Consider the following 112,465-nt stretch of genomic DNA (forward strand, 5'->3'; position numbering starts at 1 on the left):
ATCTCGATGGATGGCCGGGGCCGCTGGATCGACAACCGGATGATCGAGCGGCTCTGGCGATCCCTCAAATACGAATGCGTCTACTTGAACGCCTTCGAAACAGGTTCCGAAGCCCGGGACGGGATCGGTGACTGGATCAGCTACTACAACGAAAGACGCCCGCACTCATCACATGGGATCATGACGCCGGACGAGGCCTATGACAGGCAATCTCCGGACCTGAAGGTTGCCGCCTGAAATGAAACCAATGCTATAGCTTAGCACGGCGGCAAACTGGTCGAATTTCAAGGACCACCTCTTCAAACGCTGGGCATTTTTACGTGGCGAGATGATGGCTGCGGCTCCCCGAGCGGCAATCACAGTGTGGCATCTGCGCGTGTCATAGGTCCCATCAGCGGTGACCGTCGCAATCTCTTGGCCGGGCGCGATCTGCTCCAGCAGGTCGTGCAGCATTAGTGCATCACCTGCGTTGCTTGTCGTGACCTCGACCGCCCGGATCTCCAACGGTTCTGCGTCCATTCCCAGATGGAGATTGCACCAAAGGCGCTTTTTGGACCCGCCATGCTTACGGGATCGTTTCCCGAACGGACGGAGCCCCCGCTCCCCTTCACGCTCAGCCTTGATCCCGCGCGGCATTGTCTTCTAACCAGTGGCGGGAAATGCCCTGCCGTCGATCAGCATGTGCAAAGGACCCGTTCCGCTGCGGTAAGGGATGGCGACGCTCAGCGTCTTCTGACGGCGACACAGGGTACTGAAGTCCGGCACTATCCAGTCAAGCTCTGCTGGCCTTAACAGGCTTTGACGAACCCGGTCGTCTGGCGAAGCGGCATACCGAACATGCCCTGAGATCCGCCCGTTCAGGGCGCACATCCGCCCATGGACTGATGTCCGAGCGCTCTTCACCCTTCATCGTGAGACAAACCTGGATTGCCGCATCGCTGAACTCCTGATGACGACCGCGCTTGCCGGTCGCCGGGGCATGTCATTCCATCTCGACATCAAACCAGATCAGTAGAAAACCGCGCTGCCTTTGCGCAGTGTTGTACGAAGGCCAGTTCCCGGTCTTGTACTTCGGTGTGGACCAACTGCTCGTGAATAGTTGTTACCTTACTGGGTTCAAACAGGGAATCCTTCGCGACATTGGTGAAACAAAGCCTTTACGAGTCGAAGACGGCAGCGAATTTCTCTTCTGAGACCTTAATCTTTTGGCCTATGCGAACGACTTTAAGCGGGGCCCCTCGCGGTCGGGAAAGCCCAAAGATCACAACTTCATATTGCGTCGGGGAAATCAGTCGCCCGGACTGCTTTCTGCTTCCTCCTTAGCTTCATTAGCAAGTTCCGGGAAGAGTGTTTCAAATTGCACGGGGTCATGAGCCGTCCCGACGCCCGTGAATAGTTAGTGAATTGGCGTAGACACGATAACGGAAACAGACACCATGAGCCGCGATCAGGTACCAAGTCCCGATTGCAACGCAATACCCCGACGGCTTCACTAGCTTTTCACCGGGAGATGGCCGGAAAAATCCAGCTCCCGGCTGTCGAGAGTTAGCCACGACCGTAGCGACCTGGGGTTTGCCGGGGTGCCGTGGTTTCTGATTTTTCTATCTAAGGGCGGTCGGCGAACTTATTGACAGCGTCATGCTATGTTGGAGAACGCCACGGCTGCGTCGCCGGTTAAACGGTAGTTTCGAGTGTAAACCCATCCGACGTGTTCCGAGACCAATCCGCCTCCAGCGCTGCCTTTCCTACAAACTCTGAAATGTTGCTATAGATTCAGGCGGTCAGGAGGTACACACAACGGGTCATTTCTCGTGTGCGTAGAGATGGGGAGGGAAATCTATGGTTGATGCGTCAAGCGACTCCGCAGACTGGTCCGATAGATTGCATCGAGAAGTTACTCGTGTCGGTGACAAAATCACTGATCTGGTCCGTGGTTCAGGGCTATTGGGGCACGATCCGCTCACAGGCGGTTGAACAAAGAACGGAGAGCAGCTTTGAGTACGACCTCTTACCCGGATCTGACCAATGCCATTTCGAAGCAGGTGGGGCAGCTGAGAAAAGGGATTCCAGCAACGATGAAAGGTTTTTCGGAAATGGCCCAGTGCGCGACAGCCAGCGGTCAGCTTGACGAAAAAACCAAAGAACTCATTGCGATGGGCATTGCAATTGCACTGCGCTGCGACGGGTGCATTGGGTTCCATACGAAGGCCCTGCAACGGCTCGGCGTGACGCGGGCGGAGTTCGAAGAAATGTTAGGTGTGGCGATCTACATGGGCGGAGGGCCGTCGCTCATGTATGCGGCGCAAGCATTGGATGCCTGGGAACAGTTTGAAAGCGGTGGCGGCGCCTGAAGACGCTTTTCCTCTCCGAGAGCGCGGCGGGTATATCATCAATCTGCACCCTATGCGCGATCTTGGGGCGATAGTCTGCGACCGCCAGCCGAAATGCGCTGCATTCCGGCTGGCGGTGTGCTGCTGCTGGTGATATCGCCTGTTCGACTATAACGTTCTGGCAGAGTTGCCCCGGGAGAGCCCAAATGTATCATCGCTTTGCTACTGTTGTCTTATCGTCTGTACTGATTGCATCGCCCCTTTTTGCTCAGGACGGAGCGGACAGTGGTGAAGAGCAGGCCCCGGCAGTGATTTTCGAGACGGCAGAGAAAATTGCCGTGGGGGACTCGTATCGGTTCCTCGGTAATATCGAGGCCATTGAGCGGGTGGCCGTGCGGGCCCGGGTTGATGGGTTCATTGAAGAAGTCGCCTTTGGTGGGGGCGAGTTTGTTGATGAGGGCGACGTACTCTTCAAGATCGAACAAGATCGCTACGCTGCGGATGTCGCCGCGGCCCAGGCCCGCGTGTCGAGCGCAACGGCGCAGTTGACGGATGCGGAGCGGACGCTCGCCCGGAATACGGAACTGCGCAAGAGCAACACCGTCAGTCAGGCGTCCCTAGATGACGCAACCGCCGCATTCGAAGCGGCGAAAGGGGCCGAGCTGGAGGCCAAGGCCGCGCTGACGCAGGCGCAGCTGAACCTGGACTATACGACTATTCAGGCCCCCATCAGCGGCAAGATGTCGGCACCCATTATCACACGCGGCAACTATGTCGCGCCAGCCTCGGGGCAGCTTGCGGAGCTGGTGCAGCTCGACCCGATTTGGGGTACGTTCTCGCTCGGTGAAAGCCGCTGGTCCACGTGGCAGCGTCTGGGGATTGAGACGTCCGACCCGGCCCCGCTCGCTGATGGCGACGGCGACCAGCCCTCTGTCGAAGCCGCGACGACGGAGTCCAACAAAGAATATGTGTTGAACCTCGTTCTCCCGGACGGGTCTGTCTACGACGCACCGGGCGCCTTTGAATTTGTCGGGAATGAGATCAATGCGCAGACCGGGGCGGTGGATGTCAGGGTCCGCTTCGACAACCCGAACGGGGTTCTTCTTCCGAACCAGAATGTCACGCTGCTCGTGACCGAGGCCAATCCCCCCGTTGTGCCTGTGATTTCACAATCCGCGATTCAGCTCAGCCGCGAAGGCCGGGCCGTCTGGGTGCTCAACGACGATGACACGGCGACGCTCAAACCCGTTCGCGTCGGCGCTGGTCCGCAGTCGGGGAAGGTTGCGGTTCTTCAGGGGCTCGAAGGCGGAGAGCGCGTTGTGGTGCAGGGTGGCATCCGGCTGGAGGAGGGCATGAAAACCGATCCCCGGCAGGCCGAAAGCGATTCAAGCGCGGCGCCGGGTGGTTCTGACGGCGAGAGCAGCAACGGCGGATCCGATACTGCGGAGGGGGCGGACAAATGATCTCGACGACGTTTATCCACCGGCCAAGACTGGCCATGGCGGTGTCGCTCGTCCTCGTTGTGGCAGGTATCATCGCAATCCTCGTTCTTCCGGTGACTCAGTATCCTGAAATTTCGCCACCGACCGTCACCGTGAACGCGGCCTATCCGGGTGCCGACTCCGAGGTTTTGGCGGACACAGTCGCTGCGCCGCTTGAGCGGGAAATCAACGGCGTCGAAGGCATGATCTATATGTCCTCGACCTCTTCGAACCAGGGGATATACAGCCTCAGCGTGACGTTCGAGATTGGAACAGATCCCGACATCGCCCAGGTGAACGTTAATAACAGGGTTCAACGCGCCATGCCGCGCCTGCCGGATGCGGTGAAGCAGCAGGGCGTTTCGGTAAAATCCCAGTCGCCGAACTTTCTCCTGGCGATCGCGTTTCCGATCGATGAGGACAGTGGTTTGTCCCTTGCTGAAGCCGGGGCCTATCTGTCCAGTAATGTGACCACGGCCATCCAGCGGGTAAACGGCGTCGGTAACGCCGAAATCCTTGGCCCTTCGGATTACTCCATGAGGATCTGGCTCGATCCGGAACGGCTGTCGCAGTACGATCTCTCCGCCAGTGACGTCTCTGCTGCGATCCAACGCTCGAACCTTGCGGCGGCTTTGGGTGGCATTGGAGAAGAACCTGCACCGCAGGGGCAGGCCTTCTCCTACACTGTTACGGGTCTTGGCCGCCTCAGTGAAGCCGCGCAGTTCGAAGATATCGTGATCCGCTCCGGCGCGAACGGTGGCCTGATCCGGATCAGTGACGTCGCCCGGGTCGAACTCGGGTCGCAGACCTATTCGATCGACTCTTATCTCGGCGATGGTATCAGCCTTACCATTCAGGTGAACCAGTCCCCCGGTGCAAACGCCATTGCAACGGTTGAAGAGATCCGTGCGCAATTGGCTGATCTTGAGGGATCTTTCCCCGAGGGGCTGACCTACAAGGTGGTCTATGACACGACCGACTACGTGAAAGAGACGATCACCGAAATCAACTACACGCTGATCCTGACCGGTCTGATCATCATTTTCATCGTTTACGTGTTTCTGCAAAACGTGCGCTCAACTTTTATCCCGGTGCTCGCGATCCCGGTGTCGCTGATCGGGACCTTTGCGCTCATTCTTCCGCTCGGCTTCACCCTCAACGTGATCACCCTGCTCGCGATCATTCTGGCCATCGGCCTTGTGGTCGATGACGCGATCCTTGTGGTCGAAAACGTCGAGCGTCTGATGGAAGAAGAAGACGAGGACATGAGCATCAAGGAACTGACCGAAAAGGCCATGTCCGAGATCACAGGTCCGATCATCTCGACGACCCTTGTGTTGCTGGCGGTGTTCTTGCCGACGGCGTTTCTGCCCGGCATTTCCGGGCAGCTCTATCGCCAGTTCGGCCTCACATTGTCCATCTCGGTGGTGCTCAGTTCGATTGTCGCTCTGACGCTCGCCCCGGCTCTGTGTGGCGTGATCCTCAAGCGAGAGAAGAAAGACAAGGAGCCGGCCCTGCCGTTCCGCATCTTCAACAAGGTGCTAGACACTGCCCGGGACGGCTACGCGAAGATTGTCGGTTTTTTGGTTGTGCGCGGTTTGTTGGCGCTTGGTATTCTTGCCGCCGCGATTTTTGGACTCGTCACGATTTACAGCAGCCTGCCGTCTGAACTTGTGCCCGCCGAAGATCAGGGCGCGTTTTTCGTAGATGTCGCGCTGCCGGATGGGGCGTCGCAGCAGCGTACTAACGAAGCCATGGCGACGATCAGCGACATCATCGAGGACATGGAAGGCGTCGAGGACGTGGTCACGGTGGCTGGCTTCTCGATCCTTGGTGGCTCTCGGACCAATGTGGGCCTCGCGATTGTGTCCATGGAGCCATGGGGTGAGCGCCCGAACATGTTCCCCATTGTCGGCGAATTGAACCAGAAGTTCCGCGGATTGCCCGGTGTGCAGGCCACCGCTTTCCCGCCGCCAGCTCTGCCGGGCGTGGGCGCCGTGGGCGGCTTTTCCCTCGAACTCCTCGCCTTCGGCGGTCAGAGTCCCGACGAGCTGTCGCAGGTCACGCGGTCCTTCCTCGGTGAGATCAACCAACTTGAGTCCGTGGGCGGGGCTTCGACGACGTTCTCAGCAGATGTGCCGCGGATCTACGTGAACATTGAACGGGACAAGGCCAGCCTGTTGGGCCTGACACCGGCGGACGTGTACGCCGCAATCGGTCAATCCTTCGGTTCCAGCTATGTGAACCAGTTCGTCTATGAAGGCCGCGTCTATCAGGTGCGGATGCAAAGCGACCCGCAGTTCCGGGCCTCACCTGAGGACATCCTGGGTCTCTACGCCAAGAATGCGGCGGGGCAGAACGTGGCGATGCGCGATGTGGTGACGCTGGAAACACGGTTCGGACCTTACATCGTCCCCCGGTTCAATCTGTTCACAACGGCGTCGATTACAGGTTCTCCGGCACCGGGCTACGCTTCGGGGCAGTCGATCTCGGCAATTGAAAAGGTTGCCGAAGAGGTGCTGCCGGAAGGCTACAAGCTCTCCTATTCCGGCTTGACCTACCAGCAAAAGGCGGCGGGCAACGTGACCATCATTGCGTTCGGTCTCGCCTTCATCTTTGCGTTTCTGTTCCTTGTGGGTCAGTTTGAAAGCTGGTTGCAACCGCTGGCCATTATGCTCTCGGTCATGATCGCGGGTGCGGGGGCAGCGATCGGTCTGAAGATTGGTGGCTTCAGCGCTAGCGTGTATGCGCAGATCGGGATGGTCATGCTGATCGGTCTGGCAGCAAAGAATGCCATCCTGATTGTGGAGTTCGCGAAAGAACTTCACGAGGATGGCATGTCGATCACCGAAGCTGCGATCACCGGGGCCCGGATGCGTTTCCGCGCCGTGTTGATGACAGCGCTGGCCTTCGTTTTCGGGATGATCCCTCTAGTTCTGGCCTCCGGTGCCGGCTCGGGGATGCGGAACCAGATCGGAGCGGCGTCTTTGGGGGGCATGATCGCGGCGACGTCTGTGGGGATCATGGTCATTCCGGCGATTTACGCAGTTTTAGAAAGGCTGGGTGAGCGCAAGAAGGGCATCCTCTGGGGAAATGAGCCGGAGTATGACGAAGAGCAGAAGAAGGCTTCTGAGGAATCCCGGAAGGCCGAAGCGTCTGCCTGACTTGCCGCGCTAGATTGCCGGTGCTGCGGGAATAGCATCTCGGGCGCGGTATCAAAAACACAGCACCCCGGTTCGCAAGAATCGGGGTGTTGTGCATTTGACGGGGTCTCCGGATCCTGAAGTTCTATGCTGTGATGAACCCTGACTTGAAATAATGGCAACGGAATCCCCCCCCGGTTGATGATCGCGGGCGGTGGGCCATTTTGTCGGTTCATATTTACATGCAGGGAGCTTTGAGCGTGTCTCACGGACCGCCTCCCACAAACGCCACTGATACCGGCGTTAACATCCTGGTCCGACTGGTCGGCCTTGTGCTGATCCTCGCCGGACTCCCCCTCGTGTTTGGCGGGATCTACCTGCTGACGCTTGGTGGGTCGTTCTATTATCTCATCGCCGGAATTGGCCTCGCCAGTTCGGGTCTCCTGCTCTGGCGGGGAGAGATGATGGGCGTGTATGCCTACATTCTGGTTTTTGTCTTCACGCTGATCTGGGCGTTCTGGGAGGTCGGTCTGAGCTTCTGGCCGCTGGTGCCCCGTCTTATCGCGCCGATCTTCCTCGCCGGAGCAGTGCTGCTGATCGTGCCACTGATCCGGCCCGCCGATGGGCGCCCGTATAAAACTGGCGGCTTCGTGCTGGGAGGGCTGGCGATGATGGCCGGGTTTGCCGCGTATTTCGCCGGCATGTTCCTGCCCCATGATGTGATCCAGAACGACGTGGAGATCGTTCCCGGACAGGTCAGCGCCGCCACGGCGGACTCGGGCGACAACTGGTATTCGTGGGGCAAGACGCCCGAGGGCGCCCGCTATGCGCCGTTCGATCAGATCACGGCGGAGAACGTGGACCGGCTGGAGGTGGCCTGGACCGCGCGGACAGGCTTTATCGCCGAAGGGTCCAATCAATTGGAGGACCAGAATACGCCGCTTTTCGTGGACGGGACACTGTATCAGTGTGCTGCGGGCACACAGGTGACTGCGCTGAACGGCACCACGGGTTAGATCAAGTGGCAGTTCGATTCCGGCGCGCAGGACGCTACGCCGTTCTGGAAGCGCTGCCGGTCGCTGGGCTATGTTGACCCCGGTGAGGGCGACGCCTGCGGACCCCGCATTATCGTGACTGCCCTTGATAACCAGATGCACGCCCTGCGGGCCGAGGATGGCAGCCATTGCGAGAGCTTCGGCGAGAATGGTGTCGTCAGCCTGACCAAAAGTTTGGGCGAAGTTGAGGACGGGTTCTGGACGCCGACCACCGGTCCGCTTGTTGCGGGCGGTAAGATCATGCTGGGCGCGTGGGTGGCCGATAACGTGATGACCGGCGAGCCTTCGGGCGCGATTCGGGCCTTTGACGCAATGACCGGCGAGCAAGTCTGGGCCTGGGATCTCGGCAACCCCGAGATCACCAACTGGCCGCCCGAGGGCGAGACTTACACCCGTGGCACGCCGAACTCGTGGTCAGGTCTGGCGGCGGACGAAGAGCTGGGCCTCGTCTATGTGCCGCTCGGCAATGCGACGCCGGACTATTACGGCGGGATGCGTCGTGACTTCGACGACGACTACAACTCCTCCGTGGTGGCCCTGCGGCTCGAAGACGGGCGCGAAGCCTGGCACTACAATACTGTGCACCACGATGTCTGGGACTTTGACCTGCCCTCGCAGCCCGCGCTGGCCGACATCCCGGACGGCAATGGCGGCACCATCCCCGGTCTGATCCAGACCACCAAGCGAGGTGAAATCTTTGTCCTGAACCGCGAAACCGGTGAGCCGATCAAGGAGGTGACCGAAATCGAGGTGCCCGAGGGCGACGGAACGGCGACGGGGGAATATTACTCCGAGACCCAGCCCTTCTCCACGGGGATGGATGGCGTCGGCACGGCCGAGCTCACCGAGGCACGCATGTGGGGGGCGACGCCCATCGACCACATGATGTGCCGGATCCTGTTCAAGAAATACCGGTATGAGGGCCCCTTCACCACCCAATCGACCCATAAGTCGATCATCTATCCCGGCAATAACGGGGGCATGAACTGGGGCAGCGTGACCGTCGATCAGGAGCGCAACCTGATGATGGTGGCCGATATGCGGATGCCGGTGGTCACCTATCTGATCCCGCGCGAGGAGTTCGAGGAAGAGCACCCGAATTTCCAGGGCGGCGCCCATGGTGAGCTGTCGCCGCAATTCGGTCTGCCCTTTGCGCATCACATCACGAACTTCATGTCGCCGCTGGGCATCCCCTGCCTTGAGCCGCCCTGGGGCACGATCACGGGTCTCGATCTGGCGTCGGGCGAGCTGGTCTGGCAACAGCCGGCCGGAACCGCCAGAGACGTCACCTTCCCCGGGATTGGTCTCCAGAACCCGCTGTCCTTCTACACGGGCATGCCAGCGTTGGGCGGCTTGATTTCGACCAAGGGGGGCGTGTCCTTCCATGGTGGAACGCAGGACTACTACCTGCGCGCCTATGACAGCGTGACCGGGGACGTTCTGTGGAAGGGCCGTCTGCCCACCGCCTCCCAGTCCACCCCGCTGACCTATGTCGGCGACGACGGTCGGCAGTATGTAGTCACCACCGCAGGTGGCGCACGGTATAACCCCAATGACCGGGGCGACTACATTGTGGCCTTCGCCCTCCCGGCTAACGAGGTCGAGACCGCCGCGGCGGAGTAAGTGCCAAAAAAGCTCCCGGATCTATTCTCCGGGAGCCGAAACAAAGAACGCCGCGCCGGATCCCTCCGGCGCGGCGTTTTGTTTGGGATGCGTCGCGTTGTCTTAATCGGGTGCGACCTTGGCGAAGTCGGTGCCAGCGGGGCGGATGTAGGGGGGCAGCTTTTGGCCGGTTTCCTTCGACACAGCGACCAGCGCCTGCTCGATCCAGCCTGCGTCCATAATGAACATCAGCGAGCCATCTTCGTTCAGGTTCACATTGGCCCCCTCGACGATCAGGAAACCTTCGGCACCCTCTTTCGACTCAAAGGTGTGGATGGAGCCAGCCGGTTCAAACAGATAGCTGCCGGCGGTCTGCGGGTCTTCGGGATGCTCGACATAGTTCCAGGAACCGGCGGTTGTATAGAAATGCACAACCCCTGAGTGATAATGGCGGGGCAGCACGGTGCCTGCGTCAAAGCGGGCATAGAGCGCCCAGATCCCCTTGATCGGATCAAGGAACATCGGGGACACGTGGACGCCGGGCAGCACGTTCTCGATTTCCCCGTCACGGTTGTGGTTCACGGTCAGCAGACGGTCTTGCTCGGTGATAACAGCATCGAAAGACTGGTTTTTCTCCTCCAGATATGGGTCGATGTGCGAATTGCGTTTCGATGACCCTTGCTAACCTTGCGCCCAGGTTCCGAATGTGCGCGGCGCGACCAAAATTTGACTTTGCGTGCCACGGGGGTCTTGCTATCGTTTGAATTCTGTCGCCGTCAGGCGTGCAGGGTTTGCCATTCGGGGGAGGGGTGAGTGGCGAGAAACTATCACAGGGCGAGTGTCCTGAACGGCGTTCGCGAAGTTGCGAAATCCGTCGGACAGAATCCGATGACGGCGATGCACGTGGCGAATATTGATCCCGCTGCGTTTTTTTCGCCGGATGAATTGATCGACTTCAACAAGGTCAATGTCCTGTTCGAACACTGTGCTGAGGCGTGGGATCTGCCCGATTTTGGCCTGCGGATTGCGCCGTTCCAGCAGATTGATGTTCTGGGCCCGATCTCTCTGGTGACGAAGATCGAGAAGGACGTGCGCTCGGCTCTCGCGGCGATCATGCATAATCTGTTTATCCAGAGTGATATGGTGTCGGCGGTGATCGTCGAGACCGGTGATCTGGCCGAGTTGTCCGTCGAACTGAAAGACATGAGCGGTCCCACCGTCCAATATATTCTGCTTGCGCTCGCTGTCGCGCAAAACGTCCTCGAAGATACCGCACGCGCGCCGATCGAGCTTTGTCAGGTCAGCCTGCGATCCGATGACAAGCGCTTGCGGCAACTGGTTGGAGCCTACTTCCGCTGCCCGGTTCAGCTCTCCGCCGAGCGCAATGCGATATTTTTCGAGCGGGCGATTCTCGACCGGAAACTGGAAGGGGGCGATCTCGCCTATCGGCCCATCGTCGAGCGCTACCTTTCTACCGCTCAGCATGAGGCGGTTGGGCGTTTCAGCGATTCCGTACGCAAGGAAATCGCACGGCAGATGGAACTGGGGCACTGCACTCTGGAAAATGTCGCGCGTAGCCTGCGCATGGAGTCCCGGAGCTTGCAGCGGCGGTTATCGGGCGAAAACCTGTCCTTCCGCGATCTCGTCGATGACTGGCGCAAGACGCGGGCTGCGAAGCTGTTGAGCCAGACGAACCTGCCCCTGTCTGAGATTTCGCTGGCACTGGGATACGCAGATCAGAGCATTTTCAGCCGGGCGTTCCAGCGGTGGCATGGGCAGCGCCCCTTGGCTTATCGCAAGGCCAGCCTCTCGCGCTGACGTTTTGCGACAGTGGTGCGCTATGCCGCCGGGTTCCCGTATTGCTTCAGACCGTGACGGGTCGTCATTGTCATGCAAAGCCAAATTCGGATCACAAAGAACCAAAACTTTTTAGCGGAAGCGAAACATGATGGACTCAACCTAGGAGGAGTTCACATGCTTGATTATTCGCGTCTTATAATCGATCCCATTGATTTTTACAAACTGGCCGACACGCTACCATCCGAAGATCAGGCCCTGCTGGCGGAGCTCCGGGAATACTTGCAGGCGGAAGTCACGCCGGTGATCAGCGACTATTGGAACCGGGCGGCATTCCCCCACGACCTCCTGCCCGGCCTCGCCAAACTCCGGATCATGGGGGTGAATTATAAGGGATACGGGTTCCGCGAGCGTACCAATTTGCTCAACGGTTTCATTGCTCTGGAACTGGCTCGGGTCGACCCGTCGATGGCGATCTTTGCCGGGGTTCAGGGCGGGCTGTCGGCGGGTTCGATTTATGTCTGCGGTTCCGAGGAGCAAAAGCAGCGCTGGTTGCCGGGCATGGCGGCGCTGGAAAAGATTGGCTCGTTTTGCCTTACAGAACCCGAGGTGGGCTCTGGTGCGGCGGGCGGGCTCCTGACCACCTGCCGCCGCGAGGGCGACGAATGGGTGCTCAACGGCGCAAAGCGCTGGATCGGCAACGGAACCTGGGCCGATCTGCATGTGGTGTGGGCGCGTGATGAGGACGACAATCAGGTCAAAGGCTTCGTCGTCGAGAAAGGAAAACCCGGATTCTCCGCCACCAAGATCGAGGACAAGATGGCGCTGCGCGTGGTGCAGAATGCCGATATCGTTCTCAAGGATGTGCGGGTTCCCCATGAGAACAAGCTTGAGCACGCCAACAGCTTTGCCGACACGGCGAAGGTTCTGATGATGACCCGCGCCCATGTAGCGTGGCTCGCCACCGGCTGCGGCCTCGGCGCTTATGAGCATGCGCTGGCCTACGCGAAAAAGCGCGAGCAGTTCGGACGACCCATTGGGGGGTTCCAGCTGGTGCAGGATCTCCTGTTCCGGATGGTCTCGGGCGTCACCTCATCGATGACCCTGTGCCACCGCCTGTCCCAGCTTCAGGACGAAGGCATCATGACAGACTCGCAGGCATCGCTGGCCAAAGCCCACACAACGGTGTCCGCCCGAGTGACGGTGGGTTACGCCCGTGAACTTCTGGGCGGCAACGGCATTGTTCTCAGTGAGCAGGTCGGCCGCTTCGTGGCCGATGCGGAGGCCATCTACTCCTATGAAGGCACCCGCGAAATGAACAGCCTGATCGTCGGCAAAGCGCTGACAGGTCAGAGCGCCTTTGTTTGAGAGGACAGATCAATGAAAGCAAGTTTTGACTATTCCGGCGCCAATGTCTTTGTCTCCGGCGGGACCAGCGGCATCAATCTCGGCATCGCCAAGGCGTTCGCCGCGCGGGGTGCCCGCATCGGCGTCGCCAGCCGCAAGCAGGATAAGGTGGATGCCGCTGTCGCACAGCTTGGCAGTGATGCCGGGTCGGCGCTGGGCTATACCTTTGACGTGCGCGATCCCGAGGGGGTACAAACCGCGATCAGCGCCTATGCCGAAGAGGTTGGCGAGATCGATGTGCTGATCTCCGGCGCCGCAGGGAACTTCCCGGCTTTGGCCAAGGATATCAGCAATAACGGCTTCAAATCCGTGATCGATATCGACCTCCTGGGCACCTGGCACGTGATGAAGGCTGCCTATCCCCACATGCGCCGTCCCGGCGGCAGCATCATCAATGTCTCCGCCCCGCAGGCCGCCATCCCCATGGCCCTGCAAACCCATGTCTGCGCCGCCAAGGCGGGTGTGGATATGGTGACCCGCTGTCTGGCCATCGAATGGGGCCCCGAGGGGCTGCGGGTGAACGGCGTGATCCCGGGTCCGATCGACGGGACCGAGGGCATGGACCGGCTCGCCACAACCGAGGAGGCCCGGCAGAAGATCGAGAAATCCGTGCCTCTGAACCGGATGGGTGTGCCTGATGACGTGGCCCAGACCTGCCTCTACCTTGCCTCCGATGCGGCCTCCTATGTCAGCGGAGCCATTGTGCCTGCTGATGGCGGCTGGATGCAAAACGGCGCGCGGATGGCATAAACTCCGCCGCATTAGATGACTGGAAAGCCCCCAATTTTTGGGGGCTTTTTCATATCCGCAGCCGGGAGAGCTGCAGGAGCGGCCGCCCTTTAACGCGGCGTCACATGGTGCCACTGTCGTTCAAAGTCAAAATCCGGGCACTTCAACACAAACTACGTCGGAACATTTAGGCGAAACTGGACTTGTTTACGCAACCGGGCCGGGTTTTTATGGGTCCGCCGGATCGCGTTTGGGGCGAAACGCCCGCCAAACTAAAACGCTTTTTTCCCGCTGGGAGGATAAAATGAACAAGATTTATACCACCGATATGAGCCGGAGCGCCGAAGAGGTCTCCGCTGGATATTCTTCGGTTGCTGAACTGTTCCGTGAAGCTGTGAAGAAGAACGGCGACAAGGTCATGTTCGAGTGCTTCGGCACGTCGATGACCTATGATGAGGTCGATGAGGCCGCCGACAGCTTTGCGGCATGGCTCCAGCAGGATCTGGGCGTGGTCAAAGGCGACCGCATCGCGCTTATGTGTCCGAATGTCTTCGCCTTCCCCATCGCCATGCACGGGATCATCCGGGCTGGCGGTTGTCAGGTGAACGTCAATCCGCTCTACACGCCGCGCGAGATGGCGCATCAGCTTAACGATTCCGGGGCAGAGACCATCGTGATCTTTGGTGGCTCCACACCGGTTCTGGCCGAGGTTCTGGCCGAGACGCCGGTCAAGAACGTTGTCACCGTCGATTTGGCTGATGGCACGGATCTTAGCATCCCGTCTCCTGCCGTGGACACGCGTCTCAAAAACTACACCCGTTTTGCCGATGCGCTGAAGAAAGGCCAGTCGCTCCCGTTCGAGCCCGTGCGGTTAACCGGTGATGATCTTCTGTTTCTGCAATATACCGGCGGGACCACCGGCCCGTCGAAGGGCGCGACGCTCAGCCACAGCAACCTCGTTGCGAACACCGCGCAGTTTAAATCCTCCCTCGCCGAAGCCTGCGTTGAGGGGGAGGAAGTGCTGGTTCTGGCACTGCCGCTCTACCACATCTTCGGTCTGATGGTCATGCTGACCTACTCAACCATCGGCGCCCGCATGGTCCTGATCCCCAACCCCCGCGACATGGACGGCTTCATCGATGCCATCAAGGATGCGGGTCTGACGGTGTTGCCGGGCGTGAATACCATGTTCCAAGGCCTCTCGGCACATTCGCGGATCAAAGAGGTGGACCTGTCCAATTACAAACTGGCCGTTGGCGGTGGCGCTGCGGTGATCGAAGACACGTCCAATCGCTGGAAGGCGCTTACCGGCCATCACATCAAAGAGGCCTACGGCATGTCTGAGACATCGCCCGCCGTAAGCCTGACGCCCGTCCATGAACCGACCTTTACCGGCACCTGTGGCAAACTTTGCGCCGGGACCGAAGTGCGGCTGCTCGACGATGACGGCAATGATGTGCCCCTTGGGGAGGCTGGTGAACTGGCGATCCGTGGTCCGCAGGTCATGAGCGGTTATTGGCAGAAAGACGAGGCCAACGCCAAGTCCTTTACCCCGGACGGGTTCTTCCTGACCGGCGACGTGGCGGTGATCAGCGAAAATGGTTATATCAAGATCGTAGATCGCAAGAAGGACATGGTGATTGTCTCCGGCTTCAACGTGTATCCCAACGAGATCGAAGCAACCGTAACCGCCTGCGATGGTGTCGCCGAATGCGCTTGCATCGGGGTGCCCGATGCGAAATCCGGCGAAGCCTTGCGGGTTTACGCGGTCAAGGAGGCAGGGGCCGACCTGACTGCGGAGCAGGTGACCAATCACTGCCGCAACGAGCTGACCGGCTATAAGGTGCCGCGCCAGATCGTCTTTGTGGACGAGCTGCCTAAGTCCAACGTTGGTAAGATATTGCGCCGCGAACTGCGCGACATGGCGCTGAAGTCCTGAACCAACGGCTGCTGCCAGACGGAAACCCAGAAAGGGCGGGATCACAATCTCGCCCTTTCCGCTTTTGTGAGGGCAGATCACCCCAGTACCAAAGCCAGACGGGCCGTCTTGCCCTTGACAGCAACCCGTGCCAAGGCGGCTGAGATTGCAAGAGGAACCCAGCCATGCCGACCTATACCGCCCTGACCCTCGTTCCAGATGAACAGAACGCCAAGGACCTCGGCGATGCGATGGAGCGGCTGGATCCGGAACCCACGGGCGTCGGCGTGTTCGAGATGGAAGACGGGTCAGGCCTTTGGGAGGTTGGGGCCTATTTCGTTGAGGCGCCCGATCAGGCCGGGCTCGCCCTCTTGGCCACCGCCTTCTCGGCGCAAGGCTTTACCATCAGCGAATTGCCGGAGATTGACTGGGTGGCCAAGGTACGCCGCGAACTTGCGCCGGTGGAGGCCGGGCGGTTCTGGCTCTATGGCAGTCACGACGCGGAGAATGTGCCCGAGGGCGTGGTGCCGCTGCTCGTGGACGCTGCCATGGCCTTTGGTACAGGGCATCACGGCACGACCAAGGGCTGCCTCGTGGCCTTTGATGCCTTGCTGAACGCAGGCACCGGGATCGAGCGGGTGGCCGATATCGGCTGCGGCACTGCGGTTCTGGCGATGGCGGCGGCCAAGGAGCTGCCGGTCGTGCCGCTGGCCTCAGATATTGACGCGGTGGCGGTCGAGGTGGCGGAGGCCAATGTGCAGGCCAATGGGCTCGAGGGGCGTGTGCGGTGCCTGGAGGCGACGGGGTTTGACCACCCGGACCTGACGGGGGCAGGTCCTTTCGATTTGGTCTTTGCCAACATTCTCAAGGGGCCGCTGATCGCGCTGGCCCCTGATATGGCGGTCAATGTGGCGCCCGGTGGCCATGCGATCCTGTCGGGTATCCTGAATCCTCAGGCCAATGAGGTGGTCGCGGTCTATGACGGCGCCGGGTTCGATCTGGTCGAGCGGCTGGAACTCGGAGACTGGACGACCCTGACCCTGAAACGGCGCGGTTAGGGCAGGTTCCGCTTGGCCCATGTTCTCGGTTCGTGCTAGCGTGGCGCAAAGAACCGGAGGCAGGTCAGAATGATGCGCGTTTTTGGGATCGACCCCGGGCTGAGGAGCCTTGGGTGGGGGGTTATCGATGTAGACGGCGCGCGGCTCTCCCATGTGGGCAACGGGCAGTGCCAGTCCGGCGATGGGACGCTGGCGGCGCGGCTTTTGCGGCTCCATGAGCAGCTGGTGGATTTGCTGACCCGGTATCAACCGGATCACGCTGCGATTGAGGTGACCTTTGTGAATCGGGACGGGGCCGGGACGCTGAAGCTCGGGCAGGCGCGGGGCGTGGCTCTGCTGGCGTTGGCGCAGACCGGCCTCGAGATCGGTGAATATGCCCCGAACGCGGTAAAGAAAACCGTGGTCGGCGTGGGCCACGCGGCCAAGCAACAGGTGGAGCACATGGTCAAACTGCAACTACCGGGGGCGATGCCGGTGGGGCCGGATGCGGCGGATGCGCTTGCGATTGCCCTGTGTCACGCGACGCATCTGTCGACACGGCGCAACCTTGTAGAGGTGGTGCGATGATCGGACGGCTGACGGGGCGTGTGGGTTATATCGGCAGCGATCATGTTCTGATCGATGTGGGCGGCGTAGGCTATGTCGTCTACATTTCAGACCGGACCAGGGCGGGGTTGCCGGGGCCTGGAGAGGTGTGCTCTCTCTATACGGAGCTGCTGGTGCGAGAGGATCTGCTCCAGCTGTTCGGGTTCGCGTCCCTGTTGGAAAAGGAATGGCATCGCTTGTTGACGAGCGTTCAGGGGATCGGGGCGAAGGCATCGCTGGCGATCCTTGGAACGCTGGGTCCGGAGGGCGTGGGCCGGGCGATTGCACTGGGAGATTCGACTGCGATCCGAGCGGCCCCGGGTGTTGGGCCAAAGATCGCGGCGCGGGTGGTCAATGAGCTGAAGGACAAAGCTCCGGCGGTGATGGCATTGGGCGTACAAGGCGGCGCGACATCCGCTCCGGCAGAGGTATCTGTGATGGACGTGCCCCCCCCCAGCTCTGGCGCGACTGCCCCGGCCCCGTCGCGCACTGCTCAGGACGGCCGCGCGGCGGCTCAGGCGGAGGCGCTGTCGGCGCTCAGCCATCTGGGCTATGGCCCGTCAGAGGCCGTGCAGGCGATCGCGGAGGCAGCGGACGGCGATCCTGAGGCAGGGACAGAGGACCTGATCCGTGCGGCTCTGCGTTTGCTTGCGCCCAAGGGTTAAGGGGAGGATACGACAGTGATCACACCCGATCCCACCCTGCGCCCCCAGAGTCTCCCCGAGGATGAGGGGAATGCGCTGCGACCGCAGAGTCTAGATGCCTTTGTAGGTCAGGCCGAGGCACGGGCCAATCTGCGGGTTTTCATCGAGAGCGCCCGGATGCGCGGGAGGGCCATGGACCACACCCTGTTTCATGGGCCGCCGGGGCTGGGTAAGACGACGCTTTGCCAGATCGTCGCGCGCGAATTGGGGGTGAATTTCCGCATGACGTCCGGGCCGGTGCTGGCCAAGGCCGGGGACCTGGCGGCGATCCTGACCAATCTCGAAGCGCGGGATGTCCTGTTTATCGACGAGATCCACCGCTTGAATCCGGTGGTGGAGGAAATCCTCTATCCCGCCATGGAGGATTTTGAGCTGGATCTGGTGATCGGCGAGGGTCCAGCGGCGCGGACGGTCCGAATTGAGCTCCAGCCCTTTACGCTGGTGGGGGCGACGACCCGGCTGGGGCTGTTGACGACGCCGCTCCGGGACCGCTTTGGCATCCCGATCCGGCTGCAATTCTACAATGTGGACGAGCTGACCGCGATCGTCGCGCGGGGCGCGTCAAAGCTGGGCGTCGAGGCCGAACCCGAGGGCACTCGCGAGATTGCAAAGCGCTCGCGGGGAACGCCCCGGATTGCCGGTCGGCTGCTGCGCCGGGTGGTCGATTTTGCTCTGGTTGAGGGGGATGGGCGTCTGACACGGGAGCTGGCTGACCGGGCGCTGACCCGCCTGGAAGTGGATGCGCTGGGGCTGGACGGCGCGGACCGGCGGTATCTTCGGCTGATCGCTGAGCACTATCAGGGCGGTCCCGTGGGGATCGAGACTATGTCGGCAGCGCTGTCCGAGAGCCGTGATGCTCTGGAAGAAGTAATCGAGCCCTACCTGTTGCAGCAAGGTCTGATCCAGCGGACACCGCGCGGCCGAATGCTGGCGCCGCGGGCCTGGAGCCATCTTGGGATGGCGCCCCCGACGGTGACCGGGGGCGACCTGTTCGATCTGTAATGGCGGTTCAGCCTGCGGGTTTCAGGCCCAGCAGCGCGTTGTCGAGTACGCCGTCGAGGCGGCCGATCCACTGTTGCAGCGCCTCCTCGGCACGGGCGCCGTCGATGTCGATGACGATCACGTCCCGCGAATTGGCGACCCGGAGCGAGAAGCCCGGACCGTAGACCGACTGGGAGACGACCTCCCGGCTCTCTTCATCGCCTGCATGAAACAGGGCGACGAACGGGTTCGAGACGCGTGCGGTCAGGCCCTGATCTTCGCTGAAGGCAGGGGAACGGACCGCGAGCATGGTTTCGGCCTTGCGCTGCCGCGATCCCGCGTCCCCCAGTTCAGACGAGGTCATGAAGTCGGACAGATCGCTCAGCTCTTCGCGCAGGCGGTCGGAGACGGAGACGATGCCCGAGAGAGATGTCACCCAGGCGTCGAAATTGTCGAGCTGGGTGTAGTCTTCCATCAGGAAGTAGCGCAGCGCATTGGTGACCGGGAAAAGCCGCGAGCGGTCGGTGCCCGCCATGTCCAGCATCACCAGCTTGGCGATCCGGCGGTGGGCGCGGCTCATCAAAAGCAGGTTCGTGGTCAGAAACGCGGCGGCCAGAGGCTCTGCGGCAGCGCCCAGTTCCTCGGCATTACGCACCGCGAGAACCAGCTTGCCCAGATCCCTGATGGAGCGGCCCCGGGCGAAGGTGGCGTATTTGTCTTTTTCCTCGTCGATGAAGAACGGGATCGAATCGTATTTCGGATTGGCCATGGAGAGTCCTTTCGGAGCGCGGATCAGGGCTTGAGGAAGCCGTTACGGCCGGAACGGGCGGGATCGGAGCGGTAGCTGCCGAGGAACTTCGAATAGGAGATGTGCTGCTCGATCTCACGCATGGCAGCGATCAGGTTTTCTGCCTCGGAGCCGCAGCCGATATCCAGATAGAAGGTCGGCAGCTCTGTCCGCTCGGAGATCATGTAGGTCTCCAGTTTTGTAATATTCACGTCATGGGAGCCGAACACGGCCAGCGCTTTGACCAGACTGCCCGGTTCGTGGCCGACCTGAATGATCAGCGATGACATGTCGTGGGACGGGTCGGTCTGGGCCTCCCGCGAGACAATCACAAACCGCGTGATGTTGTCGTCTCGGTTGGAGATTCCCTTATGCAGGACAGTGCCGCCATAGTGCTGAGCGGCGAACTCGGAGCCGATCGCCGCCAGATGCCGGTCGCCGGACTCGACGACTTCGCGCACCGCGGTGGCGGTATCGGAGCGTGTCTTGTGGGTTGTTTCGGGGAAGCGGTCCTTGAGGAAATGTGAGCTCTGCAGGAAGCCCTGCGGGTGCGAGAAAATCGAGTGGATCTCTGCCTCGACCGTGGGGCCGCAGGTGACGAGGCAGTGCGACACGTCAAGGAGCAGCTCACCGGTGATGAACAGCTCCATGCCGACCACCAGACGATGCACGTCGGGGATGCGGCCCGATTCGGAGTTCTCCAGCGGCAGCACCGCTTCGGTGACCTCGCCACTCTCGGCCGCAGCGACGAGATCCTCGAAGCTGGGATAGGGCACATGCTCGGCTTCGGGACGCAGGCGGGATGCGGCCTGATGGGAATAGCTGCCTGGCTGGCCAAGATAGCCGATCTTCGTCATTCGTCAGAACTCCTGCTGAGGGACGCGGCCCGCGCGGATGCGCGGCCCAGCCTGTCCATGAGGTCGGTGGTGTCGCCTTTGGCGAAGGATTCGCGCAGGCGCATGAGGTCCAGGATCACGTCATCGAGCGCTGCCGAGACATGGGGCGCATTCTGCTGGAATATGCCCGCCCACATGGCCGTATTGTCGCTGGCGAAATGGGTCATCTCGCGGGTCGAGCGCGAGGCGAGAGAAACCAGATCGCCTGCATCAATCCCGTCCAGCATTTGTGCATAGCCGTAGGACAGGAGATGCGGCAGGTGCGAGGTCCGCGCCAGCAGGGCATCGTGGGATTTTGGGTCCATACGGAACACGGTCATGCCGAGAGACGCGAGGAAGTGCTCGACGGTCTCAATGTCGTCGTCGCTGTTCCCGGGATGGGGTGTGATCACGAACCGGGTGCGGATCAGCGCATCGGGTTCAGCTTCGAACGGGCCCGGGCTGTTGCCGCCCGAGAGCGGGTGACCGCCCACGAAACGCGGCACGTCGGAGAGCTCGGTGGTGATCCGTTCCTTGACGGAGGCGACATCGAACATCAGCGGGTTGCCCGCCGCCGCGATCTCGCGCGCCAGTCCGGTCACCGCATCGGGGGGGCAGGCGAGACAGATCAGATCGCAGGTGGCCAGCTCCGTCGCGCAATGGGCCCATTTGATCCGCGGCAGCCGTGCCGAGACAGCCGCCCGATAAGCGCCGTTGGGTTCGACCGCGTGCACGGTGATCTCCGGATGACGCTCGGCGATCAGTTCCGCCAGAGCCGCGCCGATGAGGCCGGTTCCGACAATGCCGATATGGGTGGGCTGATCCATCTCTCTCCCTTTGCTCACCCCATCGTTTTGCAAATGGCGCCGAGGAGTGCAATTGCCCAAAGTCACATCAGGGTCGAATCCCGTCGGTCCAGCCAGATGAGCGACAGTCCGGAGGCGACCACCAGCCCCGCTGCGAGATAGGCCACGGTTCCGTAGCTGCCGAGGGCCGTGCCTGCGGCAAAGATGGCGGAGGCTGCAATCTGCGCGCCGAGATTGCAGATGGCGACCAGCGATCCTCCGGCGCCGGGGCGGCTGGCCATCAGGTCCTGAAGGTACTGCATCGGTTGGGTCAGGAGCACCGCCGCGCCCATCGCCGCCAGAACCGGCAGGCCCCAGAGGAGCGACGTCTCGGCAATCAGCGGGAACAGGATCAGAAAGCTCGCGTGGATCACCGCACCCAGCGCGATGAGCCTGGTGCGCCCGAGCAGGAGGAGCGGCCGCCGCAGCGCCAGCATGAAGGGCACTTCGAAACCGGCCACCAGCGCTGTGAACAACGCCACATCGGCGGTGCCCCGGCCTTCGATCCCTGTGAGGATGAGGCCCGTGAGGGTAAGGTAGACCATCACCCCCATGAGCACGCCGATGAGCAGGAGGACACGACTGATCACCGCAGGCTGGGTCAGCTCGCGCAGGGCAGCGCGCAGGCTGAGGCCGGACGCTCCGTCCTGCCAACGGGTCTGGCCGTCCTTTGGCCAGGCAAAGACAAAGATCGCCGCGATGATGCCCACGCCCAACGCGCCGCCTGCATAGATGGAGATGATCGGAACGCCCGCCTCGAAGGCCATCGACCAGAGCGGCAGGATGATCAACCACGGGAGGGCCAGAATGGCCCGGATAGCCGAGAGGATTGCGGCGGCGTCTGCGGGACCGTGATGGCTCGCGGCGAGGCGCGAGAGCGTAAAGATCTGGGAAAATAGCGTCGCGCTGAGCGGGAAGATCACCATATGCGCGGCCAGAAACGTCCAGTGGCTTTGGGTCGTCCAGACCAGCGCTGCGCCGCCGAACCCTGCCAGCGCGGCTAGTCGGGCAGCGTTGCGTCGGCGGCCTGTTTGATCGGTGAGGATCCCGACCCCGATGGCGCAGACCAGCGATAGGGTAGAGCCGGTCACATACATGACCGCAAATGCGGGATCTGACATGCCGAACCAGCGGATCGCCATCACCGACTGCATCGGCCCAATGGAGGCTGTAAAACTGCCGGTGAAGAACGCCGCAATCGCGAGAAGGCGCAGGATCGGGTCTTGGGTGATGAGGCGGAGGGCGTTCATGATAGCGCTATCGAGCGCCCTGCCGCTTTCGTCAAGAGGGGGCTGTCTTAGCCAGCCAGTGCCGAGAGGGCTTCGTCCAGCGCAGACAGTAGCGTGTCCGAGGTCAGCGTGTCGTTCTCAGCGTCGTAGGCTTCGTTCCAGACGGGGACGCTCAGCTTGCCCTTGATCTCAGTGCCGAAGAACTGTGCGGAATTTTCGGCAAGGTTCAGCACGGAAGTGGCGCCGCCCGGTCCGGGGGAAGTGGCGAGGATCACCATGGGGCGGTCCTGATAGACCTTGCCGTCAATCCGGCTCATCCAGTCAAAGCTGTTCTTCCACGCTGCCGTGTAATTTCCGTTATGCTCGGCAAAGGAGATGATCAACGCATCCGCTGAGCCGATTTTCTCGAACAGCGCGTGTGCATTGGCCGGGATCCCGTCCGCGGTCTCACGGTCGATAGAATAGAGCGGCATCTCGTAGTCGTTCAGATCAACGGTCATGATCTCCGCGTCGGCGGCGTGCTGCGCCTTGAAGCGGTTTGCGGCCAACGTGGCGAGCTTGGCATTGATCGAGTCGCGGCTGGTGCTGGCGCCGAAAGCAAGAATTTTCATTTCAGTCCCTTTGGGTTGACGTTGCGTTGGATCGCAGATGGCTCTGTGCGCCCACGATATCAACTCTCAGAATACGTAGGCGCGTGTGCGCCAGCGAACAGTCAGGCCGTGGGCGTCGGCTCGCGCCAGTCAAAGAACCCTTCGCCTGCGCGTCCCAGCAACGTTTCCGCGAGCTGCGCCCCGAGTCTCGCGCCGTCGGAAACCGGGCCGCTGATCTGGTCAGAGAGGCTTTCCGACCCGTCGGGCCGCAGGATTTCGCCACGCAGCGTCAGCGTGTCGCCGTCGAGCGTCGCCAGTCCGGCAATGGGCGTCTCGCAGGACCCATCGAGACGCGCGAGAAACGCGCGCTCGGCGGCGAGGCGCAGGCCCGTCTCGGTGTCGTGGATGGCGGACAGCATGTGGGCCGTCAGCGGATCATCCGCCCGGCGCTCGATCCCGATGGCACCCTGCGCCACGGCGGGCAGCAAGTCGTCCTCGGAAATTGCCACGCGCGGCACATCATCATAGCCGAGCCGGTTCAGCCCGGCCATGGCGAGAAAGGTCGCGGCGGCCACGCCTTTTTCCAGCTTGGCCAGCCGGGTCTGGACGTTGCCCCGGAACTCCACGACCTCCAGATCGGGCCGCCGGTGCAGGAGTTGTGCCTTGCGCCGCAGGGATGAGGTCCCAACAACAGTGCCCGGTGCCAGATCCCCGAGGGTCCCGCCTGCCAGCGAGATGAACGCGTCGCGGGGATCCTCGCGGGGCAGGTAGGTCTCCAGCACCAGCCCGTCCGGTTGCTGGGTCGGCATGTCCTTCATCGAGTGTACCGCGATGTCGATATCCCCGGACAGGAGCGCGTCCTCGATTTCCTTTGTGAACAGGCCCTTGCCGCCGATTTCTTTGAGCGGGCGGTCGATAATCCGGTCGCCCGTGGTCTTGATCACCACGATGCTGAACGCTTCGTAGGGCAGGTCAAAGGCCCGGGCGAGCCGGTCGCGCGTTTCATTGGCCTGGGCAAGCGCCAGCGGCGAGCCGCGGGTGCCGATTTTCAGCGGGGTGTCGGGGCGAGGCATATCCATGGGACAATGGGTAGCGGCGCTCTGCGGGCAGGGCAATGGGGTGCGCGACTTGACAGCGCTTCCGTCCCGGTTGACCAAGCGAAGAACGTGACGAGGGAGAGCCTTATGGCCGAAAAGACGATCTTGCGAGCCCTGGCCGGTGAGGTTCAGGACGTGCCGCCCATCTGGATGATGCGGCAGGCGGGGCGCTATCTGCCCGAATACCGGGCGACGCGGGCGCAGGCGGGCGATTTCCTGTCGCTGTGCTATAATCCGGAGCTGGCCGCTGAGGTGACTCTCCAGCCGATCCGGCGCTACGGCTTCGATGCGGCAATCCTGTTTGCCGACATCCTGCTGGTGCCGCAGGCCTTGGGGGCGGATCTGTGGTTTGTCACAGGTGAGGGGCCACGGCTGTCGCTGACTGATACGCCGGACAAGCTCGCCGCCCTGCGTCCCGTTGAGGAGATCCACGAGACGTTGTCGCCGGTCTATGAGACGGTCTCGATCCTGTCGCGCGAATTGCCCAAGGAAACGACGCTGATCGGATTTGCTGGCGCACCCTGGACCGTTGCGACCTACATGATCGCCGGGCGTGGCACACCGGATCAGGGACCTGCGCATGCGCTGAAGGCCGAGGACCGCGCGACCTTTGAAGGCCTGTTAAACCTCATCACCGACGCCACGATCGAATATCTGTCCCGCCAGATCGACGCGGGGGCTGAGGTGGTGAAGCTGTTCGACAGCTGGGCCGGTTCGCTTTCGCCGGAGGATTTCCACGCCTACGCGCTGGAGCCCGCCAAAAAGATCATCGCCGCGCTCAAGGCCCGCCATCCGAATGTGCCGATTATAGCTTTCCCGCGCGGGGCAGGTGAGGGCTATGTGGGCTTTGCCAAAGAGACTGGCGCCGATGCGGTAGCTCTGGATCAGGGCACCGATGCCGATTGGGCCGCGAGGCACGTGCAGGTCGATGGCTGTGTGCAGGGCAATCTTGCGCCCGAACATATGGTGACCGGGGGAGAGGCGCTCGACGCGGAGGTGCGACGTATCCGGCAGGCGTTCTCGGGCGGGCCACATATTTTCAACCTCGGCCACGGGATTACGCCGGATGCGGACCCGGAGAACGTGGCGCGGATGATCGAAGTCCTGCGCGAGCGGTGAGGGAAGGGCGCTCCGGTCAGGCCGGAGCCCACGCTGCGCGAGCAATCAGACCCATTTGGCCAGCGGCGGCAGGCTCATGAGGACGGCATTGGCGTCGTGCCCGGTCTCCAGCCCGAATTTCGTACCCCGGTCATAGACCAGGTTATATTCTGCATAGAGCCCGCGATGCACGAGCTGGGTGTCCTTATCGGCCTCGGTAAAGCTCTGGCCGCGGCGCTTCTCGACGAGTGGCACGAAGGCGGGCAGGAAGGCGCGGCCAATGTCCTGCGTCAGGGCGAAATCCGCCTCCCAGTCGCCCGAGCACTGGTCATCCATGAAGATCCCGCCGACGCCGCGCGCCCGGCCCCGATGCGGCACATAGAAATACTCATCTGCCCAGGCCTTCAGGCGCGGGTAGTGATCCGTCCCGTGGGGATCCAGATGGGCCTGCTGGGTGGCGTGGAAATGGGCGGTGTCTTCGTCATATTCGATGCAGGGATTGAGGTCCGAGCCGCCGCCGAACCACCATGCATGGGGGGTCCAGAACATTCGTGTGTTCATATGGACCGCAGGCACATGAGGGTTCTGCATATGGGCTACGAGGGAAATCCCCGACGCCCAGAAGCGCGGATCAGACGTCATGCCCGGAATGCCCTTCCGCGCGGCCATGGCGGCCTGCGCCCGTTCGCCAAGGGTGCCGTAGACGGTCGAGACGTTCACGCCGACCTTTTCAAACACACGTCCACCGCGCATGACGCTCATCAGGCCGCCGCCCGCATCTCCACCATCGGGTGCGGCGCGGTGGGTCTCTGTCACCTCGAACCGGCCCGGCGCCTGATCGGCAAAAGGGCCGTCGGCGTGGGTGTCTTCCAGCTCTTCGAAAGCGGCGACAATCTGGTCCCGCAGGCGGCGGAACCAGTCCGCTGCTCGGGCCCGTTCGGGGGCGAGGTCTTCGGTCATAGGCGCGTTCATGCCTAACTCCTAGCATCTGGCGCAGACGCTGCAATGGGCGATTGTCGCGAAGCGGGGCCGGGTCTACGCTGAAGCCATGAAACTGATCTTGCCCCTTCTTGCCGCCGCAACGATTGCGGCCTGTATGCCTAGTCAGGATGCGTGCATCCGGGATGCCACCCGCGACCTGCGAACGGTAGATGAGCTGATCGCTCAGCAAGAGCTGATCCTCCAGCGCGGCTATGCGCTGAAGAAGGAGAAGGAATACGTCCGCCGGTTGAGCCTTTGCTCTGGCATCGGATCATGGGGACATCGCCGCTATGGCGGCGTTGGCACGGCTTGCGTGGACAGCTTCCCCGTGACCCGGACCGTGCCCGAAGCCGTTAATCTCGACGAGGTCCGCGCGACGCTTGCCAGTCTGCGGGAAAAGCGTGGCGAACTCGCCGCGCAGGCCGAACCGAATGTGGCGGCCTGCCGGGCGCGTCCGGCCTGAGATCAGTGCGCGGCGGTTTCGACCGTATCAAGCAGCGTCCGTCCGCCATCTACTGTCAGGATTTCGCCGGTAATAAACCCGGCTCCGTCGGAGGCGAGGAATTGCGCTGCCTCCGCCACTTCTGAAGCCGCCGCGATCCGGTGCAGCGGCGTGGCGCCGATGATCTCCTCGCGTAACCCGTTGGATTGCTTGATGGCACCCTTGAGCGAGGCCGACATGACCGAGCCAAAGGCGATCCCGTTGACCCGGATTTTATGCGGGGCGAGGGCGACGGCGAGATTGCGGGTTGCCTGATCGAGCGCTGCCGAAGAAATAGAGTAGGCCATCAGCTCGGGCTGGGTGCGCCGGGAGGCGATCGAGGACATGTTGATGATCGCCCCGACGGAGCCGCTGCTATGCTCGTCTTCCTCGGCCTGACGGATCATCTGTTTCGCGACCTTCTGGCTGAGCCGCAGGGAGGTCAGCAGATTCTGCTCCAACAACATTCCTAACACGGGATCATTCGGGTCGAGCGGGTCCGAGACCTCCATCTGGCGAGACGCATTGACCAGAATGTCGACCCGCTCAAACGCATCCAGCGTGGCGGACAGAAGGTTAGCCACCGTCAACTTTTCCCGCAGATCACCCGCGAAATAGCGCGCAGTGCCGCCGTCCTCGTCCTTGAGTTCGCCAATCTCGTCGATCAGCCGGGCTTCGTCGATATCTGTCAGCATTACATTTGCGCCGCGGTCAATGAAGTGTCGGGCGACCGCCAGCCCGACACCGTTCGCGGCGCCCGTGACGATGGCGCATTTGCCCGAAATGGAAAGCGACATGGGAAACTCCCGGTTTATTATCGTGGCGTGACGGGGCGGCTTGCCCGCGTCAGCTTGTAGGCATTGGTGCCCGGCAGGTCCTCGACCTCGCGGAACAGGTCCGCGAGGGTTCGCTCATAAGGCAAATGGCGGTTGGCGACCAGCCAAAGCGTGCCACGCGGTCCAAGGGAGGCCGCTGCAGTCTGTAAAAACGCCCGCCCCAATCCCGGATCGGCCGACCGCCCTTTGTGAAAGGGCGGGTTGGTGATCACGTGGTCGAGCTTCGCGTCCGGGCGCCACGTCCGCGCATCTGCCCAGTGAAATGTCACGCGAGGATCGGAGACATTTTTTCGGGCGCAGTCGAGGGATGGCTTGTGGGCCTCGATCAGGGCGCAGAAGCGGATCTCGGGGCTGCGCGAGAGCACAGCCGCCGAGAGCGCGCCCCATCCCGCCCCCAGATCTGCGACGCTGCCCTTCAAAGAGGGCAGAGCGTCGATCAGCAGCGCCGAGCCGGGGTCTACTCCGTCGGCCGAAAAGCCACCCGGCGGCGTCACAAACCCCTCCGCCGTCGTCGAGGAATCCCGGATCCAGCCGGAGAAATCACCCGCCTCGATGGCGAAGAGCTTGCCATGGGCCTTGGAGATCACCTCGCCGGTTTCGCCCAGCTTGCGACACTCTTTCAGGATGCCGTCGATACCGTCGGTCTTTTGCCCGTCTACAAAAACGCGCGCGCCGGTCGCTTTGGCGCGGGCGATTCTGTCGCGGGCGGCGTCACGGGCACGGGGGATCGACACGATAACCGTCCCGGCAGGCCCTTCGATCCGGTCCCGCATGGGGTACGTGGCGGCGTAGTGCCCATGTTCCGGCTGGTCTTCGTGGTAAACCGCAATATCGCCTGTGAGGTCAGACAGGTCCGTGTCGGCGGGGGGGCAAACGAGGAGAACCGGCCCCTCAATCAGATTATTTCGGGCGGCGAGCGTCAGGCGTGCAGAGAGCAGCGTCCTATTCCTTTTCCATTGTGCATTGCAGAGGGTGCTGGTGACGGCGGGCGAAGTCCATCACCTGCGCCACCTTGGTTTCGGCGACCTCAAAGGAAAACACGCCCACGACCGCCAGTCCCTTCTTGTGCACGGTCAGCATGATCTCAAATGCCTGCGCGTGGTTCAGGCCAAAGAATCGCTCAAGCACATGCACGACAAACTCCATTGGCGTGTAGTCGTCGTTCAGCAGCATGACCTTGTAGAGCGGTGGGCGCTTGGTCTTGGGACGTGTTTCGAGCACGACGCCAAAATCGCCGTCGCCCCCATCCTCGTTATCATTCTCTGCCATCGTCAGCTCAGCCTCGGTCGTCCTGGACCCCGATCTCCGGGTCGTCATTTGCTCACCGTCATATAAGATAGGACGGGACCAGCGAAAGGGGGGCATATGGCCACAATCACCACGGTCGGTTTCGACGCGGATGACACGCTCTGGCATAATGAACGTTTCTTCAAGATGACCGAGGCGCGGTTCGCCGAGCTGCTAGCCGATCACGCGGAGCAAGATCATCTGGCCGAGCGACTTCTGGAGGCGGAGCGCCGCAATGTCGGTCATTACGGGTTTGGCATCAAAGGCTTCATGCTGTCGATGATCGAGACTGCGCTCGACGTGACGGGCGATCGGGTGCCGGCCGAAGTTGTGCGCGGGATCCTTGATGCAGGCCAGGAGATGCTGGCCCATCCTATCGAACTGCTCCCCCACGCGCGGGATGCCATCGAGGCCCTCCACGGTGATTACTGTCTGCTGCTGGTCACCAAGGGCGATCTCCTGGATCAGGAGCGGAAGCTGGCGCAATCGGGCTTGGGTGATTTGTTTGACGGGATCGAGATCGTCTCGGGCAAGCATCCTGAGACCTATACCCGGATTTTCAGCGATCACGGAGATGGCCCGGATTCGGGTCTCATGGCGGGCAATTCCCTCGCATCGGACGTCCTGCCGATGATCGCAGCGGGCGGCTACGGTGTCTATGTGCCGCATGGCCAGATCTGGGCGCTCGAAGAGGCGAGACCACCTACGGGCGAGCCGCGCTATCATGAAATCGAGGATCTGGGGCAATTGCCGGGACTGGTTCGGGATCTGAAATAAGGTCATTTTGTGGCGCCAAACCTGATCTAGTGGCAGCCGCGCAGCATGGGACAACATCTTCCAATGGTTGAGCGCATCGAGAGAAAACAAGGTCTCGCGGGTATTTTCGCGACGTAAAATCCGTGTTAGCGTATTGCCGTAATGATCGACCACGAAGAGTCGGCAGGCAGAGGCAAAGAGGCAGGTTCACCGTGCGACATTTACGGCTTCACTCGCTTGTGCGAGCAACATTGCTATTTTTCACGCTTGTTCTGAGCGCGGGGCTGGTCCACGCCGCCCCCTACGCGGCGATGGTGGTTGATGCGCGAAACGGTGAGGTATTGCATGCCCGCAATGCTGATACACGGCTTCACCCCGCATCTCTCACCAAGATGATGACGCTCTATGTGGCATTTGAAGCCATTGAGAACGGAGAGATTTCCCTGAACACGCCAGTGCTGATCTCTCAGAATGCGGCCAGCGAGCCTCCTTCGAAGCTGGGACTGCGGGCCGGTCAGAAGATTGTGCTGCGGTATCTGATCCGGGCCGCCGCGGTAAAGTCTGCCAACGACGCGGCGACCGCGATCGGCGAAGCGGTTGCGGGATCCGAATCAGCTTTTACGGAGCGGATGAATCGGACAGCCCGGGCGCTGGGAATGCGGAAATCAACCTTCAGGAACGCGCACGGCTTGACCCAGGATGGTCACCTGTCCACCGCGCGCGATATGACGGTACTCGGACGGCATTTGTTCTACGACTACCCCGAGTATTACAACCTCTTCTCGCGGGAACGCACCGATGCTGGACTGAAGGAGGTGCGCAACACCAACCGTCGCCTGCTGTCAGATTATCCCGGCGCCGATGGGATCAAGACCGGCTTTACCAATGCGGCGGGCTACAATCTCGTGGCCTCGGCTGAGCGTGGACGCAAGCGTGTGATCGCTACAGTGTTCGGCGGGAAATCCACCGCATCCCGCAACGCGCAGGTGGCGGAGCTGATGGATATGGGTTTCTCCCGCATGCGTGAGCGTGTTGCTGTGCGAAAGCCGTCGAAGCCCCGCTATCGTGGTGGTAGCGACCGTCGCCAGATCGAGATCGCGCAGTCGCGTCGTCCCCGCATGCGGCCGGAGCAAGTGGATAACCTTGCCAGTCAGATTGTTGCCGCAGTGGCCAGCGCGCAGTCCACCCGCAGCCGACCGACCCAGAACCTCGAAGTTGTCACCCGGATGGCGAGTTCCGGTGGTCGGAACTGGGGGATCAATGTGGGACGATACACCACCCGGTACGAAGCGGAGCAGATCTTGCTGAAAACCGCTTTGACCGAGATCGGCACGCTGGATGAGGCGCTGCGCAAGGTCAGCTCCGGCTCGGCAGGGTGGGAAGCGAACTTCGTTGGTATGACACAGGAACGCGCGGCACTTGCGTGCCGCCGGCTGCAAGCCCGCTCCATGCCTTGCACAACACTGGGACCGGGCTGAGCGAACGTTCAATTGCTGGTGCGCTACACAATGTCCGTCCCCGCCGGGGCGGACATTCCTATTCATCTGATCGCTTTGCCAGACTTTAAGCGGCGGAGCCGGCCCGCCCGCCGAACGCGGCGGTCATCAATTCGCGTGTATACTCGGTGCGGGGTGCATCGAAAATTTGATCCACTGGACCCGATTCGATGATATCTCCCTTTTGCATCACGACCACCTTATGGCTCAGGGCGCGGACGACCTTCAGATCGTGGCTGATGAAGAGATAGGCGAGGCCGTAGCGCTTCTGCAGATCGCGCAGCAGTTTCACAATTTGCACCTGAACCGTCATATCGAGCGCCGAAGTCGGCTCATCAAGGACCACAAGTTTCGGCCGCAGGATCATGGCGCGGGCGATGGCGATGCGCTGACGTTGACCGCCGGAAAATTCGTGCGGGTAACGGTGTCGGGTGTCCGGGTCGAGCCCGACCTCCCGCATGATGCCCACGACCATCTGGCTCTTGTCCTCGCCCGGACGGGTGCCGTGAACGCCAACGCCCTCGGCGATGATCTCCTCAATGGTCATCCGGGGCGACAGAGAACCAAACGGGTCCTGGAACACGATTTGCATGTCGCTGCGCAGGGGCCTCAGCGCGCGGCCTTTGAGATCGTCAATCTGCTTGCCCATAAAGACGATCCGCCCCTCGGAGGAGATCAGCCGCATGATCGCCAGTGCGAGCGTCGTCTTTCCGGAACCTGATTCGCCCACGATCCCAAGGGTCTCGCCCGACCGCACGGAGATATTCGCGTCGTTGACCGCCTTCACGTGGCCCACCGTCTTGCGCATTAAACCGCGCTGGATGGGGAACCAGATGCGCAGGCCTTCGGTCTCGGCGATGGTCTCCGCTCCGCTCGGCACGGGCTCGGGCATCCCCGTTGATTCGGCGGCGAGCAGCATCTGCGTGTAGGGGTGCTGCGGATTGTCGAAGATCTCTGTGGTGCGGCCTTCCTCAACGATCTGTCCGTCTTTCATCACGCAGACCCGGTCGGCGATGCGCCGGACGATGCCGAGATCGTGGGTGATGAAGAGCATGGACAGCCCCTCGCGCTCCTTCAGTTCCTGCAACAGCTCCAGGATCTGCGCCTGAATGGTCACGTCGAGGGCGGTGGTCGGCTCGTCCGCGATCAGCAGGTCCGGCTTATTCGCCAGTGCCATGGCGATCATCACCCTTTGCCGCTGACCGCCCGAAAGCTGGTGCGGATAGGCGCCGAGGCGGCTTTCGGGGTCGCGGATACCGACTTTGTTCAGCAGGTCGATGATTCGCCCGCGCGCCGCATCCCCGGCCACCCCCTGATGCAGCGCGAGGCTCTCGCCCAACTGCCGCTCGATGGTGTGGAGCGGGTTCAGGGAGGTCATCGGCTCCTGAAAGATGAACGAGATGTCGTTACCCCGAACCTTGCGCAGCATCTTCTCCGACGCGCCGACCATCTCCTGCCCTTCGTAATCGATCGAGCCGGTGATCCGGGCGGATGGCGGCAGCAGGCTGACCGTCGAGAGCGCCGTCACCGATTTGCCCGAACCCGATTCGCCAACCAGCGCCACGGTCTCGCCGCGCTTCACGTGAAAGGACACGTTGCGCACCGCATGGGTCTCGGCCCCGTCCTGACGAAAATGGACGTTGAGGTCGGAGAAAGAGAGGACGTGCTCGATCATGGACAGCCGTTACTGAAAGGTCTTGCGGGGATCAAACGCGTCGCGGACGCCTTCGAAGATGAACACCAGCAGCGACAGCATGATAGCGAAGGTGGTGAAGGCGGTAAAGGCGAGCCACGGCGCCTGAAGGTTCTGCTTGGCCTGCAAGGTCAGCTCCCCCAGTGACGGCGCCGAAGAGGGCAGGCCAAAGCCGAGGAAGTCGAGGCTGGCCAGTGTCGAGATCGTGCCCGTGATGATGAAGGGCAGCATGGTCACTGTGGCCACCATGGCGTTGGGCAGCATGTGGCGGAACATGATCTTCCATGTGGGCACACCCAAGGCGCGGGCGGCGCGGATATATTCGAAATTCCGCGCCCGCAGGAATTCCGCGCGCACGACACCGACGAGGGCGGGCCAGCCAAAGAGGACGGTGACGAGCACAAGAAGCCAGAAACTTCGGCCCAGAATGGCGAAGAGGATGATGATCACGTAGAGTGAGGGTGTGGAGACCCAGATCTCGATGACGCGCTGGAAGATCAGGTCGGTCCAGCCGCCGAAAAAGCCCTGCACCGCGCCCGCGATGATGCCGATGATCGATGTCAGTACCGTGACAATCAGCGTGAACAGGATCGACAGGCGAAAGCCGTAGATCACCCGGGCGCTCACATCCCGCGCCGTGTCGTCGGTGCCGAGCCAGTGCTGGGCATCGGGCGCTGAGGGGGCCGCGCCGTCGATATCGTTGATCGTGTTGTAGCTGTAGGGAATTGGTGGCCAGAGCAGCCAGCCGGCCTTGGCGCCCTCGGCCACGGCGCCCTCGGCGATCAGCTCTTCGGGCGTATCAAAGCACGCTTCCATACCGCCGGTCTTGATCAGGCATCGCACCTCGATATCACCATAGACGGCTTCGGTGCGGAAATCGCCTCCGAATTCGGTCTCGGGATAGAAGTTGAAGACCGGCGTGTAATAGCTGCCGTCGTAGGAGACGAGGATCGGTTTATCGTTGGCGAGGAACTCGGCAAAGAGCGACAGGCCGAACAGGATCGAAAACAGGATCAGCGACCAGAACGCGCGCCCGTTGCGCCGGAAATTCCGCCAGCGGCGCTGGTTCAGCGGGCTCAGGAATGGACGCCTGCGGCGCGGCGCGACCGGAGCAGGGGCATCCGCACCGGGCGCAGGCTGCGGCGCGGGGGTGTCGATGGCGGGCTGGGTCATGTGCAGCTCTGTGTGCTGGGTTGCGGGGGTGTCGGACATGCTCAGCCCTCCCGCGTGTCGAAGTCGATGCGCGGATCTACCAGCACATACATGAGATCCGACAGGATCCCGACCACGAGGCCGATCAGGCCGAAAAAGAACAGCGTGCCGAAAATCACCGGGTAATCCCGCGCCACCGCCGCCTCGAAGCCCAGCCGCCCGAGCCCGTCGAGAGAGAAGATCGTCTCGATGATTAGCGATCCGCCAAAGAACACACCTATGAAAACGCTCGGGAAACCGGCGATGACGATCAGCATGGCGTTGCGGAACACGTGGCCGTAGAGAACCTTGCCTTCGCTCAGGCCCTTGGCCCGCGCGGTGACCACGTACTGCTTCTTAATCTCGTCGAGGAAGGAGTTCTTCGTCAGTAGGGTGAGTGTGGCGAAAGCCGAGATCGTCGAGGCCAGTACGGGCAGGGTGATGTGCCAGAAATAGTCGGCGATCTTGCCCAGAAGGCTCATGTTTTCCCAGCCATCCGAGGTTAGTCCCCGGAGCGGGAAGATCTGGAAATAGGAGCCTCCCGCGAACAGCACGAGGAGCAGGATCGCGAAGAGAAAGCCCGGGATCGCGTAGGCTACGATGATCAGCGCCGACGTCCATGTGTCAAAGCTCGACCCGTCACGGACTGCCTTGCGGATGCCCAACGGGATCGAGACCAGATAGGCGATCACCGTCGACCAGAGGCCGAGGGTGATGGAGACAGGGAGTTTCTCCCAGACCAGATCCAGCACGCCGATCGAGCGGAAATAACTTTCGCCGAAATCGAACCGGATGTAGTTCCACATCATGTTCAGGAACCGCTCCAGCGGCGGTTTGTCAAAGCCGAATTCGCGCTCCAGCTCTTCGATGAATTCCGGCGGCAGACCGCGCGCCCCCGCATATTCGCTGTCGCTGCTCTCGATCTCACCGCCGCCGCCGGCAATGCCTTCGAACACATCCCCGCCGCCTTCCATCCGGGCAATGATCTGCTCAATGGGACCGCCGGGGACGAATTGGGTGAGCGTGAAGTTCACGATCATGATCCCGATGAGAGTCGGTATGATCAGGAGCAAACGGCGAAGGATATAAGCGCCCATGGATCAGAGCGCCCCCTCAGATTTCAACCGCTCCGCCGCCTCGGCGTCGTACCACCAGAGATCGAACACCCCGGGATCGAGCGGCGGCAGCGGGTCGGGGTACCGGAACATGTCCCAGTAGGCCACGGTGTGAACGTCCTTGTACCACTGGGGAATCCAGAAATGGATCGAGCGCAGCACCCGGTCGAGCGCCCGGGCCCCGGTGGTCACATCCTCCAGCGTGTTCGCTTCGATCAGGTTGTCCACCAACCGGTCCACCGCCGGGTCCTGCAACGCCATCAGGTTGCGCGAGCTGTCCTCGGCGGTCGAGGAGTGGAACCACTGGCGCAGGGTGCTCGACGGCTCCCATTCCTGCGTCGGGCTGTGGGTGATCAGATCCCAGTCAGCAGAGCGGCTGCGCTCGACATATTGCGAGCTGTCGACACGTTCGAGCTTTGCGTCCACACCGACCAGCCGCAGGTTCTCCACATAAGGGTTCACGATCCGGTCGAAGGCGGGGGAAGTCGTGAGGATCGTCATGGCCAGGGGCTGACCGTCTTTGGAGCGGAACTGCGCCCCTTCGGCGAAGGTCCAGCCAGCCTCTTCCAGCGACGCGGAGGCGGCGCGGAGGACCCGGCGAGACGGGGTGTTGCCCTCGGGATCATTGACCTGCGGAACCGCAGCCTCCTCAGAGAGGATGTCCTCGGGCAGCAGTCCTTCATCGACAAGCGGTTGCAGGAGAGCTATTTCATCCTCGCCGGGGGTCCCCGTCGCCATCAGGTCGGTATTTTGCCAGAATGAGACCGGACGGTCATACAAACCGTAAAACAGGGTGTCGTTGGACCATTCAAAGTTAAGCACATCCGCGATGGCCTGCCGGACCTGGACATCCTGCCACTTGTCCCGCCGCAGGTTGAAGATGAAGCCCTGCGCCTGCCCGATGGCGCCATCTGGGAGTTCGGTTTTGATCACCCAGCCCTTTGCCAGAGCGGGAAAGTCGTAGGAAGTCGCCCATTCCTTCGAGGAGTTCTCGCTGCGGAAGGTGTATTCGCCTGCCTTGAAGCCTTCGAGCGCGGCGGAGGCATCGGCGAAAACCTCGATCCCGATCTCATCGAAATTCCAGCGCCCGACATTGAGGGGGTGCTCAGCGCCCCACCAATCTGGGTTTTTCGTGTAGGTTACAGAACGCCCCATATCGACCTCGCCCAGAACATACGGCCCGGTTCCCATGAAGGGACGCGATTGGCTCTCGTCGAGGCGCAGGCCGTTGGTCTCGAAATCTGTTTGGGAGAATACGCTCGTACCACCGGCGAAGCTGATCCGGTCGCGGATCGGGGCTTCCTCAGTAAAGGTGAACTTGATCCGATGTGGGTCCAGCACCTCGACACTGTCGAAATAGCGGCTGAACGTGTTGCGGAATTCAGCAATGCCCTGTTCCAGAACCAGATTGACTGAGAACGCCAAATCTTCGGCAGTCATCGGTGTCCCGTCCGAAAAGGTCACATCGTCGCGCAGATTAAAGATCACCCAGGCGATATCCTCGGGGTACTCCATCGTTGTGCACAGATAGCAGTAGACCGAATAGGGATCGTCAGCGGTGCTCCTCAAGATAGTTTCCATCATCAGGCTGGAGGCGGTGAATTCCGCGACGCCTTTCCGGGTGAACGGATTAAAGCTGTCGAACACTGAGCTGGTCGAGGTCGAGAGCCGTCCGCCCTTGGAAGCATTGGGATTGACATAGTCGAGATGCGCGATGTCCGGACCATAGGCAGGCTCCGCGAGGTTGGAATACGCGTGGGTTTCCGTCACGTCGGCGTCCTGCGCTTTGACCGCGCTGCCCGTCGCCAAAAGCGCTCCGAGGCCCAAAGCCGCCAGCCAAACCGGTCTAAGATCCGGTCGTTGCCGGACGATAGCATGGGCGGGGGTGGTGCGGGCAGGCGTCATGGGCGTCTCCGTCGCGAAAATCGTTTACCATAGCTATGTGTCGAGGGGAGCGGGGTTCAAGCTGAAAAATCGTGAAGATCCGCAAACAAAAACGCCGACCCGAGGGCCGGCGCTTTGATTTATTTGTAACGAGGTTGGCTCACCCGCCAGTCGTCTCAAGATAGGAGATCAGGTTGGCGCGGTCTTCGACCTTGGCCAGACCGTTAAAGCTCATGCTCGTCCCGGGAGCATATTTCTTGGGGCTTTCAAGGAAGGCATTCAGCGCTTCGGGGGTCCAGGCGTCGTCGCCGGTCTCGGACAGGGCACCGGAATAGGCAAAGCCCCCAACTGAGGCCACCGCACGACCCACCACACCGTTCAGGTGCGGGCCAGTTGCGTCGGTGCCGTCGAGGTTGTGGCAGGCGCGGCACTTGCCGAACACACGCTCGCCGGCGCCCGCATCAGCGGAGGCAAGAATCTCTTCGAACGGCACTTCGGCGGCTTCCTCGGTCTCTTCGCCACCCTCGACGGGGATGGTGTAGGCCTGATGGTGTTCGTCGCCGTGGCCTTCGTCGCCCACGTGGTAGATCAATTCCGCTGCCCAGCCGCCCAGCAGGAAGATCAGCAGGGTCCCGCAAAAGCCGCCGACGATCTTGGTCATCGTCATGGTATCGAACATCGGATCATCTCACTTCAGCAAAAGGTCATGCGCTGTCTATCCGCAACTGCCCTCCGGGTTCAAGCAGGATGGGTTGGGAGTTTTGTCGCAATCATCCGTGAGGGTGCGCTTTGCCGTAAACCTGCAACAGACGCGCCTCGTCCACGGCTGTGTAGGCCTGAGTTGTGGAGAGAGAGGCATGGCCCAGCAAATCCTGAATGGCCCGCAGATCCCCGCCCGCCGCCAGCAGGTGAGTCGCGAAGGAATGGCGCAGGGCGTGGGGTGTGGCAGAGGCGGGCAGGCCAAGGCTGTGACGCGCCCGCTCCATTGCCTTGGCGATAAGGCGTGGGTTGAGCGGCCCGCCCCGCACTCCTCGAAACAGGGCTGTGCCGGGGGTGAGGTCGTGGGGGCAGGCCGCGCAGTAGGCCTCGACCGCCTGCCGGGCGGCTGGCAGGACCGGGACCAGTCGTTCCTTGCCGCCCTTGCCCCGGATCACCAGCGTATCGGGTAGCGGGGCCTGACCTGCGTCCAGTCCCAATGCCTCGGAAATCCGCAGCCCGCAGCCCCACAGGAGCGTCATCACCGCCGCGTCCCGGAACGCCACCCAGCCGGTGGGCTCCAGTTCCGCAGCGGCCTCGATCAGCGCGCGGGAGCCCTCGACCGAGACCGGGCGGGGTAGCTTGCGGGTAAATTTGGGTGCTTTGGCCGAGAGGATTGGCGTCACATCTATGTCTTCACGCTCGGCAAACCAGCCCGCAAAGTTGCGCACGGCGGAGAGCTTGCGGGCCAGCGACCGCGCCGAAAGGCCTTCGGCCCGCTCCCGCGCCATCCACGCGCGCATATCGCGGATGCCGATGGCGGAAATCAGCGCGGTTCCGGTGGCTTCGCCCAGATGACCGGACTGGAACGCGAGAAAGCACCGCACATCCGCGCCGTAGGCCTCCAGAGTCGCTGCGGCCACGTTATCGACGCCGCGCAGGTGGGTCAGCCAGCCTTCGAGCGCATCAGCGAGGCCGGGGGAGATCATGCCAGATGCCGTCTCAGTGTCCGCTCGATTACACCGGCAAAGAAGGTCAGCAGATCGTGACCTTGTCCGGCCGCGAATTGTTGGGGATCGCGGGAGCCCAGGACCAGCAGCCCCGGCATCCGGCCTTCGCCCAGATCGAGCATCAGACAAGCCTCAGAACGAATCTCTTCGGCTGCGGCGCCGTGCACCGGCGCAAAGCCGCGCGGCACCTGCCGGAGTGTGACGTCGCGCGCGACACCACCTGCGCTGGTGCCGGCATAGTTGGCAGCGAAGCCCTCCTCGACAAAAGCAAGGATGTCTTCAAGATCACCCAGCGTGGCACTGTCCCGGTCGCCCTTGGTCTCCAGCATCAGCAAGATCGAATCGACCCGTAACGTGTCCGCAACCGGCCCCGCGAGCGTGCGAAGCGTGTCACCGAAGCTCACCTGATCCAGCAGGGCGAGGATGGCGCGGTTCACCAACGTCGTTCCCGAGAGGTTGTCATAGGCGGCGGCGATGACCTGACGGTGGGTCTCCTCCAGCCGGTCGAGCCGGGTTTCGAGACGATCCATGGCGACGGCGCGCATGTCGACCACATTTCCGCCACGCGCGGCGTCGGCGGCTTCGACGAGGGCGCGCATCAGTTCGGGGTCGTTCAGAAGGGGTTCGGGCTCGGACAGGAGCCGTTCCCGCACGGACGGATCCGAGAGGGGGTGCAAAGAGGACATCAGAAACCTGCTCGTTTTGTTTTGACCCAGACTATCAGAGACCCACCGTCCGCAAAGAGGGTTTGGGGACAGGAGTACGGGATCGGTTCAAGACTGTGACATCTGCGGCGGCTTTTGATCCCCGGCCCGAGGTCTTATAGCCTGTAGGTCCGCTCAATTGCCGGAAGATGATGACCGAGTTTTTCGCCCCCGATGCCCTTGTGGCCGTACTAACGACCCAGCCGCTTGACCGGACGCTCGACTACCGCGCGCCCGAGGCGGGATGCCGGATGGGCGATGTGGTCGAGGTTCCGCTGGGTCCGCGCAAGGTAACGGGCGTAGTCTGGTGCGAGGGGGAGGGGTCCTTCGACCCGGCGCGGATCCGACGGATCATTCGGGTGTTGGAGGTGCCGCCCTTTCGCCGCGAGTTGCGCGACTTTCTGGAGCGCGCGGCCGATTACACCCTGACCCCGCGCCCCGCCATGCTCCGGCTGGCGATGCGGGTCCCCGACCTCGCTGCGCCTCCCGGTTGGCGTAAAGTCTATGTCCGCGGCACCGGCACGCCCGAGCGCCTCACCGATGCCCGTCGCCGGGTGATCGAGGTGCTCGACGACCACGGGCCGCTGTCCTTTACCCTGTCAGAACTGGCGGGGCTCGCTGATGTGGGGACTTCCGTCGTTAAGGGGTTGGTCAAGTTCGGTGCGGTGGACGAGATCGAGGCGCCGCGCGATCAGCCCTATCCGCGCCTTGATCCCGATCTGCCGGGCAAGGCGCTGACCGGTGATCAGGCAGAGGCGGCAGAGAGCTTGCGTCAGGCTGCGGCGTTGGGGCGCTATGGCACGACGTTGCTGCGGGGCGTGACGGGTTCGGGCAAAACCGAGGTCTATCTGGAGACCGTCGCCGCTTGTCTCAAGGCCGGACGTCAGGCGCTCGTGCTGTTGCCCGAGATCGCCCTGACTTCAGAGTTTCTCACCCGGGTCGAAGCACGCTTTGGCGCCCGGCCTGCCGAGTGGCACCACGGCGTCACCCAGACCGAGCGCCGCCGCTGTTGGCGGATGGTGGGCGAGGGGCGCGCCGAACTGGTGGTCGGTGCGCGTTCGGCTCTGTTCCTGCCCTTTCGCGATCTGGGCCTGATCGTCGTCGATGAGGAGCACGACACTTCCTACAAACAGGAGGATGGTGTCCTCTATTCCGCCCGCGACATGGCTGTCTTGCGGGCCTCACTGGCGGGGGCGCAGGTGGTACTCGCCTCGGCCACGCCGTCGCTGGAGAGCTGGGCCAATGCCGAGGCGGGCAAGTATCGCAGCCTCACGCTGACCTCGCGATACGGGGATCGTGCCTTGCCCGAGATGGCCGCCATCGACATGCGCGCCGAGGATCTGCCGGGGCAGGCCTGGGTCTCGCCAACGCTGGCGCGCGAGGTGGAAACCCGGTTGAACGCCGGAGAGCAATCGCTCCTGTTTCTGAACCGGCGGGGCTACGCCCCGGTGACGATTTGCCGGGCTTGCGGGGAGATGATCGCCTGCGAACATTGCGACGCCCGTATGGTCGAGCACCGGTTCCTCAAGCGTCTCATGTGCCACCAATGCGGTGAGACCAGACCCATCCCCGAGGCCTGCCCGTCTTGCGAGATGGAGGGCAAGCTCGCCCCCGTCGGCCCCGGTGTCGAGCGGATGGCCGAGGAGGCCGCGGCGCTGTGGCCTGATGCGCGGATCGAGGTCCTGTCCTCTGATCTCTACGCCTCCGCTCGCGCGCTCAAGGAACGGATCGAGGCGATTGCGGCGGGGGACGCGGACGTTATCATCGGCACCCAACTGGTGGCCAAGGGGCACAACTTCCCCCTCCTGACGCTGGTCGGCGTGATCGACGCCGATCTCGGGTTGCAGGGCTCGGACCTGCGTGCGGCGGAGCGGACCTTTCAGCTCATGCGGCAGGTGGCGGGCCGGGCGGGCCGCGCGGACAAGCCTGGCGCGGCGCTGCTGCAAACCTTTCAGCCAGAGCACCCGGTGATCAAGTCGATCCTGTCCGGCGACGAAGAGGGATTTTGGGCCGCCGAGGCCGCAGAGCGCCGTCGCGCCGGGATGCCGCCCTTTGGCCGAATGGCGGGGATCATCCTGTCCTCGCCGGATGTCCAGGCGGTGTTTGACCTCGGCAACCGGCTCGCACAGGCCGATGCGCCGCTCCGCCGGATCGGCGCCACGCTTTACGGCCCCGCCCCTGCCCCCATCGCCCGGATTCGGGGTCGCCACCGGGTGCGTCTGCTGATCAAGGCCGACAAGACCGCCCCCCTGCAACCCGCCATCACGGAATGGCTGTCGCAGGTCCAGATCCGGGGCGATCTGCGCCTCAGCGTCGATATCGACCCGCAAAGCTTCTACTGAGCCCCCCTTGGCTTCTGCCGCTATGGGTGCACATTGACCTGACACGAACCTCACGGAGACCCCCATGACCCCGCAGGAGATCGAAGCCCTCTTTACCCGCACCGATGGCAGCTACGCCTTTGCCCGCTGGGGACGGCCCATCGCGCCGGTGGTTTTCGGGGTCGAGGACCAGACGCTCGCGGTTGTCAAAGGCGCGATCGAGGCGCTGTGCCATCTGGCCGGGCACGACATAGCGGAGACCGACCCGGAGTTGGGCGTCAACCTGATGGTGTTCTTCCTGCGCGAGTGGGACGAGCTGCGCGGGGTGCCTGACCTCGACCGCCTGATCCCCGACCTCGCGCCGCTTCTCGACCGGCTCGAAGGGATCGATGCCAACCAGTACCGCATCTTCCGCTTTGACGAGGCCGGGGCGATCCGCGCGGCGTTCGTGTTCGTGCGGATGGATGCGGAGATGTCGAAGGTTCCCGCCGAGACCATCGCGCTGGCCCAAGCCGCCCAGACCATGCTGCTCTGGTCGGATCAGGCCTTCACCGACCGTTCCACCCTCGCCCAGACCCCCTCCGGCGCCGTGGTCCTCCGCCCTGACATCGGAGCCCTCATCCGCGCCGCCTACGACCCCGTCCTGCCTCCCAGCGCCCACGACCCCAGCCACGCGCTGAGACTGTCAGCACGTGTGGGGGCAGCGTTGTGAAACGGAGGCTGGCGGAGTTCGGGCAGCTGGATGCGGTGCAGCAACGGCTGTTGGACGAGATCGGTTCCGGGAAAGTGATCTGCTTTGGCAAAGCAAAGCCCGGGCAGCTTTTTACTGGAACAGCGCGTCCCGCACCCGACGATGCCCACATCCCCACCGTTTCGGCCGATTTCTTGCGCTATGTGATCCTCGGCGGCTGCCCGGCCCTGACGGCGCGAGGCGTCACAGTGCCGGCGAAGGGAGTGCAGGTAGCGGGGCTCTGGATCACCGGTGTGCTGGATATGCAGACGGAGCAAATCACCCGCGATATTGCATTATTGGATTGCTACATAGAAAGACCGCCAGTTTTCTACTCAGCGTCCTTGCGGAGTCTCTTCCTCAGTGGATCAGAGCTCCCAGGTTTCGAGGGCGATCGTATGACTGCAAGCGGCGGAGTGTTCTTCCGAGATATGAAAATCAGTAGGGAAATTTGCCTTCCCGGGGCAAGAATAGCTGGAAATTTCGAGTTAACCGATTGTGCCTTCGAGGCGGGCCGCGGTGATGGCATAGACTTAACAAAAGCGGATATTGCAGGCATTTTTTTCTTTCAAGGTGTGAAGCAGTTAACTGGCGCCGTCCGCATGGGAGCCGCGAGGATTTCGTCGCTAGTTGATGATCACGACAGCTGGCCGTCAGGCAAAGTCTATCTTAATGGCTTGACCTATGATGCCTTTGGCGGCGACGCCGCGACCGATGGCACGGCCCGGATCGCCTGGCTGGACCGGCAGCGTCATGACGATGTGAACGAAGACTTCCGTCCCCAGCCTTGGGAACAGTGTGCGAAAGTTCTGCGCGAGATGGGCCATGGCGAGGCGGCCCGCGCGGTTCTGATTGCGAAGGAGGAACGACAGCGGCGCGCTCAGCGGATGCGCCTGAAAAAGGCAGGTCAGCCGGCATTTGCTACGATCCGGGCCGTTTGGGACCACATCCTCTGGGCCACGACCGCCTATGGCCATCAACCCTTTCGCGCCCTCTGGTCGATGGTGGTCCTTTTCGTGTTCGGAGCAATGGTGTTTCACCACGCGGCCCAGATAGGGTCCATGGCACCGACCTCTCCTGAGATGGTGATGCTTGACGCCAAATGGATCGGCTGCGAGAGCGGTCCCGCTTACGAAGCACTGGACTGCTTCAAAAGGAACGCACCGGACTTTCCTCGGTTCAACTCCTACGTTTTCTCGCTCGACACGCTCCTGCCGGTGGTCTCTTTCGGCATGGAAGGCTATTGGCTCCCCTCCGAAGCGCGAGGTACTCGATTTGCGACCTTCGCCGCGGGATACCTCTGGTTCCACATCGCGGCGGGATGGGTCCTCTCGCTCCTCCTTGTCGCCGGGCTCTCGGGCCTCATCAGAACGGACAACACCAAATGACGCATCGCTTTGACGTTACGGTTTACTACGAAGACACGGATATGGGCGGGATTGTGTATCACGCCAATTATCTGAAATTCATCGAGCGGGCGCGGTCGGACTGGGTGCGCGGGCTGGGGGTGGACCAGAATATGCTGCGGGACGGCGGCCTTGTCTTTGCCGTGCGGCGGGTGGAAGCGGATTTCCTCGGACCGGCGCGGCTTGATGACCGGCTGGAGGTGGAGACCGAGGTGCTTTCGGCGACCGGCGCGCGGATCGAACTGGGGCAGAAGATCCGCTCGGGGGGGAAGACCCTGTTCCGGGCCAAGGTGCAGCTGGTGGCCATGGATCCGGCGGGTGGGGTGCGGCGTCTGCCTGCGGAGCTGCGCGCGCGGATCGCCTGAGCGGCTTTCCGCCCGTCCGAAGGCCGACGGGACGGAACTTCACCGCTTTGTGCGGCGCAACTTGCTTACGCAGGGGCCGCGCATCATGTATGCGTCGGAAAAGCGCACCCGCAGAGGTGCCGGGCAACGAAGAGCAGGCAGATGGAAACGGACACCCTTGCGGCGGCCTCGCAAATCGACTTCTCCATGATCGGGCTGTTCGCCCGCGCGACCCTGACGGTCAAGCTGGTGATGATCCTGCTTATCGCCGCGTCGATCTGGTCCTGGGCAATCATTTTTCGCAAGCATGTCAGCTACCGCCTCGCCCGGCGCGAGGCGGCGCGGTTCGACGAAGCTTTCTGGTCCGGCGAGCCGCTGGATGACCTGTATCGCCAGGTCGGACCCGAGCCCAAGGGTCGCGCCGCCGGGATTTTCGCTGCCGGCATGGCCGAGTGGCAGCGCAGTCATCGCACCGGCGGCGACCTGATCCCCGGCGCTCAGGCGCGGATCGAGCGGAGCATGGACGTGGCGATTGCCCGTGAGGCTGACGATCTGGAGCGCGGACTGCCGGTGCTGGCGACGATTGGCTCGACGGCGCCGTTCGTGGGGCTGTTCGGGACCGTCTGGGGCATCATGCACGCCTTTATCGGTATTGCCGAGCAGCAGAACACCAATCTCGCCGTTGTCGCTCCGGGCATCGCCGAGGCACTGCTGGCGACGGGGCTGGGCCTGCTGGCTGCGATCCCGGCGGTGGTATTCTACAACAAGCTCTCAGCCGATCAGGGGCGGATTGTCGGCGGCTACGAGGTCTTTGCCGACGAGTTTTCCACCCTCCTGTCGCGCCAGCTGGACGACTGAAATGGGTGCCGCGCTGCAAAAGAGCGAGTCCGGGGGCGGCCGTCGTCGCAGGCGTCGCCGGGCTCAGCCCATGGCCGAGATCAACGTGACGCCTTTTGTGGATGTCATGCTGGTTCTTCTGATCATCTTCATGGTTGCCGCGCCGCTCCTGACGGTGGGCGTGCCCATCGACCTGCCCGAGACCGCCGCCGAGGCGCTGCCGACCGAGCGGGAGGAGCCGCTGTCCATCACGCTGGCCGCCGATGGCCGGGTGTTGTTGATGGATAACGAGACCGAGAGTGCCGATCTGATCGCCCAGCTCCGCGCCATCGCCGCCGAGCGCGACAGCCGCAAGGTCTTCCTGCGGGCCGATGGGTCGATCCCCTATGAACGGGTGGCCGAGGTCATGGGGGCGCTGAATGCGTCAGGGTTCAACGAGATCGGTCTGGTGACCGATGCGGGAGGCCCGCGTCTTGACGGGTCGGACCGGTAGGGCGGCTGCGCCATGGACAGACCCCTTGCCATATCGCTCGGGCTGCACGGGTTTTTGCTGCTCGTGGCGTTGTTTGGCGGCTTGATCTCATTCGAGGAGCCGCCGGAGATCCGCACGACCGAGGTCACTGTGCTGAGCGAAGAAGAGTTCGCCGCACTGACCGCCTCCGAGCCCGAAGAGGTGTCTGAGCCCCTGCCGGTCGCCCTCGATCCCGATGTCCCCGAAGGCGTCCCTGCTCCCGCACCTGAACCGGAGCCCGCTCCCGAGCCGGTCGCAGAACCCGAGCCCGAGCCAGTGGTCGAGCCCGAGCCGACGCCGGAGCCGGAACCGACACCGGAACCACTGCCGGAGCCTCTTCCTGAGCCTGCGCCTGAACCTGAGCCCGAGGTTGCTGCTTTGCCGCAGCCGTCGGATCTGCGCCCGATTCCGCGTCCGGCGGATCTGGTCGCCGATAAGGTTGCCCCGGAGCCGGCGCCTGAGGCCGAGGCCGCCGAGGAGCCCGCTCCGGCGGTGACACCCGAACCTGAGCCTGAAGTTGCCGAGACGGTCGAGGAAAAGCCCGCCGAAGCTCCGCTCGAGGCGACGACAGAGATCGTGACAGAGGCCGAGGATCCGGCGGCGGCGTTGGCCGCAGCCGCCCCGCAAACCTCGCCACGCCCACGGACCCGTCCGTCCCGTCCCGCGCCTCAGCCGACCGCGCCGCCCCGAGCGGTTCAGGACGCGGTGAGTGAGACCATCGCAGGGCTGGAGGAACTGGTGGAAAGCGGTGCCTTCCAGCGCGGCGCAGCGGGTCCGCCGTTGACCCGAGCGGAGCAAAGCGCGTTTACCTCCCACGTGGAGTCCTGCTGGAACCGAGATCCGGGTTCCGAAGCGGTGGGGGTCGAGGTTGTGGTGGCCTTCCAGATGGCGAGGGACAACCGGGTTGTCTCGTCGTCTCTGCGGATGGTGCAGGCCTCTGGGGGATCGTCAGGGGCGCAACAAACCGCTTATGAATGGGCACGCCGGGCCATCCTGCGCTGCCAGAACGAGCGGGGCGGTTATAAGTTGCCGGTTGAAAAATACGAGAGATGGCGAAATCTGGAACTGACCTTCCGACCCGGCGATCTGGGGGTGAGATGACCGGACCCATCGCCGAAACCCGAGGAGAGACCTGCATGTCTGTCAAAGCCCTTTGCCTGATCTGGAGTGCCGCCGTCTTGGCTCTCAGCGGCTCGATCAGCGCTCCTGCGGTCGCTCAGTCAGCCGGTGAGCCCCTGCGGCTGGAGATCACCCAGGGGGTCGTCGAGCCCGTCCCCTTTGCCTTGCCGGTCTTCATCGACCAGGGCGGAGCGGGGGCCTGGACCTCGCAGATCAGCGACCTGATCGCCGAGGATCTTGTGGGAACGGGCCTGTTTCGCCGCATCGGGTCGGAGGCCTTCATCGCTCCGGTGACCGAGTTTTCGCCCAGTGTGACATATGCCAACTGGAAGGCCATTAACGCGCAGGCGCTGATTACCGGAGCCGTCTCGGCGGACGGGGCCGGGGGGCTGACTGTGCAGTTCCGGCTCTTCGATGTGTTTTCCGAGGCGCCGCTGGGGCAGGGTTTGCAGCTTCAGGGCACCGAAGCGGGCTGGCGCAGGCTGGCGCATAAGGTTGCGGACGCGATCTATGGGAGGATCACCGGCGAGAGCGGTTATTTCGACAGTCGCGTGGTGTTTGTCTCTGAACAAGGGCCCAAAAACGCCCGCCAAAAGCGGCTTGCCGTGATGGATTACGACGGTGCCAATGTGCAGTATCTGACCGACGCCTCCTCGCTGGTTCTCGCTCCGCGCTTTTCGCAGGATGGAAATCGGGTGCTCTATACAAGCTATGAGAGTGGATTTCCGCAGATCTATCAGATGACCGTCGGTGCCACGAACAAGGTGCCTCTGCCTGTTCCGGCGGATGGCATGAGCTTTGCGCCCCGTTATGCGCCGGATGGCAACACCGTGGTGTTTTCGGCGGCGATCAACGGCAATACCGACCTCTATCGCCTGCGCCCCGGCGGACAGGCAGAGCGGCTGACGAGCGCGCCGTCCATCGAGACCGCTCCCTCCTATAGTCCTGACGGCAGCCAGATCGTGTTTGAGAGCGACCGCTCCGGCACGCCGCAACTCTACGTCATGCCTGCGAGCGGGGGCGAGGCGCAGCGGATCTCCTTTGGCGCGGGGCGCTATGGCACGCCCGTCTGGTCGCCGCGCGGGGATCTGATTGCGTTCACCAAGCAAAATGACGGCCGGTTCCACATCGGCGTCATGCGCACCGATGGCAGCAACGAGCGGCTTCTGACTGCCAGCTTTCTCGATGAGGGCCCGACATGGGCACCCAACGGTCGGGTCCTGATGTTTACCCGTGAGAGCGCTGGAGCCAACGGTCAGCCCGCGCTCTATTCGGTGGATGTGTCGGGTCGTAACCTGCGCAAGGTGCCGACGCCGTCGGCCGCCTCCGACCCGGCGTGGTCGCCGCTCCTGCCCTGAGTTCCCAAGATCGGTCTGGAGTGATAGAAGATGACAAAACAAGCAGTGCAGGAGAGCAGAATGCACAGGACCGGTTTCGTGATGATGGCGCTCGCTGTGGTGAGCTTGTCCGCCTGTTCCAACCCGGACCGTTTCGGCGGCACGGCGAACGGCACCTATGACGCGGGAAACGCGGGCGTCGTCGCACCAGCTCCGGCACCGGTGCCTACGGGTCCTGCTCCGTCTTCTCCGGCCTATTTCTCGCAAACCATCGGGGACCGGGTGTTATTCCTGGTCGACCAGTCGACCCTGACCGACAGTGCGCGCCAGACCCTGTCTGCTCAGGCGCGCTGGCTCACCCAGAACCCGGAATACACGGCAATCATCGAGGGTCATGCGGATGAGCAGGGCACGCGGGAGTATAATCTCGCTTTGGGCGCCCGTCGGGCGGCATCTGTGCGGGATTACCTCGTCAGTCAGGGAGTGTCTGCCGGGCGAATGCGGACCCTGACCTTTGGCAAGGAACGCCCCATTGAAATCTGCTCGACTGAGGCTTGTTATGCCAAAAATCGTCGCGCCGTCACGGTCATCGCCGCCGGCGGGTTGACCGGATGAGACCGGTGCTGCGCCCTCTGATCTTCGCTGCCCTGCTCATGCCGGCTGCAAGTTTCGCGCAGGACGACGCGACCCTCGCCGACATCCGGCAGGAGATCGCGGTGCTGACGGTCGAGCTGCAACGGCTCCAGCGCGAAGTATCCACCACCGGCCCGGTGGCGCTGAACCTTGCGGGAACGTCGGCACTCGACCGCATCGATTCGATGGAAAGCGAGCTGAGGCGGCTGACCTCGAAGACCGAGGAGATGGAAAACCGCATTTTGAGTATCGTCACCGATGGCACCAACCGGCTGGGCGATCTGACTTTTCGCGTGTGTGAGATCGAACCGGGCTGCGATATTGGCGCCTTGGGCGAGACCTCGCCGTTGGGCGGGGCCAGCACCGCGCCCCAGCCACGTCCGGCCCAGCCGGTCACCAGCGGCGCGGAGCTCGCCGTTGGCGAGCAAGCCGATTTTGACCGGGCGAAGGAGGCCTTCGATTCCGGTAGCTTTCGCAATGCCGCTGACCTCTTTGCGGCCTTTGCCGAGACCTACACGACGGGTCCGCTGACGCAGGAGGCTCTGTTCCTGCGGGGGCAATCTCTAGCTCAATTGGGTGAACAGGCCGATGCGGCGCGCGCCTACCTGGCGGCATTCTCTGGCGCACCGGACGGGGCGAAAGCGCCCGATGCGTTGCTGGAGCTGGGCAGGGCGCTAAGCGCATTGGGGCAGACCGCCGATGCCTGCGCTACGCTGGGCGAGGTGCCTTTGCGGTTCCCGGGCGCTCCGGCCGCAGCGGAAGCCGATAGCCTGCGGGCGTCCCTCGGCTGCGCGTGACCACCGATCTGGCGGACCGCTTCGCTGCTGCGCTGGATCCTGCGACCAAGTCATTGGCCGTGGCAGTCTCAGGTGGCGGCGACTCAATGGCTTGCCTCGACCTCGCTGACGATTGGGCAAAGCGGCGCGGGGTTCATCTGCGTGCGGTCACCGTGGATCATGGACTGCGCCCTGAGGCGGCCGATGAGGCGGTGCATGTGACGCGGGTCTGTGCGGCTCGGGGCATTCCTCACGCCGTATTGCACTGGCATTGGGACCGGCGTGGCAATCTGCAAGCCTCTGCGCGTCAGGGCCGCTACGCCCTCATCGGTGACTGGGCGCAGGACTGCGGGATCGATACGGTTGTGCTTGGCCATACGACAGACGACATCGCCGAGAGCTTTCTGCTCCGCCTGCGACGTGCCCCGGGAGTGGATGGGTTGGCGGCCATGCCTTCACGGTTCGAGCGCCACGGCGTCCGCTGGGTCCGTCCGCTGCTGAGGGCCAGCCGGGCGGAGCTGCGTCGTCACCTGACGGCGCGGGGCCTGGGCTGGGTTGAGGATCCCTCTAACGATGACCCGCGTTATGATCGCGCCCGGGCGCGCGCCCTCAGGACGGCGCTGGAGCCACTGGGTGTTACGACCAGCGGTCTCGCCCGCGCCGCAACGGCGTTGAGGGACGGGGCCGAGGCGCTCGACTGGGCTGTAAGCCGCATCGCCGAGGATCATGTGACCGTGGTCGGAGGCGATCTCTTGCTGGAGCGTCTCGACGATTTGCCCGCCGAGTTGGCTCGCCGTCTGACGCTAAGGGCCCTTCGTGTCGTCGGTGGCGCCCCACCGCCCCGGCAAGCGGCACTGACGGCGATCCATAGCGGGCTTGTGCAGGCCGGTCAGCACACTCTGGCCGGGTGCCTGATCCGGCAGGACGGCGCTGCGTTGCGGATCGCGCGCGAGCCCGCAGTGGTTTCGGGGTTGCGGATGGACACGACAGAGCCCTGGGACCGGCATTGGCGGCTGCAGGGCCCTCACGCTCCGCAATTCCAAATCGCGGCGCTGGGAGACGCGGTGGCCCTCTGTCCTGACTGGCGTCAGACCGGGTTTCCCCGCGATTCGCTCCGGGCGTCGCCCGCAATCTGGCGGAACGAAGAGCTCATCGCCGCGCCGCTCGCCGGGCTCTCAAACGGCTGGTCCGCCGAATGGACGGGATGGCGCGACGAATCGGCGCCTTCGGGGTATGGTAATTGAAACCTGATCCAGCGTAGTTATCTGTCAGGTCAAAGCACGGGGACACGCCCCGTGAAAACCCGTTCTGCGATGGAGGCCCGTTTGGGAAACGCCCGCAATTTCGTGCTCTGGATCGTGCTCCTGCTTTTGGTGGTGGCGCTGTTCAACATTTTCTCAGGAGGGCAATCGACGCTGAGCGCGAATGCGACCTCTTACTCTGACTTTATTGAACAAGTGGATGCGGGCACGGTCAGCTCCGTGACGCTGGACGGTGAGCGGGTGATCTATCGCGGTGCAGATGGTCGCGAATACACGACCGTCCGGCCCGATAGCGGCGGCGATCTGACCGAACGGCTGATCGCCAATGATGTGACGGTAAACGCCCGTCCGCAGGAGCAGTCGGGCTTTAGTGCGATCCTGATGACCTTTCTGCCCTTCCTGCTGCTGATCGGCGTCTGGATCTACTTCATGAACCGGATGCAGGGCGGTGGTCGCGGCGGTGCAATGGGCTTTGGGAAGTCCAAGGCGAAGCTCCTGACCGAAAAGCATGGCCGCGTGACCTTTGACGACGTTGCAGGCATCGACGAGGCCAAGGAAGACCTCGAGGAGATCGTGGAATTCCTGCGCAACCCGCAGAAATTCTCGCGCCTCGGCGGCAAGATCCCCAAGGGCGCCTTGCTGGTCGGCCCTCCGGGCACCGGTAAAACGCTGCTCGCTCGCGCTGTAGCCGGTGAAGCCGGTGTGCCATTCTTTACCATTTCGGGCTCCGACTTCGTCGAGATGTTTGTGGGTGTTGGTGCGTCCCGCGTTCGGGACATGTTCGAGCAGGCGAAGAAGAACGCGCCCTGTATCGTCTTTATCGACGAGATCGACGCCGTGGGCAGGTCGCGGGGCGTCGGCTATGGCGGCGGCAATGACGAGCGCGAGCAGACCCTGAACCAGCTGCTGGTGGAGATGGACGGCTTTGAAGCCAATGAGGGGATCATCATTGTCGCGGCTACCAACCGCCCCGACGTACTTGATCCGGCCTTGCTGCGCCCAGGTCGTTTCGACCGGCAGGTGCAGGTTCCGAATCCTGACATCAAGGGCCGCGAAAAGATCCTCGGCGTCCACTCTCGCAAGGTGCCTCTGGGTCCGAACGTGGATCTGCGGATCATCGCCCGTGGCACGCCGGGCTTCTCCGGTGCCGATCTGGCGAACCTTGTGAACGAGTCCGCGCTGATGGCTGCCCGCGTGGGTCGGCGTTTCGTCACCATGGAGGATTTCGAGAACGCCAAGGACAAGGTCATGATGGGCGCCGAACGCCGCTCGATGGTCATGTCCGAGGATGAGAAGAAGCTGACCGCCTATCATGAGGCCGGGCACGCGGTTGTGGGCCTATATGTGCCGCAGCACGACCCGGTGCATAAGGCCACGATCATCCCTCGTGGCCGGGCGCTTGGTCTTGTTCTGTCGCTGCCCGAGCGGGATCAACTGTCGGTGACCTATACGAAGTATAAGTCAAAGATCGCCATGGCGATGGGCGGTCGCGTGGCCGAAGAGCTCAAATTTGGCAAGGAAAACGCCACCTCTGGCGCTGCTTCGGACATCCAGCAGGTGACGAAAATCGCCCGTGCCATGGTCACCCAGTTCGGTTTTGCCGAAGAGCTGGGCTATGTGGACTACGCCAATGAGCAGCAGAGCTATCTTGGCTCCTATGGCGGTGGTGCGAACCACTCGGCGGCGACTCAGAAGCTGATCGACGACAAGGTCCGTGAGATCATCGACGAAGGCTACGACACCGCGAAACGCATTCTCACAGAGAGAAATGACGAGTGGGAGCGTCTCGCGCAGGGTCTTCTGGAATACGAGACGCTGACCGGCCCCGAGATCCGTAAGGTGATGAACGGCGAGCCTTTGAGCCGGGGCGAAGATGACGATAGTGGGGATCAGGGCAACGCGCCTGGCTCTGTCGCGTCGATCCCAAAGACGAAGCCGAAGTCGAAATCCGACGATGGCAATCTGGAGCCGGAGCCCGTCTGAATTCTGACCGGTAAAAGATACAAAGCCCCGCCTCTTTGGCGGGGCTTTTCCTTTGAAAAACGGGGCCTGTTCGGCTCAGCGCTCCCCCAGATAGGCGCGCAGCTCTGGTGGAGGATCGCTGAGCAGCGTCTCAGCCTCGACCGGGACGGAGACGGTACCATCGGCGACAATCGCGCCCGATCCTCCCAGCCGAACCGCGTCACCGGGATCGTGGGTGATCATCAATACGGTTTGTTCACGCTCTGTCGCGAGGTCTTTCACGAGGTCGATCATCTCGTCCTTCAGCGCCGGTCCGAGGGCGGAGAAGGGTTCATCGAGGGCAAGGATCGGACGGTCCTGAAGAATCGCGCGGGCCAGAGCGACGCGACTTTGCTGCCCCCCCGACAGTGCGCCGGGCTTGCGGTCGCCCATCCCGTCGAGCCCAACGCGCGCCAGCGCGGCCTTAACCCGGTCACCTTCGGGGCCGCTCAGCCTGCCATTGGGACGCAGGCCCAATCCCGCATTCTGCGCCGCGGTCAGGTGCGGGAACAGATTGTTGTCTTGGAAAATCGTTGCCACGGGTCGCGCGGCAGGGGGCGTCGTATCGATGCGCTGGCCCTGCCAAAGGATCCGCCCGGTTGTCAGCGGCAGGAACCCGGCAATGGCGGCCAGCAGTGTGGACTTGCCCGCCCCCGAAGGCCCAAGGATCGCCACACGCGCACCTGCCGGGATCTCCATATCGACGGACAAGTGCCAGTCGTCATAGCTCAGCCGCACATTATCAAGCGTCAACATCCTTGCGTCCTCCGCGGTCGCAGATCCAGAACAGTCCGAGGCTCAGGAGCAAGAGCAGCAGCGCCCCCGCGCTGGCCTGATCCATCCGGTAGGAGCTCATGAGACGGTAGACCTGCAGCGGCAGGGTGGCGCTTTCGCCATCTGCGAAGAGCGCGATCACTCCGAGATCGCCCATTGACAGCGCGGCCGCCAGTCCTGCGGCAAAGCCCAGCGGGCGCCGGATGCGTGGCAGGATCAAAAGCCGCAGGCGGGACCAGCCGGTCAGGCCCAGTGAGGCTGCGAGGCGTCCGTAATCCCGCTCGACCCGGGCAACGGCGGGGATGAGCGCACGCAAGGCAAAGGGCACTGCCATGATGCCATTGACCAGCGCGGTGACCGGCAGGGCCGCCAGATCCGGCCGCTGCACGGGTCGGATCAGGACGAACAGGCCGATCCCCATGACCAGCGGCGACGCGGCCAGCGCGCTCATGCCCAGCGTCTCGGCCAAAACCCCGCGCCTGCCGCCCCCTGCGGCCGCCAAGGCAATGGCGAGGGAAAGGAGAACGCAAAACAGGGTCGATGCGCTTGCGACCATCAGTGAACGCATCGCTGAGGACCAGACTGCGGGTGGCAATTCCATCACGTGAGGCAGGCCACGCACGGCCAGTGCGGCGAGCGGCGCCAGCAGAAACAGGCTCGCGGCGGCGATGGCCAGTGTGTCGGGCAGGATGCCGTCTCGGGACGAGGACGTGATGCGTCGGTCCATCCCCGCCCCCATGCTGTCCGGGATGGCGATTCGGAGCGCCAGGAGGGTGGCGGTGACAGTGATCGCGAGTTGCATCATTGCCAGCAGCCCCGCCCGTCCAAGGTCGAAATCGAAGCGCACCGCCTGATAGATGGCGAGTTCGATCGTTGTGGCTCGGGGACCACCACCCAGCGTCAGGGCGATGGCAAAGCTGGAGATGCAGATGAGGAAGATCGCCAGCGCCGCGCCCGGACAAACCGCGCGGAGCATGGGGGCTTCGATCAGGCGGAACAGGGTCCAGCCGCGAATCCCAAGGGATTGAGCGAGGCGCAGACGTTCTTCGGGTATCGACTGCCAGCCTTGCAGGAGCAGCCGTGTCGCCAGTGGCAGGTTGAAGAACACATGGGCAAGGATCACCCCATGGGCACCGTAGATGCTGAACTCCGGCAGGTGCAGGCCGCCGCCCAGCGCGTTCAGCCATCCTGATCGTCCGAAGACCATCAACAGCCCGAGAATCGCGACGATGGTCGGCAGGATGAAGGGCGCGCCAAGAAGCGTGATCAGAAGCCGCTGGCCCGGGAATTGTCTCCGCGCCAGCGCCCGCGCGACGGGTATGGCGAGGGCGACGGAGATCAGCGCGGAGAGGGCGGCTTGCCACAGGGTAAAGCGGATCGCGGCCCAATCTCCCGGTGCGAGCGCGGACAGACCTCCTGAAACGGACACCGCCGAGAGGAGCGTCCCCCCGACCAGAGCGGCGACGGCAAAGGCCGCCGCGAGGCCGAAGGACCGATAAGTATTGGACATGAGGTCAGCGGCGGAGGGCCGCAACCCACTCGTCAATGGCCGCGTCGCGCAGCTCAAAGGCAGTCTCTTCGTCGTAGAAAAGGACCTTTTCGGGCATCTCAAGCTGCTGGAAGCCCTCGGGCAATCGGTCGGCTGGCAGTTTCGCGGGCATGGACCAGTTGGCCTCGGGGATCAGGGACTGGAAGGTCTCGGACAGGACAAAGCCCATGAACTGGTCGGCCAGCTCAGGCACGTCCGTCCCGGCGAGCTTTGCCACCTGTTCGACCATGAAGTAATGTCCTTCGGGGAAGATCGCGGCCTTCACCGTCTCATCCCCCTCGGCGATGATGTGATAGGCAGGGGATGTGGTAAAGCTCAGCACCATATCCGCCTCACCCTCGCTGAACAGGCCGTAGGCCTCAGACCAGCCCTTGGTCACGGTAAGGATCTTGGGCGCGAGTTCCTCCCAGACATCCCCCGCCTCGTCGCCGTAGATCGATTTGACCCAGAGGATCAGAGCGAGCCCGGAGATCGAGGTGCGGGGGTCCTGAATGGCGATCCGGTAGGCGTCTTCGGGCGCATCGACCAGCGCGTCAAAGCTGGCGGGCGGATCGGAGACGTAGTCGGTGTCATAGACGAAAGCAGTATGCCCCCAGTTGAATGGCAGGAACACGTCATCATCCCATTCAACCGGAAGTGTCAGGCCGGTGACGTCCTGCTCGTGGGGGGCAAAAAGGCCAGTTTCACGGGCGCGGCGGGTCTCATCGGTGGTAAAGCCGATGCCTACATCGGCGTCGGTCTTGTCGCCTTCGAGCATCAGGCGCGGCAGCAGGTCGCCGGTCTTGTATTCCAGATCACACTCGCAAATCGCCTCGAAGGCTGTCTCTATGGCGGGGCCGGGACCCCATTCGCTGGCAAAGTAGTCGGGCGCGTAGACAGTCAGCACGGGTTTGTCCTGTGCCATCACAGGTGTCGCGAGCAGTCCAAGCGCAAGGATGAGTGAGCGGTTCATATCGCCTCCTTGTCGCCGGTGGGTGAAAGGGCGGCTGAGGCCGATACCTTCCCTCCGCCGGTCCTAACCGGTTCAGGTTCTACGGGTCCGCATGATGCGTCTCAGCCCTGAGGCTCCCCGAGGTGTGGACGGAGGGTAGAAACTGGCGCGGCGGAATGCAAGACCTGCCGCGCCTGGGGAGTCAGATCAGGTCCGCGAAGTGGCCTAGGACCTGATCGTAGACGGCGCGCTTGAACGGCACAATCTGAGCGCGGAGGGCGTCGGGTGCCATCCACTGCCACGCACCAAATTCCGGGTGCGCGGTCTGGATGTTGATATCGCTGTCTTGCCCGGTGAACCGGCAGAGCAGCCATTTCTGCTTCTGACCCCGGTACTTACCCTTCCAGATCTTGCCAAGCAGTTCCTCTGGCAAATCGTAGAGAACCCATTCCGGGGTCTCGCCCAGCACCTCGACGAGAGACCGGGAGAGGCCTGTTTCCTCCTCGAGCTCACGCAGGGCAGCGTCGCGGGGACTTTCGCCCGGGTCAATGCCGCCTTGAGGCATCTGCCAGGCCCCCGAGGCGTGGTCCAGCCGTTGCCCGGCAAAGACCTCGCCCCGCCCGTTGGTCAGCACCACCCCGGCGCAGGGGCGATAAGGCAGGCTCTCGCGCAATTCGTCCGGCGTCATTGTTGATCCGTCTTCAGCGCTACGAGACCCTTGAGGATGTCGATGGCATAGGCCAACTGGTAATCCTCTTCGCGCAGCTTGGCGGCCTCTTCAGCGGCAGCCTGCTCTTCGCGGATGGTGTCCTGTTCATCCTCGGTCAGCGAATCGTTATCCAATGAGCCACGGAGATCCGCTTCGGTACGGTTGAAGCGCGGGCTGTCTTCCTCTTCCTCGGTCTCGGGCTGGGTCATATCCACCGGCGGCTGCTGGACCACGATGTCCGGCGAGACCCCCAGAGCCTGAATCGAGCGGCCCGAGGGAGTGTAGTAACGTGCAGTGGTGAGGCGCATGGCGCCGTCGCCGCGCATGGGCACGACGGTCTGGACAGAGCCCTTGCCGAAGGATTTGGTTCCGACGACGATGGCCCGGCGGTGATCCTGCAACGCGCCTGCGACGATCTCGGAGGCAGAGGCGGAGCCGCCGTTGATCAGCACGACGATGGGTTTACCCTCCGCCAGATCGCCCTCGACCGCATTCACCCGGTCACTGTCTTCCTGCTCCCGGCCACGGGTCGAGACGATCTCGCCTTCGTCAAGGAACGCGTCTGACACCTTGATTGCCTGCGTCAGCAGACCACCGGGGTTGTTGCGGAGGTCAATCACGAAACCGTTCACCGCGTCCATTCCGCCCGCTTCTTCGACGAGCTTTGCCAGCTCTTCCGCCATTTTCGGATAGGTCTGGTCGGAGAAGGTGATCAGCCGCAACACCACTGTATCGCCTTGTAGCCGCCCGCGCACGGCGGTCAGCTCGATCGTGTCGCGGATGATCGACACGTCAAAGGGCTCGTCCATGCCCTCGCGGACCACGGTGATGACGATCTCTGACCCGACCGGCCCGCGCATCATCTCCACCGCCTCGTCGAGCGTCAGGCCCAACAGGCTCTCGCCGTCCACATGGGTGATGAAGTCGCCCGACTGCATCCCGGCCTCGGAGGCGGGGGTGCCGTCCATCGGGGAGACAACCTTGACGAAGCCTTCTTCCTGCGTGACCTCGATCCCCAGTCCGCCGAATTCACCACGCGTCTCCGTGCGCATCCGCTGGGCGTCTTCGGGTGAGAGATAGGATGAGTGCGGATCGAGCGAGGACAGCATTCCGTCGATAGCGGCCTCGATCAGATCCTTCTCCGAGACGTCCTCGACATATTCCGAGCGGATGCGCTCAAAGATATCGCCGAAGAGATCAAGCTGCTCATAGACATTGGTCCGGCTCTCGGTCTCCTGCGCGAGCAGTGGACCCGCGATCTGCGTTGTCGCGATCACGCCGGCAAGGGTGCCACCACATATGGCCAGTGCAAATTTCTTCATTCCTGTCTCATCCCTGATCTGCGGACGGGGCGAACCAGTCTTCCGGGTCCACCGGCTGATCGTCGCGCCTGATTTCGATATAGAGCGTCACGTCCTGACGGCTGGTGTCAAGCGATCCTCGCATTTCTGTCATCTGTCCAACGAGATCACCGGCAGCGATCACGTCCCCAACGGCGCCGAAAACTTCGCCAAGGCCTCCGAAAATTATCAGATAGCCTGCGGCGGGTTCGAGAACCATCACATTTCCGTATCCAGGCAGTGGTCCCAGATAGCGCAATGTGCCCGGTGCCGGTGCCTGTACGGCGGCGCCGGGCTCTGTCAGGATCTGCCAGCCGGGCCGGTCGGGCAGATCGCCGTAGCGCAGAACGATCCGGCCCTGTGCGGGCAGCGGCAAGCTGCCACGCGCGGCCTCGAACATCGCATCCCCGACGCCGCCCAGACGCGGGGCAAGAGCGGCGAGCTGGCGGGCCATCTCGGTCGCCTGCGCCAGCGTTTGTGCCTGACCGGGCAGGGCCCGGCGTTCCTCCACAGCTTCGGCCAGATCCCGGCGGGCTTGCCGGAGCGCGTCTGTGCTGCTGCCCAGATCAGCCAGCAACTGACTGCGAAGGCGTCGCAATTCGGCCACGTCCTCGGCTTCCTGCCGGAGTGTCTCGGCCTGCCTCATCAGCGCGGGCAGGGCGCTTTGCATCAGCATCCCCGCACGCGCTGTGGCTTCGGGGCCGGCGGGGTGCAGGAGGAGTGCGGCCTCGGGTGCTTGACCCACGGACATCAGCGCGGCCAGCAGATCGCCTGTCTTGCTGTCGGCGGCGGTCATGCGGGAGAGGATCTCGTCCTCCCGCGCGGCCGCGGCCCGCTCCGCCTCGCGCAGTGCGGCGAGTCCTGCCTCGTAGCCGCGTACGACCTTCGACAGCGCCTCGATCCGGTCATAGCCCTCGGCCTTCGCATCATAGCCCGCCGCCGCCGCGGCGATCTGCCGCGCCGCCTCACGAGCCAGATCCGAGGGGCTGTCCTCGGCCAGCGCCATGCCAGCGGTTGCCGCCAGGATCAGGGCGAGGGTACGGATCATCTGCGGATCAGGCTTTGTCCGGTCATTTCTTCGGGCAGATCGAGTCCCATCAGTTCCAGCACCGTCGGCGCCAGATCCGCCAGCCGCCCGTCGGCGAGTGATGCGCCCTCAGGCCCACCGACCATGATGCAGGGCACCGGGTTCAGGGTGTGCGCCGTGTGGGGACCGCCGGTCTCGGGGTCCACCATGGTCTCGCAATTGCCGTGATCGGCGGTGACGATGATCGCACCGCCCGCCTGCTCCAGCGCCTCAAGCACCCGGCCAAGCCCCGCATCCACCGCCTCACAAGCCGCGATCGCAGCGTCCAGATCACCCGTATGGCCCACCATGTCGGGATTCGCGTAGTTGCAGACGATCAGGTCGTAGCCCGCCTCGATCGCCTCGACAAAGCGCTCCGTCACCTCGCCCGCGCTCATCTCGGGCTGCATGTCGTATGTGGCGACCTTGGGCGATTTCGGCATGGTGCGGTCCTCGCCTTTCTCCGGGGCTTCCTTGCCGCCGTTGAGGAAGAAGGTCACGTGCGGGTACTTCTCCGTCTCGGCGACGCGGAACTGACTCAGGCCCTTGGAGGCGACCCATTCGCCGAGGGTGTTTTTGATCTTCTGCTTGGGAAAGACCGTCTCGAACCAGGCGTTGTGATCCTCGGAGTAATCCACCATCCCCAGCCGGGCGGCAAACTCCGGGCGGGCGGAGATATCGAACTCAGCAAAATCAGGCTGGCCGATGGCGCGCAGAATCTCGCGGGCGCGGTCGGCGCGGAAGTTCAGGCAGAACACCCCGTCGCCGTCCTGCATCCCGGCGTAATCACCGATCACGGTCGCGGGGATAAACTCATCGGTTTTGTCCGCGTCATAGGATTGCTGCACGGCCTCTGCCGGGCAGTCCGCCGTCTCGCCCTGACCTGCGACCATGGCTGAGAACGCCTGCTCGATCCGCTCCCAGCGATTATCCCGGTCCATTGCGTAATAGCGGCCCGTGACTGTCCCGACCCGCGCGCCCTCGGGCAAGGCGTCAATGAGTTGGGCGAGGAATCCCTCGGCAGATTTCGGCGCAACGTCCCGCCCGTCGGTCATGGCGTGGATCACCACCGGCACACCGGCCTCGCAGATCGTTTTGGTCGCGGCGATGATATGGGTCAGGTGCCCATGTACCCCGCCATCGGAGACGATCCCGAGGAGATGCGCCTTGCCGCCGCTTTCCTTCAGGCTGGCGATGAAGCTCTTCAGAGCGTCCTTTTCGAAAAAAGACCCGTCCTCGATGGCCAGATCGATCTGACCCAGATCCATCGCCACGACCCGACCTGCGCCGATATTGGTGTGGCCGACCTCGGAATTGCCCATCTGCCCGGTGGGCAGGCCCACATCGTTGCCAAAGGTGATCAGTTGCGAGGACGGGTTCCCGGCGCGGATGCGGTCGAAATTCGGGGTGCTCGCCAACGCGGGGGCACTTGCCGTCATGTCGGCATTGTCCCCCCAGCCATCAAGAATACACAGAACAACGGGTTTTGGCGCGGTCATGAACGGATCCTTCGGGTCAAATGTCACGCGTTCTCTAGCGTGCTCCGCCGCGACAGGGAACCGCTCAGACGCGGTGATAGGGGGATCCGGCGAGGATCGAGGCCGCGCGGTAGAGTTGCTCGGTCAGCATGACGCGGGCGAGCATGTGGGGCCAGACCATCTGGCCGAAGCTCAACATCAGGTCGGCACGGTCCCGCAGCGCATCGGTGAGCCCGTCTGCGCCACCGATGACAAACGTGACCTCGCCCCGGCCCTGATCCCGCCAGTCACCGAGACGGGCAGCGAAGTTCGGGGAGGTCATGACTTTGCCTCGCTCGTCGAGCGCCACCACGACAGAATCGTCGGGGATCGCGCGCAAGAGGGCTTCGGCCTCGGCATCCTGACCGGTGGCCTTGTGTGGCTCGATCTCGATTTCCTCAAGGGGTCCGAGGGATAGCGCGCGCCCCGTGCGGTCGAAGCGCTGGGTATAGTCGTCGATCAGCGCCCGCTCCGGACCCTTGCGGATCCGGCCAATGGCGCAGAGGCGCACCCGCATCTCAGGAGCGGGCGGCGACCTGCTGGGGGTCCATCCACATCTTTTCGATCTGGTAGAACTCCCGGACCTCGGGACGGAACACGTGGACGATCACGTCGCCCGCGTCGATCAGAACCCAGTCGCCGGCATCCTTGCCTTCGACCTTGGCCAGAACACCGTGATCCTGCTTCATCATGTCGATCAGCTTTTCGCTGATCGCGCCGACCTGACGGCTGGACCGGCCCGAGCAGACGATCATGTAATCGGCCATCTCGGATTTGTCCTTCAGAGGGATCTGAACAACATCCTGAGCCTGATCATCATCGAGCTGTTGGAGAATTGCGGAGAGAAGCGTGTCGGCCGCAGAGGCCGAAGGGTGCGAGACGCTGTCGGGCATTACCGGCTCAACCTGCGTTTTGGACTGATGCTCAGCCGAGTGCTGTGCGAGAGACAGGACATTGTCCTCCTAAAATCATCACGCCGACATTCCCCGGCGCTGGGACCACGATACAATATGTATTCGAGTCTGTGAATCCAATATTGCCGGATGCGTTTCTTCAGTCGCCGGATTGCAGACGCGGCGTAAAACCGCCAGAAGCCGCCTGAAACAAGCCCGTGGGGACCGCCCAATGACGATGCCAGAGACCTCTCCCGATACTAGCCCGGAGCCCGCGCCGCGTCGCCGTAAGCTCCTGCCCGGTCTGGGATGGCGCAAATGGTTCGGTGCGATCAAGGCCGTGATACTGGGCCTGAATGACAGCAATCTGGCCCTGTATTCAGCAGGAATCGCATTTTACGGCATGTTGTCGGTGTTTCCGGCCATTGGCGCGGTCGTGGCTATCTGGGGCTTTTTTGCCGATCCGGTCGAGGTGGCCGAACAGCTCGCCGTCATGGAAGAGGTGATGCCCGAAGAGGCTTATGACATCGTTTACGATCAGGTCACGCAAATTGTGGGCGCGGCCAATTCGACGTTGGGCTGGACCACCTTTTTGTCGCTGGGTGCGGCTCTGTGGTCCTCGCGAGCGGGGGTGGCGTCGCTGATTCGGGCGCTGAACGCCATTTACGGCCAGCGCAACCGGCAAGGTCTGCGCCAGATCGCAACAGCGTCGGCCATCACACTCCTGCTGATCGGCGTGTCGCTTGTGGCGCTTCTGTCGGTTGTTGTCTTGCCGGTGGTGCTGAATTTTGTGCCGCTGGGTCCGGTGACTGAATGGCTCGTCGCCTCCGTGCGCTGGGTGGTGGCGCTGGGTGTGGTGATCGTCGCGATCGGTATGATCTATCGGTTCGGCCCTAATCGCCGCAAAGCCCGACTGCCCTGGGTGACACCGGGGGCCATCGTGGCGATGTTCCTCTGGGGACTCGTGTCGTGGGGCTTTAGTTACTATCTCTCGAATTTCGGAAATTATAACGAGATCTACGGCACACTCGGCGCGGTGATCGCTCTGTTGATGTGGATGTTCCTGAGTGCCTTCACGGTGCTTCTCGGGGCCGCGCTGAACGCAGAGCTTGAGCTGAGAACCTACCGAGACTCTACTGTGGGACCGGACCGGCCCATGGGCTATCGCAAGGCCGTGGTCGCCGACAATTACATTGAAAAGTGATCAGATCAGCGGTCGCTTGTCCAGAAGCGGCCCTCCGCACACCATGGCCAGCTCTCTCAGCTTGTCGATTTCGTACACCCGTAAACGATCGTCCCGCCACTCGAACAGTCCCTGATCGGTGAGCTTGTGCATGGTCTTGTTGAAATGGACGAGGGAGATTCCCAGGGCGTCGGCTGCGTCGCGCTGGCGGTAGGGCAGAGGCATCGCTCCGTTCTCCACCAGACCGAGTGACGCCCCCCGTTCCCAAAGACGCAATACGCCCCATGCGATCAACTCGGTCGCTTTGCGCTGGCCTACGGCGGTCAGAATTTCGCTCAGAAAGTGCTCTTCGGTCGCGGCGACCCAAGTCAGGTTGAAGGCGACTGAGGGGTGGCTTTTAAACAGCGACCAGACCCGGTCGGCCGGGAAAACGCAGAGGGTCATATCGGTTGTTGCTTCGATACTCTGCGTCATGTCTCGCCCGAGCGCAGATTGGATGCCGATGAAATCGCCGGGAAAAACGAAGTTGATGACTTGCCGCCGCCTGTCGTGAAGCGTCTTGTAGCGCAGCCCCATACCGGACAGCACCGTATAGAGATGCGCTGATCGCTCACCCTCGACCATCAGCGTTGTCCCGGCCTCGATCTGAAGTTCACCCGCTTTGAAGCGCTGAATGAAGTCGAGTTCAGTATCGGTCGCGTTGTCGAACACCGCCAGCCGTCTCAAGGGGCAATCTGTGCAATCGGTTGTCACGGGCCTCATCCTTTCAACAGTTGGCGAGGTTGGGAGAAGCGCTGAACCGCCTCTCCCTGGGATCATGCGCGCCTCGGATTATTTGCGCAGGGCCCGGCCGAGCGTCACCCCAAGCATCAATGCGTTGATCATAGACGCCGTCGTACCAACTGGCGTCGGAGTGCCGGTAGTTCCCAGTTGCTGTGCGGTCTGCTTTGGGACGACACGAGGGGGACGGCTGGCAAAAGCCTTCGCGCCGAGAGCAAGGATCAGAAAAAACGCCCCAAATCCGAGGGCGGTTGGGACAGTACCAAAGAGGTCGGTCAGAAGGACCCACGCCGCAATGGCGAAGAAAATCACAGCGAGCGCTCCAAGAGCGCCCGCCACACCGCCCCAGAGGGCTTTGCGTTTCGCAAGCCGGGCCTTGTATTGCAGTTCGGCGATCTGGGGGATCATCATCGGATCAGCGGCGCCCCATGAAGCCGATCAGCAGTCCGATCCCGGCAGCGATGCCCATCGCCTGAAGGGGGTTACGGCTGACATAGGCTTCGAGTTCACCGAGTTGGTTTTCGGCCTCATGGCGGAGTTCCTGCGCTTTGAATTCGGCCTTGGCACGCATTTCCTGCCCCTTGGCCTTTCCCAGATCACCCATGAGTTCGGTGAGCTGTGCCAGATCGCTTTTCAGGGTTTCCATCTGACGGGCGAGGTCGTCCGTGGTGGGGTTGCCGATTTTCACAGAGCGGTCGCTCATGGGAGAGGTCCTTTCGGGTTAAGTGTTACTGGCACAATGCGAGAACCCGGAGGAGGTTCCGGAGTTTGTCCGACTTTTATCCGGCGTTTCGACTCAGCTTGCGAGCGGTGCGCGGTCGTCCACATGTTCCAGCTGGTCGCTCTGACGACGTCGCGCCGCGGCGGCGGAGACCAGCGCCTTAAAGATCGCGCGTTGGCGCCGGGCGTAAAACAGGTGCTCGGGATGCCATTGGACGCCCAGCCAGAACGGTTCGGCTGTCCGTTCAATGGCCTGAACCATACCGCCCCCGTCCTTTGCCGCGACCCGGAGATCCTGCCCGAGATCGGACACGGCCTGCGTATGGAGGGCGTTCACTTTCATCTCGTCAAGTCCGGTGTGGTCGGCGAGGCGTGACCCTTCCGCAATCTGGACAGAGCGTCGCGGCAGGATGGTCTTGTACTTGCGGCTGTCTCTGTGCGTGGCAAACGCGTCTTGATCGAGCTTACCGCCGAGCGCGATGTTGAGCATCTGCGAGCCACGGCAGATGCCCAGAACCGGCATATTCCGCTCCAATGCGCGCCGCGCGATCGTCAGCTCCATCTCGTCGCGCGCCGGGTCGAGGCGCGCCGACGCCGTGAGATTTCCGCCATAGAGGTCGGGCGAGATGTCATCTCCGCCGCCGATGATGATCCCGTCCACAGTCTCAACATTACAGGGACGCCCGGTCACCCAGCGAACCGCCCGGCCGCCCGCTAAATGGACGTTGAGCGCCACCAGCGGAAAAATCCGCCAGCCAGACCGCGTCGAGGTGGTCACGCCGATCAGCGGACGGTCGGTCATCGGAAGGTCACCGCTTGGTCAAGGATCTCTGCCGAGGTTTTACCCCAGAGGCCTGGGACCGGCACAGTGCGGTTGCGGTAGTCGCGCCACGCGTCCATGAGCTGGGCCATGAGGTTCGTGTCAGCGGCCACGGTTTCCACGGCACACCAGCGGTTCCATTCCAGAGCAATGGACCAGCCCTCTTCGCCCAGACGGCAATCGGGAAGCCGGTAGTGCCAGGCCGGGCGTGCTCCTTTATCCGCCATCTCGGGAACGGCAGAGACAACGCGATCCTCGTCGAGCGATTTGAAGAGGGGGAGGGCGTCCAGACCGTGGTTACGACTGCCCGCGTGCTCCAGATAGGCATCCATCAGCCGCTCAAGGGTCCAGTCCGTATCCCGATCACAAAGGGCATCCACCAGATCCGCCGAGTAGGGATTGATGAAGGGCAACAGACGGCGGGACGCATCAATGTTCATCCGGTCCCGCATCCAGTCCTCCATCAGCGCAAAGGCGGTGAGTGTGGGCTGAATGGCATCAAGCTCAGTGCTCGCCAGCGCGACGTTCAGATGGACGCCGTACCCGAGGGCGATGCCCTCATTCGTTCCGAACGCACCGTCTTTGATCAGGTCCTGACAGACGCTGTCGAGCGTTTCGATCTGTTCGGGCAGGATGGGCTCGGTAACAAACTCCACCGGAATCACCGAGCGCCCGAGGTCGAGGCCGGATTTTTCCAGATCGCTCTCGACGCTTTTGCGCAAGGCGGTATCGAGCAGCACCTCGACTTCACCCAGCTCGGAGCCGGTCACGATCCATTCATACGGCGCTTTTTCCCGGGCTTCGCCACCCAGGCGACGGGCGAGGGTACGCGCCAGATCGTCTTCGGGCAGCCCCCCGCATTCGACTTCGATGCCCACGCGGCGGGGGGCGCCATCGCGGGTGTTAGGGTTCGGGAGATGCGCAATATGTGTCATGCCCTAGCAACCCCGCATCGCCCGGCTGGTTCCGGCGCCAACCGAAAATACTGACGATGTCAGGCGCTTTCAGGGCTGAAATCGCTGGGCGTGAACCGGATTTCAGTGATGTAGGCGTCGTCTTCACGCGTCACAACGATCTGCGCGCCCAGTTGCAGGGTGAAGGCCTGAATGAGTTGTGTGCCAAGCCCGGACGAGAACTGCGGTTCATCCACCAGAGGCTCCCCGACCGAGTTTCCAATTCTCAGCCGGACCCGCCCGTCATCGAGAGGCGCGAGGATGAAAGATACCCATGGCTGCCCATCTGGGGGTTTGCCCACATATTTCATCGCGTTCGTCAGTGCTTCGGCGACGAGCAGCGACAAAGGGACGGCCTGATCGGGATAGAGCGGGATATCAGCGACTTCGATAGTTCGGTCGACCTCGGCGCCGAGCAGCGCGGAGCGGTCAAACACCTGTTGGGCGAGATCTCGGATCAGCTCGCCCGTAGAAACACGCGACAGTACGGATGCCTCGTAGAGCGACTGGTGGATCGCTGCGAGACTGTGCACCCGATCCTGGAGCCTCTGGAGCACAAAGCGCGTCTCCGGAGTCTCCGTTTTGCGCAGTTGCATGTTGGTCAGAGAGGCGATGAGCTGCAGGTTGTTCTTCACCCGATGGTGCACTTCTTTCAGAAGCACATCTTTTTCATGGAGTGAGTTTTCCAGCTCCGCTTCGTCCATAACGATCCGCTCGGTGAGCACCTGAAACGCATCGGCAACCTCGCGGATATCGCTGGGAGTATCGGGCTCGTAGTCGATGCCGAAGACACGGCGATTAGACGTAAATGCTCTGATCCGCATCCTGATGCGCCGGATATGGCGGATGACCAACCGGTGCACGGCGAGATACGCGACCCAGATCGTCGCCAGCCACATGATGAGCGGAAACAGCAATGCCGTGGAGGTTGTGAGAGGCGACTCCGGTATCGCGTCCGGGTGCCAAACGGCCATGGTGTAGATATTGCCCTGAAGCAGCGGTGCGATCACGTAGATCTGGCTCTGACCCGCTATGGAATCAGCCCGAAACACCTTCGCCTCGCCCGACACAGTGAGGCTTTCCAGCGTTGTATTCGCGGGAAAATCGCCTTCTTCGCTGGCGATATTGTCGGAGTCCCACAGGACATGCCCGGCCCGGGTGAAGGCGGTGATGTATTGCGGTCCGGACACTTGCATCCCATCTTCCTGTCGCCGGATTGACCGGCGCGGAACGTGGACCAGAGCGTAGCCTTCCTCGCCATTGGGCATGACCAGCGGCTCGGCGATCGCCAAAAGCGTCCGTTTGCCGTCACCGGCGCGTACAGATCTGATGGATGAGAGGGGGGCGGCCTCGAAGTCTTTGTGCGTCAGGGTCTGAGATAAATCCATTCCCGTTCCGGCAGAACTGCACCGCACAATACCGGTCTCATCGACGTAACCGGCGAATTCGACCGCCGATGTCTGCTCGGCAAAGCGCGACAGAGTGCGGGAGCACACCTCCGGCTGTGTCATCAGCGCCGGGATGGCTTCTGCCAGCATGCGCGCAGAGCCCCGCATCTGCATCACACTTTCCCGCTCGCTCTGCGCGGCATTCACAGTGGCCGAGATAAGCGACTGCTCTGCGGTGGCCCGTGCGTCCTGAATCACCCGATGAGTCTGCACCATGGCAATCATCCCGATCGGCAGAAGTGCGATGCCGAGCAGAAAAACAACCCGGACGTCCAGCCGGTTCAGCCCGTCCGTCATCTTCACCGGAAGCAGCAAGGATTAACCCTGTCGGTTACGTTGCGCGGTCAGAACGCCGACATTCGTACTGTCCGCGATCACAGGATCTTCGTTCGGGTCAAGGCCCATCAATTCGGCCAGACGGCGGCGCCCCCGATTGGCGCGGCTCTTGATGGTGCCAACGGCGACACCGCACATCTCGGCGGCTTCATCATAGGCGAAACCTGACGCCCCAACCAGCATCAGCGCCTCGCGCTGCTCGTCCGGAAGTTGTTCAAAAGCCTTGCGAAAATCATTGAGCGCAAGGCGGCCATCATGGGCCGGTCGTTCCGACAGTGTGGCCGCAATCGCGCCGTCCACGTCGGCGACTTCCCGCTTTGACTTGCGCCGGACGGAATAGAAGGCGTTCCGCTGAATTGTGAAGAGCCAAGCCCGAAGATTCGTGCCAGCCTCGAATTTCTCTATATTTTTCCAAGCTTTCTCAATCGTGTCCTGTACTAGATCGTCCGCCGCAGCCGAGTTGCGGGTCAAAGACATCGCAAACGCTCTCAGTGCTGACAGATGGTCGAGGATTTCTTCGCGCGGGTCGCGATGACCGGCATCAGCCATCCCGCTGTTCCTTTTCTTTCAGCTTCTCGAGAAGGACCTTGAAGCGGTCGGGAACATCTGTCGGTGGCTCATCGTCGCGATAGACCCGACGAAGGTTTTCATCGATCTGTCGCATGACACTGGACCAGTCTTTTTGCTGTGACGCCATTTTTCACCGCTTCGTAGAGCTAATTTTTTATCTGTTTGCTGGAACCAACGCCGTTTCTCTATGTTAGTTCCCCAACAGTATCTAACAAGGTGGAAAGCGCGACACATGGCCGGAGATGACACACAGATTCATATCGCGGATCTGATCGGAAATGAGCTGCCATACCTGCGTCGCTACGCACGGGCGCTGACCGGATCGCAATCGACCGGTGACAATTATGCGGCTGCGACGCTGGAGGCGATCCTGCAGGAGCCGGCAATTTTTCAGCGGGCTCTCTCTCCTAAAACTGCGCTGTTCCGGGCCTTTCACCTGATCTGGTCCACGGCGGGCGCGCCCACGGCAGACACTGAGGATCCTGAGAGCCTGCTGGAAAGCCAGGCGCTGGCGCACATGTCCGGCCTGACAAACAACACCCGCGAGGCGCTCTTGTTATCGACCATCGAGGGCTTCAGCTTTGAGCAGGTCGGCAAGATCATGGATATCGAGCCCGGCGAAGCCGCCAATCTGGTGGATATTGCGATCTCCGAGATGCAGAAGTCCATGTCCGGTCGCGTTATGGTGATCGAGGACGAGGCCCTGATCGCCATGGACATTCACTCCATTGTCAGCGGAATGGGCCACACGGTGACTGGCATTGCCCGGACGCGCAGTGCCGCCGTGGAGCTTGCGGCGAAGGAAAAGCCCGACCTGATCCTCTCGGATATCCAGCTGGCTGACAACTCCTCGGGGATTGATGCCGTCGAGGATATTCTCGGCCAATTCGGCGACATCCCGGTGATTTTTATCACCGCCTTCCCGGAGCGGCTTCTGACAGGCGACAAGCCCGAACCGGCGTTTTTGATCTCCAAGCCCTACACCGAAGAGCAGGTCCAGTCTGCGGTCAGCCAAGCCATGTTCTTTGCCTCCAGCAGATCGCTCCAGGTCGAAGCTTAAAGATTGCCGTCATCCGAAACAGAAACGACCGCCCTCGGGCGGTCGTTTGCGTTTTGGCTGTCATCGGGGAACGCCTAACGATCACAGACATGCGCGCGTAGGTGGATGCCATTGCATCCGACTTCGCGCCTGTCCGGTCAAGGTCGTTCCGGACCATCCCGGCGGGACAAACGGACGAGGGGTTGGATTACTGCGATCGCCAGCAGGACCAGAAATACGATCCGCGCGGCATTCGCATGCACTGTCTCGCCGCCGCCGAAACCCCAAAGTCCAATCAGGGTGGCGATAACGAGAAAGATGACGGATCTGACCATGTGCTGTACCCTCCCGGACCGTGGTGCGTTCATGCGCAGAGAACGGGCAGGGGCGGCAAATGTTCCCGCACCTATCCCAACGCGCCAGTGCTATCCAAGAGGATAGGGGTCAGTAGTCCCGCTCGAAGAAGATTCCCAGCTTGGCTTCGCCGTCATTGGCCGCGCTCCCGCGCACGGTGATATCAGGCGTCAGGTCGAGATTGATCGATGCTTCTGCCTCGCCGCTCGCGCCGACACTGACATCGGTATAGACGTTTTCCGCCACGTATTTGCCCGCTGTGACGCCAACATTGCCTTCGGAGTCGGTGGTCACGTCCAGATCGTCGAGGCCGGTCTTGCCGCGCAGTTTACTGATGACACCCTCGCCGCCTTTGCCTGCAAGCGTTGCCACGGCAGACGCCAGCTGAGCCGCCTGTAGTGCGGAGATGTTGGAGATCGATTTGCCGAACAGCAGCCTTGCCAGAACCTCGTCTTCAGGCAGTTCCGGTTCCGATCCAAAGGAAATTTCGGGCTCGGTTGCCACACCATCCACGTCTACGCGGATCGTGACATCATCGGTCTCGGTCCGGGCGACAAGGCGGATCACCGGTATAAAATCGCCCTGCAGTGTGACCGAGCCTTCGTCCATCGTGATCCGTTGGCCGAGGATATCGAGCCGACCCCGGATCAGGCTGAACTGCCCCGAGGGGACCACATTGCGCGTTGTTCCGCCAATGGTCAGATCCCCGCCCATTTCCGCATCAAGGCCACGTCCCCGGATGAACACCCGGTTTGGCGCGCTGAGGGTGATATCCAGCGGGTAGACCGGCCCGCCGCCGCGCGCGGCGCGCTCCTCGCGTTTGATGATCCCGGCATATTCCCGAGTGCGGCGGACGTCGGCGGGCTCGCCCACGTGGACCATGCCTTCGGGGATTGGGCCTGTCACGCCGAGACCAGTGGAAGGCACGCGCAGGTTTGTCTCGCCCAGCGTCAGCGCGCCGCCAATCCGCGCGCCACCGCGCAGGGGGCCGTCGACCTGCAGGTTGCCGGTCAGTGTGGTGCGGTAGAGGCGGGGGTCCTCAAAAACCAGCTCATCCGCGTTCAACGACAGCCCGGCATTAAAGGGGCTGGTCAGGCCGATCGGACCGGAAGCCCGGAGGCGACCGCCCTCTTGCTTATTTGCGGTGAGATCCACGGTGATCCGTCCACCACTGATTTGCCCGCTGCCGGAAATATCGTTCAGAACCAGCGACAACTTGGGGTCCACGTAGCGTACATCCGCCAGTTGGACCGTACCCGCGAGAGCGTCGAGATCCAGCGGGCCGTTCAGGCGCAAATCGTATCGCGCGTCCCCGGCGAGCGAGCGATTTCCGAGAAATGGGTTCACCAGTCGCAAGGGGGCAGTTCCCGTGGCGGTCAGGCCCGCACGGGCAAAGTTCTGCGCGACGCTGCCACCGATCTGAGCCGTGATGCCCTCGGGGCCTTGCAGCCCGAGATCGAGATTGATCGTCTGGCCCGATTGGCGCACGCGGCCTGCGGCGCTCAGAGGGCCGCTAAGTTTCGGAACAAACTGGCCGAGATCAGCCAGTCTCGCGTCGAGAGTCAGATTCGCACCACCGCCCAGGACTGTCCCGCTGGCGGTCGCATCCAGACCGGGGGAATCCAGGCGGAAGCTTCGGACGCGGATCGGCGCAGACGCCGCATCGCGCGCCGCATCAACGCGCAACTCGGTGGCACCGCCTGCAAGAAGCTTGTCGGCTTGCGGGATGCCGACCCGCAGCCCCTGTCCGGTCACATCGGCGGTCACGTCAAACCGGCTTGCGTCAAAGCGCAAGAGGCCGACCACATCCGCGTTCAAGCTGCCCGCGAGCGATCGCCGGGCGATCCGGTTGAACCGCGACAGGTCGGCAGAGCGCAAGCTGGCTCTGCCGTCAAAGCTCGGGCGCCGTGTCAGGTCGGAGACCTGTCCCAGCACATCGACCGTACTGCCCGCCCCGTCAGCATCGAGCGACAGCTGCCAGTCCCGGCCAGTTTCCTCGGCCACAAGCCGCAGATTGGCGGGGCCGCGCATCTCGGGCAGGACCGCCCCCAGCTCTGGCATCCGCGCCGTCAGCTCCACCGCGCCGGGATCGCCGCCGCCATAGGATCCGTTTCCGTCCAGCGTAATCTGGGCATTGTTGAGGGTCAGTTCAGTGACCCGATGCACGTCTTCAGACTTCGTGGCTTTGAGCGCCAGCGTGGTTGCGCCTCGCAGGAGCCGGTCGGCCTCAGGCTGATCGATGCGAAGAGATTGCAGCGTCCCGCTCAGGTCCACGCCGGCCCTCGACAGATCGGTCCTTGCGCGCCCGTCAAAGCGCACATCCACGGCGCCTCCGAGGTCGCGCTTTGCCAGTTCGGAATAGACCGAGAGGTCCGCGACCGAGAGGGTACCGGACCCGTTCACCAAAGGCGTGGTGTCCAGATCGGAGACGGCCACCTCAGCCCGTATGGCACTGCCCGCACCATCGCCGTCGAGGACGATCTGCCAGTCCTTATCCTGTTCCTCGGCGGTGAGCGTGATCTCAGCCGGTCCGCTCATGGCGGGGACAATCTGACTCAGCTCGGCGAATGTGATGTTTGCACCGGCCTGTCCGGGAGTTTCGCCCCCATACTGGCCGTCGCCGGTGAGAGTGACTTGCGGATTGGTGATACGCACCTGACGCGCGTTGATCCGGTCGCCGCTCTTATCTGCGGACAGAGCGATGTCCGTCCGCCCGCCGAGCAGCCGGTCGATCTGGGCTTGTCCAATGGCGATATCTGTCGCGGTACCGCTGATTTCCGCCTCGGCGCGGGACAGGTCTGCGCGGGCCTGACCGTCGAAGCTGACGTCAAAGGATCCGCCCAGAGGACGTCGCGCCAGATCGTCAAAGGCCGAAAGCCGATCGGCGCTGATCCGCGCGGTGCCGTCAAACAGGGGCACAGCGTCCAGCTCTGTCACGGTCGCGTCGGCGACGATCCGGGCCCCTGCGCCGTCACCGTCGAGGTCGATGACCCAACCTTTGCCGTCCTCTCGGGCATCCAGCGTCAGCCGCGCTGGGCCTGTCATGTCGGGCACGATCTTCGACAGATCGGCGAGGAGAACCCGCGCTTTTGCGGTGCTGTCACCGGGGCGTACATCAGCGGTGCCAGTGACCTCGATCTGCGGGTTTTCGAGGCTCAGTTCAGGTACCCGGATGACGCCGCCCGCGCGGAAAACCTCGGCATCAAGGGCTGTCTGCCCGGTCAGCAGCCGGTCCAGTTCCCGCTGACCGAGGGCCAGATTGTTGAGGCTGCCGGTCAAGGTCGCGTCGATGGATTGCAGGTTCAGCCGCGCGCCGCCCTTGGCCTCTATATCGAAAGTTCCACCCAGATCCCGACCTGCAATACCGGAAAAACGGCCCAAATCCTCGGCCGTTGCGGTCAGATCAAATCGCGCCAACGGACTGTCCTCGTCCAACTCAGAGAGGTTGGCCTCCCCGCGGATCGCAGTTCCGGCCGCGTTGGCGCGCAGCACGATGTCCCAGACATCTTCGGGCCGGTTGGCGCTGAGCGTGGCGATGGCGGGGCCGGTGAGGGCCTCGTCTACCCGGCCCAGATCGTCGATGCGCAGGTCGAGAGACGCAGTGCCCCCTTCGGAGGTCAGGTCCGCCGCGCCGTCGAGGGTCACGGCGGCATTGTCAAAGCGCAGCACCGGCACCACCAGCCCAGTCTCATCCCGCCAGGCCGAGAGCGCGAGATCAGAATCTCCGCCCAGCAGCGGATCAAGCTTGGGGATGTTGATCGTCAGATCGCCGGTCTGGCCGCTCAGCGTCACGTCAAATGTCCGGGCGAGGACCCGGGCGCTGGCATCAAGGCTCAGCCGTGCGGCCCCCGAGAGCGGACGACCCGCAAGCGCGGTAAAGATCGACAGATCTGCGGCGCTCACCTGCCCGGTAAAGCTCACCGGCAGGCCGTCGCCATCGGGATCGAGACCACCCGTCCCGTCCAGATCAAACCCGGCGCCTTTCAGTCGCAGGGTCGAGAGGGTCACGGGGGCGCCGGTCTCATAATCGAGGTCGATGCGCCCGGTCAGCGAGTTGCCGAGCGCGTCCTCCAGCCCGCCATCAGCGAGCGACAGCCCCTCCGCGTCGAAATCGAACCCCGCTGTGACGGCCAGCGCGTTGGCGGTGTTGGCGATGATGCCGGAACCATCCAGCGCGATCCGATCAATGCCCAGATCCGGCTGGTCAAAACCGTTGATCTCGATGAGGCCCGTCCAATCTTCGCCTTTTGTGGTGTCGTACTGTACGTCGAGGGTCAGCTCATTGACCCGCAGATTGGTCCCCACCGGCAGCAGGACCGGCCCATCATCCGCGGCAATGCGCCCGGTGATGTCGATCAGGTCCGGCACCCGGTCCGCGCCGATCACCACCTCGCCTGCGAGGGTCATGGCCTCGGCTTCGAGATCGAGCTGGTCGAGCCGCACGGAGCCATCCGGGCCACGCTGGCCATTCGCCTTCAGCTGGATGTTGTCGCCAAAAAAGGGCCTGTAAGAGGGCAGGAACAGCGCCGTCACATCGCCGCCGAGATCCACGGCAAAGGTCGAGGCCCCGTCCACATCCTTCAGCGCTACCTGCCCGTCGAGCCTCGGGGTGCCGTCGGTATCCAGGTCCAGAGTGGCGGTGAAATCGGATAACGGCCCCTCACCAGCGATTTCCACGTTGAGGGACGGGTTGCCGGGGAGGTTCAGAATCGTCCCGATCCAGCCCCCCGCAGGCTCATTCAGCGCAACATCCACCGAGAGGTCGCGGCTGGCGCTTTCATAACTGACATCGACGTTGAAGGACCCGCCCTTGCCGTCGATCCGCTCCGAGGTGATCTGAACCGCACCATCGCCATCCACCAGCCGGGCCGCGCCGGAGAGCGACAGCTCCACGTCCTGTTTTGCGACTGGTGCCCCCAGCGCCACGCGGGCTGCTTCGATCTCGTCGATCTCGATCGCCACAGGCAGGTCGGGCAGCGAGAAGGGCTCGGCCTCAACGTTGGGCATCTCGGTCTTCGGCTTCGCTTCCGGCAGTCGGGGCAGCAGGATTTCCCCGGCCGAGAGGCTGGTGATGTCGAGCCGACCGCGCAACAGTGCCGTCCGGCGCCAGTCGAGTTCAGCGTTGTTGATTGTCAGCCAGACACCCTTCGGGTCGGAGATCTCGATCTGATCAATCGTCGCCTTGCTGGACAGCGCGCCGTCGAGCCCTCGGACCCGGACGGTCATCTCATCGCTGGACAGCTTGTCCTCGATCAGCCGTTCCAGAAAGCCGCCTTCGTCCTCGCCACTGTCCTGCGCCAGCACGGGCAACACGCCGAGAGCGGTTCCGATCAGGGCGATGCGCGCCAGTTTGTTCATCGTCCCGCTCCTCAGAATGCCTGCCCGATACCCAGATAGACCTCGAACCCGTTGCCGCCGCCCGAGACCGGAGCGGCCACGTCGAGGCGGATCGGTCCGATGGGCGTGGCATAGCGGACGCCAATCCCGGCGCCCGAATGATCGTCGCTATCCCCGTCGGGGAAGGAGTCTTCTCCCACGATCCCGTAATCGTAAAACCCGACGACCCCGATTTTGGGTGTCACGTCGAAGCGGCCTTCGAGTGAAACGCCCACGAAAGACGCGCCACCTGAATCGGTGCCGTCATCCAGCGTCACGTCGAGGGATTGGTAATCCTGTCCGCGCACCGTGCCGCCGCCGCCCGAGTAGAATCGCAGGTCGTTCGGGGTCTCGTCCAGATCTGCACCAACAATGGAGCCGCCTTGCAGCCGTCCGGCCAGCGTAAAGCGATCATCGGTGCCAAAGCTGCGATAGGTTCGCGCGTCCCAGGTCATCCACGCGCCCGAACCGGTCTCGTCGTTGGTGCCAAGGAACGGCGCCAGATCGAGGTCCAGATAGTAGCCGCTCTTGGCGTTGAGCGGCTCTTCGCGGTCGTCATAGGTGGCCGAGAGGGGCAGGGCGAGCAGGCTGTAATCCGTGGTCCCGCTGTCATCTTCGACATGGCTAAAGCGATAGGCGAGCCCGTATTGGATCTCGATATGCTCGTTCACGTAGCGCTGAATGCCGACCTCCAGAAACCCGACATCCGAGGTGAAATCGTCCTCGTCGAGCCGCTCATAGCTCAGCTCAGTAAAGAAGGTATTCTCTGGCGAAAAGGTCGCCGGGCGCTCGAAGCGGGCCGACAGGTCAAAATCAACCCCGCCCGTGCCCCCACCAATCCCGGTAGCCTCGGCGTCCAGTTGCAGCCGTTCGGCCCCGCCAAAGAGGTTGCGGTGGATCCAGTAACCGTTCAGCCCCAACCCCTCGACCGTAGAGACCTCGGCGCCAAAGCCAATCCGGCGGGGCTTGTAGGCCACCAGATCGGCGGTCACGTCCAGCGTATCATTGGGTCCGAGGGTCTCGTCTTCGGTGACAGCGGCGGAGGAAAAGACCTGCGTGTCGCGCAACCGACGGGCTACGCCGTCCAGAGCTTCGGGGCTGAATACCTCGCCATCCGGAAACCCCGCGATCTCGCGCAAGCGCGCCGGGCGCACGGCATCGCTGCCCTCGAACTGGATCTCTCCGAACCGGACCAGAGGTCCCGGTGCAATCTGAACCTCGGAGGAGAGCTGGGCCTGCGGGTGGTTCGCCACAATCTCCTGACCGCCCACATCCGCTTTGGCGTGGCCTACCGCGCGCCAGCCGTCGATCGCCGCGCCAGCAGCGTCGCGGATCAGCTTCGATTCCGCGATTTCGCCACTGGTGTAGCCGTCGGGAAGGTCTGTGCCCTCGGCCAAAGGCCCGATTTGTGCACGCGAAAAGCGGTAGGGTCGTCCAGGCTCAACCGCAATAACGATGCTCTCGATTCGACCCAGACGCGTAAGCGGCGAAATCTCCGCCGCCTCCTGCCCGTTCACCCGGATGGAGACCACGCCGCCATAAAAGCCCTGAGAATACAGTGTGCCGACCAGACGCCCGTAATCCGCGCGCGCAGCGGCCAGAAGCTCGGCCGGATCCGCAACATCTTCGTTCGCGGCACTCTGCACGAGCGACGTGGCCTTGATGTCTTTCAGCAGGTCTTCGCTGCCTTCCACATCGTAAACCGGGCCGTCGAAAGCGAGTGCGGGAACAGCAAGGCTGGCAGCGATCACGAGAGGCGCGCCAGCGCGGGCAAGGTTTCGCAAGGATCATCCCCCAATGAAGTTGTATTCAACCTTAATGGGGGATCAGCCGCGCGGCTAGGGCGACCGGGACGGGAATTCGTCACACCCTGCGGAGATTTGCCGATCAGTCGGCAAAATCGGGGTTGTTCATGATCGCGCGGCCCTTCTGGCGGATCTCGGAATTGCTGGTGCGCCGCCGCCCGCCGCTCTCCACCAGCATCACTAGCGCGGCCGCCTGTGCTGTGGTGAGCGTGTTGAAATTCACCGGGATATCATAACGCTTTGAGATGCGCTCGACTTTCAGGACCATCTGACGGTTCGGCCCGGCATAAACCGGGGCGGCGATGCTAAGTGCGGTGACGAGCAGGACAGCGTATTTGATCATATCTTCTTTCCTTCGACGGCCCCCGCATCCGCACGCAGGTCGGCCAGATAGTGGTATCCGACGCCCGCTGCGATCAGCGCGATCACGGCGGCCTTCAGCGCGATTTCCAGAACCAGCCCCCCGGACAAAGCCAGCGCGATGACGCTGACCAGCGTCAGCAGGAGGGCCAGGGCCGCAAAGAACAGCGCTGCATAGGAGAAGATCTTGCGCACCGGATTGTTCCGGTCGGAGCGCCACTCGATGCGCAGGAAGAGCGGAGTAAACACCATGATCGCGGCGATGCTCCAGCTTTCGCGTCGAAACGAAGACCTTGTTTCCTCACGCAAAAGAGCTTCGATCCCTTCGAACAAAACCGAGACGAGGTTGCTGATCACGATGCAGAGAGCGAGGAAGGCGAGCCCGTAAATCAGCGCATCCCGCCCCGAGACAAAGGGCCGGGGGCGCGGGATCGGCGGCAGAAAAGGGGTGTCTGCAAAGGCGCTCAGCGCACCGTCCGCATCCTCATCCTGCCAGCCCGCGTCGAGGAGCGCGGTCCGGATCTCAACACGGCTGTGGCCCGCGATGAGCGCATCGCGGACGAATTGCACCAGCTCGGCGCGGGTTCCGCTCATGTCACGTGCTTGTGGCTGATCTCGTAGGCCGCTTGCTGTTCCGGGCTTGCCTCGGTCTGATACTGGTCCCGCCACTGCTCGTAGGGCATCCCATAAAAAATCTCGCGGGCCTCGTCCTTGGACATGTCGATGCCCTTGTCGTTGGCGGCTTCCTGATACCAGCGGCTCAGGCAGTTGCGGCAGAAGCTCGCCAGATTCATCAGGTCGATATTCTGCACATCTGTCCGCTGTTGCAGGTGGTCGCGCAGGCGGCGAAAGGCGGCGGCTTCGAGTTCGGTGCGGGTCGCGTCGTCCATGGGAGGCTCCTTTGCCAGTCAGATGTCAGAGACATGTGTCACCTGCGGCTTGGGTGCAAGATTTGACACATATTGCGCGGTAGTCGCGCGCCGGATGTTGCCAGTCGTCCCGGCTTGGCGCATAAGCCGTGCGACCGCTAACAGGAGACCTCCATGCGACGTCTGCGCAAGATCAAGATCGTGGCCACGCTCGGCCCCGCCTCCTCCGATTATGAGACCATCCGCAAGCTGTTTGAGGCCGGGGCCGACGTGTTCCGTCTGAACATGAGCCATGGCAGCCATGACGAGATTATAGAGCGTCATGCCATCATTCGACAGGTCGAAACCGATCTGGGCCGACCCATTGGTATTCTCGCGGACCTGCAGGGCCCAAAACTCCGCGTTGGCGTGTTTGCCAATGGCGAGGAAGAGCTGACCGAAGGGCAGGAATTCCGCCTCGATCTGGACGACGCAGAGGGTGACGCCACCCGCGTGCAACTGCCGCACAAAGAGATCTTCGACGCTTTGGAGCCGGGTGCCACGCTTCTGGTCAATGATGGTAAGATCCGCCTTCGGGTGAAGGAACACGGTACAGATTTTGCTATTTGCGAGGTGGTCGTCGGTGGTACGATCTCCAATCGCAAGGGCGTGAATGTCCCGGATGTGGAGCTGCCGCTGGCCGCGCTCAGTGAGAAGGACCGCAAGGATCTGGAGTTTGTCTCCGAGCTGGGGGTCGACTGGCTGGCACTGAGCTTCGTGCAGCGCCCGTCCGACGTCGAAGAAGCCCGCAAGCTCTGCAATGGTCGCGCGGCGGTGCTGTCGAAGATCGAAAAGCCCTCCGCGGTGAAGAATTTCGACGCCATCCTCGAAGCCTCTGACGGCATCATGGTCGCGCGTGGCGATCTCGGCGTGGAGCTGCCGGTGCAGAACGTGCCGCCGATCCAGAAGAGCCTCGTGCGCAAATGCCGCGCTGCTGCCAAGCCTGTGATCGTCGCGACCCAGATGCTCGAATCGATGATCGAGAGTCCGGTGCCGACCCGCGCCGAAGTCTCTGACGTGGCTAACGCCATCTATGAGGGCGCCGACGCGGTGATGCTGTCTGCCGAATCGGCAGCAGGCGATTATCCGGTCGAAGCGGTCACCACGATGAACAACGTGGCTGTCGAGGTGGAGAGCGATCCCACCTATCGCGTCATCATCAATGCCAGCCGTGGCGCGGAGAAGACCACCGTGGCCGACGGCATCGTGACCGCCGCCCGTGAGATCGCCGAGACGGCGGATATCGAGGCGATCTGCTGCTACACCCAGTCGGGCAAGACCGCTCTGCTGGTGTCGCGCGAGCGCCCAGCGGTGCCGATCATCGTACTGGCTTCGCTGGAGAAAACCGCGCGGCGCATGTGCCTGAGCTGGGGGACCCATTGTGTGCTGACCGGCAATCCGAGCCGGTTTAAGGACGCTGTGATCCATGCCGTTCGTGCGGCGCGGGGCGAAGGCTTTGCCGACGCAAAGGATCAGATCGTGGTGACCGCTGGCGTGCCCTTCGGGCAGACCGGCACCACAAACATCCTGCGGGTTGCCCCGTGTGAAGAGCGTCTGATCTCGGCCACTGATCCGGGTTGATCAGAGACGGGTGGGCCTCTATCCCGTGGTCTGTTGATTAGGTGAGGACCCGCTGTGATGCCGCTTATGCTTGCTCTGCTCCAGATCCCGTTGTCTCGCGATTACGGGATCGTGTTTGCGGCAATCATTCTGGCCATCGGCCTCATGTATCTGATCGGCGGTCTGGCGGCCGTCCGACTGTCCGCGTTCGGCCTGATCATGACCGTGCTCGGGATCGCTCTGGGCTACTGGACCCTGATGTCCTACCCGGCGAACTACACAATGGACGATCTGGTCTATGCCTTCGTTGTGGTGTTCGCGGATATCATCAAATGACGGGAATGGCGGTTGCGCCTGATCCCCGGCCGGTGTAAGGCCCGGCTTCGTCTGCGCGCTCCGGCCATGTGGCATGCCGAGGGTGCGCTGAACCATCCGAAGAAGGAGACGGAAATGCCCAAGATGAAGACCAAGTCGAGCGCCAAAAAGCGCTTCAAGGTCACCGCGACCGGTAAGGTCGTCGGCGGACAGGCCGGCAAGCGTCACGGCATGATCAAGCGGACCAACAAGTTCATCCGCGATGCCCGTGGAACCACCGTGCTGAGCGAGCCCGATCAGAAGCTCGCCAAGCGTTACATGCCCTACGCCGGCTAAGGAGACCGAACCATGTCGCGAGTTAAAGGCGGAACCACCACCCACGCCCGTCACAAGAAGGTCATCAAGGCTGCGAAAGGCTATTATGGCCGCCGCAAGAACACCTTCAAGACCGCTACGCAGGCCGTTGATAAGGCCAACCAGTACGCCACCCGTGACCGCAAGAACCGCAAGCGCAACTTCCGCGCGCTGTGGATCCAGCGGATCAACGCTGGTGTCCGGGCACATGACGAGAGCCTGACCTATTCCCGCTTCATTAACGGCCTGTCGAAGGCCGGCATCGAAGTGGACCGCAAGGTTCTGGCGGATCTGGCCATCCACGAGCCCGAGGCGTTCGCCGCGGTCGTCGATCAGGCCAAGAAAGCGCTGGCCGCCTGATCTGGCCGCCAGACTGTAATTTGAAAGGGTCGCCTGCAAGGTGGCCCTTTTTTGTGCTCTCAGGCCTCGCGGACTTTCAGCGGGACAGGCTGCTTTTCCCCATCCTGCAGGATCGCGAAATCAAGCCCACCATCCTCGCGCCGGGTCACATCGTAGCTCAGTCGGTCCGCAACGTCATTGTCTCGGGTGAAGGTCAGCACCTTGGGCGCAATCGTTTCAACGGCGCTGGCAGCGAGGTAATCCGATGCGCAGATAATGACCTGATCGCCCACCTGACAGGTCCGCGCCGCCGCGCCGTTCAAAATACAGCAACGTGACCCCCGCTCGCCGTAGATCACATAGGTTGAGATCCGCGCGCCCGAAGCCTTGTTCCAGATCTCGACGAATTCCAGCGGGAGAATCCCCGCCTCTTCGCAGTGATCGGGGTCGAGGGTGATCGAGCCGTGATAGTCCAGATCAGCCTCGGTGACATGGAGGCCATGCAGCTTTGCAGTGACGAATTTCTTCATGATCAGGGGTCCTGAGAGGGTCATGGGCGATGCGCCCTACTTATACGGCGCGGTGCAAAAGAAAACGCCCCGAAGCAAGGCGACGGGGCGTCATGTCGGTGCGGTCAGAGTAGATCAGCTATCCATCTTCAGCGCGTTGATAAACGCCTCCTGAGGGATCTCCACCTTGCCGAACTGGCGCATCTTCTTCTTACCGGCCTTCTGCTTGTCCAGCAGTTTGCGCTTTCGCGAGGCGTCGCCGCCGTAGCATTTCGCGGTCACGTCCTTGCGCATGGCTGAAAGCGTCTCGCGCGCGATGACCCGCCCGCCAATGGCTGCCTGAATCGGGATCTTGAACATGTGGCGCGGGATCAGCTCCTTGAGCTTCTCGCACATGGCGCGGCCCCGGCCCTCGGCCCGGTCTCGGTGAACCAGCATCGACAGCGCGTCCACTGGCTCGTCATTCACCAGGATCTGCATCTTCACGAGGTGATCCTCGCGGTAGCCGATCATCTGGTAATCGAAGCTCGCATAGCCCTTCGTCACCGATTTCAGCCGGTCGTAAAAGTCGAATACGACCTCGTTCAGCGGCAGGTCATAGACCACCATCGCGCGGCTTCCCGCATAGGTCAGGTCCATCTGGATCCCGCGCCGCTCCTGACACAGCTTCAGCACATCACCCAGATAGTCGTCCGGCACGAGGATCGTCGCTTTGATCCGAGGCTCCTCGATATGGTCGATATGGGTCGGGTCGGGCATGTCGGCGGGGTTGTGCAGATCCACCCGCGTGCCGTCGCGCATATAGACATGATAAATCACCGACGGGGCCGTGGTGATCAGGTCGATATCGTATTCGCGCTCCAGCCGGTCGCGGATCACCTCCAGATGCAACAGCCCGAGGAAGCCGCACCGGAACCCGAATCCCAGCGCCGCCGAGGTCTCCATCTCGGAGGTAAAGGACGCGTCATTCAGCGCCAGCTTTTCGATGGCGTCGCGCATGTCTTCAAAGTCGTTCGTATCCACCGGGAACAGTCCACAGAACACCACCGGGATCGAGGGCTTGAAGCCCGGCAGCGCCTCGGTCGCGCCGTTCTTCTCCAGCGTAATCGTGTCACCGACGCGGGTGTCGCGCACCTGCTTGATCGACGCGGTGAGAAATCCGATCTCGCCCGGTCCCAGCTCGTCCACGTCCTGCATGGCGGGGCGATAGATCCCGACGCGGTCCACCGGATAGGTGCCGCCGGTGCCCATCATACGTATACGCTGGCCCTTTTTCAGGACGCCGTCGATGATCCGCACGATCACCACCACGCCCAGATAGCTGTCGTATTTACTGTCGACCAGCAGCGCCTTCAGCGGTTTATCCCGATCCCCGACCGTGGGCGCGGGCAGGCGCTGGACGATGGCTTCCAGCACTTCGGGAATGCCCAGCCCGGTCTTGGCTGAGATCTCCACCGCGTCATGGGCCTCGATGCCGATGACATCCTCGATCTGTTCGCGCACCCGGTCGGGCTCGGCGGCGGGCAGGTCGACCTTGTTCAGGACCGGCACGATCTCGTGATCGGCCTCCATGGCGGTGTAGACATTGGCCAGCGTCTGCGCCTCGACGCCCTGGCTGGCATCGACCACCAGCAAGGACCCCTCAACGGCCTTCATCGACCGCGACACCTCATATGCAAAGTCCACGTGACCCGGCGTGTCGATCAGGTTCAGGACATAGGTGATCCCGTCCTTGGCCGGATATTCGATGCGCACCGTGTTGGCCTTGATGGTGATCCCGCGCTCGCGTTCGATATCCATCGCATCGAGGAGCTGTTCCTTCATGTCCCGCTCAGCCACCGTCCCGGTGAGCTGGATCAGCCGGTCAGCGAGCGTGGATTTCCCGTGGTCGATATGGGCCACGATGGAGAAATTGCGGATGTGAGCAAGGTCGGTCATAGCCCGCATATGCGGCGCTTTGGGGCGTTTGTCGAGAGGTCAGTAGACAGGGCGACAGAAGGTCTTAGGGTGGAGGGAAGGGCAGGGGCGAGCGGTGGGATGGATCTGGACGAGTATGAGGAGTGGCTGAAGGGGCAGGAGCGTGATGTTATAGTCGCGATGGCGGCTCGGGATGCGCTGCGGGTGGCGCCTGTTTTGATTCGTGATGCACCCGAGGCGCCATGGCCTACAACCTATGGCCAGCTTGTGCTGCACTCCTACAGGTGCATTCTCGTGTCGGGAGTTTCTACCGCACACTCAACCGCCGATATAATTGAGGCTGCTGGCGCCGCCCTCGCCGCCGTGAGTAGTTACGCAACCGGCGGTTTCCCTTTGTCAGTGGCTCGGTTAGCCTCCGCTGCCGCGCATTCCTCGGACAAAGCGGTTGATCACGCCCGGGTCGGTGCTGCTGATGCAATATTTACCTTCAATAACGCTCACATCGTAATTGAGGCGGCCCATGACGCAGACATCAGCCTGCTGAAAAAAAGATGTTACAGATTTGTTCGGCATACCCACATGGCCAGACGCGAAGGCGCCAGAGCACGCCGCGTCGGATGCCATCTCTGATCTTGCGCAGTCCGACCCGATCTGGTCCTTCTGGGCCCGCTGGTATGACGGCTTCCTGCGCGGTGAGCCGCTCGACTGGGAGCTGCAAAAGCAAATCGCCCTCATCCCCGACAATGACTGGGCCAAAGGCCCGGCCCACATCGCAAGGCTGATCGAAAAAATCGAAGCAAAGGCTCGGCCAGTCGCTGTTCCCGACCTGCCGGCGGAGATGATCCGAACTCATGTCCAGAACCTTCTGGCGTCGCCGGAATTTTCAGCGCGGACCTCTGAACTGGCCGCCGATACGGTCAAGGCGCAACTTGATCTCCTGCGCAATGAAACCGGCTGGAACCAACTGCCGGAGGAGCTTCGCCATCTCGAAGCGGTTACCCACCATTTCCGCAATCTGGCGACCCATCTGCGCGCGCAGGAAGATGAGGCGGCAAAGATTGAGGCGCTGACCAAAGAGATCAAAGCGCTGAATGCCCGGATTGCGCTGCTGGAACGGGACCTCGCAGCCAAACCGCGTGGCTTTTTCAGCGCAAATACGTCTCAGAAGGTGATCGAAGCCGCAGCCATCTGCGCAATCATTCAGCCATTTTCACCTTTGATCGCTCAGGGGTTCCATTTCCTCAGTGGCGCATTTCCGACCGACGCTTTGATGCAAGCGTTCGATGGCTGGATCGATCCGGGACGACCGGCAGAGCCTTTTGCCCCTGACCTGCCAGAGGTGACTGACGTTTGAGGGATATGGACCCGCCCAAACCCTTCACCCGTCCATAAAATCCAAATCCCGTCCTCACACCTCGCTCTGCCGAAAGCATGTTTCGAGGTGGTCGTTCACCAAGCCACAGGCCTGCATCCATGCGTAGACGATGGTCGGGCCGCAGAATTTGAAGCCTCGCTTCTTAAGATCCTTTGACAGCGCCACAGAGATCTCCGTTTGCGCCGGGACGCCGGCCATCGTGGCGGGGCGGTTCACCAGAGGTGTGCCATCGACGTAGGACCAGCAGAACTCCGCGAAATCCTGTCTCTCTGACAGGTCCAGAAACGCCCGCGAATTGCCGATGGTGGCTTCGATCTTGCCCCTGTGGCGGATGATGCCGGGGTTTTGCACCAGCCGCGCCACCTCCGTCTCGCCCCAGCTTGCGATCACTTCGGGGTCAAAGCCCTCGAACGCCTCGCGGAAACTCTCGCGCTTGCGCAGGATGGTGATCCAGGACAGCCCGGCCTGAAACCCGTCAAGGATCAGCTTTTCCCACAGCGCCCTCGGGTCATACTCCGGCACGCCCCATTCGGTGTCGTGATAGGTGACATAGAGCGGGTCCTCGCCGCACCACGGGCATCGCGTCTGGGTCATGGTCTCTGCTCCTCGGCAATACTTGCTATGTTCTCTAGGTCAGACCTATGCGCCATATGCATATCCGCCAGCGGTCTTCGTCATGCACGCTACTGCGCACAACCGTTGGCTTACAGTGGTAATTTGGTTAAGGTGCGCGCGGAACGAGGGGGGACGGATCGGCTGTCGCCCCGCACGATCGAGGAAATACTGCATGACAAATGTCGTGATCGCTTCGGCAGCCCGGACGGCTGTCGGTTCTTTCGGAGGCACTCTGGCGGACACCCCGGCCCATGATCTGGGCGCAAAGGTGCTCGAAGAAATCTGCGCCCGCGCCGGTGTGGATAAGGCCGATGTGAGCGAGACGATCCTCGGTCAGGTTCTGACCGCCGGTCAGGGCCAGAACCCGGCCCGCCAAGCCCATGTAAATGCTGGCCTTCCCATCGAGAGCGCCGCCTGGAGCATCAACCAGGTCTGTGGCTCCGGCCTGCGCGCCGTGGCGCTGGGCGCTCAGCACATCCGTCTGGGCGATGCGAAGATCGTCGCCGCAGGTGGTCAGGAAAACATGTCCATGAGCCCCCACGTGGCGAACCTGCGCAAGGGCCACAAGATGGGTGACATGAAATTCATCGACTCGATGATTCGTGACGGTCTGTGGGACGCCTTTAACGGGTATCACATGGGGCAGACTGCCGAGAACGTGGCCGAGCAGTGGCAGATCAGCCGCGAGCAGCAGGACGAGTTCGCCGCCGCCTCCCAGAACAAGGCCGAAGCCGCTCAGAAGGCGGGCAAGTTCGCCGATGAGATCGTGCCCTTCACGATCAAGACCCGCAAAGGTGACATCGTTTTCGATCAGGATGAGTACATCCGTCACGGCGCCTCTGTCGAAGGCATGGCCAAGCTGCGCCCCGCCTTCACCAAGGACGGCTCGGTGACCGCTGGCAACGCCTCAGGTCTCAATGACGGCGCTGCCGCCGTACTGCTGATGTCCGCCGAGGATGCCGAAGCCCGCGGGATCACCCCGCTGGCCCGCATCGCCTCCTATGCCACGGTGGGTCTCGACCCGTCGATCATGGGCACCGGCCCCATCGGGGCCTCTCGCAAGGCACTGGAGATCGCGGGCTGGAAGCCCGAGGATCTGGACCTCGTTGAAGCCAATGAAGCCTTCGCCGCGCAGGCCTGCGCCGTGAACAAGGACATGGGCTGGGATCCGGCCGTGGTGAACGTCAACGGTGGTGCCATCGCCATCGGTCACCCGATCGGTGCCTCGGGCTGCCGGATCCTGAACACGCTGCTGTTCGAGATGAAGCGCCGCGACGCCAAGAAGGGTCTCGCCACGCTTTGCATCGGCGGTGGCATGGGTGTCGCCATGTGTCTTGAGCGTCCCTGATCTGACCTTGCCGCCTCGCCATGAGGGCGGGGCGGCCCCACTGACTTTCTGACATTCTGGAGAAAAACATGGCTCGAGTAGCACTTGTGACCGGCGGCAGCCGCGGCATCGGCGAAGCGATTTCCAAGGCCCTGAAGGCCGCTGGTTATGAGGTCGCCGCGACCTATGCCGGCAATGACGAGAAGGCCGCGGCCTTCACCGCCGAGACCGGCATCAAGACCTACAAGTGGAACGTTGCCGATTACGAGGCCTCCAAAGAGGGTCTGGCCAAGGTCGAGGCCGATCTCGGCCCCATCGATATCGTTGTCGCCAATGCGGGCATCACCCGTGACGCGCCGTTCCACCGCATGACCCCGGAGCAGTGGTCCGAGGTGATCGACACCAACCTGACCGGCGTATTCAACACCGTACATCCGCTCTGGAACGGCATGCGTGAGCGTGGCTTTGGCCGCGTCGTGGTGATCTCCTCGGTGAACGGCCAGAAAGGCCAGTTCGGCCAGGTGAACTACGCCGCCACCAAGGCGGGCGATCTGGGCATCGTCAAGTCGCTGGCGCAGGAAGGCGCGGCCAAGGGCATCACCGCCAACGCCATCTGCCCCGGCTACATCGCCACCGAGATGGTCATGGCCGTCCCGGAAAAGGTGCGTGAGAAGATCATCGCCGGCATCCCCGCAGGCCGTCTGGGCGAGCCCGAAGAGATTGCGCGCTGCGTGACCTTCCTCGTGTCCGACGATGCGGGCTTTATCAACGGCTCGACCATTTCCGCCAACGGCGCGCAGTTCTTCTCGTAAGGACGCGCTACTGAGACAGGAAAGGCCGGTGCGATCTGCACCGGCCTTTTTATCTGGGTAACCGATCCGGCGCGAAATATCGCCGGGGATGTCGTGTTAGTGAGTGAGACGCTCGATCTCTTCCTTGATACGCAGCTTCTCGCGCTTCATCTGCTGAATCTCGAAATCGCTGGTGGCCGGGCTCCGCTGAGCCTCTTCCACCCTGCTCGAGAGGGCCTGGTGCTTTTTCCGCAGTTCTTCGACATGCGCGCTCACAGACATGTGTCACCTCCTATGTTTCGATACCTTCGAAGGTAGGCACAAATTTCCCGGCTGTCATCTCTTGTATCTCTATTCTTTCGTACAAGACGTAATATCTGCCCGAAAATTAATCGAGTGCCGCCCCATTGCGCAGCACCGCTTCGATATTCGGGGCGAAGTCGGGTGCATTGGCGCTGTGGGATTTGCCCCGATGCAGCAGGATCGGAGCGGCGATCCGGGCTGGGCTACGTCCTGATTTCACTCCCTCGACCAAAACCAGCGTGGCATCGCGTCCAGCCCGGGGGGCGATAGGCCGAATCACCAGTGAGCCGAGCGTGTCTGCCATCGCGCCGACGAGGTCGGGCAGGCGGTCGGCTTTCTGGATCACCGTCATTGTTCCTCGTGGCTCCAGCCGCCGCGCTCCTGCTGCCACCCAATCAGCAAGCGGCAGCGCCTCACCCAGCGCCGTTTCGCGCCGGGTTTCGGGCGACGCGGTGCCACGGCCACGGTCGTAATACGGGGGGTTGGCAATGATCCGGTCGAACCGTTGCTGGCGGAGGGTGGCCGGCATGGTACCGATATCGCCGGTGACAATCTCCGCCTCCAGCCCATTGCGCTCGGCATTGCGGCGCGCCAGTTCGGCCATATCGGGTTGTAGCTCCAGCCCGGTGAGGCTCAGACCCGACACCCGCCGCCCCAGACACAGGAGCGCGGTACCGACCCCGCAGCCCATATCAAGTACGCTCTGCCCAACCTCTGCCCGGATGCTCGCGGCCAGCAGCACTGCGTCGAGGCCTGCGCGGTAGCCGCGTCGCGGCTGCCAGAGGGTCAGGAGGCCACCTAGAAAGGCGTCCTCGGTCAGCTCAGTGTCCGGTATCGACATCGTTGTCCCGCAGGATCGCGGCGGCCCGAAAGTGGTCCCGCTGCGCCACCATCAGGCGGCGCGGCAAAATGCCGATGGAGCCTTCGAGCACGCTTGTATGGACGTCGAGTTCGAACACCTCTATCCCCTCGCCCGACAGGAGTGCCTTGGCAAAGGCGATGGCCGTGGGATCGGTGGTGCGCATGAGTTCTTTCATGGCACCGACCTAGCCGGTCAGGGCGACAGGGGAAAGAGGCAGGAATGACCGCGACGACCAAACCGCATGAGATGCTGGCGGAGATGCTGAGCGCAAAGCTGGAGGCGGTGGATGCCTTGATCCGCGAGCGGATGGCCTCGGAGAACGCGCCGCGCATCCCCGAAGTGACCGCCCACCTCGTCGGTGCGGGTGGCAAGCGCATCCGGCCGATGCTGACTCTCGCGAGTGCGCGGCTCATGGGGTACGAGGGCCCTCATGACGAAAAGCTGGCCGCGACGGTGGAGTTTATCCACACCGCGACCCTGCTCCACGATGATGTGGTGGACGAGTCAAAACAGCGCCGCGGACGACCCACGGCGAACCTCTTGTGGGACAATAAATCCAGCGTGCTGGTCGGCGATTACCTCTTTGCGAGGTCGTTCCAGCTGATGGTGGAGACCGACTCGCTGCGCGTGTTGTCGATCCTGTCCAATGCGGCGGCGACGATTGCCGAAGGTGAGGTGCTCCAACTTTCGGCCATGTCGGATCTGGCGACCAGTGAGGACACCTATGTCAAGATCGTGCGCGGCAAGACGGCGGCGCTGTTCTCTGCGGCCACAGAGGTCGGCGGGGTCATCGCAGGCGCTACGGAGGCCGAGGTGCAGGCGCTGTGGACGTATGGGGACGCGCTTGGGATCGCGTTCCAGATGGCCGACGACGTGATCGACTGGATGGAAGGCACGGGCAAAGGTTATGGCGACGACTTCCGCGAGTGCAAGCTGACCCTGCCGATGATCCGGGCGATTGCGGGTTCGCCGGAGGAATGGGGCTTTTGGGCGCGCACCATCGGCAAGGGCCAGCAGCAAGAGGGTGATCTGGAGCATGTGGCCGCGTTACTCGCTCAAACCGGGGCGCTGGACAGCACCCGACAAACAGCGCTGGACTGGGCTGGCAAGGCGCGGGCCGCCTTGCGGGACCTGCCCGAAGACCCCATCCGCGAGGTCCTGCACGATCTGGCCGACTATGTGGTGGCGAGGCTGAAGTAGGTCAGAGCACCGGCGCGGCGGCGGTCCACCAGTCCGGGTGCGCCGCGCTGATCTTGTTTGCAGCGGCTTCGGCTGCAGCGTCTGAGGCATAGAGGCCGAAGCAGGTCGCGCCGGAGCCCGACATCCGCGCGAGAAAGCAGCCTTCCGTCGCAGTCAATGCGTCGAGGGCTTCGGAAATGACCGGAGCGATCTGTGTCGCCGGAGCTTGCAGATCGTTGCGCTGGGTTCCGAGCCACGCCGCGAACTCTGCGGCATCGCGACCTTCTGGGATGGTGCCCAGAGGTCGGTTGTCCCGTCTCTCAAGCGCACGGAACACAGCGGGGGTCGGCACAGCTTCTCCGGAGTTCAAAAGACAGAGCCAAAGCGGGGGCAAGGCAGGGAGGGGCGAGAGCGTTTCCCCAATCCCCGACATGCGACAGGGCTGGCCGTGGAGGCACACGGGTACATCCGCACCAAGGGATAGCACGGCCTCAGGCGTGGGCAGGGGTCGCCCGTCCATGTGATGCAGCGCCCGTAGCGTGGCCGCCGCATCCGCGGACCCGCCGCCGATGCCAGAGGCGACCGGCAGGCGTTTGTCGAGCGTCAACGCAGCGGGCGGACCGTCTGTCAGGCGTGCGGCGCGCAGAACCAGATTGTCGGGCGCGGCTGCGAGGTCCCCGCCAAACGGGCCGATGATCTCCAGCGACCACTCACCCGCCGGTCGTGCATCTATCCGGTCACCCACCCCTGCAAAGACCACCAGCGAATCGAGCAGGTGATAGCCATCATCCCGACGGCCCGTGACGTGGAGGGCGAGATTGACCTTGGCCGGCGCGAACCCCGCGTCAGCCGCCATTCGCGGCCTCGGGCGCATCGGCGGCTTCTTCTTCAAGCACAGCGTCGAGACCGATCTCAAGCTTGCGGCGGATCCGGTCCGGATCCACGTCGCCGTTCTGGTCGTTCTCAATGAAGCTCAGCGCACGGTGCCACTGGAATTCGGCCTCCAGCTTACGGCCCACAGACCAGAGGACGTCGCCCAGATGGTCATTGACCACCGGGTCCACCGGCATCAGCGCGGCGGCCCGCTCCATCGGTTCGACGGCCTCTTCATATCGGCCCAGCCGGTAGAGGCCCCATGCAAGGCTGTCCACGATATAGCCGGCATCGGGGGAGGCTTTCACGGCCTGCTCGATCAGGTCGAGCGCCTCGTCCAGCCGCTCACGCCGCTCGATCAGGGAGTAGCCGAGATAATTCAGCACCTGCGGCTGGCCCGGGTTCAGCTCCAGAGCCTTTTGGAAGTCGACCTCGGTACCTTCCCAGTTGCCCTGACGCTCGCGGGCAATCCCACGGGCGAAATAGACCACCCACTGGCCGCGTTCGTCGCGGTCGAACAAGGCGATGGCCTTGTCATAAGACGCTTCGGCCTCAGTGAATTTGCCATCCTCGCGCAACATATCGCCCAGAGTGATGTGGACCAGCGGCGATTTTGGCGTGGTCTTGGCCAGCGCCCGCAGCGCCTCTGTCGCAGCTTCGCGCTGGCCGCTCTCACTCAGGGCATCCGCCCGGCCGATCTGGGCGGTGGTGTGCGCGGGGTCGTCGGTGCCGACGCTGTCATAGGCCGCGATCGCCAGATCGAACTGCTCCATCTCCTCAAACAGCACGGCAGACATGAGTTTCGCATCGGTCAGGTCGGGGCGCAGATGCTCAGCCAGCCGGGAATAGAGGACAGCGTAGCTGGGCGCGGTCTGGGTTATGACGGCGTTGGCCACGTCCAGCGAGACCTCGGCCACACCGGCGCGGGCATCGGGGATAATGGTGAAGGGCAGGGGGCCGTCTGCCAGCGCGGCTTCGGCGGCGCCCAGCGTGTCGTCGAGATTGTTGCCGGTCTCGGCGCGCAGCATCTCGCGGGCCTCGTCACTGCGGTCCAGCTGCGACAGGATCTGGGCACGGGCCAGGAGACCACGCCGTGTCAGCGTCATCTCGGGCGTATCCGCGAACACGCCTTCCGCTTCCTCGAACCGGCCCAGAGCGGCGAGGGCCAGCGCTTTGTAATAGATGCCAAAAGCCGCGGAGGCGTCCTGTTCTTCCGAAAGAGCGTCAAAGGCGGCAATCGCGGCGTCCCCGTCCCCGGTCCCGACGAGCGCCCAGCCCCGTACCAGTGTGTCAAAGAGCGGCCCGACGCTTAGCCCGTCCTCCATCGCGGCCAGCAACTCTTCCCATGTACCCAAGGTTACATGGTCCGAGAGCCGCGCCAGATTGGCGACCTGTGACGTGGCGCCGAGGCTGTCCACCTTGCGCCCGACTTCAACAGCCCGGTCCATCTGACCCAGAGTGATATAGGCGCCGGTCAGGGCCTCAAGCACCTGCAGGTTGGTCGGGTCGGCGGCCATGGCCCGGGCGAGGTAATCGGCTGAAGATGCAAAAGAATCATCAATCTGCGCCTGCCTTCCGGCCAGATAGGGTCCAGCAACCTGAGCCTCTGCAGCCTGCATCCCGAGGGTGAGGGCGAGGGTGGCGGCGAGGGTCCGAAACATGAGCGCGTCCTTTGAAATAGCGTTGCCCGGAAGCTAGCGCTCCCGGGCAGTCACGGCAATCGGTGGGGGCACGGTTTGTGCCCCCGGCTGATCACATATTCGGGTAATTCGGTCCATCGCCGCCCTGCGGTGTGGTCCAGGTGATGTTCTGGCTGGGGTCCTTGATGTCGCAGGTCTTGCAATGAACGCAGTTCTGGAAGTTCACCACGAAGCGGTCGGCCCCCGTCGTTTCATCCTTGACGAACTCGTAGACGCCCGCCGGGCAATAGCGCTGGGACGGGCCGTCGTATTTGGCGAGGTTCACGGAAACGGGGATGTCCGGGTCGGTGAGCCGCAGATGCGCGGGCTGGCTTTCCTCGTGGTTCGTCGCGGCAAAGGACACGTTGGTCAGCCGGTCAAAGCTGATCTTGCCGTCGGGCTTCGGGTACTCGATGACCTTATGCTTATCCGCCGGCTCCGTGGCCTCGGCATCGGACTTGCCGTGCTTCAGCGTGCCAAAGAGCGAGAAACCTGCCGTGTTGGTCCACATATCCAGCCCGCCCAGCGCCAGCGACGCGGTGAGGCCCCACTTGGACCACATGGGTTTGACGTTGCGGACGGGCTTCAGATCCTTACCGATTGCGCCCTCGCGAACCTCGGTTTCGTAGGCGGTCAGCTCGTCGCCCGCACGGCCAGCCTCGATCGCCTCATGGGCAGCTTCGGCGGCGGCTTTGCCCGAAAGCATGGCGTTGTGGTTGCCCTTGATCCGCGGCACGTTCAGCATACCCGCGGAGCAGCCCAGCAGCGCTCCGCCCGGGAAGGTGAGCTTGGGCATGGACTGCCAGCCGCCCTCGCTGATCGCCCGCGCGCCATAGGCCACGCGCTTGCCGCCCTCCAGAAGCTCCTTGACCATCGGGTGGTGCTTGAATTGCTGGAACGCCAGATATGGGTTCACATGGGGATTCTTGTAGCCCAAATGCACCACGAAGCCAACGTAAACCTGATTGTTTTCAAGGTGGTAGATAAAGCCACCGCCGCCCGCGCTTGAACCCAGCGGCCAGCCCATGGTGTGGGTGACAGAGCCTTGCTTGTGTTTGGCCGGATCGATCTCCCAAAGCTCTTTCATCCCGAGGCCGTATTTTTGCACATCGCTGTCAGCGTCGAGGCTGAATTTCGCGATGACTTCTTTCGACAGAGAGCCCCGCACGCCCTCGCTCAGGAACACATATTTGCCGTGCAGCTCCATGCCCGGCTCGTAGCTGGGGCCGGGGGTGCCGTCGGGGTTCTTGCCGAACTCGCCCGCGACCACGCCCTTAATCCGGCCATCCTCGCCATAGACCAGCTCGGACGCGGCCATGCCGGGGAAGATCTCGACGCCCAGCTCTTCGGCATATTCGGCCATCCAGCGGCAGACATTGCCCATGGAGACGATATAGGTGCCGTGGTTGCTCATCAGCGGCGGCATCGCCCAGGTAGGGATCGACATTTTGCCGCTCTCGCCGAGGAAGTAGAACTTATCGCTCTTGACCGGAGTGTTGAGAGGCGCGGCCTTGTCCTTCCAATCCGGAACCAGCGCGTCCAGTCCCCGCGTGTCGAGCACCGCGCCCGACAGGATGTGCGCACCGACTTCGGAGCCTTTCTCCAGCACCACGACCTCGCGTTCCGGGTTCAGCTGCTTCAGCCGGATCGCAGCCGACAGCCCCGAAGGCCCTGCACCGACGATGACAACATCGTATTCCATCGCTTCGCGGGTAAATTCGGTCATGAAACTGTTCCTCGGTTCTGGTCGTGTTGGCGCATTGTGACAGGCTTAGCCACTCGGCGTGGCGAGGGTCAATCTGGACACTGCGTTAATCAGCCTGACAACGCGGGCTGCGGGGCATCCGTTCCGCTCCCGCATTTCCGCCGGAACGTCACGAGATCGCTTTACCCGCGTCACGCCCTAAGTATATCCTTGCGGCGAATGACCACACTGCCCGGCGCGTCTTCGAGGCGCGCCGGGCCTATTTTGCAGGGAAGCCATGGAAAAGATACCGCTGACCCAGGCCGGCCAGATCGCTCTGAACGACGAACTGAAGCGGCTGAAATCCAAGGACCGGCCCGAGATCATTCAGGCCATCGCCGAGGCGCGCGAGCACGGCGACCTGAGCGAAAACGCTGAATACCACTCGGCCAAGGAAAAGCAGTCCTTCATCGAGGGCCGGATCAAGGAAATCGAGGGCATCCTTTCCCGCGCTGACGTGATCGACACGTCGAAGCTTTCCGGTGCGATCAAGTTCGGCGCTGTTGTGCGGATCGTGGACGAGGACACGGATGAGGAAAAGGAGTACCAGATCGTCGGCGAGCCCGAGGCGGATCTGGAGAATGGCAAGCTGAACCTGAAATCACCCCTCGCCCGGGCGCTGATCGGCAAGGACGAGGGCGACTCGATCGAGGTGCGCACTCCCGGTGGCGGCAAGTCCTACGAGATCCTCTCCGTTTCCTATTCCTGAGGGGGATGTGGCGTGAAGGGCGTTCGGCAGCTCGATCAGCGCACCCGCCTGCTGGCGGCGGCATGGGGCGGAACGGTGCTGTGGCTCCTTTTGTCCCTGTGGGCGATCTTCGGAGGGGCGGCGAGCAGCGTTGTTGTGCTGGTCGCTGTGATTCTGCCCGTCGCGCTGATCTGGCTTGTCTGGTCAGGTCTCCAACGGATCGGGCAGCTCGAAGCCCGGCTGGCCGCCACCGGGGCCGCAGCGCCGCCGGATCTGACCGGAGTGCACGCCCGGATCGATGATCTGACCGAGAGTCAGAGCGCGCTCGCGGCGGCTTTAGCGCGGATGGGCGACGAGATTGCGCAGTATGAACGGCAGTCAGAGCCCCCCGTGTCTGCACCTATAGCGGCGCGCGAACCGGAACCCGCCTCCCCGCCTGCACGGCCAGACCCGACCCCGACGCCCGTTCCTGCCCAACCGGCGGCTCCCGCTCCCGAGGATCCACCGGAGAGCCGCTCTCTGCCGCCCGAGACACTGATCACGGCGCTGCAATTTCCGCTGGATGCCAGTGACCGCGCGGGCTTTGCCGCGTTGCGTCGCGCGATGGGGGATGTGCAGGCCCGGCGCATGGTGACTTCGGCGCAGGACATGCTGACGCTGCTCAGCGCCGAGGGGCTCTATATGGATGATTTCGATCCGCCCGCCGTGGGCGCCGCGCTCTGGCGGCGCTTCGTTCAGGGCGAGCGGGGCGGGGAGCTCCTCTTGCTGGGCGAGATCGCCACCGGGGAGCAGGTCGAGAAGGTCGCCACGCGGATCAATCTCGACATGATCTTCCGCGACACGGCCCAGCATTTTGTGCGCAATTTCGATACGGAACTGGTGCGGCTCGAAGCGGATCTGGACGACCGCCTGCTGGCCGATCTGGGCGATACGCGGACGGGGCGGGCTTTCCGGCTCGTCGGGCAAGCGATGGCGCTCTTTGACTGAGCGCCACCGGATGGTTTAGCCCAGCGCCCGCCAGCCGATATCGCGGCGGTAGAATCCGTCCGCCCAATCGATTTGCTCAGCCATCGCGTAGCAGCGGTCCCGGGCCTCTTGCAGGTCTTCGCCGCGCGCTGTCACCGCCAGCACCCGCCCGCCAGCGGCCACGATATCGTCGCCTTGCGTCTTCGTTCCGGCATGGAATACGGCCTGCGACGAGGTTGCCGCGAGCGCGTCGAGACCCTGGATCACGGTGCCTTTCTCGTAGCTGCCCGGATACCCTTTGGCGGCCAGAACCACAGTCATGGCGTGGTCATTGGCCCAGTTCACCCGCATCTCGCTCAGCCGTCCTTCGGCGCAGGCCTGCATCAGATCGAGCGCCTGCGCGCCCAGCCGCAGCATCAGGCACTGGCATTCGGGGTCGCCGAATCGGGCGTTGAACTCCACGAGGCTCGGCGCGCCGTCCTCGATCATCAGACCCACGTAGAGTACACCGGAATAGGGCGTTCCGCGCCGGGTGAGCTCGGCCACACAGGGCCGCACGATCTCGTCCATGGCACGCTGACAGACCGCGTCTGTCATGATCGGGGCGGGAGAGTAAGCGCCCATACCGCCGGTATTGGGACCCGCGTCGCCGTCATAGGCGCGCTTATGGTCCTGAGCGGTGCCGATAGGCAGCACGTCTTCGCCGGAGACCAGCACAAAGAAGGACGCCTCTTCGCCGCGCAGCATTTCTTCGATGACGACCTCAGCACTGGCGTCACCGAACTGCCCGCCGAAGATATCGTCGATTGCAGCTTCGGCGGTGGCGCGATCGTCGGCCACGACCACGCCCTTGCCCGCTGCGAGACCGTCGGCCTTGACCACGATGGGCGCGCCTTCGCGGCGGACATAGTCGCGGGCCGCGGCTGCGTCAGTGAAACGAGCGTAGCGGGCGGTGGGGGCGTTTACTGCGTCACAAAGCTGCTTGGTGAACGCTTTGGAGGCCTCGACCATGGCCGCCGCCTTGTCAGGGCCAAAGACCAGCACCCCGCCCGCGCGGAGCACATCTGCCACCCCGGCGGCCAGCGGAGCCTCGGGGCCAATGATCACGAAGTCGATGGCATTTTCGCCAGCAAATTCCAACACTGCCGCGCCATCCTCGATATCGAGGGTCGCGGTCTCGGCAATCCGGGCGATCCCGGCATTGCCCGGCGCGACGATCAGCCGGTCGCATTTGGGATTTTGCAGCACGGCCCAGGCCAGAGCGTGTTCCCGTCCGCCGCCACCAAGGATGAGGATGTTCATGGGGTCTGCCTCCGTAAGTTGCCTCAGGGAATAGGCCGGTGCGCTCCGGATGTGAAGCGCCCCCTTCCGCCCGGCGGGTGCCGGGATTAGGGTGGCGGCATGGATATCTTCGACGACGAACCCGGCGCGCCCGGAGACAACGCCCATGAATACACCGTGTCGGAGATATCCGGCGCGGTGAAGCGCACGCTCGAAGGCAGTTTCGGCCGGGTGAAGGTGCGCGGCGAGGTGGGCCGGGTCTTTGTGGCGCGGTCTGGGCATCTTTATTTCGACATCAAGGACGACCGCAGCGTACTCGCCTCCGTCGCGTGGAAGGGGCAGGTGGCGCGCCTGACCCAGCCGCCCGAAGAGGGAATGGAGGTCGTGGCTTTTGGCAAGTTGACGACCTTTGGATCGCAGTCGAAATATCAGCTCAACGTCGACGATGTGCAGCCCGCCGGGGTCGGCGCGCTCATGGCGATGTTGGAGAAGCGCAAGAAGCAGTTGGAGGCCGAGGGGCTGTTCGCGCCGGAGCGTAAACGCCCGCTGCCCTATCTGCCCGAGGTGATCGGCGTGGTGACGTCACCCTCGGGCGCCGTGATCCGCGATATTCTGCACCGGCTCCGGGACCGCTTCCCGCGCAAGGTGCTGGTCTGGCCCGTTGCGGTGCAGGGCCGCGATTGCGCGCCGCAGGTCGCAGCGGCGATCCGGGGCTTTAACGCGCTGGCACCCGGTGGTTCAATACCCCGGCCAGACCTGCTGATCGTTGCGCGCGGGGGCGGATCCATCGAGGATCTGTGGGGGTTCAACGAAGAAATCGTGGCTCGCGCGGCGGCTGAGAGCGAAATCCCCCTGATTTCTGCTGTCGGGCACGAAACGGATACGACGCTGATCGACTACGTCTCCGACCGCCGCGCGCCGACCCCCACGGCGGCGGCCGAACTGGCGGTGCCGGTCCGGCTGGAACTGATGGCGACGCTGGATGCGCAGAGCGCGCGGCTGTCGGGGGCGCTGGGGCGGTCAGTGGCGCAGCGGCGACAGCGATTGCAGGATCTGAGCCGCGTCTTGCCCAGCCCCGCGTCCCTGACCCAAAGCGCGCGGCAGCGCCTGGATGTGGTCGAAGCGCGATTCGATCAGGCTTTGCAAAGCGGGCTGATGGTGCGGCGGTCGCATCTGGCGCAGCTCTCCGCCGCCTTGCGTCCGGGGCTCTTGCGGGACCGACTGGCCCGGCGGCAAGACGCGGCTGCCGCGCTGAGCGATCGGCTGGCCCCGGCGCTGCGGCGCGGATTGCGTGACCGGCAGAAATCGTTCGATGCTGTCGCGCGGCGGCTCACCCCGCGGACCGTTACACGGAACGCTCAGCGCGGTGCGCAGGATCTGGCGCGGCTGTCGGAGCGGCTTGACCGGGTCATGGCCACGCGGCTGGAGCGCACACGGCAACGTCTCACTGCGCTGGAACGCCTGCACGGAACGCTGGGATATAAGGAAACGCTGGCCCGGGGCTATGCGGTGATCCGCAGCGGCGAGGCGGTTGTGACCTCGCGCGATCAGGCGGCGGGTTTTCCGACGCTGGAGGTCGAGTTCCACGATGGCACGCTGACCGTGGCCACTGGGGGCAAACCCGCGCGTAAGGCCAAGCCGAAGCCGTCAGAGCCGGATCAGGGTTCCCTGCTGTAGGGGCGGGTCAGACCCCTACATCCGGACCGTAGCACAGCAGCTCCTCATCGGTGGAGCGGGTCTCGTAGAGAATGTCTGCGCCGAGGCGGTCGGCGAACTCGGCACGGAGGCCGTTCGAGCCTTCGTAAAACCGCCAGCATTGGGGGTCGGGATTGCCTTCGTATTCAAAGCAGATCCGGTCTGCGGACTCGTACCACACACCTTGCTGACATTTGCCGTCGAGAAACGACCAGCGGACCCGCTGACCGGGGAGATATTCCTCCATACCGTAGGGCGCTCCGTCGGCGGAGAAGGTCAGGGTCTTGCCGCGGGTATAGGCATCAAACGCGTCGCCCGAGAGCGGTGTTTCCGCTGCTGCGATGTTCGCCAGCAGGAAGGTCAGACCCGTGAGAACCGTGCGGAATAAAGTCATCTCAGGCCACCGCACCGGGCTGGTTCAGCTTGCGCACCCTGTGGTCCATCTTGCGCTTCCAGAGGGTCGGGGACATGGCAAGCGCGGCCATGATCGGCAGGGAATGGGGGAGTCGCGGTGCGTCCTGAGGCAGATCCAGCGCAGGGTAGGGACGCGCGGGGGTCGCGTGGTGGGCGGCATGGCGCGGGGCGTTCAGCATCATCGCACCCGAATACCAGTGCGGCGCATCCCAGCTATGGGCGGGGGAGACGGGCTCGTATTTGCCCGGCGCGCGCTCAGACCGTGTCAGGCCGTAATGCTGGACATAGTCGGACAGCATGAATTGCGCCTGCGTCGCCAGTGCCAGCCCGACGTACCAGATGAGGCCGAGAACTCCTACAAAGATCAGCGCGAGGGCCATGCAGAACAGCGCGCCCCCCACATAGACCCGGTAAGGATCGTGTCGTTTCCAGTCATCGCCGTAGCGCTTTTGCAGCAGCGTACGCTCTGCGGCATGACCGGCGCGAAAGCTACCGATCCAGTGGCGCCGGACAAAGCGGTAATAGCTCTCGCCATAACGCGCCGTTGCCGGGTCGTTGGGAGTTGCGACCCATGTGTGGTGGACCTTGGTATGAGCAGAGGCGTGGTGGCCGTAGAGGGTCGAGATGAGCAGCGTCACCCCCAGCCGCCGCAGGGGACGGGCGGCACGGTGGATCAGCTCGTGGGCGTTGGAATTGCCCACCTGCCCGATCCACATGGCCGCCGCATAGAACGTGGCCGCGCTGGCCAGCCCGCTGAGATGCCCATTCGACAGGGCCATGACTGCAAAGGGGATCAGGATGAGCTGGGCCAGCCCGATCACCACCGAGAGCGCATCGCCCGCCGGGAACTCCGCGTCGGGGTCGGCGGTGGGCAAGACCCAATGGACAAGCCCGTCCAGCGTCATCACCAGCGCAGTCACCGACAGCATCGCGGCTAAGGCCCACCAGCCTCCATAGGACAGCCCGCCGAAAATCGGGATCAGCGGGAACAGCGAAGCAAAAGCAAAAACCGGGCTCATGGGGACCTTGTACTCCGGGGTGGACCAGCGCTCAATGTAGCGATGCGTGATGGCTTTTACAGCGCGACGTTTCGGCCTAGATATCGAGGGCAGGAAGTGGAGACAGAATGTCCTTTTTCAACAAGCTGAAAACCCGGCTCTTCAATTCGTCCTCAAAACTGGATGAGGGTCTCGACGCGATTATGGAGGATGGAGGAGAGGTCTCCGCCCCCGAAGCCGCTCCTGCCGCTGTGCCCGAGCCCGCCGCGACCGCACCCCAAGCCCCCGCGGCTCCGGCGCCTGTCGCCTCGGAGCCGCAAGCGGCACCCGAAGAAACACAGCGCTCGGGCGTTTTGGGGCGGCTCTTTACCAAGGGCGGCGAGGCAGAAGAACTGCGCCGCCCTCTGGACGACGACATGTTGCAGGACCTCGAAGACCTGCTGATCTCCGCCGATATGGGCGTCGAGACGGCGGCGCGGGTGACCGCGAACCTCGCCGAGGGGCGGTTCGGCAAGCGGGTGTCGAGCCGTGAGATCAAGCAGCTCCTCGCCGCCGAAATTTCGCGGATCATGGACCCCGTCGCCCGGCCCCTGCCGCTTTATGCGAAAAAGCCGCAGGTTGTGCTTGTGGTGGGCGTGAATGGCGCGGGCAAGACGACGACCATCGGCAAGCTCGCCAGCCAGTTCAACGCGGCGGGCAAGAAGGTGGTGATCGCCGCCTGCGACACCTTCCGCGCGGCGGCGGTGGAGCAGTTGCAGGTCTGGGGCGACCGTGCCGGTGTGCCGGTGCTGACTGCGCCGCAAGGGAGCGATCCGGCGAGCCTCGCTTTTGATGCTCAAAAGCGGGCCGAGGAGGAGGGCGCGGATCTGTTGATGATCGACACGGCGGGGCGGCTCCAGAACCGGGCCGACCTCATGGAAGAGCTGGCCAAGATCGTCCGGGTGATCCGCAAGCGCGACGAAACCGCGCCGCACAACACGATCCTCGTGCTTGATGCGACCACAGGCCAGAACGCGGTCAATCAGGTGGAGATCTTCCAGAAGCTCGCGGATGTGTCTGGCCTTGTCATGACAAAGCTCGATGGGACGGCCCGGGGCGGGGTGCTGGTGGCTTTGGCCGATCAGTTCGGCCTGCCGATCCACGCCATCGGGGTGGGCGAGCAGATTGATGATCTGGCGCCGTTTGATCCCGAGGAATTCGCCGCCGCGCTGACGGGGCTTGAGCCGTGAAGGGCGATGCATCCGCCCTGAAGTGGAGCGAGGGCGATGTGCCGATCGTCGGCGAGTATCTGGAGCTACGGAATATTGCCGGGATGGGCAAGCGGTCCCCTCAGGCCGCCGCCAAAGGGTTGGAGCATACGCTCCATGTCGTCACGGTTCGCGATGGTGCGCGCCTCGTGGGGATGGGGCGCGTGGTCGGGGATGGCGGCACGGCGGTGACGATCACCGATATCGCCGTCGATCCGGGCTGGCGTCGGTTGGGGATTGCGACCGGGATCCTGAACCGCATCACCGATTGGTGCCGGGCTGAGCTGCCGCGCACCTGTTTTGTGTCGCTGATCGCGGATCCGGGCGCCTTTGCGCTCTATCACAAAGCCGGGTTCGAAATGCGGACCGGGATGGCGATGAAACTGGAATGACACGCGCGCGGGCCGGTCTCCGGCGGTCCTGTTCATGAGCGGTTTCATCATCTCCCTCGAAGGGACCGTCGCAGGCCAGCATCTGGCGCTTGCCTTGGCGCTCACCGCCGCGCTGCTGCATGCCGTCTTCGGTGCCCTGCAAAAGGGGCGGCATGACCCGTGGGTCAGCCGCTTTGCCATGGATCTGAGCTACGGCTTGATGGCGCTGCCCTTTGCGCTCTGGGTGGTGCCCTGGCCTGAGCCCTTCATGTGGCCAATCTTTGCAGGCATGTTCGCGGTTCATGTGAGCTATAAGCTGTTTCAGGCCCTGACCTACACCAAGGGCGCCTATATCGTGGTTTATCCGGTGGTGCGCGGCACCGGATCGCTCTTTGCCGTGCTGGGTGCGTGGCTGGTGTTCCACGAGCAGTTCACCGGGACCCAATGGCTGGGGGTCGCAGTGTTACTGGCGGGGATCTTTGGGTTCGCGCTCTACAATCTGCGTTTCCACGACTTCCAGCGGGAGACGCTGGTCCACGCGCTCTTGCTGGCGGTGGCGACAGGTCTCTTTGTCGCGCTCTACACGACCTATGACGCCTACGGCATCCGGGCGACGGCGGACCCGTTCACCTTCCTCGCGTGGTTCTTTGCCATTGACGGGCTGGGCTTTGCGGCGCTGATGGCGATTTTTGCCCGGGACCGGCTCCGGTCCGTGACTGACTGGCCGGTTCTGGCCGGGCGCGGTTTGATCGGCGGGCTGGTGGCCTTCGGGTCCTTCGGCTCGATCATGCTGGCCACCCGCCTCGACAAGGTCGGTGAGGCCGCGATCCTGCGCGAGACCTCCACCGTCTTTGCCGCGCTGATCGGCTGGATCATGCTGGGCGAGAGGGTGGGGCCGCGAAGGCTGGCGCTCATGGCGCTGATTGCGTTAGGAGCGGTCATCGTGGAACTGGGCGGGTAGTCGAGATGAGCAAATCAACCCTGAAGACCGTGCTGGAGCTGGGGCCGATTCTGGCGTTCTTCGTGGCCTATGTGCTGCTGAAAGACCGGACATTCGAAATCGCCGGGACCAGCTACACGGGCTTCGTCGTGGTCACGGCGGCGTTTATCCCGCTGCTGATTGTATCCACGCTTCTGTCGTGGAAACTGACCGGAGAGCTCAGCCGGATGCAGGTCGTCACCATAGTGCTGGTCGTGGTCTTTGGCGGGCTGACGGTCTGGCTGAATGACGAGCGGTTCTTCAAGATGAAGCCCACGCTCATCTATCTGATCTTTGGCACGCTTTTGCTGGTGGGGCTGTTGCGCGGGCAGAGTTATCTGCGCGCGGTCATGTCCGGGGTTATGCCGCTCGATCAAGAGGGCTGGATGAAGCTCACCCGGCGGATGTGCGCGTTCTTCTTTGGCCTCGCGGCGCTGAACGAGATCATCTGGCGCACCATGTCCACGGATGCCTGGGTGAATTTCAAGACCTTTGGCCTGACCGCTGCGATCTTTCTGTTTTTCATCGCGCAGGGCCGGCTCTTTCGGGAGCACGCCACCGACGAGGCGGAGTGACCGGCACGGCCCCGCGACATCTTGACGGAATCGGGGGCCGGGTCTAACGACTGGGACGTGGCGATTTGTTCACCGGATTGCGGGCCACGTAAAAAAATTCCGCTAAAGAGGTCGGTCGCCAGCGATCCGATTCTTGACGGTGGGTCGGACGGCGAAGGGTTGGATCCATGACAGACGACAAAAAACTCCGCACCAAGCTTGTGCATGGAGGCACGCGGCGCTCGCAGTATAACGAGGTGAGCGAAGCGATTTTTCTCACGCAGGGCTTTGTTTACGAGACCGCCGAGCAGGCCGAAGCGCGCTTCGAGCAGCTGGGCGAGGACGAGTTCATCTACGCCCGCTACGGCAACCCCACCGTCCGCATGTTTGAAGACCGCATGGCAATGATCGAGGGCACCGAGGATTGCTTTGCCACGGCCAGTGGCATGGCGGCGGTCAACGCGGCGCTCATGTCTCTCCTGCGCGCGGGGGATCATGTGGTGTCGTCGCGCGCGCTATTTGGCTCCTGCCTCTATATCCTTGAGGACGTACTGACCCGGTTCGGGGTCGAGGTGAGCTTTGTCGACGGCACTGATCTGGAGGCTTGGCGCGCCGCGATCCGCCCTGACACAAAGGTGCTGTTCATGGAGACGATTTCCAACCCGACGCTGGAGGTGATCGACCTGAAATCCGTGGCGGATCTCGGCCACACGGTCGGTGCGACGGTTGTGGTGGATAATGTCTTTGCCACCCCGGTCTTCTCGCGCGCGGTCGAGATGGGCGCCGATGTCATCGTCTATTCCACGACGAAACATGTGGACGGGCAAGGCCGGGCGCTGGGCGGCGCGGTCTGTGGCACCCGCGACTATATCCGCAAGACGCTTGAGCCGTACCTTAAGCATACCGGCGCGGCCATGTCGCCCTTCACGGCGTGGATTATGCTAAAGGGTCTGGAAACCCTCGACCTGCGCGTACGTGCTCAGGCCGAAGGTGCGCGGATCCTCGCCGAAGCGCTGGATGGGCACCCCAAGTTGAGCCGTGTGATCCATCCCGGTCTGCCAGCCCATCCCCAGCACGCGCTGGCCCGTGATCAGATGACCGGCTTCGGAACTATGCTGTCGCTGGAGATCAGCGGTGGAAAGGACGCGGCGTTCCGGGCCTTGAATGCGTTGGAAATATTTACCATTTCCAACAACCTAGGCGATGCAAAGTCGATCGTGACCCATCCGGCGACCACGACCCACCAGCGTTTGCCCGTAGACGTGCGCGCTGAATTGGGGATCACGCCGGGCCTTCTTAGGCTTAGCATTGGGCTCGAAGATCCGCAGGACTTGCTGGCGGATCTGACCCGGGCGCTCGACGCAGCGTGACACCGGGTGCGAAGTGTCGCAGCTGTGGAAAAGCGGCTGCGATTACCCTAGATTAAGATTTGTTCTAGGAGAGGCCTCCAGGAGAGCCCAAGATGAATGTGCACCCGAAAGACATCGCGCCGTCCCTGACCCGCGAGGACGCCGACGAGATGCTTACCGCCCTGAAAGCCTGGGCAAAGACCGCGTCACGCGAAGAGGTGCTGGACCTTGAGCCAGCGCTCCTGCCTCTCGTTGACGGGGGTGTGCAGGACTATCCGGCGCTGCGTCGGGCCTATCCCGAAGAATTCGAGGTGGATGACGCCTACAAGGCCAATATGCCCGATCTTCAGAACGGCCCGTCGAGCCTCATTCGCGGGGCGAAGCGTGAGATCCAGCATGTGGGGATCTCCAATTTCCGGCTGCCGATCCGCTATCACACACGCAACAGCGGTGACCTGACGCTCGAGACTTCGGTCACGGGCTCGGTCAGCCTCGACGCGGGCAAGAAGGGCATCAACATGTCCCGCATCATGCGCACCTTCTACGAGCGCGCCGGCGATACGTTCAGTTTCGAGGTCATGGAGCGCACGCTCGACGCCTACAAAGAGAACCTCGACAGCTTTGACGCGCGTCTGTCCATGCGGTTTTCCTTCCCGATGATGATGAAGAGCCTGCGCTCTGGTCTGTCCGGTTATCAGTATTATGACTTCGCCCTCGAAGTGATCGACCGCGATGGTCAGCGGATGAAGGTCGTTCATCTTGACTACGTTTATTCATCGACCTGCCCCTGTTCGCTGGAGCTGAGCGAGCACGCCCGCATGGCACGCGGCCAGCTTGCAACACCCCACTCTCAGCGCTCCGTGGCGCGGATCTCGGTTGTGGTCGAGCCGGGTGATCCGCTTTGGTTTGAAGATCTCATCGATCTGTGTCGCCGGGCCGTGGTCACCGAAACGCAGGCGATGGTAAAGCGCGAAGATGAACAGGCCTTCGCTGAATTGAACGCCGCCAATCCGATCTTTGTCGAGGATGCGGCGCGGCTATTTGCGGAGCAGTTCCAGGCCGATCAGCGTGTCGGCGATTTCCGCGTCGTGGCCAGCCATCAGGAAAGCCTGCACAGCCATGATGCCATCAGTATTCTCACCGAAGGCCCCACCTTTGCGTCGGACAGCGTCGACCCTCATCTTTTCCCGACGCTGATCCATGTGGGGTGAGCGTCATGAAACCCCGGTGGTTCGACGACCGCCTCGCCGACGGCACGCCCGTCCGTGTGCGGAGTCTGTCGAAGGATGACGGTGACTGGTTGCGTCGTGGGCTGGAGTGCCTGTCCGACGAAAGCAGGATCATGCGCTTTTTCCACCCTGTCAAAGCGCTGAGCGATGCTGAGGTCGAAGCGCTGACAGATGCAAAGCGCCCGGAGCACCGTGCTCTTGGAGTTTGGCGTATCGAGAACGGGCGTGAGGTCGAGCTGATCGCGACGGGCCGCTATGTCCGTTCCGAGACGAACCGGAGACGCGCTGAGGTCGCGCTGACGGTCCTTGATCCGTACCATCGCAAGGGCCTAGGAGCGCATCTGCTTGGGGCTTTGCTGATGATCGCTGCCGAGAACAACATCACACTCTTCGACGCGCTGGTCGATGGCACGAACGCTCCGGTGCTTGGGCTCTTTCGTGCGCTGGGAGGCGAGCTGGAGCGTGACGGCAGCGAGGTGACCGTCCGATTGGCCGTCCTGAAAACTCCCGAAGGCTACCCGGAAAACGGTCCGGGTCTCGCGGTTCGCCGGGCCTCGCAGATCCGCGAAAAGCTCCTGGCTGCCGCTTGACAGCGTCCGGTCACGGGGCCAAGCGTCGGTCATGATCGACCTGCGCCCTGTCGGATATGTGATTGGCATTCTCGTCGCCTTCATGGGCGTGACGATGGTTATCCCGATGGGGTTCGACATCGCCTACAACAATGGCCATTGGTCGGTGTTCCTGCGCTCGATGGTCATTGCATCGCTGTCGGGGGTGTTTTTGGCGCTGGCCTGCTCCAATGCGAACCCGGGCCGTCTGACAGTCCAGCAGACCTTTCTGCTGACCTCGCTTGTCTGGTTCTGTCTGCCGATCTTTGGCGGTATCCCGTTTTACCTGACAGTGGACCACGCGACCGTCACGGACGCGTTTTTTGAGTCCATGTCGGCTCTCACCACGACCGGATCGACCGTTTATTCCGGCCTTGAGCATATGCCCGAAGGTATCCTCGTCTGGCGGTCCATGTTGCAATGGTTCGGCGGGATCGGGATCATTGTTGTCGCCATGGTGTTCCTGCCGGAACTGAGGGTCGGGGGGATGCAGATCTTCAAGACCGAGTCGTTCGACACGATGGGCAAGATTCTGCCTCGCGCCGCCGAGATCGCCCGTCAGATCTCGACCATCTACCTTTTGCTGACATTTGCGTGCTTTACCACATATCTCATTGTCGGGATGACGAAATTCGACGCGCTGAATTTCGCGCTGACAACTGTCTCGACGGGCGGTTTTGCGCCCACCGATGAGAGTTTTGGCCGCTATCAGGGGCTGCCGGAATACGTGGCATCCGTCTTTATGGTGGCGGCCAGCCTGCCCTTCGTGCGTTATGTCCAGCTTATCGCGGGGACGGCGCGGCCAATCCTCACCGATCCACAGGTGCGGGCCTTCGTCATCATGATCCTGATGATAGCGTTCCTCCTGTGCCTCTTTCAGATCGTCGTGGATGGCGAGGATTTCGAGCAAGGGTTCCGCGAGGCCCTGTTTAACATCACCTCCATCGCGTCCGGGACCGGCTATGCGAGCGTAGACTACCAGCTCTGGGGTGTCTTCCCGATGGTGGTGTTCTTCTTCGTCGGGCTCGTGGGGGGCTGCGCGGGATCGACCTGCTGTTCGGTCAAGATCTTCCGCTATCAGATCCTGTTCTCTGCCATCGCATCGCAGATCCGGCGGATCCACAACCCGCACGGGGTGTTCGCGCCGAAATTTGGCGGCAGGCGCGTATCCGAGGAAGTCCTGTCGTCGGTCATGGGTTTCTTCGTGATTTTCGTGGTCACGCTGGGGGTGATGTCCGTGGCCATGAGCCTCACCGGCCTCGATTTCGTCACCTCGGTTAGCGGGGCGGCAACGGCGGTGGGCAATATTGGACCCGGCCTCGGCCCTATCATCGGACCCGCCGGGAATTTTGGCCCTCTGAATGATGCGGCCAAGTGGATCTGCATTTTCGGGATGTATGTGGGGCGTCTGGAACTGCTCGCGGTCTACGTCATCTTTACGAGCTATTTTTGGCGAACCTGACCGTAGCGATCTGACCATGGCGCGACGACATCGCGTGGCGTTCGCGTGGCGGTGTAGACGGCCCTGGCAATCGCGCGGCTGAGGCAACAGGCCGCGAGATGTCCCAAGAGGGCGAGGCCAGCCGGATCGGGGGCAGGCCGGGCACCGGTCGAGGCGGCAAAGACCAGATCTCCGTCAAAAGGTGTATGCGCGGGCAGGATGGCCCGCGCCAGCCCGTCATGGGCCGCGACCGCCAGCCTCGTGGCGGCGGCTTTGTCGAGGGTCAGATCCGTGGCGACGATGGCGATGGTCGTACTGGTGCCGGAGGTCAGGGGCAGCTTGGTGACGGCCTCTGCGCGCTCTGGCGTTCCCAGCCCTCCGAACTCGTCATCGACCTCGAAGGGAGCAGCCCAGAACCGCCCGGTTTTAGGGCAGATCGTTCCCCCGACCGGATTCGCCGCCACCAGCGCGCCAACCATGGCCCTACCGGGCAGGCGGGCCGAGGCGGAGCCGATGCCCCCCTTGAGCTGCCCCGCGATGGCGCCGGTGCCGGCCCCGACGCTACCGAGGACGAATTCAGAGCTGGCGGCCGCCAGCGCGGCGCGGCCTAAGGCGGGGTAGGGTGTCTCATCCCAGTCATGCTCCCCGCCCGAGGCGAGGTCGAAGAGGATGGCCGCGGGAACGATTGGCACGTGCTGGCCCGCGACCTCGAATCCGCGCCCCGCTGCGCGCAGACCTGCGATGACACCGTCCGCCGCGCTGAGGCCAAAAGCCGAGCCGCCCGCCAGCACCAGCGCGTCGACAGCGCCCACGAGTTTGTCGGGTGCCAGAAGGTCGGTCTCACGCGTTCCGGGAGCCCCGCCCATGATATGGACGCCGGCGACAAAGGGCGCATCGGCGGTCAGGACGGTGACGCCCGAGTTCAGCCGCAGATCCTGCGCGTGGCCGACCCTGAGGCCGGGGATATCGGTGATGAGGTTCTTCGGGCCGGTTTCCATGGTTTCGACCCTATCGCCGCCCCACAGCTGTGCAAAATAAAACCGCCGGTCTTTGCAGAGCGGCGGTTTGTTTGTCCGAGGGGGTCAGCCCAGTTTCGCGTGGATTTCGTCGAGGTCGATTTCGCCCGTCGGCATCTTGTTGGCAGGGTTGTCGAAATCGTAGCGGAACAGCTTGAAGTCCCGATGATAGATTTCCCACATCAGGTGACGCGACAAGTCGTCGAAGTAATCCTCGACCGGATGCGCACGCTTGGGCCCGTGGCCTTCGCTCTCGTTGAAGCGTGGGATCTTCGCCAGATCCACCTGATGCGGGGTCTCGATATTGTCGAGCACCGTCTGCATGCCGGCGTTGAAATCCTCGGTCCAGAAGATGTGGTTGTACCGCCCGCCATTGGCGATGAAGGTCGACACATGGCCCGAGGTTGCGGACCAGTGAATGTCAGGATCCATGGGCTTGCGGAAACGGATGGTGTCCCGAACGAACAACAGGAACCGGCGGAAGGATTCGATCTGGTCGAATTCCTCCGTTCCATCGGGACCGCCCACCTCGATACCGTATTTCTGAATCAGCAGAGGGACGAGCTTGCCCCTGTAGCGCTTGCCATTCCGCTGGATACCACAAATCTTGTCAAAGAAGGAACTGAGCACGCGCGTGTAGGGATTTCTCACGCAGGTGAAGGAGTACACCTCCCGCCCCTTAACGGCCTTCGTGATCAGTTGCTGACTGCTTTCGATGGCCCATTTGTGAATGCCGTCCTCGGCATCATGGATATCACCATCGAAAAATTCGCCGTGATCGGAGTAAAACATGATCTGCCCGATGGTCGAGCAGGCGCATTTGGGCACGACCCGATAGATCACACTCTCGTTGACGGTCATCCAAGTCCCGGGAAAACCCATAACGACACGTTCCTTTCAGCCCTTCGACGGCGTATTGTTTACTCTATCAACAGCAATTGCCAAAAAAGAGCAAACTCGCTCTGTATTTGCAATCACATGCTGCGTTATCTGTCCAAACGAGTCGAGTTTAGCAAGGTCTATGTCCTGAATGTCGAAGATTGCCTATATCCTGCTGTGCCATCAGGCCCCCGAAGCGATCATTGCTCAGGCGCAACGTTTGACGGCGACCGGTGACTTCGTCTCGATTCACTACGACAAGCGGGCGCCGCAAAGCACGTATCAGGAAATTGTTGACGCGCTCGAATCGAACCCGAGGGTCACCTTTGCTGAGAAAAGGATCAAATGCGGCTGGGGTGCCTGGAGCCTTGTCGAAGCGACCCTTTCCGCGCTGAGCTCCGCAGCGAAATCCTTCCCGAGAGCGACACATTTCTACCTGACATCAGGGGATTGCATGCCGATCAAGTCGGCTGAATACATCCATGATGCGCTTGATCGGGTGGATTGCGACTACATCGAGGGTCATGATTTCTTTCGGTCTGACTGGATCAAGACGGGCCTCAAGGAAGAGCGGCTGATTTACCGCTTTCACTTCAACGAGCGCACCCAAGCCAAGCTGTTCTACGCCTCCCTGGCGCTCCAGCAGAAACTGAAAATCACCCGCCAGCCGCCGGCGGATCTGCAAATGATGATCGGGTCCCAATGGTGGTGTCTCCGCCGTGCCACGGTGGAGAAGGTGCTGGCGTTCTGCGACGAGCGTCCCGACGTGATGCGATTCTTTGCCACCACCTGGATTCCGGACGAGATCTTCTTTCAGACGGTGGTGCGTCATCTTGTCCCGGTCAGCGAGATTCAGAACCGGACTCCGACATTTCTGATTTTTTCCGATTACGGCATGCCGGTGAATTTTTACGACGATCACTACGATCTCTTGCTGGGGCAAAACTACTTCTTCGCCCGTAAGATCAGTGTTGAAGCGCTCGAACTCCGCCAACGGCTCGGTGACCTTTATGCGGAAGAAGGACACGAGTTCCATCTCTCCGGAGAGGGGCGGCGGGTCTACAGCTTCCTGACCGGTCGGGGTCGGATCGGGCGCCGGTTCGCCTCGCGCTTTTGGGAGCGGGACAGCAGCATCGGGCTTGAGCGAGAGGTATTGATTCTCGCCTGCAAGAAATGGCACGTGGCCAAGCGGCTTGCCGAGCGGATTCACGAGAAAACCGGTCTCCCCTATGTGGGCTACCTGTTTCATGAGCTTGACGCCAATTTGCCGGATCTCGGCGGCATCGAAACGACCTTGGAGAAACGTCACCGCCACCGGCGGGCTCTGATCCGGTTGCTGATGGACAACTATGACACCGACAGGATTATGTTCTGTGTTGATACGGCAGACTTGGAGTTGCTCCGAGACTTTGATTCGGCCCGTTGCGAGGTGCGGATCCTGGAACTGGAATGCGAATTCTCCGAGGACTATCTCGTTGGCCACGCGGAGCGCCTGAACCTGATCGGGGCGGATGCGCCCTCGGAAACAGTTTCGCGGCTTTTGCCGACCCTGCGCGCGGATATTGAGTTTGAGAGCCGGGCTATCCGCGAGAATGGTTTCGAGTCGCTCAGCCGGGTGCGGCAGAGCGACGATGACGCGTCCCGTGCTGCGGGTCTCATTGATTTCCTCCAGGTCCCCGAAGACGATGCGAGAGAGATCCTCGATCTCCACTACCTCTTTTCCGACTAATGGAGCGACTGATGCCCGGCCTTTATGACGATCAGAACATCTTCGCGAAAATCCTGCGAGGTGAGATCCCGAACGACACAGTGCTTGAAACGGAGCATACGCTGGCCTTCAATGATATCCAGCCGCAAGCCCCTGTGCATGTGCTGGTGATCCCCAAAGGTCCCTACCTTAACAATGACCATTTCAGCGCCGAGGCCACTGATGCCGAGATCGCTGATTTCGCGCGAAGCACTGCGCAGGTGGTCGCACAGTTGGGTCTCTCACCGTCCAATGGTGGCCCGGGATATCGTGTTATTTCAAATGCCGGATCTGACGGGGTCCAGGAAGTGCCCCACTACCACCTGCATATCCTGGGCGGACGACGCCTCGGTCGGATGCTGAGTCGCGACTGACCCGCGCAGCCGGGTCTGTGATGCCTTAACGAGGGACGCGTCCAACTCCGTGGGCGCGTCCTTTCTGTGTTGGGATGCCCGCTGTTCAATTTTTCAAACGAACTCTCCCTTCAAGCCCGGACACAGCTAAGGTCCCTGTTTTGCCACAAAGGCCTCTCCTGACCGCTACCCCCAATAGGCAGGTACCTTCCGCAACAACTTCTTGGTTAGCTTAACGCCATAAAAAGTCGTTGGCCGCATGATTTGCGTTGCTGGCGGTTAAAATTCCCGCTGCGCAGCACACCCATTCCTCACCAGGAAAGGACGGTCCCATGCGACTGACAGCTACGATTCTGATCCTGACACTCACCGCTTGCGGTGGTGGCGGCGGCGGAGGTTCCTCTGACGACGATAACATTTCCAGCGGGGGGGGGAAGGGGGGTACCGACTCTGGGGATGATCTTTCGGATGGCCCCACGAACCTGAGATATACACCGCTCTCGGCGGGGGTGGATCGCAGGAGTGCGCTGACGGGGGTCGCCGTGCGGGTTGGCTCAGGCGACGGGGATCTCGCGCTGACCAGAGTGACGGGCTCGCGGCATCACGGGTCCGACGATCTCAGGTTAAACATCGACGGTACCAGTTTCCGCGATGCGGACGGGGCCGATTTGTACGGGAGGTATCGCAGCGGCGATGCGGTCGTTGCCATAGATGGAAGACAGGGCTTCGACGGCGATTATAGCTACGTGACGGCTTATG

Annotated in this window: 107 protein-coding genes, 2 pseudogenes and 2 riboswitches (1 of these 111 cut by a window edge); of the genes and pseudogenes, 53 read left to right on the forward strand and 56 right to left on the reverse strand. The window is 62.7% G+C overall.

What is annotated here, in order from left to right; all coding sequences use genetic code 11:
• The coding region (locus FEV53_RS07730) for an integrase core domain-containing protein (protein WP_142834240.1) at positions 1-237 on the forward strand (237 nt) is incomplete at its 5' end.
• Positions 238-297: 60 nt separating this feature from the next.
• On the opposite strand, the pseudogene FEV53_RS07735 reads toward FEV53_RS07730, so the two are convergent.
• Positions 298-1,075: pseudogene (locus FEV53_RS07735) on the reverse strand (IS5 family transposase); the annotation flags it as partial.
• 919 nt (positions 1,076-1,994) lie between these two features.
• Here FEV53_RS07735 and FEV53_RS07740 point away from each other — a divergent pair.
• The 4 genes and pseudogenes from FEV53_RS07740 (at position 1,995) to FEV53_RS21210 (ending at position 9,632) form a co-directional block, all read left to right on the forward strand.
• Complete coding sequence (locus FEV53_RS07740) at positions 1,995-2,351, forward strand: carboxymuconolactone decarboxylase family protein (RefSeq protein WP_246100756.1); 357 nt, start codon at positions 1,995-1,997, stop codon at positions 2,349-2,351.
• 185 nt (positions 2,352-2,536) lie between these two features.
• Positions 2,537-3,793: an efflux RND transporter periplasmic adaptor subunit gene (locus FEV53_RS07745; protein WP_142834241.1), complete on the forward strand. Its 1,257-nt coding sequence runs from the start codon at positions 2,537-2,539 to the stop codon at positions 3,791-3,793.
• Complete coding sequence (locus tag FEV53_RS07750) at positions 3,790-6,975, forward strand: efflux RND transporter permease subunit (RefSeq protein ID WP_142834242.1); 3,186 nt, start codon at positions 3,790-3,792, stop codon at positions 6,973-6,975. Before FEV53_RS07745 ends, FEV53_RS07750 begins: the two co-directional genes overlap by 4 nt.
• Before the next feature lie 680 nt (positions 6,976-7,655).
• A pseudogene (locus FEV53_RS21210) lies at positions 7,656-9,632 on the forward strand (outer membrane protein assembly factor BamB family protein).
• 102 nt (positions 9,633-9,734) lie between these two features.
• On the opposite strand, the gene FEV53_RS07760 reads toward FEV53_RS21210, so the two are convergent.
• Positions 9,735-10,193, reverse strand: a complete 459-nt coding sequence (locus tag FEV53_RS07760) for a 2,4'-dihydroxyacetophenone dioxygenase family protein (protein ID WP_221931599.1) — start codon at positions 10,191-10,193, stop codon at positions 9,735-9,737.
• 231 nt (positions 10,194-10,424) lie between these two features.
• Here FEV53_RS07760 and FEV53_RS07765 point away from each other — a divergent pair, with 231 nt between their 5' ends.
• The 8 genes from FEV53_RS07765 to ruvB all read left to right on the forward strand — a co-directional run bounded on the left by FEV53_RS07765 (position 10,425) and on the right by ruvB (position 18,811).
• Positions 10,425-11,429 (forward strand): helix-turn-helix transcriptional regulator, encoded by a 1,005-nt coding sequence (locus FEV53_RS07765; RefSeq protein ID WP_142834243.1) that lies wholly within the window; start codon positions 10,425-10,427, stop codon positions 11,427-11,429.
• 156 nt (positions 11,430-11,585) lie between these two features.
• Positions 11,586-12,776, forward strand: coding sequence for an acyl-CoA dehydrogenase family protein (locus FEV53_RS07770; protein WP_142834244.1), 1,191 nt, complete (start codon positions 11,586-11,588; stop codon positions 12,774-12,776).
• Between the two features lie 12 nt (positions 12,777-12,788).
• Positions 12,789-13,565, forward strand: coding sequence for an SDR family oxidoreductase (locus FEV53_RS07775; RefSeq protein ID WP_142834245.1), 777 nt, complete (start codon positions 12,789-12,791; stop codon positions 13,563-13,565).
• 283 nt (positions 13,566-13,848) lie between these two features.
• Positions 13,849-15,483, forward strand: coding sequence for an AMP-binding protein (locus FEV53_RS07780; protein WP_142834246.1), 1,635 nt, complete (start codon positions 13,849-13,851; stop codon positions 15,481-15,483).
• Positions 15,484-15,647: 164 nt separating this feature from the next.
• On the forward strand, positions 15,648-16,520 hold the full coding sequence (locus FEV53_RS07785; RefSeq protein WP_142834247.1) for a 50S ribosomal protein L11 methyltransferase: 873 nt from the start codon (positions 15,648-15,650) through the stop codon (positions 16,518-16,520).
• Between the two features lie 72 nt (positions 16,521-16,592).
• The gene (gene ruvC, locus FEV53_RS07790) at positions 16,593-17,087 is read left to right on the forward strand and encodes a crossover junction endodeoxyribonuclease RuvC (RefSeq protein WP_142834357.1); all 495 of its coding nucleotides are present in this window, start codon (positions 16,593-16,595) and stop codon (positions 17,085-17,087) included.
• Positions 17,084-17,770: a Holliday junction branch migration protein RuvA gene (gene ruvA / locus FEV53_RS07795; protein WP_142834248.1), complete on the forward strand. Its 687-nt coding sequence runs from the start codon at positions 17,084-17,086 to the stop codon at positions 17,768-17,770. Before ruvC ends, ruvA begins: the two co-directional genes overlap by 4 nt.
• 15 nt (positions 17,771-17,785) lie before the next feature.
• A complete protein-coding gene (ruvB, locus tag FEV53_RS07800) occupies positions 17,786-18,811 on the forward strand; it encodes a Holliday junction branch migration DNA helicase RuvB (RefSeq protein WP_142834249.1) in 1,026 nt (341 codons plus the stop codon).
• A 7-nt stretch (positions 18,812-18,818) separates the two neighbouring features.
• Here the strand turns inward: ruvB and FEV53_RS07805 are convergent, their stop codons facing one another.
• The 6 genes from FEV53_RS07805 to hemC form a co-directional block, all read right to left on the reverse strand.
• Positions 18,819-19,559, reverse strand: a complete 741-nt coding sequence (locus FEV53_RS07805; protein ID WP_142834250.1) for a hypothetical protein — start codon at positions 19,557-19,559, stop codon at positions 18,819-18,821.
• A gap of 23 nt (positions 19,560-19,582) precedes the next feature.
• Positions 19,583-20,434, reverse strand: coding sequence for a prephenate dehydratase (locus tag FEV53_RS07810; RefSeq protein WP_142834251.1), 852 nt, complete (start codon positions 20,432-20,434; stop codon positions 19,583-19,585).
• The gene (locus FEV53_RS07815) at positions 20,431-21,279 is read right to left on the reverse strand and encodes a prephenate dehydrogenase (RefSeq protein ID WP_142834252.1); all 849 of its coding nucleotides are present in this window, start codon (positions 21,277-21,279) and stop codon (positions 20,431-20,433) included. Before FEV53_RS07815 ends, FEV53_RS07810 begins: the two co-directional genes overlap by 4 nt.
• Before the next feature lie 62 nt (positions 21,280-21,341).
• Positions 21,342-22,547, reverse strand: a complete 1,206-nt coding sequence (locus tag FEV53_RS07820) for an MFS transporter (RefSeq protein WP_142834253.1) — start codon at positions 22,545-22,547, stop codon at positions 21,342-21,344.
• Between the two features lie 47 nt (positions 22,548-22,594).
• The gene (locus FEV53_RS07825) at positions 22,595-23,137 is read right to left on the reverse strand and encodes an NADPH-dependent FMN reductase (RefSeq protein ID WP_142834254.1); all 543 of its coding nucleotides are present in this window, start codon (positions 23,135-23,137) and stop codon (positions 22,595-22,597) included.
• Between the two features lie 101 nt (positions 23,138-23,238).
• Complete coding sequence (gene hemC, locus FEV53_RS07830; RefSeq protein ID WP_142834358.1) at positions 23,239-24,189, reverse strand: hydroxymethylbilane synthase; 951 nt, start codon at positions 24,187-24,189, stop codon at positions 23,239-23,241.
• 111 nt (positions 24,190-24,300) lie between these two features.
• Between hemC and hemE the strand changes: the two genes are divergently transcribed.
• Positions 24,301-25,332 (forward strand): uroporphyrinogen decarboxylase, encoded by a 1,032-nt coding sequence (gene hemE / locus FEV53_RS07835; RefSeq protein ID WP_142834255.1) that lies wholly within the window; start codon positions 24,301-24,303, stop codon positions 25,330-25,332.
• A 45-nt stretch (positions 25,333-25,377) separates the two neighbouring features.
• Here the strand turns inward: hemE and hemF are convergent, their stop codons facing one another.
• Positions 25,378-26,283: an oxygen-dependent coproporphyrinogen oxidase gene (hemF, locus tag FEV53_RS07840; RefSeq protein WP_425465474.1), complete on the reverse strand. Its 906-nt coding sequence runs from the start codon at positions 26,281-26,283 to the stop codon at positions 25,378-25,380.
• Positions 26,284-26,359: 76 nt separating this feature from the next.
• Here hemF and FEV53_RS07845 point away from each other — a divergent pair, with 76 nt between their 5' ends.
• On the forward strand, positions 26,360-26,755 hold the full coding sequence (locus FEV53_RS07845) for a hypothetical protein (protein WP_142834256.1): 396 nt from the start codon (positions 26,360-26,362) through the stop codon (positions 26,753-26,755).
• A 2-nt stretch (positions 26,756-26,757) separates the two neighbouring features.
• On the opposite strand, the gene FEV53_RS07850 is transcribed toward FEV53_RS07845, so the two are convergent.
• The 3 genes from FEV53_RS07850 to clpS all read right to left on the reverse strand — a co-directional run bounded on the left by FEV53_RS07850 (position 26,758) and on the right by clpS (position 28,878).
• Positions 26,758-27,570, reverse strand: coding sequence for an SDR family NAD(P)-dependent oxidoreductase (locus FEV53_RS07850; RefSeq protein WP_142834257.1), 813 nt, complete (start codon positions 27,568-27,570; stop codon positions 26,758-26,760).
• Between the two features lie 17 nt (positions 27,571-27,587).
• A complete protein-coding gene (locus tag FEV53_RS07855; protein ID WP_246100757.1) occupies positions 27,588-28,343 on the reverse strand; it encodes a class I SAM-dependent methyltransferase in 756 nt (251 codons plus the stop codon).
• A 208-nt stretch (positions 28,344-28,551) separates the two neighbouring features.
• Entirely contained in the window at positions 28,552-28,878 is a 327-nt protein-coding gene (gene clpS / locus FEV53_RS07860; protein WP_142834259.1) for an ATP-dependent Clp protease adapter ClpS, read from the reverse strand.
• 96 nt (positions 28,879-28,974) lie between these two features.
• Between clpS and FEV53_RS07865 the strand changes: the two genes are divergently transcribed.
• Together FEV53_RS07865 and FEV53_RS07870 are read left to right on the forward strand one after the other, a co-directional pair.
• Complete coding sequence (locus FEV53_RS07865) at positions 28,975-29,673, forward strand: HAD family hydrolase (protein ID WP_142834260.1); 699 nt, start codon at positions 28,975-28,977, stop codon at positions 29,671-29,673.
• A gap of 290 nt (positions 29,674-29,963) precedes the next feature.
• Entirely contained in the window at positions 29,964-31,130 is a 1,167-nt protein-coding gene (locus FEV53_RS07870; RefSeq protein WP_142834360.1) for a D-alanyl-D-alanine carboxypeptidase family protein, read from the forward strand.
• Positions 31,131-31,215: 85 nt separating this feature from the next.
• Here the strand turns inward: FEV53_RS07870 and FEV53_RS07875 are convergent, their stop codons facing one another.
• The 7 genes from FEV53_RS07875 to FEV53_RS07905 form a co-directional block, all read right to left on the reverse strand.
• Positions 31,216-32,823, reverse strand: coding sequence for an ABC transporter ATP-binding protein (locus tag FEV53_RS07875; protein ID WP_142834261.1), 1,608 nt, complete (start codon positions 32,821-32,823; stop codon positions 31,216-31,218).
• Between the two features lie 9 nt (positions 32,824-32,832).
• A complete protein-coding gene (locus FEV53_RS07880; RefSeq protein WP_142834361.1) occupies positions 32,833-34,014 on the reverse strand; it encodes an ABC transporter permease in 1,182 nt (393 codons plus the stop codon).
• 41 nt (positions 34,015-34,055) lie between these two features.
• Complete coding sequence (locus tag FEV53_RS07885; RefSeq protein WP_142834262.1) at positions 34,056-35,129, reverse strand: microcin C ABC transporter permease YejB; 1,074 nt, start codon at positions 35,127-35,129, stop codon at positions 34,056-34,058.
• A 3-nt stretch (positions 35,130-35,132) separates the two neighbouring features.
• Positions 35,133-37,052 (reverse strand): extracellular solute-binding protein, encoded by a 1,920-nt coding sequence (locus FEV53_RS07890; RefSeq protein ID WP_142834263.1) that lies wholly within the window; start codon positions 37,050-37,052, stop codon positions 35,133-35,135.
• Between the two features lie 139 nt (positions 37,053-37,191).
• Positions 37,192-37,710 carry a c-type cytochrome gene (locus FEV53_RS07895; RefSeq protein WP_142834264.1) on the reverse strand — a complete coding sequence of 173 codons (519 nt, stop codon included), beginning with the start codon at positions 37,708-37,710 and terminating at the stop codon, positions 37,192-37,194.
• A gap of 91 nt (positions 37,711-37,801) precedes the next feature.
• Positions 37,802-38,716, reverse strand: coding sequence for a tyrosine recombinase XerC (locus FEV53_RS07900; RefSeq protein ID WP_142834265.1), 915 nt, complete (start codon positions 38,714-38,716; stop codon positions 37,802-37,804).
• On the reverse strand, positions 38,713-39,423 hold the full coding sequence (locus FEV53_RS07905; protein WP_142834266.1) for a DUF484 family protein: 711 nt from the start codon (positions 39,421-39,423) through the stop codon (positions 38,713-38,715). The genes FEV53_RS07900 and FEV53_RS07905 overlap by 4 nt, the downstream gene beginning before the upstream one ends.
• Positions 39,424-39,590: 167 nt before the next feature.
• Here FEV53_RS07905 and FEV53_RS07910 point away from each other — a divergent pair, with 167 nt between their 5' ends.
• The 12 genes from FEV53_RS07910 (at position 39,591) to ftsH (ending at position 52,700) form a co-directional block, all read left to right on the forward strand.
• A complete protein-coding gene (locus tag FEV53_RS07910; protein WP_142834267.1) occupies positions 39,591-41,783 on the forward strand; it encodes a primosomal protein N' in 2,193 nt (730 codons plus the stop codon).
• Between the two features lie 64 nt (positions 41,784-41,847).
• Complete coding sequence (locus FEV53_RS07915; RefSeq protein WP_142834268.1) at positions 41,848-42,474, forward strand: hypothetical protein; 627 nt, start codon at positions 41,848-41,850, stop codon at positions 42,472-42,474.
• Positions 42,475-42,524: 50 nt separating this feature from the next.
• Positions 42,525-43,880, forward strand: a complete 1,356-nt coding sequence (locus tag FEV53_RS07920) for a hypothetical protein (RefSeq protein ID WP_142834269.1) — start codon at positions 42,525-42,527, stop codon at positions 43,878-43,880.
• Positions 43,877-44,263: a tol-pal system-associated acyl-CoA thioesterase gene (gene ybgC, locus FEV53_RS07925; RefSeq protein WP_142834270.1), complete on the forward strand. Its 387-nt coding sequence runs from the start codon at positions 43,877-43,879 to the stop codon at positions 44,261-44,263. The genes FEV53_RS07920 and ybgC overlap by 4 nt, the downstream gene beginning before the upstream one ends.
• A gap of 141 nt (positions 44,264-44,404) precedes the next feature.
• The gene (tolQ, locus tag FEV53_RS07930) at positions 44,405-45,100 is read left to right on the forward strand and encodes a protein TolQ (protein ID WP_142834271.1); all 696 of its coding nucleotides are present in this window, start codon (positions 44,405-44,407) and stop codon (positions 45,098-45,100) included.
• 1 nt (position 45,101) lies between these two features.
• A complete protein-coding gene (tolR, locus tag FEV53_RS07935; RefSeq protein ID WP_142834272.1) occupies positions 45,102-45,572 on the forward strand; it encodes a protein TolR in 471 nt (156 codons plus the stop codon).
• Positions 45,573-45,584: 12 nt separating this feature from the next.
• Entirely contained in the window at positions 45,585-46,691 is a 1,107-nt protein-coding gene (locus tag FEV53_RS07940) for a cell envelope biogenesis protein TolA (RefSeq protein WP_142834273.1), read from the forward strand.
• Between the two features lie 35 nt (positions 46,692-46,726).
• Entirely contained in the window at positions 46,727-48,067 is a 1,341-nt protein-coding gene (gene tolB, locus FEV53_RS07945) for a Tol-Pal system beta propeller repeat protein TolB (protein ID WP_142834274.1), read from the forward strand.
• Positions 48,068-48,127: 60 nt separating this feature from the next.
• A complete protein-coding gene (gene pal / locus FEV53_RS07950; RefSeq protein ID WP_142834275.1) occupies positions 48,128-48,661 on the forward strand; it encodes a peptidoglycan-associated lipoprotein Pal in 534 nt (177 codons plus the stop codon).
• On the forward strand, positions 48,658-49,476 hold the full coding sequence (gene ybgF / locus FEV53_RS07955; protein WP_142834276.1) for a tol-pal system protein YbgF: 819 nt from the start codon (positions 48,658-48,660) through the stop codon (positions 49,474-49,476). Before pal ends, ybgF begins: the two co-directional genes overlap by 4 nt.
• A complete protein-coding gene (tilS, locus tag FEV53_RS07960; RefSeq protein ID WP_142834277.1) occupies positions 49,473-50,699 on the forward strand; it encodes a tRNA lysidine(34) synthetase TilS in 1,227 nt (408 codons plus the stop codon). The genes ybgF and tilS overlap by 4 nt, the downstream gene beginning before the upstream one ends.
• An 81-nt stretch (positions 50,700-50,780) precedes the next feature.
• Positions 50,781-52,700: an ATP-dependent zinc metalloprotease FtsH gene (gene ftsH / locus FEV53_RS07965; protein WP_142834362.1), complete on the forward strand. Its 1,920-nt coding sequence runs from the start codon at positions 50,781-50,783 to the stop codon at positions 52,698-52,700.
• 75 nt (positions 52,701-52,775) lie between these two features.
• Here ftsH and FEV53_RS07970 read toward each other — a convergent pair whose 3' ends face one another.
• From FEV53_RS07970 to rsfS, 9 genes are all read right to left on the reverse strand, one after another.
• On the reverse strand, positions 52,776-53,474 hold the full coding sequence (locus FEV53_RS07970; protein WP_142834278.1) for a thiamine ABC transporter ATP-binding protein: 699 nt from the start codon (positions 53,472-53,474) through the stop codon (positions 52,776-52,778).
• Complete coding sequence (locus tag FEV53_RS07975; protein WP_142834279.1) at positions 53,461-55,002, reverse strand: thiamine/thiamine pyrophosphate ABC transporter permease ThiP; 1,542 nt, start codon at positions 55,000-55,002, stop codon at positions 53,461-53,463. The genes FEV53_RS07970 and FEV53_RS07975 overlap by 14 nt, the downstream gene beginning before the upstream one ends.
• A gap of 4 nt (positions 55,003-55,006) precedes the next feature.
• A complete protein-coding gene (locus FEV53_RS07980) occupies positions 55,007-55,993 on the reverse strand; it encodes a thiamine ABC transporter substrate-binding protein (RefSeq protein ID WP_142834280.1) in 987 nt (328 codons plus the stop codon).
• A 32-nt stretch (positions 55,994-56,025) separates the two neighbouring features.
• Positions 56,026-56,123: riboswitch (TPP riboswitch) on the reverse strand.
• 51 nt (positions 56,124-56,174) lie between these two features.
• Complete coding sequence (locus tag FEV53_RS07985) at positions 56,175-56,660, reverse strand: RNA pyrophosphohydrolase (RefSeq protein ID WP_142834281.1); 486 nt, start codon at positions 56,658-56,660, stop codon at positions 56,175-56,177.
• The gene (locus FEV53_RS07990) at positions 56,657-58,003 is read right to left on the reverse strand and encodes a S41 family peptidase (protein ID WP_142834282.1); all 1,347 of its coding nucleotides are present in this window, start codon (positions 58,001-58,003) and stop codon (positions 56,657-56,659) included. Before FEV53_RS07990 ends, FEV53_RS07985 begins: the two co-directional genes overlap by 4 nt.
• 7 nt (positions 58,004-58,010) lie before the next feature.
• Positions 58,011-59,069 carry a murein hydrolase activator EnvC family protein gene (locus FEV53_RS07995; RefSeq protein ID WP_142834283.1) on the reverse strand — a complete coding sequence of 353 codons (1,059 nt, stop codon included), beginning with the start codon at positions 59,067-59,069 and terminating at the stop codon, positions 58,011-58,013.
• Positions 59,066-60,586, reverse strand: coding sequence for a 2,3-bisphosphoglycerate-independent phosphoglycerate mutase (gene gpmI, locus FEV53_RS08000; RefSeq protein ID WP_142834284.1), 1,521 nt, complete (start codon positions 60,584-60,586; stop codon positions 59,066-59,068). Before gpmI ends, FEV53_RS07995 begins: the two co-directional genes overlap by 4 nt.
• A 64-nt stretch (positions 60,587-60,650) precedes the next feature.
• Positions 60,651-61,121: a 23S rRNA (pseudouridine(1915)-N(3))-methyltransferase RlmH gene (gene rlmH, locus FEV53_RS08005; protein ID WP_142834285.1), complete on the reverse strand. Its 471-nt coding sequence runs from the start codon at positions 61,119-61,121 to the stop codon at positions 60,651-60,653.
• A 1-nt stretch (position 61,122) separates the two neighbouring features.
• Positions 61,123-61,497 carry a ribosome silencing factor gene (gene rsfS, locus FEV53_RS08010; protein WP_142834286.1) on the reverse strand — a complete coding sequence of 125 codons (375 nt, stop codon included), beginning with the start codon at positions 61,495-61,497 and terminating at the stop codon, positions 61,123-61,125.
• 232 nt (positions 61,498-61,729) lie between these two features.
• Here rsfS and FEV53_RS08015 point away from each other — a divergent pair, with 232 nt between their 5' ends.
• Complete coding sequence (locus tag FEV53_RS08015; protein WP_246100758.1) at positions 61,730-62,701, forward strand: YihY/virulence factor BrkB family protein; 972 nt, start codon at positions 61,730-61,732, stop codon at positions 62,699-62,701.
• Here the strand turns inward: FEV53_RS08015 and FEV53_RS08020 are convergent, their stop codons facing one another.
• The 8 genes from FEV53_RS08020 to FEV53_RS08055 all read right to left on the reverse strand — a co-directional run bounded on the left by FEV53_RS08020 (position 62,702) and on the right by FEV53_RS08055 (position 68,401).
• Positions 62,702-63,433, reverse strand: coding sequence for a Crp/Fnr family transcriptional regulator (locus FEV53_RS08020; protein WP_142834287.1), 732 nt, complete (start codon positions 63,431-63,433; stop codon positions 62,702-62,704).
• A 78-nt stretch (positions 63,434-63,511) separates the two neighbouring features.
• On the reverse strand, positions 63,512-63,868 hold the full coding sequence (locus FEV53_RS08025) for a phage holin family protein (protein ID WP_185962143.1): 357 nt from the start codon (positions 63,866-63,868) through the stop codon (positions 63,512-63,514).
• Positions 63,869-63,875: 7 nt separating this feature from the next.
• Positions 63,876-64,163, reverse strand: a complete 288-nt coding sequence (locus FEV53_RS08030; protein ID WP_142834289.1) for an ElaB/YgaM/YqjD family protein — start codon at positions 64,161-64,163, stop codon at positions 63,876-63,878.
• A gap of 93 nt (positions 64,164-64,256) precedes the next feature.
• Positions 64,257-64,982 carry a gamma-glutamyl-gamma-aminobutyrate hydrolase family protein gene (locus FEV53_RS08035; protein ID WP_142834290.1) on the reverse strand — a complete coding sequence of 242 codons (726 nt, stop codon included), beginning with the start codon at positions 64,980-64,982 and terminating at the stop codon, positions 64,257-64,259.
• Positions 64,979-65,935, reverse strand: a complete 957-nt coding sequence (locus FEV53_RS08040) for an amidoligase family protein (RefSeq protein ID WP_142834291.1) — start codon at positions 65,933-65,935, stop codon at positions 64,979-64,981. The genes FEV53_RS08035 and FEV53_RS08040 overlap by 4 nt, the downstream gene beginning before the upstream one ends.
• A gap of 59 nt (positions 65,936-65,994) precedes the next feature.
• A complete protein-coding gene (locus FEV53_RS08045; RefSeq protein ID WP_142834292.1) occupies positions 65,995-67,716 on the reverse strand; it encodes a sensor histidine kinase in 1,722 nt (573 codons plus the stop codon).
• A 3-nt stretch (positions 67,717-67,719) separates the two neighbouring features.
• Positions 67,720-68,286, reverse strand: a complete 567-nt coding sequence (locus FEV53_RS08050; protein ID WP_142834293.1) for an RNA polymerase sigma factor — start codon at positions 68,284-68,286, stop codon at positions 67,720-67,722.
• Complete coding sequence (locus tag FEV53_RS08055) at positions 68,279-68,401, reverse strand: NepR family anti-sigma factor (RefSeq protein WP_142834294.1); 123 nt, start codon at positions 68,399-68,401, stop codon at positions 68,279-68,281. The genes FEV53_RS08050 and FEV53_RS08055 overlap by 8 nt, the downstream gene beginning before the upstream one ends.
• A 138-nt stretch (positions 68,402-68,539) precedes the next feature.
• Between FEV53_RS08055 and FEV53_RS08060 the strand changes: the two genes are divergently transcribed.
• Positions 68,540-69,367, forward strand: a complete 828-nt coding sequence (locus FEV53_RS08060; protein WP_142834295.1) for a response regulator — start codon at positions 68,540-68,542, stop codon at positions 69,365-69,367.
• Between the two features lie 137 nt (positions 69,368-69,504).
• Here FEV53_RS08060 and FEV53_RS08065 read toward each other — a convergent pair whose 3' ends face one another.
• The 6 genes from FEV53_RS08065 to FEV53_RS08090 form a co-directional block, all read right to left on the reverse strand.
• The gene (locus FEV53_RS08065; protein ID WP_142834296.1) at positions 69,505-69,681 is read right to left on the reverse strand and encodes a DUF1328 domain-containing protein; all 177 of its coding nucleotides are present in this window, start codon (positions 69,679-69,681) and stop codon (positions 69,505-69,507) included.
• Between the two features lie 109 nt (positions 69,682-69,790).
• Positions 69,791-75,058 (reverse strand): translocation/assembly module TamB domain-containing protein, encoded by a 5,268-nt coding sequence (locus tag FEV53_RS08070; RefSeq protein WP_142834297.1) that lies wholly within the window; start codon positions 75,056-75,058, stop codon positions 69,791-69,793.
• Positions 75,059-75,069: 11 nt separating this feature from the next.
• Complete coding sequence (locus FEV53_RS08075) at positions 75,070-76,860, reverse strand: autotransporter assembly complex protein TamA (RefSeq protein WP_246100759.1); 1,791 nt, start codon at positions 76,858-76,860, stop codon at positions 75,070-75,072.
• 103 nt (positions 76,861-76,963) lie between these two features.
• Positions 76,964-77,224, reverse strand: coding sequence for a hypothetical protein (locus FEV53_RS08080; protein ID WP_142834298.1), 261 nt, complete (start codon positions 77,222-77,224; stop codon positions 76,964-76,966).
• The gene (locus FEV53_RS08085; RefSeq protein ID WP_142834299.1) at positions 77,221-77,835 is read right to left on the reverse strand and encodes a DUF5671 domain-containing protein; all 615 of its coding nucleotides are present in this window, start codon (positions 77,833-77,835) and stop codon (positions 77,221-77,223) included. Before FEV53_RS08085 ends, FEV53_RS08080 begins: the two co-directional genes overlap by 4 nt.
• The gene (locus FEV53_RS08090; RefSeq protein ID WP_142834300.1) at positions 77,832-78,131 is read right to left on the reverse strand and encodes a DUF1244 domain-containing protein; all 300 of its coding nucleotides are present in this window, start codon (positions 78,129-78,131) and stop codon (positions 77,832-77,834) included. The genes FEV53_RS08085 and FEV53_RS08090 overlap by 4 nt, the downstream gene beginning before the upstream one ends.
• A 153-nt stretch (positions 78,132-78,284) precedes the next feature.
• Between FEV53_RS08090 and pyk the strand changes: the two genes are divergently transcribed.
• From pyk to rplT, 4 genes are all read left to right on the forward strand, one after another.
• Positions 78,285-79,730 carry a pyruvate kinase gene (gene pyk, locus FEV53_RS08095; protein ID WP_142834301.1) on the forward strand — a complete coding sequence of 482 codons (1,446 nt, stop codon included), beginning with the start codon at positions 78,285-78,287 and terminating at the stop codon, positions 79,728-79,730.
• 57 nt (positions 79,731-79,787) lie between these two features.
• On the forward strand, positions 79,788-80,045 hold the full coding sequence (locus FEV53_RS08100; RefSeq protein ID WP_142834302.1) for a hypothetical protein: 258 nt from the start codon (positions 79,788-79,790) through the stop codon (positions 80,043-80,045).
• Positions 80,046-80,159: 114 nt separating this feature from the next.
• Positions 80,160-80,360, forward strand: coding sequence for a 50S ribosomal protein L35 (rpmI, locus tag FEV53_RS08105; RefSeq protein WP_142834365.1), 201 nt, complete (start codon positions 80,160-80,162; stop codon positions 80,358-80,360).
• Positions 80,361-80,372: 12 nt separating this feature from the next.
• Positions 80,373-80,738 carry a 50S ribosomal protein L20 gene (gene rplT / locus FEV53_RS08110; RefSeq protein ID WP_142834303.1) on the forward strand — a complete coding sequence of 122 codons (366 nt, stop codon included), beginning with the start codon at positions 80,373-80,375 and terminating at the stop codon, positions 80,736-80,738.
• 59 nt (positions 80,739-80,797) lie between these two features.
• Here the strand turns inward: rplT and panD are convergent, their stop codons facing one another.
• The gene (gene panD, locus FEV53_RS08115; RefSeq protein ID WP_142834304.1) at positions 80,798-81,247 is read right to left on the reverse strand and encodes an aspartate 1-decarboxylase; all 450 of its coding nucleotides are present in this window, start codon (positions 81,245-81,247) and stop codon (positions 80,798-80,800) included.
• 114 nt (positions 81,248-81,361) lie between these two features.
• Complete coding sequence (gene lepA / locus FEV53_RS08120; protein WP_142834305.1) at positions 81,362-83,164, reverse strand: translation elongation factor 4; 1,803 nt, start codon at positions 83,162-83,164, stop codon at positions 81,362-81,364.
• A gap of 541 nt (positions 83,165-83,705) precedes the next feature.
• On the opposite strand from lepA, the gene FEV53_RS08125 reads away from it, so the two are divergent.
• Complete coding sequence (locus FEV53_RS08125) at positions 83,706-84,497, forward strand: type 2 periplasmic-binding domain-containing protein (protein ID WP_142834306.1); 792 nt, start codon at positions 83,706-83,708, stop codon at positions 84,495-84,497.
• Between the two features lie 54 nt (positions 84,498-84,551).
• Here the strand turns inward: FEV53_RS08125 and FEV53_RS08130 are convergent, their stop codons facing one another.
• Positions 84,552-85,112, reverse strand: a complete 561-nt coding sequence (locus FEV53_RS08130) for a DNA-3-methyladenine glycosylase I (RefSeq protein WP_142834307.1) — start codon at positions 85,110-85,112, stop codon at positions 84,552-84,554.
• A gap of 193 nt (positions 85,113-85,305) precedes the next feature.
• Here FEV53_RS08130 and FEV53_RS08135 point away from each other — a divergent pair, with 193 nt between their 5' ends.
• Positions 85,306-86,481, forward strand: a complete 1,176-nt coding sequence (locus FEV53_RS08135; protein ID WP_142834308.1) for an acetyl-CoA C-acetyltransferase — start codon at positions 85,306-85,308, stop codon at positions 86,479-86,481.
• Between the two features lie 68 nt (positions 86,482-86,549).
• A complete protein-coding gene (phbB, locus tag FEV53_RS08140; protein WP_142834309.1) occupies positions 86,550-87,272 on the forward strand; it encodes an acetoacetyl-CoA reductase in 723 nt (240 codons plus the stop codon).
• Positions 87,273-87,368: 96 nt separating this feature from the next.
• On the opposite strand, the gene FEV53_RS08145 is transcribed toward phbB, so the two are convergent.
• The 3 genes from FEV53_RS08145 to FEV53_RS08155 all read right to left on the reverse strand — a co-directional run bounded on the left by FEV53_RS08145 (position 87,369) and on the right by FEV53_RS08155 (position 88,591).
• A complete protein-coding gene (locus FEV53_RS08145) occupies positions 87,369-87,533 on the reverse strand; it encodes a YdcH family protein (protein WP_142834310.1) in 165 nt (54 codons plus the stop codon).
• A 106-nt stretch (positions 87,534-87,639) separates the two neighbouring features.
• Positions 87,640-88,395 carry a tRNA1(Val) (adenine(37)-N6)-methyltransferase gene (locus FEV53_RS08150; RefSeq protein ID WP_142834311.1) on the reverse strand — a complete coding sequence of 252 codons (756 nt, stop codon included), beginning with the start codon at positions 88,393-88,395 and terminating at the stop codon, positions 87,640-87,642.
• The gene (locus tag FEV53_RS08155) at positions 88,376-88,591 is read right to left on the reverse strand and encodes a putative signal transducing protein (RefSeq protein ID WP_142834312.1); all 216 of its coding nucleotides are present in this window, start codon (positions 88,589-88,591) and stop codon (positions 88,376-88,378) included. The genes FEV53_RS08150 and FEV53_RS08155 overlap by 20 nt, the downstream gene beginning before the upstream one ends.
• Before the next feature lie 44 nt (positions 88,592-88,635).
• On the opposite strand from FEV53_RS08155, the gene FEV53_RS08160 reads away from it, so the two are divergent.
• A complete protein-coding gene (locus tag FEV53_RS08160) occupies positions 88,636-89,616 on the forward strand; it encodes a polyprenyl synthetase family protein (RefSeq protein WP_142834313.1) in 981 nt (326 codons plus the stop codon).
• Position 89,617: 1 nt separating this feature from the next.
• Here FEV53_RS08160 and FEV53_RS08165 read toward each other — a convergent pair whose 3' ends face one another.
• From FEV53_RS08165 to FEV53_RS08175, 3 genes are all read right to left on the reverse strand, one after another.
• A complete protein-coding gene (locus FEV53_RS08165; protein ID WP_142834314.1) occupies positions 89,618-90,451 on the reverse strand; it encodes a 4-(cytidine 5'-diphospho)-2-C-methyl-D-erythritol kinase in 834 nt (277 codons plus the stop codon).
• On the reverse strand, positions 90,441-92,129 hold the full coding sequence (locus tag FEV53_RS08170; RefSeq protein WP_142834315.1) for a tetratricopeptide repeat protein: 1,689 nt from the start codon (positions 92,127-92,129) through the stop codon (positions 90,441-90,443). The genes FEV53_RS08165 and FEV53_RS08170 overlap by 11 nt, the downstream gene beginning before the upstream one ends.
• A gap of 91 nt (positions 92,130-92,220) precedes the next feature.
• Complete coding sequence (locus FEV53_RS08175; RefSeq protein WP_142834316.1) at positions 92,221-93,873, reverse strand: electron transfer flavoprotein-ubiquinone oxidoreductase; 1,653 nt, start codon at positions 93,871-93,873, stop codon at positions 92,221-92,223.
• Between the two features lie 256 nt (positions 93,874-94,129).
• Between FEV53_RS08175 and greA the strand changes: the two genes are divergently transcribed.
• Both greA and FEV53_RS08185 read left to right on the forward strand, forming a co-directional pair.
• Positions 94,130-94,600 (forward strand): transcription elongation factor GreA, encoded by a 471-nt coding sequence (gene greA / locus FEV53_RS08180; RefSeq protein ID WP_142834317.1) that lies wholly within the window; start codon positions 94,130-94,132, stop codon positions 94,598-94,600.
• Between the two features lie 12 nt (positions 94,601-94,612).
• A complete protein-coding gene (locus FEV53_RS08185) occupies positions 94,613-95,566 on the forward strand; it encodes a hypothetical protein (RefSeq protein ID WP_142834318.1) in 954 nt (317 codons plus the stop codon).
• Between the two features lie 15 nt (positions 95,567-95,581).
• Here FEV53_RS08185 and purD read toward each other — a convergent pair whose 3' ends face one another.
• On the reverse strand, positions 95,582-96,847 hold the full coding sequence (gene purD, locus FEV53_RS08190; RefSeq protein ID WP_142834319.1) for a phosphoribosylamine--glycine ligase: 1,266 nt from the start codon (positions 96,845-96,847) through the stop codon (positions 95,582-95,584).
• A 99-nt stretch (positions 96,848-96,946) separates the two neighbouring features.
• Between purD and xseA the strand changes: the two genes are divergently transcribed.
• Positions 96,947-98,503 (forward strand): exodeoxyribonuclease VII large subunit, encoded by a 1,557-nt coding sequence (xseA, locus tag FEV53_RS08195; RefSeq protein ID WP_142834320.1) that lies wholly within the window; start codon positions 96,947-96,949, stop codon positions 98,501-98,503.
• Between the two features lie 7 nt (positions 98,504-98,510).
• On the opposite strand, the gene FEV53_RS08200 is transcribed toward xseA, so the two are convergent.
• Together FEV53_RS08200 and FEV53_RS08205 are read right to left on the reverse strand one after the other, a co-directional pair.
• A complete protein-coding gene (locus FEV53_RS08200) occupies positions 98,511-98,915 on the reverse strand; it encodes a hypothetical protein (protein ID WP_142834321.1) in 405 nt (134 codons plus the stop codon).
• A 1-nt stretch (position 98,916) separates the two neighbouring features.
• Positions 98,917-99,954 carry an alkane 1-monooxygenase gene (locus FEV53_RS08205; protein WP_142834322.1) on the reverse strand — a complete coding sequence of 346 codons (1,038 nt, stop codon included), beginning with the start codon at positions 99,952-99,954 and terminating at the stop codon, positions 98,917-98,919.
• A 107-nt stretch (positions 99,955-100,061) separates the two neighbouring features.
• Between FEV53_RS08205 and ftsY the strand changes: the two genes are divergently transcribed.
• From ftsY to FEV53_RS08245, 8 genes are all read left to right on the forward strand, one after another.
• Entirely contained in the window at positions 100,062-101,162 is a 1,101-nt protein-coding gene (gene ftsY / locus FEV53_RS08210; RefSeq protein WP_142834323.1) for a signal recognition particle-docking protein FtsY, read from the forward strand.
• Positions 101,159-101,572, forward strand: a complete 414-nt coding sequence (locus FEV53_RS08215) for a GNAT family N-acetyltransferase (RefSeq protein WP_142834324.1) — start codon at positions 101,159-101,161, stop codon at positions 101,570-101,572. The genes ftsY and FEV53_RS08215 overlap by 4 nt, the downstream gene beginning before the upstream one ends.
• A gap of 34 nt (positions 101,573-101,606) precedes the next feature.
• Entirely contained in the window at positions 101,607-102,512 is a 906-nt protein-coding gene (locus tag FEV53_RS08220) for an EamA family transporter (RefSeq protein ID WP_142834325.1), read from the forward strand.
• Positions 102,513-102,517: 5 nt separating this feature from the next.
• The gene (locus FEV53_RS08225; protein ID WP_142834326.1) at positions 102,518-103,105 is read left to right on the forward strand and encodes an inner membrane-spanning protein YciB; all 588 of its coding nucleotides are present in this window, start codon (positions 102,518-102,520) and stop codon (positions 103,103-103,105) included.
• 47 nt (positions 103,106-103,152) lie between these two features.
• Positions 103,153-103,232, forward strand: a riboswitch (SAM riboswitch).
• Positions 103,233-103,272: 40 nt separating this feature from the next.
• Entirely contained in the window at positions 103,273-104,454 is a 1,182-nt protein-coding gene (gene metZ, locus FEV53_RS08230; protein WP_142834327.1) for an O-succinylhomoserine sulfhydrylase, read from the forward strand.
• A gap of 92 nt (positions 104,455-104,546) precedes the next feature.
• A complete protein-coding gene (gene folE2 / locus FEV53_RS08235) occupies positions 104,547-105,644 on the forward strand; it encodes a GTP cyclohydrolase FolE2 (RefSeq protein WP_142834328.1) in 1,098 nt (365 codons plus the stop codon).
• A gap of 5 nt (positions 105,645-105,649) precedes the next feature.
• Positions 105,650-106,252, forward strand: a complete 603-nt coding sequence (locus tag FEV53_RS08240) for a GNAT family N-acetyltransferase (RefSeq protein WP_142834329.1) — start codon at positions 105,650-105,652, stop codon at positions 106,250-106,252.
• 31 nt (positions 106,253-106,283) lie between these two features.
• Positions 106,284-107,732: a TrkH family potassium uptake protein gene (locus FEV53_RS08245; RefSeq protein WP_142834330.1), complete on the forward strand. Its 1,449-nt coding sequence runs from the start codon at positions 106,284-106,286 to the stop codon at positions 107,730-107,732.
• On the opposite strand, the gene FEV53_RS08250 is transcribed toward FEV53_RS08245, so the two are convergent.
• Positions 107,714-108,709, reverse strand: coding sequence for a P1 family peptidase (locus tag FEV53_RS08250; protein WP_142834331.1), 996 nt, complete (start codon positions 108,707-108,709; stop codon positions 107,714-107,716). The two genes, FEV53_RS08245 and FEV53_RS08250, sit on opposite strands and share 19 nt — an antisense overlap.
• Positions 108,710-108,793: 84 nt before the next feature.
• Positions 108,794-109,609 (reverse strand): sulfotransferase family protein, encoded by an 816-nt coding sequence (locus FEV53_RS08255; protein ID WP_142834332.1) that lies wholly within the window; start codon positions 109,607-109,609, stop codon positions 108,794-108,796.
• Between the two features lie 148 nt (positions 109,610-109,757).
• Here FEV53_RS08255 and FEV53_RS08260 point away from each other — a divergent pair, with 148 nt between their 5' ends.
• The 3 genes from FEV53_RS08260 to FEV53_RS08270 all read left to right on the forward strand — a co-directional run.
• Positions 109,758-111,335 carry a DUF5928 domain-containing protein gene (locus FEV53_RS08260; RefSeq protein ID WP_142834333.1) on the forward strand — a complete coding sequence of 526 codons (1,578 nt, stop codon included), beginning with the start codon at positions 109,758-109,760 and terminating at the stop codon, positions 111,333-111,335.
• Between the two features lie 11 nt (positions 111,336-111,346).
• A complete protein-coding gene (locus FEV53_RS08265) occupies positions 111,347-111,727 on the forward strand; it encodes a histidine triad nucleotide-binding protein (protein ID WP_142834334.1) in 381 nt (126 codons plus the stop codon).
• Between the two features lie 311 nt (positions 111,728-112,038).
• A protein-coding gene (locus tag FEV53_RS08270; RefSeq protein ID WP_142834335.1) for a transferrin-binding protein-like solute binding protein crosses the window boundary here: on the forward strand, positions 112,039-112,465 show its start. 500 nt of this gene lie beyond the right edge of the window; only the first 427 of its 927 coding nucleotides appear in the window; it begins with the start codon at positions 112,039-112,041; its stop codon lies off the right edge, out of view.

This window comes from Palleronia caenipelagi (assembly GCF_007004065.1).
In the GTDB taxonomy this organism is placed as follows: Bacteria; Pseudomonadota; Alphaproteobacteria; order Rhodobacterales; family Rhodobacteraceae; genus Palleronia; species Palleronia caenipelagi.

Excerpts from the sequence above, each read along its gene's own strand:
- FEV53_RS07745 (WP_142834241.1), top strand. The coding sequence starts at position 2,537 with ATGTATCATCGCTTTGCTACTGTTGTCTTATCGTCTGTACTGATTGCA.
- FEV53_RS07750 (WP_142834242.1), top strand. The coding sequence starts at position 3,790 with ATGATCTCGACGACGTTTATCCACCGGCCAAGACTGGCCATGGCGGTG.
- FEV53_RS07770 (WP_142834244.1), top strand. The coding sequence starts at position 11,586 with ATGCTTGATTATTCGCGTCTTATAATCGATCCCATTGATTTTTACAAA.
- FEV53_RS07775 (WP_142834245.1), top strand. The coding sequence starts at position 12,789 with ATGAAAGCAAGTTTTGACTATTCCGGCGCCAATGTCTTTGTCTCCGGC.
- FEV53_RS07780 (WP_142834246.1), top strand. The coding sequence starts at position 13,849 with ATGAACAAGATTTATACCACCGATATGAGCCGGAGCGCCGAAGAGGTC.
- FEV53_RS07785 (WP_142834247.1), top strand. The coding sequence starts at position 15,648 with ATGCCGACCTATACCGCCCTGACCCTCGTTCCAGATGAACAGAACGCC.
- ruvC (WP_142834357.1), top strand. The coding sequence starts at position 16,593 with ATGCGCGTTTTTGGGATCGACCCCGGGCTGAGGAGCCTTGGGTGGGGG.
- ruvA (WP_142834248.1), top strand. The coding sequence starts at position 17,084 with ATGATCGGACGGCTGACGGGGCGTGTGGGTTATATCGGCAGCGATCAT.
- FEV53_RS07805 (WP_142834250.1), bottom strand. The coding sequence starts at position 19,559 with ATGGCCAATCCGAAATACGATTCGATCCCGTTCTTCATCGACGAGGAA.
- FEV53_RS07810 (WP_142834251.1), bottom strand. The coding sequence starts at position 20,434 with ATGACGAAGATCGGCTATCTTGGCCAGCCAGGCAGCTATTCCCATCAG.
- FEV53_RS07815 (WP_142834252.1), bottom strand. The coding sequence starts at position 21,279 with ATGGATCAGCCCACCCATATCGGCATTGTCGGAACCGGCCTCATCGGC.
- FEV53_RS07820 (WP_142834253.1), bottom strand. The coding sequence starts at position 22,547 with ATGAACGCCCTCCGCCTCATCACCCAAGACCCGATCCTGCGCCTTCTC.
- FEV53_RS07825 (WP_142834254.1), bottom strand. The coding sequence starts at position 23,137 with ATGAAAATTCTTGCTTTCGGCGCCAGCACCAGCCGCGACTCGATCAAT.
- hemC (WP_142834358.1), bottom strand. The coding sequence starts at position 24,189 with ATGCCTCGCCCCGACACCCCGCTGAAAATCGGCACCCGCGGCTCGCCG.
- hemE (WP_142834255.1), top strand. The coding sequence starts at position 24,301 with ATGGCCGAAAAGACGATCTTGCGAGCCCTGGCCGGTGAGGTTCAGGAC.
- hemF (WP_425465474.1), bottom strand. The coding sequence starts at position 26,283 with ATGAACGCGCCTATGACCGAAGACCTCGCCCCCGAACGGGCCCGAGCA.
- FEV53_RS07845 (WP_142834256.1), top strand. The coding sequence starts at position 26,360 with ATGAAACTGATCTTGCCCCTTCTTGCCGCCGCAACGATTGCGGCCTGT.
- FEV53_RS07850 (WP_142834257.1), bottom strand. The coding sequence starts at position 27,570 with ATGTCGCTTTCCATTTCGGGCAAATGCGCCATCGTCACGGGCGCCGCG.
- clpS (WP_142834259.1), bottom strand. The coding sequence starts at position 28,878 with ATGGCAGAGAATGATAACGAGGATGGGGGCGACGGCGATTTTGGCGTC.
- FEV53_RS07865 (WP_142834260.1), top strand. The coding sequence starts at position 28,975 with ATGGCCACAATCACCACGGTCGGTTTCGACGCGGATGACACGCTCTGG.
- FEV53_RS07870 (WP_142834360.1), top strand. The coding sequence starts at position 29,964 with ATGGTGGTTGATGCGCGAAACGGTGAGGTATTGCATGCCCGCAATGCT.
- FEV53_RS07875 (WP_142834261.1), bottom strand. The coding sequence starts at position 32,823 with ATGATCGAGCACGTCCTCTCTTTCTCCGACCTCAACGTCCATTTTCGT.
- FEV53_RS07880 (WP_142834361.1), bottom strand. The coding sequence starts at position 34,014 with ATGACCCAGCCCGCCATCGACACCCCCGCGCCGCAGCCTGCGCCCGGT.
- FEV53_RS07885 (WP_142834262.1), bottom strand. The coding sequence starts at position 35,129 with ATGGGCGCTTATATCCTTCGCCGTTTGCTCCTGATCATACCGACTCTC.
- FEV53_RS07890 (WP_142834263.1), bottom strand. The coding sequence starts at position 37,052 with ATGACGCCTGCCCGCACCACCCCCGCCCATGCTATCGTCCGGCAACGA.
- FEV53_RS07895 (WP_142834264.1), bottom strand. The coding sequence starts at position 37,710 with ATGTTCGATACCATGACGATGACCAAGATCGTCGGCGGCTTTTGCGGG.
- FEV53_RS07900 (WP_142834265.1), bottom strand. The coding sequence starts at position 38,716 with ATGATCTCCCCCGGCCTCGCTGATGCGCTCGAAGGCTGGCTGACCCAC.
- FEV53_RS07905 (WP_142834266.1), bottom strand. The coding sequence starts at position 39,423 with ATGTCCTCTTTGCACCCCCTCTCGGATCCGTCCGTGCGGGAACGGCTC.
- FEV53_RS07910 (WP_142834267.1), top strand. The coding sequence starts at position 39,591 with ATGATGACCGAGTTTTTCGCCCCCGATGCCCTTGTGGCCGTACTAACG.
- FEV53_RS07915 (WP_142834268.1), top strand. The coding sequence starts at position 41,848 with ATGACCCCGCAGGAGATCGAAGCCCTCTTTACCCGCACCGATGGCAGC.
- ybgC (WP_142834270.1), top strand. The coding sequence starts at position 43,877 with ATGACGCATCGCTTTGACGTTACGGTTTACTACGAAGACACGGATATG.
- tolQ (WP_142834271.1), top strand. The coding sequence starts at position 44,405 with ATGGAAACGGACACCCTTGCGGCGGCCTCGCAAATCGACTTCTCCATG.
- tolR (WP_142834272.1), top strand. The coding sequence starts at position 45,102 with ATGGGTGCCGCGCTGCAAAAGAGCGAGTCCGGGGGCGGCCGTCGTCGC.
- FEV53_RS07940 (WP_142834273.1), top strand. The coding sequence starts at position 45,585 with ATGGACAGACCCCTTGCCATATCGCTCGGGCTGCACGGGTTTTTGCTG.
- tolB (WP_142834274.1), top strand. The coding sequence starts at position 46,727 with ATGTCTGTCAAAGCCCTTTGCCTGATCTGGAGTGCCGCCGTCTTGGCT.
- pal (WP_142834275.1), top strand. The coding sequence starts at position 48,128 with ATGCACAGGACCGGTTTCGTGATGATGGCGCTCGCTGTGGTGAGCTTG.
- ybgF (WP_142834276.1), top strand. The coding sequence starts at position 48,658 with ATGAGACCGGTGCTGCGCCCTCTGATCTTCGCTGCCCTGCTCATGCCG.
- FEV53_RS07970 (WP_142834278.1), bottom strand. The coding sequence starts at position 53,474 with ATGTTGACGCTTGATAATGTGCGGCTGAGCTATGACGACTGGCACTTG.
- FEV53_RS07975 (WP_142834279.1), bottom strand. The coding sequence starts at position 55,002 with ATGTCCAATACTTATCGGTCCTTCGGCCTCGCGGCGGCCTTTGCCGTC.
- FEV53_RS07980 (WP_142834280.1), bottom strand. The coding sequence starts at position 55,993 with ATGAACCGCTCACTCATCCTTGCGCTTGGACTGCTCGCGACACCTGTG.
- FEV53_RS07985 (WP_142834281.1), bottom strand. The coding sequence starts at position 56,660 with ATGACGCCGGACGAATTGCGCGAGAGCCTGCCTTATCGCCCCTGCGCC.
- FEV53_RS07990 (WP_142834282.1), bottom strand. The coding sequence starts at position 58,003 with ATGAAGAAATTTGCACTGGCCATATGTGGTGGCACCCTTGCCGGCGTG.
- FEV53_RS07995 (WP_142834283.1), bottom strand. The coding sequence starts at position 59,069 with ATGATCCGTACCCTCGCCCTGATCCTGGCGGCAACCGCTGGCATGGCG.
- gpmI (WP_142834284.1), bottom strand. The coding sequence starts at position 60,586 with ATGACCGCGCCAAAACCCGTTGTTCTGTGTATTCTTGATGGCTGGGGG.
- rlmH (WP_142834285.1), bottom strand. The coding sequence starts at position 61,121 with ATGCGGGTGCGCCTCTGCGCCATTGGCCGGATCCGCAAGGGTCCGGAG.
- rsfS (WP_142834286.1), bottom strand. The coding sequence starts at position 61,497 with ATGCCCGACAGCGTCTCGCACCCTTCGGCCTCTGCGGCCGACACGCTT.
- FEV53_RS08015 (WP_246100758.1), top strand. The coding sequence starts at position 61,730 with ATGACGATGCCAGAGACCTCTCCCGATACTAGCCCGGAGCCCGCGCCG.
- FEV53_RS08025 (WP_185962143.1), bottom strand. The coding sequence starts at position 63,868 with ATGATCCCCCAGATCGCCGAACTGCAATACAAGGCCCGGCTTGCGAAA.
- FEV53_RS08030 (WP_142834289.1), bottom strand. The coding sequence starts at position 64,163 with ATGAGCGACCGCTCTGTGAAAATCGGCAACCCCACCACGGACGACCTC.
- FEV53_RS08035 (WP_142834290.1), bottom strand. The coding sequence starts at position 64,982 with ATGACCGACCGTCCGCTGATCGGCGTGACCACCTCGACGCGGTCTGGC.
- FEV53_RS08040 (WP_142834291.1), bottom strand. The coding sequence starts at position 65,935 with ATGACACATATTGCGCATCTCCCGAACCCTAACACCCGCGATGGCGCC.
- FEV53_RS08050 (WP_142834293.1), bottom strand. The coding sequence starts at position 68,286 with ATGGCTGATGCCGGTCATCGCGACCCGCGCGAAGAAATCCTCGACCAT.
- FEV53_RS08055 (WP_142834294.1), bottom strand. The coding sequence starts at position 68,401 with ATGCGACAGATCGATGAAAACCTTCGTCGGGTCTATCGCGACGATGAG.
- FEV53_RS08060 (WP_142834295.1), top strand. The coding sequence starts at position 68,540 with ATGGCCGGAGATGACACACAGATTCATATCGCGGATCTGATCGGAAAT.
- FEV53_RS08065 (WP_142834296.1), bottom strand. The coding sequence starts at position 69,681 with ATGGTCAGATCCGTCATCTTTCTCGTTATCGCCACCCTGATTGGACTT.
- FEV53_RS08070 (WP_142834297.1), bottom strand. The coding sequence starts at position 75,058 with ATGAACAAACTGGCGCGCATCGCCCTGATCGGAACCGCTCTCGGCGTG.
- FEV53_RS08080 (WP_142834298.1), bottom strand. The coding sequence starts at position 77,224 with ATGATCAAATACGCTGTCCTGCTCGTCACCGCACTTAGCATCGCCGCC.
- FEV53_RS08085 (WP_142834299.1), bottom strand. The coding sequence starts at position 77,835 with ATGAGCGGAACCCGCGCCGAGCTGGTGCAATTCGTCCGCGATGCGCTC.
- FEV53_RS08090 (WP_142834300.1), bottom strand. The coding sequence starts at position 78,131 with ATGGACGACGCGACCCGCACCGAACTCGAAGCCGCCGCCTTTCGCCGC.
- pyk (WP_142834301.1), top strand. The coding sequence starts at position 78,285 with ATGCGACGTCTGCGCAAGATCAAGATCGTGGCCACGCTCGGCCCCGCC.
- FEV53_RS08100 (WP_142834302.1), top strand. The coding sequence starts at position 79,788 with ATGCCGCTTATGCTTGCTCTGCTCCAGATCCCGTTGTCTCGCGATTAC.
- rpmI (WP_142834365.1), top strand. The coding sequence starts at position 80,160 with ATGCCCAAGATGAAGACCAAGTCGAGCGCCAAAAAGCGCTTCAAGGTC.
- rplT (WP_142834303.1), top strand. The coding sequence starts at position 80,373 with ATGTCGCGAGTTAAAGGCGGAACCACCACCCACGCCCGTCACAAGAAG.
- panD (WP_142834304.1), bottom strand. The coding sequence starts at position 81,247 with ATGAAGAAATTCGTCACTGCAAAGCTGCATGGCCTCCATGTCACCGAG.
- lepA (WP_142834305.1), bottom strand. The coding sequence starts at position 83,164 with ATGACCGACCTTGCTCACATCCGCAATTTCTCCATCGTGGCCCATATC.
- FEV53_RS08130 (WP_142834307.1), bottom strand. The coding sequence starts at position 85,112 with ATGACCCAGACGCGATGCCCGTGGTGCGGCGAGGACCCGCTCTATGTC.
- FEV53_RS08135 (WP_142834308.1), top strand. The coding sequence starts at position 85,306 with ATGACAAATGTCGTGATCGCTTCGGCAGCCCGGACGGCTGTCGGTTCT.
- phbB (WP_142834309.1), top strand. The coding sequence starts at position 86,550 with ATGGCTCGAGTAGCACTTGTGACCGGCGGCAGCCGCGGCATCGGCGAA.
- FEV53_RS08145 (WP_142834310.1), bottom strand. The coding sequence starts at position 87,533 with ATGTCTGTGAGCGCGCATGTCGAAGAACTGCGGAAAAAGCACCAGGCC.
- FEV53_RS08150 (WP_142834311.1), bottom strand. The coding sequence starts at position 88,395 with ATGTCGATACCGGACACTGAGCTGACCGAGGACGCCTTTCTAGGTGGC.
- FEV53_RS08155 (WP_142834312.1), bottom strand. The coding sequence starts at position 88,591 with ATGAAAGAACTCATGCGCACCACCGATCCCACGGCCATCGCCTTTGCC.
- FEV53_RS08160 (WP_142834313.1), top strand. The coding sequence starts at position 88,636 with ATGACCGCGACGACCAAACCGCATGAGATGCTGGCGGAGATGCTGAGC.
- FEV53_RS08165 (WP_142834314.1), bottom strand. The coding sequence starts at position 90,451 with ATGGCGGCTGACGCGGGGTTCGCGCCGGCCAAGGTCAATCTCGCCCTC.
- FEV53_RS08170 (WP_142834315.1), bottom strand. The coding sequence starts at position 92,129 with ATGTTTCGGACCCTCGCCGCCACCCTCGCCCTCACCCTCGGGATGCAG.
- FEV53_RS08175 (WP_142834316.1), bottom strand. The coding sequence starts at position 93,873 with ATGACCGAATTTACCCGCGAAGCGATGGAATACGATGTTGTCATCGTC.
- greA (WP_142834317.1), top strand. The coding sequence starts at position 94,130 with ATGGAAAAGATACCGCTGACCCAGGCCGGCCAGATCGCTCTGAACGAC.
- purD (WP_142834319.1), bottom strand. The coding sequence starts at position 96,847 with ATGAACATCCTCATCCTTGGTGGCGGCGGACGGGAACACGCTCTGGCC.
- xseA (WP_142834320.1), top strand. The coding sequence starts at position 96,947 with ATGGATATCTTCGACGACGAACCCGGCGCGCCCGGAGACAACGCCCAT.
- FEV53_RS08200 (WP_142834321.1), bottom strand. The coding sequence starts at position 98,915 with ATGACTTTATTCCGCACGGTTCTCACGGGTCTGACCTTCCTGCTGGCG.
- FEV53_RS08205 (WP_142834322.1), bottom strand. The coding sequence starts at position 99,954 with ATGAGCCCGGTTTTTGCTTTTGCTTCGCTGTTCCCGCTGATCCCGATT.
- ftsY (WP_142834323.1), top strand. The coding sequence starts at position 100,062 with ATGTCCTTTTTCAACAAGCTGAAAACCCGGCTCTTCAATTCGTCCTCA.
- FEV53_RS08220 (WP_142834325.1), top strand. The coding sequence starts at position 101,607 with ATGAGCGGTTTCATCATCTCCCTCGAAGGGACCGTCGCAGGCCAGCAT.
- FEV53_RS08225 (WP_142834326.1), top strand. The coding sequence starts at position 102,518 with ATGAGCAAATCAACCCTGAAGACCGTGCTGGAGCTGGGGCCGATTCTG.
- metZ (WP_142834327.1), top strand. The coding sequence starts at position 103,273 with ATGACAGACGACAAAAAACTCCGCACCAAGCTTGTGCATGGAGGCACG.
- folE2 (WP_142834328.1), top strand. The coding sequence starts at position 104,547 with ATGAATGTGCACCCGAAAGACATCGCGCCGTCCCTGACCCGCGAGGAC.
- FEV53_RS08240 (WP_142834329.1), top strand. The coding sequence starts at position 105,650 with ATGAAACCCCGGTGGTTCGACGACCGCCTCGCCGACGGCACGCCCGTC.
- FEV53_RS08245 (WP_142834330.1), top strand. The coding sequence starts at position 106,284 with ATGATCGACCTGCGCCCTGTCGGATATGTGATTGGCATTCTCGTCGCC.
- FEV53_RS08250 (WP_142834331.1), bottom strand. The coding sequence starts at position 108,709 with ATGGAAACCGGCCCGAAGAACCTCATCACCGATATCCCCGGCCTCAGG.
- FEV53_RS08255 (WP_142834332.1), bottom strand. The coding sequence starts at position 109,609 with ATGGGTTTTCCCGGGACTTGGATGACCGTCAACGAGAGTGTGATCTAT.
- FEV53_RS08260 (WP_142834333.1), top strand. The coding sequence starts at position 109,758 with ATGTCGAAGATTGCCTATATCCTGCTGTGCCATCAGGCCCCCGAAGCG.
- FEV53_RS08265 (WP_142834334.1), top strand. The coding sequence starts at position 111,347 with ATGCCCGGCCTTTATGACGATCAGAACATCTTCGCGAAAATCCTGCGA.